This window comes from Pantoea sp. EA-12, assembly GCF_030053355.1.
In the GTDB taxonomy this organism is placed as follows: domain Bacteria; phylum Pseudomonadota; class Gammaproteobacteria; order Enterobacterales; family Enterobacteriaceae; genus Pantoea; species Pantoea vagans_C.
This window is the reverse complement of sequence record NZ_JASGBY010000004.1, coordinates 229,456-344,798: the sequence shown is the minus strand read 5'-3', so window position 1 is coordinate 344,798 and position 115,343 is coordinate 229,456. Positions and strand designations below refer to the sequence as shown.

The 115,343-nt window shown below is 54.6% G+C and carries 114 protein-coding genes, 3 tRNA genes and 1 riboswitch (2 of these 118 only partly in view); of the genes, 55 read left to right on the top strand and 62 right to left on the bottom strand.

Annotation, left to right across the window (positions count from 1 at the left end):
• The 3 genes in view from QMZ30_RS08785 to QMZ30_RS08775 are tightly spaced (each overlapping or abutting the next) and all read left to right on the top strand, a layout consistent with a single transcriptional unit that may run on beyond the window.
• Nucleotides 1–51, top strand: partial view of an endonuclease/exonuclease/phosphatase family protein gene (locus QMZ30_RS08785; protein WP_283227054.1) — the end only. 711 nt of this gene lie to the left of the window's left edge; 51 of the gene's 762 nt are visible here — the last part of the coding sequence; its start codon lies beyond the left edge, outside the window; its stop codon occupies nt 49–51.
• Complete coding sequence (gene clsB / locus QMZ30_RS08780) at nt 48–1,292, top strand: cardiolipin synthase ClsB (RefSeq protein WP_283227053.1); 1,245 nt, start codon at nt 48–50, stop codon at nt 1,290–1,292. The genes QMZ30_RS08785 and clsB overlap by 4 nt, the downstream gene beginning before the upstream one ends.
• Nucleotides 1,292–2,266 (top strand): lysylphosphatidylglycerol synthase domain-containing protein, encoded by a 975-nt coding sequence (locus QMZ30_RS08775; RefSeq protein WP_283227052.1) that lies wholly within the window; start codon nt 1,292–1,294, stop codon nt 2,264–2,266. Before clsB ends, QMZ30_RS08775 begins: the two co-directional genes overlap by 1 nt.
• A gap of 110 nt (nt 2,267–2,376) precedes the next feature.
• Here QMZ30_RS08775 and QMZ30_RS08770 read toward each other — a convergent pair whose 3' ends face one another.
• From QMZ30_RS08770 to moaA, 7 genes are all read right to left on the bottom strand, one after another.
• Entirely contained in the window at nt 2,377–3,084 is a 708-nt protein-coding gene (locus QMZ30_RS08770) for a Bax inhibitor-1/YccA family protein (RefSeq protein WP_283227051.1), read from the bottom strand.
• Nucleotides 3,085–3,141: 57 nt separating this feature from the next.
• Entirely contained in the window at nt 3,142–4,236 is a 1,095-nt protein-coding gene (locus tag QMZ30_RS08765) for a DUF1615 domain-containing protein (protein ID WP_283227050.1), read from the bottom strand.
• An 81-nt stretch (nt 4,237–4,317) separates the two neighbouring features.
• Complete coding sequence (moaE, locus tag QMZ30_RS08760; RefSeq protein WP_283227049.1) at nt 4,318–4,770, bottom strand: molybdopterin synthase catalytic subunit MoaE; 453 nt, start codon at nt 4,768–4,770, stop codon at nt 4,318–4,320.
• Between the two features lie 2 nt (nt 4,771–4,772).
• Nucleotides 4,773–5,018 (bottom strand): molybdopterin synthase sulfur carrier subunit, encoded by a 246-nt coding sequence (gene moaD / locus QMZ30_RS08755; RefSeq protein ID WP_039336599.1) that lies wholly within the window; start codon nt 5,016–5,018, stop codon nt 4,773–4,775.
• A complete protein-coding gene (gene moaC / locus QMZ30_RS08750; RefSeq protein ID WP_039336601.1) occupies nt 5,011–5,493 on the bottom strand; it encodes a cyclic pyranopterin monophosphate synthase MoaC in 483 nt (160 codons plus the stop codon). The genes moaD and moaC overlap by 8 nt, the downstream gene beginning before the upstream one ends.
• Nucleotides 5,494–5,495: 2 nt before the next feature.
• A complete protein-coding gene (gene moaB, locus QMZ30_RS08745; RefSeq protein WP_039336603.1) occupies nt 5,496–6,011 on the bottom strand; it encodes a molybdenum cofactor biosynthesis protein B in 516 nt (171 codons plus the stop codon).
• Between the two features lie 17 nt (nt 6,012–6,028).
• Complete coding sequence (gene moaA, locus QMZ30_RS08740) at nt 6,029–7,015, bottom strand: GTP 3',8-cyclase MoaA (protein WP_283227048.1); 987 nt, start codon at nt 7,013–7,015, stop codon at nt 6,029–6,031.
• Nucleotides 7,005–7,138: riboswitch (molybdenum cofactor riboswitch) on the bottom strand. It overlaps the preceding gene by 11 nt.
• Before the next feature lie 195 nt (nt 7,139–7,333).
• Between moaA and QMZ30_RS08735 the strand changes: the two genes are divergently transcribed.
• Together QMZ30_RS08735 and QMZ30_RS08730 are read left to right on the top strand one after the other, a co-directional pair.
• Nucleotides 7,334–8,236: a gluconeogenesis factor YvcK family protein gene (locus tag QMZ30_RS08735; protein WP_039336608.1), complete on the top strand. Its 903-nt coding sequence runs from the start codon at nt 7,334–7,336 to the stop codon at nt 8,234–8,236.
• Entirely contained in the window at nt 8,237–8,389 is a 153-nt protein-coding gene (locus tag QMZ30_RS08730; RefSeq protein WP_283227047.1) for a hypothetical protein, read from the top strand.
• Here the strand turns inward: QMZ30_RS08730 and uvrB are convergent.
• Nucleotides 8,373–10,394 (bottom strand): excinuclease ABC subunit UvrB, encoded by a 2,022-nt coding sequence (uvrB, locus tag QMZ30_RS08725; RefSeq protein ID WP_283227046.1) that lies wholly within the window; start codon nt 10,392–10,394, stop codon nt 8,373–8,375. The two genes, QMZ30_RS08730 and uvrB, sit on opposite strands and share 17 nt — an antisense overlap.
• Nucleotides 10,395–11,305: 911 nt before the next feature.
• Between uvrB and QMZ30_RS08720 the strand changes: the two genes are divergently transcribed.
• On the top strand, nt 11,306–12,022 hold the full coding sequence (locus tag QMZ30_RS08720; RefSeq protein WP_283227045.1) for an ABC transporter ATP-binding protein: 717 nt from the start codon (nt 11,306–11,308) through the stop codon (nt 12,020–12,022).
• 98 nt (nt 12,023–12,120) lie between these two features.
• Here the strand turns inward: QMZ30_RS08720 and bioD are convergent, their stop codons facing one another.
• From bioD to bioB, 4 genes are read right to left on the bottom strand one after another with little or no spacing between them, the layout of a single operon-like run.
• On the bottom strand, nt 12,121–12,792 hold the full coding sequence (bioD, locus tag QMZ30_RS08715; RefSeq protein WP_283227044.1) for a dethiobiotin synthase: 672 nt from the start codon (nt 12,790–12,792) through the stop codon (nt 12,121–12,123).
• Nucleotides 12,789–13,544 (bottom strand): malonyl-ACP O-methyltransferase BioC, encoded by a 756-nt coding sequence (gene bioC, locus QMZ30_RS08710; protein ID WP_283227043.1) that lies wholly within the window; start codon nt 13,542–13,544, stop codon nt 12,789–12,791. The genes bioD and bioC overlap by 4 nt, the downstream gene beginning before the upstream one ends.
• Nucleotides 13,528–14,679 carry an 8-amino-7-oxononanoate synthase gene (gene bioF / locus QMZ30_RS08705; RefSeq protein WP_283227042.1) on the bottom strand — a complete coding sequence of 384 codons (1,152 nt, stop codon included), beginning with the start codon at nt 14,677–14,679 and terminating at the stop codon, nt 13,528–13,530. Before bioF ends, bioC begins: the two co-directional genes overlap by 17 nt.
• Entirely contained in the window at nt 14,679–15,710 is a 1,032-nt protein-coding gene (gene bioB / locus QMZ30_RS08700; protein WP_034821141.1) for a biotin synthase BioB, read from the bottom strand. The genes bioF and bioB overlap by 1 nt, the downstream gene beginning before the upstream one ends.
• A gap of 88 nt (nt 15,711–15,798) precedes the next feature.
• Between bioB and bioA the strand changes: the two genes are divergently transcribed.
• Together bioA and QMZ30_RS08690 are read left to right on the top strand one after the other, a co-directional pair.
• Nucleotides 15,799–17,091, top strand: a complete 1,293-nt coding sequence (gene bioA / locus QMZ30_RS08695; RefSeq protein ID WP_283227041.1) for an adenosylmethionine--8-amino-7-oxononanoate transaminase — start codon at nt 15,799–15,801, stop codon at nt 17,089–17,091.
• Between the two features lie 71 nt (nt 17,092–17,162).
• A complete protein-coding gene (locus QMZ30_RS08690; protein ID WP_283227040.1) occupies nt 17,163–17,639 on the top strand; it encodes a kinase inhibitor in 477 nt (158 codons plus the stop codon).
• Nucleotides 17,640–17,712: 73 nt separating this feature from the next.
• On the opposite strand, the gene pgl is transcribed toward QMZ30_RS08690, so the two are convergent.
• Nucleotides 17,713–18,708, bottom strand: coding sequence for a 6-phosphogluconolactonase (pgl, locus tag QMZ30_RS08685; protein ID WP_283227039.1), 996 nt, complete (start codon nt 18,706–18,708; stop codon nt 17,713–17,715).
• Nucleotides 18,709–18,856: 148 nt separating this feature from the next.
• Between pgl and QMZ30_RS08680 the strand changes: the two genes are divergently transcribed.
• Nucleotides 18,857–19,675: a pyridoxal phosphatase gene (locus tag QMZ30_RS08680; RefSeq protein ID WP_283227038.1), complete on the top strand. Its 819-nt coding sequence runs from the start codon at nt 18,857–18,859 to the stop codon at nt 19,673–19,675.
• 49 nt (nt 19,676–19,724) lie between these two features.
• On the opposite strand, the gene modC is transcribed toward QMZ30_RS08680, so the two are convergent.
• From modC to QMZ30_RS08660, 4 genes are all read right to left on the bottom strand, one after another.
• On the bottom strand, nt 19,725–20,783 hold the full coding sequence (gene modC / locus QMZ30_RS08675) for a molybdenum ABC transporter ATP-binding protein ModC (RefSeq protein ID WP_283227037.1): 1,059 nt from the start codon (nt 20,781–20,783) through the stop codon (nt 19,725–19,727).
• A complete protein-coding gene (gene modB / locus QMZ30_RS08670; RefSeq protein ID WP_039336628.1) occupies nt 20,783–21,475 on the bottom strand; it encodes a molybdate ABC transporter permease subunit in 693 nt (230 codons plus the stop codon). The genes modC and modB overlap by 1 nt, the downstream gene beginning before the upstream one ends.
• On the bottom strand, nt 21,472–22,245 hold the full coding sequence (gene modA, locus QMZ30_RS08665) for a molybdate ABC transporter substrate-binding protein (protein WP_283227036.1): 774 nt from the start codon (nt 22,243–22,245) through the stop codon (nt 21,472–21,474). The genes modB and modA overlap by 4 nt, the downstream gene beginning before the upstream one ends.
• 127 nt (nt 22,246–22,372) lie before the next feature.
• The gene (locus QMZ30_RS08660) at nt 22,373–22,531 is read right to left on the bottom strand and encodes an AcrZ family multidrug efflux pump-associated protein (protein ID WP_039336632.1); all 159 of its coding nucleotides are present in this window, start codon (nt 22,529–22,531) and stop codon (nt 22,373–22,375) included.
• Nucleotides 22,532–22,648: 117 nt separating this feature from the next.
• On the opposite strand from QMZ30_RS08660, the gene modE reads away from it, so the two are divergent.
• The 6 genes from modE to gpmA all read left to right on the top strand — a co-directional run bounded on the left by modE (nt 22,649) and on the right by gpmA (nt 29,435).
• Complete coding sequence (gene modE, locus QMZ30_RS08655; protein ID WP_283227035.1) at nt 22,649–23,431, top strand: molybdenum-dependent transcriptional regulator; 783 nt, start codon at nt 22,649–22,651, stop codon at nt 23,429–23,431.
• Nucleotides 23,432–23,507: 76 nt separating this feature from the next.
• Nucleotides 23,508–24,980: a molybdate ABC transporter ATP-binding protein ModF gene (gene modF / locus QMZ30_RS08650; RefSeq protein WP_283227034.1), complete on the top strand. Its 1,473-nt coding sequence runs from the start codon at nt 23,508–23,510 to the stop codon at nt 24,978–24,980.
• 330 nt (nt 24,981–25,310) lie between these two features.
• Nucleotides 25,311–26,354, top strand: coding sequence for a galactose-1-phosphate uridylyltransferase (galT, locus tag QMZ30_RS08645; protein ID WP_283227033.1), 1,044 nt, complete (start codon nt 25,311–25,313; stop codon nt 26,352–26,354).
• On the top strand, nt 26,355–27,503 hold the full coding sequence (gene galK / locus QMZ30_RS08640) for a galactokinase (protein ID WP_283227032.1): 1,149 nt from the start codon (nt 26,355–26,357) through the stop codon (nt 27,501–27,503).
• Nucleotides 27,497–28,531: a galactose-1-epimerase gene (gene galM, locus QMZ30_RS08635; RefSeq protein ID WP_283227031.1), complete on the top strand. Its 1,035-nt coding sequence runs from the start codon at nt 27,497–27,499 to the stop codon at nt 28,529–28,531. Before galK ends, galM begins: the two co-directional genes overlap by 7 nt.
• Nucleotides 28,532–28,682: 151 nt before the next feature.
• Nucleotides 28,683–29,435, top strand: a complete 753-nt coding sequence (gpmA, locus tag QMZ30_RS08630) for a 2,3-diphosphoglycerate-dependent phosphoglycerate mutase (RefSeq protein WP_039336643.1) — start codon at nt 28,683–28,685, stop codon at nt 29,433–29,435.
• A gap of 64 nt (nt 29,436–29,499) precedes the next feature.
• On the opposite strand, the gene aroG is transcribed toward gpmA, so the two are convergent.
• A complete protein-coding gene (gene aroG / locus QMZ30_RS08625; RefSeq protein WP_283227030.1) occupies nt 29,500–30,552 on the bottom strand; it encodes a 3-deoxy-7-phosphoheptulonate synthase AroG in 1,053 nt (350 codons plus the stop codon).
• 295 nt (nt 30,553–30,847) lie between these two features.
• On the opposite strand from aroG, the gene QMZ30_RS08620 reads away from it, so the two are divergent.
• The 4 genes from QMZ30_RS08620 to zitB all read left to right on the top strand — a co-directional run bounded on the left by QMZ30_RS08620 (nt 30,848) and on the right by zitB (nt 35,899).
• Nucleotides 30,848–31,207 carry a YbgS-like family protein gene (locus tag QMZ30_RS08620; RefSeq protein WP_283227029.1) on the top strand — a complete coding sequence of 120 codons (360 nt, stop codon included), beginning with the start codon at nt 30,848–30,850 and terminating at the stop codon, nt 31,205–31,207.
• A 102-nt stretch (nt 31,208–31,309) separates the two neighbouring features.
• Nucleotides 31,310–31,894, top strand: coding sequence for a response regulator transcription factor (locus QMZ30_RS08615; RefSeq protein WP_283227028.1), 585 nt, complete (start codon nt 31,310–31,312; stop codon nt 31,892–31,894).
• An 8-nt stretch (nt 31,895–31,902) separates the two neighbouring features.
• Nucleotides 31,903–34,962: an ATP-binding protein gene (locus tag QMZ30_RS08610; RefSeq protein ID WP_283227027.1), complete on the top strand. Its 3,060-nt coding sequence runs from the start codon at nt 31,903–31,905 to the stop codon at nt 34,960–34,962.
• The gene (gene zitB / locus QMZ30_RS08605; RefSeq protein WP_283227026.1) at nt 34,931–35,899 is read left to right on the top strand and encodes a CDF family zinc transporter ZitB; all 969 of its coding nucleotides are present in this window, start codon (nt 34,931–34,933) and stop codon (nt 35,897–35,899) included. Before QMZ30_RS08610 ends, zitB begins: the two co-directional genes overlap by 32 nt.
• Here the strand turns inward: zitB and pnuC are convergent.
• From pnuC to QMZ30_RS08590, 3 genes are all read right to left on the bottom strand, one after another.
• Nucleotides 35,893–36,615, bottom strand: a complete 723-nt coding sequence (pnuC, locus tag QMZ30_RS08600; protein ID WP_283227025.1) for a nicotinamide riboside transporter PnuC — start codon at nt 36,613–36,615, stop codon at nt 35,893–35,895. The two genes, zitB and pnuC, sit on opposite strands and share 7 nt — an antisense overlap.
• A gap of 97 nt (nt 36,616–36,712) precedes the next feature.
• Entirely contained in the window at nt 36,713–37,774 is a 1,062-nt protein-coding gene (gene nadA, locus QMZ30_RS08595; protein ID WP_283227024.1) for a quinolinate synthase NadA, read from the bottom strand.
• A 135-nt stretch (nt 37,775–37,909) separates the two neighbouring features.
• Nucleotides 37,910–38,416 carry a methylated-DNA--[protein]-cysteine S-methyltransferase gene (locus QMZ30_RS08590; RefSeq protein WP_283227023.1) on the bottom strand — a complete coding sequence of 169 codons (507 nt, stop codon included), beginning with the start codon at nt 38,414–38,416 and terminating at the stop codon, nt 37,910–37,912.
• Nucleotides 38,417–38,653: 237 nt separating this feature from the next.
• Here QMZ30_RS08590 and QMZ30_RS08585 point away from each other — a divergent pair, with 237 nt between their 5' ends.
• A complete protein-coding gene (locus tag QMZ30_RS08585; RefSeq protein ID WP_283227109.1) occupies nt 38,654–40,114 on the top strand; it encodes an AlkA N-terminal domain-containing protein in 1,461 nt (486 codons plus the stop codon).
• A 44-nt stretch (nt 40,115–40,158) separates the two neighbouring features.
• Here the strand turns inward: QMZ30_RS08585 and QMZ30_RS08580 are convergent.
• From QMZ30_RS08580 to sdhC, 20 genes are all read right to left on the bottom strand, one after another.
• Nucleotides 40,159–40,234: transfer RNA gene (locus QMZ30_RS08580), tRNA-Lys, on the bottom strand.
• Nucleotides 40,235–40,399: 165 nt separating this feature from the next.
• Complete coding sequence (cpoB, locus tag QMZ30_RS08575; RefSeq protein ID WP_283227022.1) at nt 40,400–41,212, bottom strand: cell division protein CpoB; 813 nt, start codon at nt 41,210–41,212, stop codon at nt 40,400–40,402.
• A 9-nt stretch (nt 41,213–41,221) separates the two neighbouring features.
• The gene (pal, locus tag QMZ30_RS08570) at nt 41,222–41,737 is read right to left on the bottom strand and encodes a peptidoglycan-associated lipoprotein Pal (RefSeq protein ID WP_039330408.1); all 516 of its coding nucleotides are present in this window, start codon (nt 41,735–41,737) and stop codon (nt 41,222–41,224) included.
• A gap of 64 nt (nt 41,738–41,801) precedes the next feature.
• The gene (gene tolB, locus QMZ30_RS08565; protein WP_039330409.1) at nt 41,802–43,097 is read right to left on the bottom strand and encodes a Tol-Pal system beta propeller repeat protein TolB; all 1,296 of its coding nucleotides are present in this window, start codon (nt 43,095–43,097) and stop codon (nt 41,802–41,804) included.
• Nucleotides 43,098–43,213: 116 nt separating this feature from the next.
• Nucleotides 43,214–44,500, bottom strand: coding sequence for a cell envelope integrity protein TolA (gene tolA / locus QMZ30_RS08560; RefSeq protein ID WP_283227021.1), 1,287 nt, complete (start codon nt 44,498–44,500; stop codon nt 43,214–43,216).
• A gap of 25 nt (nt 44,501–44,525) precedes the next feature.
• Nucleotides 44,526–44,954 carry a colicin uptake protein TolR gene (gene tolR / locus QMZ30_RS08555; RefSeq protein WP_034829164.1) on the bottom strand — a complete coding sequence of 143 codons (429 nt, stop codon included), beginning with the start codon at nt 44,952–44,954 and terminating at the stop codon, nt 44,526–44,528.
• Nucleotides 44,955–44,967: 13 nt separating this feature from the next.
• Nucleotides 44,968–45,654, bottom strand: a complete 687-nt coding sequence (gene tolQ, locus QMZ30_RS08550; RefSeq protein WP_283227020.1) for a Tol-Pal system protein TolQ — start codon at nt 45,652–45,654, stop codon at nt 44,968–44,970.
• Nucleotides 45,651–46,073, bottom strand: coding sequence for a tol-pal system-associated acyl-CoA thioesterase (ybgC, locus tag QMZ30_RS08545; RefSeq protein ID WP_202404442.1), 423 nt, complete (start codon nt 46,071–46,073; stop codon nt 45,651–45,653). The genes tolQ and ybgC overlap by 4 nt, the downstream gene beginning before the upstream one ends.
• 187 nt (nt 46,074–46,260) lie before the next feature.
• A complete protein-coding gene (ybgE, locus tag QMZ30_RS08540; protein WP_283227019.1) occupies nt 46,261–46,554 on the bottom strand; it encodes a cyd operon protein YbgE in 294 nt (97 codons plus the stop codon).
• Complete coding sequence (gene cydX / locus QMZ30_RS08535; protein ID WP_058962355.1) at nt 46,554–46,667, bottom strand: cytochrome bd-I oxidase subunit CydX; 114 nt, start codon at nt 46,665–46,667, stop codon at nt 46,554–46,556. The genes ybgE and cydX overlap by 1 nt, the downstream gene beginning before the upstream one ends.
• 15 nt (nt 46,668–46,682) lie before the next feature.
• Nucleotides 46,683–47,822 carry a cytochrome d ubiquinol oxidase subunit II gene (cydB, locus tag QMZ30_RS08530; RefSeq protein ID WP_283227018.1) on the bottom strand — a complete coding sequence of 380 codons (1,140 nt, stop codon included), beginning with the start codon at nt 47,820–47,822 and terminating at the stop codon, nt 46,683–46,685.
• 11 nt (nt 47,823–47,833) lie between these two features.
• Entirely contained in the window at nt 47,834–49,405 is a 1,572-nt protein-coding gene (cydA, locus tag QMZ30_RS08525) for a cytochrome ubiquinol oxidase subunit I (protein WP_058972621.1), read from the bottom strand.
• Between the two features lie 681 nt (nt 49,406–50,086).
• Nucleotides 50,087–50,962 (bottom strand): succinate--CoA ligase subunit alpha, encoded by an 876-nt coding sequence (gene sucD, locus QMZ30_RS08520; protein ID WP_034829155.1) that lies wholly within the window; start codon nt 50,960–50,962, stop codon nt 50,087–50,089.
• Nucleotides 50,962–52,128, bottom strand: coding sequence for an ADP-forming succinate--CoA ligase subunit beta (gene sucC, locus QMZ30_RS08515; protein ID WP_034829153.1), 1,167 nt, complete (start codon nt 52,126–52,128; stop codon nt 50,962–50,964). The genes sucD and sucC overlap by 1 nt, the downstream gene beginning before the upstream one ends.
• Before the next feature lie 61 nt (nt 52,129–52,189).
• Nucleotides 52,190–53,407 carry a 2-oxoglutarate dehydrogenase complex dihydrolipoyllysine-residue succinyltransferase gene (gene odhB, locus QMZ30_RS08510; RefSeq protein ID WP_283227017.1) on the bottom strand — a complete coding sequence of 406 codons (1,218 nt, stop codon included), beginning with the start codon at nt 53,405–53,407 and terminating at the stop codon, nt 52,190–52,192.
• Between the two features lie 15 nt (nt 53,408–53,422).
• A complete protein-coding gene (gene sucA, locus QMZ30_RS08505) occupies nt 53,423–56,230 on the bottom strand; it encodes a 2-oxoglutarate dehydrogenase E1 component (protein WP_039330436.1) in 2,808 nt (935 codons plus the stop codon).
• Between the two features lie 208 nt (nt 56,231–56,438).
• Nucleotides 56,439–57,155: a succinate dehydrogenase iron-sulfur subunit gene (locus QMZ30_RS08500; RefSeq protein ID WP_039330437.1), complete on the bottom strand. Its 717-nt coding sequence runs from the start codon at nt 57,153–57,155 to the stop codon at nt 56,439–56,441.
• A 14-nt stretch (nt 57,156–57,169) separates the two neighbouring features.
• Nucleotides 57,170–58,936, bottom strand: coding sequence for a succinate dehydrogenase flavoprotein subunit (sdhA, locus tag QMZ30_RS08495; protein ID WP_039330439.1), 1,767 nt, complete (start codon nt 58,934–58,936; stop codon nt 57,170–57,172).
• Complete coding sequence (gene sdhD / locus QMZ30_RS08490; RefSeq protein ID WP_039330441.1) at nt 58,937–59,284, bottom strand: succinate dehydrogenase membrane anchor subunit; 348 nt, start codon at nt 59,282–59,284, stop codon at nt 58,937–58,939.
• On the bottom strand, nt 59,278–59,709 hold the full coding sequence (gene sdhC / locus QMZ30_RS08485; protein ID WP_176505733.1) for a succinate dehydrogenase cytochrome b556 subunit: 432 nt from the start codon (nt 59,707–59,709) through the stop codon (nt 59,278–59,280). The genes sdhD and sdhC overlap by 7 nt, the downstream gene beginning before the upstream one ends.
• 594 nt (nt 59,710–60,303) lie before the next feature.
• Between sdhC and QMZ30_RS08480 the strand changes: the two genes are divergently transcribed.
• The gene (locus tag QMZ30_RS08480; RefSeq protein WP_039330443.1) at nt 60,304–61,587 is read left to right on the top strand and encodes a citrate synthase; all 1,284 of its coding nucleotides are present in this window, start codon (nt 60,304–60,306) and stop codon (nt 61,585–61,587) included.
• A 28-nt stretch (nt 61,588–61,615) separates the two neighbouring features.
• On the opposite strand, the gene nei is transcribed toward QMZ30_RS08480, so the two are convergent.
• From nei to QMZ30_RS08425, 11 genes are all read right to left on the bottom strand, one after another.
• The gene (gene nei / locus QMZ30_RS08475) at nt 61,616–62,404 is read right to left on the bottom strand and encodes an endonuclease VIII (protein WP_283227016.1); all 789 of its coding nucleotides are present in this window, start codon (nt 62,402–62,404) and stop codon (nt 61,616–61,618) included.
• An 11-nt stretch (nt 62,405–62,415) separates the two neighbouring features.
• Nucleotides 62,416–63,063, bottom strand: a complete 648-nt coding sequence (pcp, locus tag QMZ30_RS08470) for a pyroglutamyl-peptidase I (protein WP_283227015.1) — start codon at nt 63,061–63,063, stop codon at nt 62,416–62,418.
• A 7-nt stretch (nt 63,064–63,070) separates the two neighbouring features.
• Nucleotides 63,071–64,087, bottom strand: coding sequence for a DUF979 domain-containing protein (locus QMZ30_RS08465; protein ID WP_058972618.1), 1,017 nt, complete (start codon nt 64,085–64,087; stop codon nt 63,071–63,073).
• A complete protein-coding gene (locus QMZ30_RS08460) occupies nt 64,087–64,815 on the bottom strand; it encodes a DUF969 domain-containing protein (protein WP_058972617.1) in 729 nt (242 codons plus the stop codon). Before QMZ30_RS08460 ends, QMZ30_RS08465 begins: the two co-directional genes overlap by 1 nt.
• 58 nt (nt 64,816–64,873) lie before the next feature.
• Complete coding sequence (gene pxpA / locus QMZ30_RS08455; protein ID WP_283227013.1) at nt 64,874–65,611, bottom strand: 5-oxoprolinase subunit PxpA; 738 nt, start codon at nt 65,609–65,611, stop codon at nt 64,874–64,876.
• Nucleotides 65,601–66,533, bottom strand: a complete 933-nt coding sequence (pxpC, locus tag QMZ30_RS08450; RefSeq protein WP_283227012.1) for a 5-oxoprolinase subunit PxpC — start codon at nt 66,531–66,533, stop codon at nt 65,601–65,603. Before pxpC ends, pxpA begins: the two co-directional genes overlap by 11 nt.
• On the bottom strand, nt 66,527–67,183 hold the full coding sequence (gene pxpB / locus QMZ30_RS08445) for a 5-oxoprolinase subunit PxpB (protein WP_283227011.1): 657 nt from the start codon (nt 67,181–67,183) through the stop codon (nt 66,527–66,529). The genes pxpC and pxpB overlap by 7 nt, the downstream gene beginning before the upstream one ends.
• 149 nt (nt 67,184–67,332) lie before the next feature.
• Nucleotides 67,333–68,076 (bottom strand): type 2 GTP cyclohydrolase I, encoded by a 744-nt coding sequence (locus QMZ30_RS08440; protein ID WP_039330456.1) that lies wholly within the window; start codon nt 68,074–68,076, stop codon nt 67,333–67,335.
• A gap of 17 nt (nt 68,077–68,093) precedes the next feature.
• Nucleotides 68,094–69,521: a deoxyribodipyrimidine photo-lyase gene (gene phrB, locus QMZ30_RS08435; protein ID WP_283227010.1), complete on the bottom strand. Its 1,428-nt coding sequence runs from the start codon at nt 69,519–69,521 to the stop codon at nt 68,094–68,096.
• Nucleotides 69,522–69,533: 12 nt separating this feature from the next.
• Nucleotides 69,534–70,490 carry a YbgA family protein gene (locus tag QMZ30_RS08430; RefSeq protein WP_039330460.1) on the bottom strand — a complete coding sequence of 319 codons (957 nt, stop codon included), beginning with the start codon at nt 70,488–70,490 and terminating at the stop codon, nt 69,534–69,536.
• 150 nt (nt 70,491–70,640) lie between these two features.
• Entirely contained in the window at nt 70,641–70,841 is a 201-nt protein-coding gene (locus QMZ30_RS08425; protein WP_283227108.1) for a DUF2517 family protein, read from the bottom strand.
• A 245-nt stretch (nt 70,842–71,086) separates the two neighbouring features.
• Here QMZ30_RS08425 and kdpE point away from each other — a divergent pair, with 245 nt between their 5' ends.
• Nucleotides 71,087–71,761: a two-component system response regulator KdpE gene (gene kdpE / locus QMZ30_RS08420; RefSeq protein ID WP_283227009.1), complete on the top strand. Its 675-nt coding sequence runs from the start codon at nt 71,087–71,089 to the stop codon at nt 71,759–71,761.
• Between the two features lie 39 nt (nt 71,762–71,800).
• On the opposite strand, the gene pgm is transcribed toward kdpE, so the two are convergent.
• Entirely contained in the window at nt 71,801–73,441 is a 1,641-nt protein-coding gene (pgm, locus tag QMZ30_RS08415; RefSeq protein WP_283227008.1) for a phosphoglucomutase (alpha-D-glucose-1,6-bisphosphate-dependent), read from the bottom strand.
• A gap of 25 nt (nt 73,442–73,466) precedes the next feature.
• Nucleotides 73,467–74,006 carry a replication initiation negative regulator SeqA gene (seqA, locus tag QMZ30_RS08410; protein ID WP_283227007.1) on the bottom strand — a complete coding sequence of 180 codons (540 nt, stop codon included), beginning with the start codon at nt 74,004–74,006 and terminating at the stop codon, nt 73,467–73,469.
• A gap of 248 nt (nt 74,007–74,254) precedes the next feature.
• On the opposite strand from seqA, the gene ybfF reads away from it, so the two are divergent.
• The 4 genes from ybfF (at nt 74,255) to fur (ending at nt 76,938) form a co-directional block, all read left to right on the top strand.
• Nucleotides 74,255–75,019 (top strand): esterase, encoded by a 765-nt coding sequence (gene ybfF / locus QMZ30_RS08405; RefSeq protein WP_283227006.1) that lies wholly within the window; start codon nt 74,255–74,257, stop codon nt 75,017–75,019.
• 168 nt (nt 75,020–75,187) lie between these two features.
• Complete coding sequence (ybfE, locus tag QMZ30_RS08400; RefSeq protein WP_039330471.1) at nt 75,188–75,463, top strand: LexA regulated protein; 276 nt, start codon at nt 75,188–75,190, stop codon at nt 75,461–75,463.
• Between the two features lie 137 nt (nt 75,464–75,600).
• The gene (fldA, locus tag QMZ30_RS08395; RefSeq protein ID WP_034829111.1) at nt 75,601–76,131 is read left to right on the top strand and encodes a flavodoxin FldA; all 531 of its coding nucleotides are present in this window, start codon (nt 75,601–75,603) and stop codon (nt 76,129–76,131) included.
• Nucleotides 76,132–76,488: 357 nt separating this feature from the next.
• The gene (gene fur / locus QMZ30_RS08390) at nt 76,489–76,938 is read left to right on the top strand and encodes a ferric iron uptake transcriptional regulator (protein WP_007890672.1); all 450 of its coding nucleotides are present in this window, start codon (nt 76,489–76,491) and stop codon (nt 76,936–76,938) included.
• Between the two features lie 61 nt (nt 76,939–76,999).
• Here the strand turns inward: fur and QMZ30_RS08385 are convergent, their stop codons facing one another.
• The 3 genes from QMZ30_RS08385 to nagE all read right to left on the bottom strand — a co-directional run bounded on the left by QMZ30_RS08385 (nt 77,000) and on the right by nagE (nt 81,478).
• Nucleotides 77,000–77,395, bottom strand: coding sequence for a hypothetical protein (locus QMZ30_RS08385; RefSeq protein ID WP_039330475.1), 396 nt, complete (start codon nt 77,393–77,395; stop codon nt 77,000–77,002).
• A gap of 236 nt (nt 77,396–77,631) precedes the next feature.
• Complete coding sequence (glnS, locus tag QMZ30_RS08380; protein ID WP_283227005.1) at nt 77,632–79,299, bottom strand: glutamine--tRNA ligase; 1,668 nt, start codon at nt 79,297–79,299, stop codon at nt 77,632–77,634.
• A 151-nt stretch (nt 79,300–79,450) separates the two neighbouring features.
• Nucleotides 79,451–81,478, bottom strand: a complete 2,028-nt coding sequence (gene nagE / locus QMZ30_RS08375) for an N-acetylglucosamine-specific PTS transporter subunit IIBC (RefSeq protein ID WP_283227107.1) — start codon at nt 81,476–81,478, stop codon at nt 79,451–79,453.
• A gap of 342 nt (nt 81,479–81,820) precedes the next feature.
• Between nagE and nagB the strand changes: the two genes are divergently transcribed.
• The 7 genes from nagB (at nt 81,821) to QMZ30_RS08340 (ending at nt 88,217) form a co-directional block, all read left to right on the top strand.
• Complete coding sequence (gene nagB / locus QMZ30_RS08370; protein WP_039330479.1) at nt 81,821–82,621, top strand: glucosamine-6-phosphate deaminase; 801 nt, start codon at nt 81,821–81,823, stop codon at nt 82,619–82,621.
• A 57-nt stretch (nt 82,622–82,678) separates the two neighbouring features.
• On the top strand, nt 82,679–83,827 hold the full coding sequence (gene nagA / locus QMZ30_RS08365; protein WP_282996856.1) for an N-acetylglucosamine-6-phosphate deacetylase: 1,149 nt from the start codon (nt 82,679–82,681) through the stop codon (nt 83,825–83,827).
• Nucleotides 83,828–83,834: 7 nt separating this feature from the next.
• The gene (nagC, locus tag QMZ30_RS08360; protein ID WP_039330482.1) at nt 83,835–85,055 is read left to right on the top strand and encodes a DNA-binding transcriptional regulator NagC; all 1,221 of its coding nucleotides are present in this window, start codon (nt 83,835–83,837) and stop codon (nt 85,053–85,055) included.
• Between the two features lie 39 nt (nt 85,056–85,094).
• Nucleotides 85,095–85,847 carry an HAD-IIA family hydrolase gene (locus QMZ30_RS08355; protein WP_039330484.1) on the top strand — a complete coding sequence of 251 codons (753 nt, stop codon included), beginning with the start codon at nt 85,095–85,097 and terminating at the stop codon, nt 85,845–85,847.
• A gap of 329 nt (nt 85,848–86,176) precedes the next feature.
• Complete coding sequence (asnB, locus tag QMZ30_RS08350; RefSeq protein WP_039330486.1) at nt 86,177–87,844, top strand: asparagine synthase B; 1,668 nt, start codon at nt 86,177–86,179, stop codon at nt 87,842–87,844.
• Between the two features lie 215 nt (nt 87,845–88,059).
• Nucleotides 88,060–88,136: transfer RNA gene (locus QMZ30_RS08345), tRNA-Met, on the top strand.
• A 6-nt stretch (nt 88,137–88,142) separates the two neighbouring features.
• Nucleotides 88,143–88,217: transfer RNA gene (locus QMZ30_RS08340), tRNA-Gln, on the top strand.
• A gap of 83 nt (nt 88,218–88,300) precedes the next feature.
• Here the strand turns inward: QMZ30_RS08340 and ubiF are convergent.
• On the bottom strand, nt 88,301–89,473 hold the full coding sequence (gene ubiF, locus QMZ30_RS08335) for a 3-demethoxyubiquinol 3-hydroxylase (protein ID WP_283227004.1): 1,173 nt from the start codon (nt 89,471–89,473) through the stop codon (nt 88,301–88,303).
• A gap of 165 nt (nt 89,474–89,638) precedes the next feature.
• On the opposite strand from ubiF, the gene miaB reads away from it, so the two are divergent.
• The 9 genes from miaB to QMZ30_RS08290 all read left to right on the top strand — a co-directional run bounded on the left by miaB (nt 89,639) and on the right by QMZ30_RS08290 (nt 98,947).
• Nucleotides 89,639–91,063, top strand: coding sequence for a tRNA (N6-isopentenyl adenosine(37)-C2)-methylthiotransferase MiaB (gene miaB / locus QMZ30_RS08330; protein ID WP_283227003.1), 1,425 nt, complete (start codon nt 89,639–89,641; stop codon nt 91,061–91,063).
• A gap of 206 nt (nt 91,064–91,269) precedes the next feature.
• A complete protein-coding gene (locus QMZ30_RS08325) occupies nt 91,270–92,343 on the top strand; it encodes a PhoH family protein (protein ID WP_039330492.1) in 1,074 nt (357 codons plus the stop codon).
• Nucleotides 92,340–92,813, top strand: coding sequence for an rRNA maturation RNase YbeY (gene ybeY, locus QMZ30_RS08320; protein WP_283227002.1), 474 nt, complete (start codon nt 92,340–92,342; stop codon nt 92,811–92,813). The genes QMZ30_RS08325 and ybeY overlap by 4 nt, the downstream gene beginning before the upstream one ends.
• An 82-nt stretch (nt 92,814–92,895) precedes the next feature.
• Nucleotides 92,896–93,777 (top strand): CNNM family magnesium/cobalt transport protein CorC, encoded by an 882-nt coding sequence (gene corC / locus QMZ30_RS08315; protein ID WP_039330496.1) that lies wholly within the window; start codon nt 92,896–92,898, stop codon nt 93,775–93,777.
• Nucleotides 93,778–93,781: 4 nt separating this feature from the next.
• Complete coding sequence (lnt, locus tag QMZ30_RS08310) at nt 93,782–95,308, top strand: apolipoprotein N-acyltransferase (RefSeq protein ID WP_283227001.1); 1,527 nt, start codon at nt 93,782–93,784, stop codon at nt 95,306–95,308.
• Between the two features lie 440 nt (nt 95,309–95,748).
• Nucleotides 95,749–96,642: a glutamate/aspartate ABC transporter substrate-binding protein gene (locus tag QMZ30_RS08305; protein WP_283227000.1), complete on the top strand. Its 894-nt coding sequence runs from the start codon at nt 95,749–95,751 to the stop codon at nt 96,640–96,642.
• A gap of 160 nt (nt 96,643–96,802) precedes the next feature.
• A complete protein-coding gene (locus tag QMZ30_RS08300) occupies nt 96,803–97,543 on the top strand; it encodes an amino acid ABC transporter permease (RefSeq protein ID WP_283226999.1) in 741 nt (246 codons plus the stop codon).
• Nucleotides 97,544–98,221: a glutamate/aspartate ABC transporter permease GltK gene (gene gltK / locus QMZ30_RS08295; protein ID WP_039330502.1), complete on the top strand. Its 678-nt coding sequence runs from the start codon at nt 97,544–97,546 to the stop codon at nt 98,219–98,221.
• Nucleotides 98,222–98,947: an amino acid ABC transporter ATP-binding protein gene (locus QMZ30_RS08290; protein ID WP_283226998.1), complete on the top strand. Its 726-nt coding sequence runs from the start codon at nt 98,222–98,224 to the stop codon at nt 98,945–98,947.
• A 187-nt stretch (nt 98,948–99,134) separates the two neighbouring features.
• Here QMZ30_RS08290 and QMZ30_RS08285 read toward each other — a convergent pair whose 3' ends face one another.
• Nucleotides 99,135–99,617 carry a zinc ribbon-containing protein gene (locus QMZ30_RS08285; protein ID WP_283226997.1) on the bottom strand — a complete coding sequence of 161 codons (483 nt, stop codon included), beginning with the start codon at nt 99,615–99,617 and terminating at the stop codon, nt 99,135–99,137.
• A 239-nt stretch (nt 99,618–99,856) separates the two neighbouring features.
• Here QMZ30_RS08285 and leuS point away from each other — a divergent pair, with 239 nt between their 5' ends.
• The 13 genes from leuS to lipA all read left to right on the top strand — a co-directional run bounded on the left by leuS (nt 99,857) and on the right by lipA (nt 113,387).
• Nucleotides 99,857–102,439 carry a leucine--tRNA ligase gene (gene leuS, locus QMZ30_RS08280; RefSeq protein WP_283226996.1) on the top strand — a complete coding sequence of 861 codons (2,583 nt, stop codon included), beginning with the start codon at nt 99,857–99,859 and terminating at the stop codon, nt 102,437–102,439.
• 14 nt (nt 102,440–102,453) lie between these two features.
• A complete protein-coding gene (lptE, locus tag QMZ30_RS08275) occupies nt 102,454–103,053 on the top strand; it encodes an LPS assembly lipoprotein LptE (protein WP_283226995.1) in 600 nt (199 codons plus the stop codon).
• Nucleotides 103,050–104,081: a DNA polymerase III subunit delta gene (holA, locus tag QMZ30_RS08270; protein WP_283226994.1), complete on the top strand. Its 1,032-nt coding sequence runs from the start codon at nt 103,050–103,052 to the stop codon at nt 104,079–104,081. Before lptE ends, holA begins: the two co-directional genes overlap by 4 nt.
• The gene (gene nadD, locus QMZ30_RS08265; protein WP_283226993.1) at nt 104,074–104,718 is read left to right on the top strand and encodes a nicotinate-nucleotide adenylyltransferase; all 645 of its coding nucleotides are present in this window, start codon (nt 104,074–104,076) and stop codon (nt 104,716–104,718) included. Before holA ends, nadD begins: the two co-directional genes overlap by 8 nt.
• A 90-nt stretch (nt 104,719–104,808) precedes the next feature.
• Nucleotides 104,809–105,126, top strand: a complete 318-nt coding sequence (gene rsfS / locus QMZ30_RS08260) for a ribosome silencing factor (RefSeq protein ID WP_039330517.1) — start codon at nt 104,809–104,811, stop codon at nt 105,124–105,126.
• 3 nt (nt 105,127–105,129) lie between these two features.
• Nucleotides 105,130–105,600: a 23S rRNA (pseudouridine(1915)-N(3))-methyltransferase RlmH gene (gene rlmH, locus QMZ30_RS08255; RefSeq protein ID WP_013357098.1), complete on the top strand. Its 471-nt coding sequence runs from the start codon at nt 105,130–105,132 to the stop codon at nt 105,598–105,600.
• A gap of 34 nt (nt 105,601–105,634) precedes the next feature.
• Nucleotides 105,635–107,539 carry a peptidoglycan DD-transpeptidase MrdA gene (gene mrdA / locus QMZ30_RS08250; RefSeq protein WP_039330521.1) on the top strand — a complete coding sequence of 635 codons (1,905 nt, stop codon included), beginning with the start codon at nt 105,635–105,637 and terminating at the stop codon, nt 107,537–107,539.
• An 8-nt stretch (nt 107,540–107,547) separates the two neighbouring features.
• Nucleotides 107,548–108,660 (top strand): peptidoglycan glycosyltransferase MrdB, encoded by a 1,113-nt coding sequence (gene mrdB, locus QMZ30_RS08245; RefSeq protein WP_283227106.1) that lies wholly within the window; start codon nt 107,548–107,550, stop codon nt 108,658–108,660.
• A gap of 10 nt (nt 108,661–108,670) precedes the next feature.
• Nucleotides 108,671–109,774, top strand: coding sequence for an endolytic peptidoglycan transglycosylase RlpA (rlpA, locus tag QMZ30_RS08240; protein ID WP_283226992.1), 1,104 nt, complete (start codon nt 108,671–108,673; stop codon nt 109,772–109,774).
• A gap of 117 nt (nt 109,775–109,891) precedes the next feature.
• Nucleotides 109,892–111,103 (top strand): D-alanyl-D-alanine carboxypeptidase DacA, encoded by a 1,212-nt coding sequence (dacA, locus tag QMZ30_RS08235; RefSeq protein ID WP_039330524.1) that lies wholly within the window; start codon nt 109,892–109,894, stop codon nt 111,101–111,103.
• 158 nt (nt 111,104–111,261) lie between these two features.
• On the top strand, nt 111,262–111,525 hold the full coding sequence (ybeD, locus tag QMZ30_RS08230; protein WP_039330526.1) for a DUF493 family protein YbeD: 264 nt from the start codon (nt 111,262–111,264) through the stop codon (nt 111,523–111,525).
• A 69-nt stretch (nt 111,526–111,594) separates the two neighbouring features.
• Entirely contained in the window at nt 111,595–112,245 is a 651-nt protein-coding gene (gene lipB / locus QMZ30_RS08225; protein WP_283226991.1) for a lipoyl(octanoyl) transferase LipB, read from the top strand.
• A 176-nt stretch (nt 112,246–112,421) separates the two neighbouring features.
• Entirely contained in the window at nt 112,422–113,387 is a 966-nt protein-coding gene (gene lipA, locus QMZ30_RS08220) for a lipoyl synthase (RefSeq protein WP_039330529.1), read from the top strand.
• A 137-nt stretch (nt 113,388–113,524) separates the two neighbouring features.
• On the opposite strand, the gene tatE is transcribed toward lipA, so the two are convergent.
• The 3 genes from tatE to QMZ30_RS08205 all read right to left on the bottom strand — a co-directional run.
• Entirely contained in the window at nt 113,525–113,728 is a 204-nt protein-coding gene (gene tatE / locus QMZ30_RS08215; RefSeq protein WP_283226990.1) for a twin-arginine translocase subunit TatE, read from the bottom strand.
• Between the two features lie 107 nt (nt 113,729–113,835).
• Nucleotides 113,836–114,606 (bottom strand): amino acid ABC transporter ATP-binding protein, encoded by a 771-nt coding sequence (locus QMZ30_RS08210; protein ID WP_039330531.1) that lies wholly within the window; start codon nt 114,604–114,606, stop codon nt 113,836–113,838.
• A protein-coding gene (locus QMZ30_RS08205) for an amino acid ABC transporter permease (RefSeq protein WP_283226989.1) crosses the window boundary here: on the bottom strand, nt 114,603–115,343 show its 3' portion. Its footprint extends 222 nt past the window's final position; only the last 741 of its 963 coding nucleotides appear in the window; its start codon lies off the right edge, out of view; its stop codon occupies nt 114,603–114,605. The genes QMZ30_RS08210 and QMZ30_RS08205 overlap by 4 nt, the downstream gene beginning before the upstream one ends.

The window sequence follows — 115,343 nt, the reverse complement described above, 5'->3', positions numbered from 1 at the left end:
TGGTCACATCTTTCCGATCACGCCCCGCTGGCAGTGGAGATCTTGCTATGAACTTTAGCTGGCGTGATGGCAACCAACTTCGGCTGCTGGAAAATGGCGATCAGTTTTTCCCGCGCGTTTCTGAAGCCATTAAAGGCGCGCAGCGTTCGCTGCTGCTGGAAACCTTTATTCTGTTCGAGGACTCAGTTGGCCAGTCTCTCCATAGCGATTTACTGGCGGCAGCCCGGCGTGGCGTCCATGTCGAAGTGATGGTGGATGGCTACGGTTCGCCTGATTTATCCGATCTATTCGTCAACAGCCTCACCGAAGCGGGTGTGCGCTTTCTCTATTACGATCCGCGCCCGCTGGTGCTGGGTATGCGCACCAATGTGTTCCGCCGCCTGCACCGGAAAATCGTAGTGGTGGATGACGCTTTGGCCTTCGTGGGGGGTATCAACTTCTCTGACGAACACAACACCGACTTCGGTCCGCAAGCCAAGCAGGACTATGCGGTGGAGGTCACCGGACCGGTGGTGTTGGATATTGCGCGTTACGTGCAGCAAGCCATGGGCAGTGAACAGGTGACGCGGCGCTGGTGGGGAGGCCGTTCGCAACGACTGGCGGTGAATGCCATGCCGGGTGAAGCTCAGGTGCTGTTTGTCTATCGCGATAATGATCAGCATCGCGATGACATCGAGCAGCACTATCTCGACATGCTGCGTAAGGCGAAGCACGACGTGATTATCGCCAACGCCTACTTTTTCCCTGGCTATCGGCTGCTGCGCGAGATGCGCAGTGCCGCACAGCGTGGCGTGCGCGTCAGGCTGATCGTCCAGGGTGAACCCGATATGCCGATTGTCAAAGTCGGTGCTGAGATGCTCTATAACTATCTGGTGGATGCCGGTGTAGAGGTTTATGAGTATTGCCGCCGCCCGCTGCACGGCAAAATCGCAGTGCAGGATCAATACTGGTCCACGGTGGGCTCCAGCAATCTTGATCCGCTCAGTCTGTCACTCAACCTCGAAGCCAATCTGATGGTGCACGATCGCGCTTTCAATCAGACGCTGCGCGAAAATCTGGAAGCACTATTACAGCAGGATTGCGAGCGCGTACAGGATGACAAGCTGCCGCCGCGTACTTGGTGGCATCTGACCAAAAGCGTGATTGTGTTTCACTTCCTACGCCATTTCCCGGCCATCGCGGGTTGGTTGCCGGCGCATACCCCACTGCTGAGCCAGGTGGAACCGCCGGTTCAGCCGGAAATGGAAACCCAGGATCGGGTCGAAACCGACAATCAAGGAGCGAAACCCTGATGAGCAAAAAACATTCGCGCTGGCAATGGGCCAAAAAAATCCTCACCTGGCTGTTTTTTATCGCCGTGATTGTGCTGCTGGTGATTTACGCGCGCAAAGTGAACTGGCAAGACGTCTATCAGGTGATTGTGGGTTATAACCGTTACGTGGTATTCGGTGCCGCCGCGCTGGTGGTGGTCAGCTATCTAACCTATGGCGTCTATGATTTGATTGGTCGCGCCTACTGCGGGCACAAACTGGCCAAACGTCAGGTGATGCTGGTGTCGTTTATCTGTTACGCCTTTAACCTGACGCTGAGCACCTGGGTGGGTGGCGTGGCGATGCGCTATCGGCTTTATTCGCGCCTGGGACTGCCCGGCGGCACTATCACCCGCATCTTTTCCATGAGCATTGCGACTAACTGGCTGGGCTATATCTTACTGGCTGGGGTGGTGTTTGTGGCGGGGATGGTGCCGATTCCGCCGCGCTGGTTTATCGGCGAAAACACACTGCGCATTATTGGTGCAGCGCTGTTAGTGCTGGTCGCTATCTATTTATGGGCCTGTACCTTTGCGAAAAAGCGTCAGTGGACGGTGAAAGGTCAGCATCTGCAACTGCCTTCACTGCGCATGGCGTTGTTGCAGTTTGCGGTCTCCAGCGCCAACTGGCTGGTGATGGGGGCGATCATCTGGCTACTGTTGGCACGCCAGGTGGATTATCCGCAGGTGCTGGGCGTGTTGCTGATCAGCAGTATCGCTGGGGTGATCATCCATATTCCCGCCGGGATCGGCGTGCTGGAAGCGGTGTTTCTTGCGCTGCTGGCAGGGGAACAGGTTTCGCACGGTACGATTATCGCCGCGCTACTGGCTTATCGCGTGCTGTACTTTATTTTGCCGTTGTTGCTGGCGTTGGTGCTGTATTTGCTGCTGGAGAGCCGTGCGAAGCAATTGCGGCAGAAGAATGAGCGCAAAATGGCGAAACCGGAGGCACGGTAATTTATATCGGTCGCCATAAATGGCGACCCTACAGGATTTTTGGGTGCACATTTAAAGAGCAATTACCTGTAGGGTGCGCATTTATGCGCACCGTTACAGATGCAGAGAGATTACCGACGGTTACCAAAAATGCGCAGCAGCATCAGGAACAGGTTGATGAAGTCGAGATACAGCGTCAGCGCACCCATAATCGAGTAGCGGCGCAGGTTCTCTTTATCGTTGACGTTAATGCTCTCGCCAATCGATTTCAGCTTCTGCGTGTCATAGGCGGTCAGACCGACAAACACCACCACCCCGATATAGGTAATGGCCCACATCAGCGCCGGGCTTTTCAGCCAGAAGTTCACCAGTGACGCCAACACAATCCCGATCAGCGCCATAAACAGCAAGCTGCCGAAACGGCTCAGGTCATGCTTGGTGGTGTAACCGTAGAAGCTCATCGCCCCAAACATCCCTGCCGTCACGAAGAAGGTGCTGGCAATGGATGAATAGGTATAGACGAGGAAGATACTCGCTAGCGTCAATCCGGTCAGCGCGGAATAGAGCATAAACAGCCCGGTCGCGAGCGTACTGCTCAGGCGATGCACCATGCCTGACAGCACAAACACCACTGCCAACTGCACAATAATCAGCCCAAAGAAGGTGATGCGGTTGGCAAACACCAGCTCCATCACAGCGGGCGTACGCGCGGCAAACCAGGAGACAAAGGCCGTCAGCAGTAAGCCGCAGGTCATCCAGCCATAGACCTGCGCCATATAGGTTTGCAGCCCGGTTGATGCCTGCTGCACGATTGAATCATTACGTGGATATCGGTCCATGATGCACCTCATTAAGTTAGACAAACGCTCTAAGTGTGGAGTCTACACCGCATTGCGTCAACGGCGCGTCAAGCACTGTTGATATCGGCCATCGACGCGCTGCGCAAACCACGCGGTGGTCAGGTTGCGGGTGATTTTCGGGCTCTCCAGTTTTATGCCCGGCAGCATCTCACGCGGCAGACGTTTGCCCGCCATTTTGTCGGCCAGAATAAACGTCTGCTTCCACAAAGTGCTGCCGCTGAAACTTTCAGTGTCGCCCTTCTCGAGATCGCGGCGGATTTCGCGGTTGCTCATATCCAGCTGTTTACTCAGCGTGCGCACCGCTAATTCGGTCGAACCGGCTTGCTCGCTGCCATACATAATCAAATCGCCATCCAGCGCCAGCTTTATCCCACTGGCGCGCGCCACGGCGGCCTGGAAGGCGGCATTGCGGCTGGCGTACCATCCGGCATTGAAATCGGCAAAGCGATACAGTGGCTGGCTGTAATCTGCCGGATAACCCAGCAAATGTAAGGTGCCGAAGTAGATACCGCCACGGCGGGTAAAGACTTCACGACGAATGGAGCCGTCAATCGGATACGGATAGCCCTTGGCGTGCGCTTCGGCAAATTCAATGCTGACCTGCATCGGCCCACCGGTATGAATCGGATTCAAGTTGCCAAACAACTTCTGTCCCATCGGCACCATATCGATGAAATCATCAAAAATGGCACTCAGCTCTTTCTCACTGCGCACTTTGTCCAGGCGTGCCGCGTAGCTTTCGCCGGTGGGGGATTTGATCAGTAAGGCAGTGCGCACTAAAAAGGCGGGAACATGCACTTTCGCGGCACGGCGATCGATTTCACCCCAGGCGATTTTCGGCAATCCCGGCACGGGCGCATCGGCATTAAAATTGGATTCCTGATCGGCGACGGCGATCACCGCACAGACATTGCTGACGCTGGGATCGATCTGCTGCACACGAAAAGCAGTGTAGATGTCATCCGCCCAGCCGCTTTTTTGCTTCACGTCACTGGGCAGTAACTGTTGGATTTGGCTTTTGACGTCGGCAGGCTGACGTGCCGGTGCCTGCGGCTCTTTTTTCGTACTACATCCCGCCAACACCAGCGCGGTGAGCAGCGCTGCGCCTTTCAGCATTTTAGTGGTGTTCATCCTGTTCCCTGATAGCCAACAAAAACCGTACCTTAACGTTTTCAGTGGGCTGCGGCTATCGGCGCAGGCGGAATTTACGCCCTACTTCCAGCGTTCGGCGGCTTGATGGTCACTGTCGCGCGCATCAACCCAGCGTTCGCCCTGTTGCGTGGCTTCACGCTTCCAGAACGGTGCGCGGGTTTTCAGGTAATCCATGATGAATTCTGTGGCCGCGAAGGCGCTACTGCGATGCGCGCTGCTGACGCCAACAAACACGATTTCATCACCGGGAAACAGTTCACCCACGCGGTGAATCACCGCCACCTGCTGCAATGCCCAGCGTTGGCGTGCCTCTTCGACAATCTCCGCCAGCGCTTTTTCTGTCATGCCGGGATAGTGTTCCAGCGTTAATGCCGCCACGCTGTCGCCAAGATTGTGATTTCGCACTTTGCCAGTGAAGGTCACCACGGCACCGTCACTGTCATGGGCGGCGAGTTGTGCATACTCCTGACCGACATCAAAAGGTTCGACGCCAACGCGAATGCGGGTTTCCATGCTCATCCTCCGGTCACCGGCGGGAAGAAGGCCACTTCATCTCCGGCGCGCAGCGGATGGCTCATCGGCACCAGGGTTTGATTCACCGCCGCCAGCAACTTGCCGGACTCCAGCGCCAGCGCCCAGCGGTCGCTTTTTCCAGCCAGCGCCGCACGCAGCGAAGCCACATCCTGATATTCCGGTGCCAGTTCTAACGTACTGGTTCCGGTCAGCTCGCGCACCTGCGCAAAAAACAGCACTTTAATCATGCGCCACCGCCTGAAAATCGCCGGATTTGCCGCCGCTTTTACTCAGCAAGCGCAGTTGGTCGATGACGATATCTTTCTGCACGGCCTTGCACATATCGTAAATGGTCAAGGCGGCAACCGAGGCGGCCGTCAGCGCCTCCATCTCGACGCCGGTTTTCCCGGTCAGACGGCAGCGCGAGGTCACTCGCACGCGACTGTGTTCGGGTTCCGCCACCAGGGTCACTTCCACCTTGCTCAACATCAGCGGATGGCAGAGTGGAATCAGCTCCCAGGTGCGTTTCGCCGCCTGAATCCCGGCGATGCGCGCCGTAGCGAACACGTCGCCCTTGTGGTGGCTGCCGTCGATGATCATTTGCAGCGTTTCGGCGCGCATCAGCACCAGCGCTTCGGCCTGGGCTTCACGAACCGTTTCGGTTTTGCCAGAGACATCCACCATATGGGCTTCGCCTGCGGCATTGATATGCGTTAATGACATGCTTACAACTTCTTCAAATGAGAGACAAAATTACAGGGACGCGTGCGCGCATCCAGCTGCTCTTCAATGATGCGTTCCCACGCGCTGCGACACGCGTTGGTGGAACCCGGTACGGCGAAAATCAATGTCTGGTTCGCGAGGCCAGCCACCGCGCGCGATTGCAGCGTCGAGCTGCCAATGTCTTCGTAGGAGAACATACGGAACAGCTCGCCAAATCCATCGATTTCACGATCAAACAGCGGCAGCAATGCTTCTGGTGTGCTGTTTTTGCTGTTGAATCCGGTGCCGCCGTTGACGATCACCACCTGCACATCTTCACTGGCAATCCAGCGCGATACCGTTGCGCGAATGCGATAACGATTATCCGGCACGATGGCGCGATCCACCACCTGGTGTCCGGCTTCCGTCAGCGCCTCGCGCAGGTAATCACCCGAAGTGTCGTTGCTGGCATCACGGCTATCTGAGACGGTCATCACCGCCACATTCAAGGCGACAAATTCGCCGGTCGGTTTACCCATGGCTGTAACTCCTGTGTTTAGCCACCAATGAAGGAGAGATTTTGCGTGATGCCCGTGTTGCCCTGATGCAGGAAGTGCGTCTGCTTTTTCTGCCCGAGGCTATGCGCGATACGCGCCTGCAGTTCATCTTGTTGGGCATCGGAGGCCAGCAGATCGCGTAGCGGCACGCCGCTATCGCCAAACAAGCATAAATGCAGGTTGCCGATGGCTGAGACGCGCAAGCGGTTACAACTGGCACAGAAATCTTTTTCGTAGGGCATGATCAGGCCGACTTCACCCTGATAATCAGGATGGCGAAACACCTGTGCCGGGCCATCACTGCGCCCGCGCGTCTGGCGTTGCCAACCTTGCATGATGAGTTGATCGCGGATCACTTCGCCGGAGATATGGTGACGGCGGAACAGATCGCCGCCCTCGCCGGTTTCCATCAGCTCGATAAAGCGCAGTTGGATTGGGCGCGTGCGGATCCAGTCCAGGAAAGTCTCCAGGCTGTGGCTGTTCAAATCGCGCATCAGCACGCTGTTGACTTTGACCTTCTCGAAACCCGCAACAAAGGCAGCATCAATGCCGGCCATCACTTCAGCGAACTTGTCCTGACCGGTAATCGCGTGGAACTGGCGCGCATCAAGGCTATCGACGCTGACATTGATGTGGGTGAGTCCCGCATCACGCCACGCCTGCACATCCCGCGCGAGGCGATAACCGTTAGTGGTCACAGCAATCTGACGGATCGCCTGATTTTCCCGCACCGCCGCGATGATGTCGGTGAAGTCGCGACGCATAGAGGGTTCGCCACCAGTCAGGCGCACTTTTTCGGTGCCCGCAGCCGCAAAGGCACGCGTCACGCGACGGATCTCGTCCAGCGAGAGAAAGCTTTTGTTGTGCGTACCGTTCGGCTTGTAACCATCGGGTAAGCAGTAGGTACAACGGAAGTTACACACGTCCGTGACCGATAGGCGCAGATAGTAAAAGCTGCGCGCATAGGCATCTGTAAATTGTGGCACCTGAACACCTTTCCAAATACGGGAGATGCAGTCATTTCTTTCTGCACCCTGGCAGCTTACGCTACGGCCAGGCAGCCCTATCTTTCGACTTAGGCATGCAAGGCTTGGGAGTCTGCTGTCGTTATCGACAACACGGTTAATAGGGATGGTAGCGCGATTTGCCTCTCGCATCCATGAGTGAATTTCGCTATATATATTGATACATAACGATTTTTCACCGCATTTTCGCAGCAGGATACGTTAAAATGCGCGGTAGATATTGATACACATCATTTCAACTGCGCCTTACCAGGCAGTTGTTAGCTTTTAAGGAATAGCATGAATCGTACCCTGGCAGATTTAGATCGCGTAGTGGCGCTTGGCGGCGGACATGGCCTTGGCCGTGTGATGTCCGCACTGGCACCGCTTGGTTCGCGCCTGACCGGTATCGTGACGACCACCGATAATGGCGGCTCCACCGGGCGCATTCGTCGTTCGGAAGGCGGCATTGCCTGGGGTGATATGCGTAATTGCATCAATCAACTGATCACCGAGCCGAGTGTGGCATCGGCGATGTTCGAGTATCGCTTCGCAGGTAACGGCGAGTTGGCGGGCCATAATCTTGGCAATCTGATACTCAAAGCACTCGATCACCTCAGCGTACGTCCGCTGGAAGCCATCAACATCATTCGTAATCTGCTCAAGGTCGATGCCTTTTTGATTCCGATGTCGGAGCAGCCGGTTGATCTGGTAGCCCAGGATTGCGAAGGCAACATGGTGTACGGTGAGACCGCCATCGATGAGATGAAGCAACCGCCGCAAGAGCTGATGCTGCACCCGAACGTGATCCCCACCAAAGAGGCGCTGGATGCGATTGCTGAAGCCGATTTGATTTTGATTGGCCCCGGCAGCTTTTACACCAGCCTGATGCCGATTCTGCTAATGGAAGAGATGACGCGCGCATTACGCCGTACCCCTGCCACCATGGTGTTTATTGGCAATCTTGGCCGTGAATTAAGCCCTGCAGCTGCCAGCCTGACCGTGGCCGATAAGCTGGCCATTATGGAAAAGGCGATTGGGAAGCGCGTGATTGATGCGGTAGTGGTGAGCCCGGCAGCCGACATACGTGGTGTAGAGGATCGTCTGATTGTGCGCGAACCGCTGGAGGCCGCTGACATCAAGTACCGTCATGACCGCCAGTTACTGCGCATTGCGCTGGAGCAGGCGATTCAGGCGTTTTAAGTGCGCATGAATCGCCAGTTGGTGCGCATTGCGCTGAAGCAGACGATTCAGGCGATTTCGGTGCGCATGAATGCGCACACTACGGCGTTTCGCGTAGAGTCGCCATTAATGGCGACCGCAACGATTCTTGCCAATATCAGGACGCCGCGATAAACAATTCGCGTAACTGGTGTAACTGGTCGCGCACGCTGGCAGCCTCTTCGAACTCCAGATTCTGCGCATGCTGCTGCATCTGCACTTCCAGCTCGTGAATTTTCTTCTGCATCGCCTGCGGTGTCAGTGCCAGATAGTTCGCCTCTTCTTCTGCCGCCACGCGTGAAGCCGTCTTACCTTTGCCACGCGTTTTCACCACGTTTTTGCCCAACTCAAGAATATCGGTGATTTTCTTGTTGAGACCTTGCGGCACAATGCCATGCTCTTCGTTGTAGCGCTGCTGCTTCTCGCGACGGCGTTCGGTTTCCCCCATCGCACGCTCCATCGATGGTGTAATCTTATCAGCGTAGAGAATCGCCTTACCGTTAATGTTACGCGCCGCACGACCGATGGTCTGAATCAGTGAGCGCTCAGAACGCAGGAAGCCCTCTTTATCCGCATCGAGAATCGCCACCAGCGACACCTCCGGCATATCCAGCCCCTCACGCAGTAAGTTGATACCGACCAGCACATCAAACTCACCCAGGCGCAAATCACGTATGATCTCCATACGCTCTACGGTGTCGATATCGGAGTGCAGATAGCGCACCTTCTCTCCGTGTTCCACCAGGTATTCCGTAAGGTCTTCCGCCATACGTTTGGTCAGGGTGGTCACCAGCACACGCTCGTTAATCGCCACGCGCTGACGGATCTCTGACAGCAAATCATCCACCTGGGTCGCGACAGGACGCACTTCCAGAATCGGATCCAGCAGCCCGGTAGGACGGACCACCTGATCGATCACATCGTTGCCTGATTTCTCCAGCTCATATTTGCCCGGTGTAGCCGAGACATAGATGGTTTGCGGCGCCAGGGCTTCAAACTCTTCAAAGCGCATCGGGCGGTTATCCAGCGCTGACGGCAGACGGAAACCGTACTCCACCAGCGTCTCTTTACGTGCACGGTCACCACGATACATACCGCCAATCTGCGGGATGGTGACGTGCGATTCGTCGACCACCAGCAAACCATCGGCCGGAAGATAATCAAACAGGGTCGGAGGCGGCTCGCCAGGGCCACGACCCGAGAGATAGCGCGAGTAGTTCTCAATACCCGAGCAGTACCCTAGCTCGTTCATCATCTCCAGATCGAACTGGGTGCGCTGGCTAATACGCTGCTCTTCCAGCAGCTTATTGTTTTCCAGCAGCACTTTACGCCGCACCACCAGCTCGTCTTTGATCTCTTCCATCGCTTGCAGGATACGCTCGCGCGGCGTGACGTAGTGCGTTTTAGGGTAGATGGTAAAGCGCGGGATCACCGAGTCCACTTGGCCCGTGAGCGGATCGAACAACGATAAGCGCTCAACTTCTTCATCAAACAGTTCCACACGCAAACCAATGTCGTCGGATTCCGCCGGGAAGATGTCGATGACTTCCCCACGCACCCGGAACGTACCACGCTGGAAGACCTGATCGTTACGGGTATATTGCAGCTCCGCCAGACGACGCAAAATGCTGCGCTGATCGATGATCATTCCGCGCGTTAAGTGCAGCATCATCTTCAGGTATAGATCGGGATCGCCCAAACCATAGATGGCCGATACCGAGGCCACCACGATCACGTCACGGCGCTCCAGCATGGCTTTGGTCGCGGAAAGACGCATCTGCTCAATGTGTTCATTGACCGCCGCATCCTTCTCAATGAAGGTGTCGGAACTCGGCACATAAGCTTCAGGTTGGTAGTAGTCGTAATAAGAGACAAAAAACTCCACCGCGTTATCCGGGAAGAACTCTTTCATCTCACCGTACAACTGGGCAGCCAGTGTCTTATTAGGCGCCATCACCATCGTGGGGCGATTGAGATCGGCGATGACATTGGCAATGGTAAAGGTTTTACCCGACCCCGTAACGCCCAGCAGCGTTTGATGCGCGAGCCCATCTTCCAGCCCCTCCTCCAGACGACGAATCGCCTCAGGCTGATCACCTGAAGGTTTGAAAGCAGAGTTCAGTTTAAAGGCTTTACTCATGGTTTTGCGGTTCCTGCGGAAGAAGTCGGCGGGCAGGCTGGTAATTCTACTCTGCTATGGCGAATTTGCCAGAAAAAAATACTGGATATATTTACAGATATCTTGCACGATAACGGGGAAACGGGTTGTTTCGCTTCAGTGCAATTAAAGCGGCAGAAAGCAAAATGTTGTTGCGCAAGGTTATCCCCAGAGCCGTAACGCTTTTAACATTTGTCAAGAGAGCGTCATTAAATTGCAGTCCGATGACAAGGCAGAAAAATCTCAGGCTTGCTTTTAAATAACCTGCTGATTTTATTCACAATGACCTTAAAGTCCAGTTTCGCAGCATAATGTATGCAGGCCGCGTATTTCCTCGCTTGCGCCCGGTTTTCAGTCGCTAATGCACAAGGTTATCCACAGGAATGGTGGATAACTGAATCCAGCCCTGAACCCATCGGCTGTGTATAATTTTCCCCAGGCTTGTCCAGGCGTGCGAAATATTTTTTTTTGCGATTATTTTCCCCCCACCTCAGACCGCTTTAACTATTCTTTTTGCAGCTTAAGCAAGCCTTCTTGTCGTAAAAACCGTGCGTTAAGACCATTCATTTCTTCAGTCATTGCCTTATGAACGAACAGATGCACCAGAAACGTTAAGCATTCAGCACTCTCAAAGTGCAGCCAGGTTATTACTGAGTGGAATTATTAAGCATCTCTCATCTTTTAAGGGCTGTTTTACCTCGATTCTGATGAAGATGCCCCCGTCGCACTAATCTGGCCTGGGAATTGCAGGTATATCACTATGGAGTGACGAGTCCATAGGGTCTGCTGCGCAGACCTGTAACAGCAGTGTCCACTATCAATCGTGCACGACTGTATGCCAGACGACACAGAGCGGGAGCATTCAGGCAAATAATCTGGAAGGAGTATGTCAGATGCTGAGTTTACGTTCGGTGAATCAGTTTTACGGTCACAACCATATTCTGTGGGATGTCGATCTCGATCTGCCCCCTGGCACCTGTACGGGTGTGCTGGGCAGTCCCGGAATGGGTAAAACCACGCTAGTGAACTGCATCATGGGTCGCTTACCAATCAATAGCGGCTCAATGACCTGGCAGGAAGATGGCTCGCCGCCTGAAGATCTTCTGCTGCAACCTGCCGAGCAGCGCGCACGCATGGGTATTGGCTATGTGCCGCAGGGGCGCCATATTTTCTCGCAGATGAGTGTGGAAGATAACCTGATGATTGCGTTGATGGCCGCGCAGGATGACCGCAGCCGAGCCATTCCGGAAATGGTGTTTGATCTGTTTCCTGCACTCTATTCATTACGCCATCAGCGCAGCGGTGAATTACCGATGGACCAGCAGCAGCACCTTGCGCTGGCACGTGCGCTGGTGTTGCAGCCGAAGCTGCTGATTCTGGATGAGCCGACTGAAGGTATGTCACCCTGGCTGGAAGAGGAAATGGGCAACCTGATCCGCCGCCTTAATCGCGAATATGGTTTAACGGTGTTATTGCTGGAACAGCACGTGTCGTTTATCCGCCGGGTAGCAGATTATTTCCTGCTGCTGCATCGGGGCCGTAATGTGGCACAAGGCCGCGTGGCACAGCTGGACGATATCACTGTCAGCAAGTGGTTAACGTCGACATAGCGGTCGCCGATTAGTGTGGTCGCCATTAATGGCGCCCCTACAGGCGAATGATAAATTGTTGTAGGGTGCGCATTTATGCGCACCTGGAAAGGATATCTTTACAGTGGCAGGGTCAAATACTGCCCGCACTCGGCCTGCTGCGTTTCGCTGTCCAGATATGGAATCTCACCCAGCAACGGCGCATCAATACGCTGACGCAGTGTGGCGATGTACTCCGCATGACGTTTACCGGGCGGCTGAATATCGTTGGCAATCCATCCCGCCAGACGCAGCCCACGCGCCTTAACCGCTTCTGCTGTTAACATCGCATGGTTAATACAGCCCAGTTTCACTCCCACCACCAGGATGACCGGCAGTTGCTCCGCCTCAACCCAATCAGCATAGGTTTGCGTCGCCGATAAGGGGGTAAACCAACCGCCAGCACCCTCCACCAGCACCCATTCAGCCTGCTGCTCCAGCGCACGCAGCCCTGCGGACAACGCAGCAAACTCAATCGGCCTGCCCTCTTCCGCACTGACAATGTGCGGTGAGGTCGGTTCCACAAATGCCATCGGGTTCACCTGCTCGTAGCTGAGTGCCAGGCTGCTGTAGCGCTGGAGCGCCAGGGCATCGCTGTTGCGGATCCCTGCTGGCGTGATGTCACATCCCGATGCCACCGGCTTGTAGCCTGCGGTACGTAAACCTGCAGCGCTCGCCGCCTGCAACAGTGCGCCACTGGCCACCGTTTTGCCGACTTCGGTGTCCGTTCCGGTAATAAACCAGCGTGTCATTTACTTAAAACTCCATACATCAAGTGATAACTGAGGCGATAGCCGCGCTCATCTTGCGGCCAGACCTGCTCAAGCTGTGCCAGTTGCTTACGCGTGAGCACACCTGTGCCGCGCCCCTCATGCAGATGGGTGGCACCAATGCCTTTCAACGAGCGCATCGCACTCAGCGCAGTGGGGAAGTGCAGCGTGATCATCTGCTGCTGACCGTGCAGCGGCAAACCTGCGCAGGCTGAGGTCAATTGCGCTTCGCTGAGAAAGCGATTGGCGTGGATACGGCCATCAAGTTGTGCCCACGCCTGATGCACTTCATGCAGCGAGCCATCAAGCAGGGTCGAAAATAGCACCGCGCCGCCGGGACGTGTGACGCGCAGGAACTGCTGTAGTGCAAGGCGCAGATCGCTGCTCCACTGCACCGCCAGATTGCTCCACACGCCATCAACGCTGTTATCCGGCAGCGGCAATTCATCAATATCCCCTTGCACGTAATGCTGTGCAGAGTGCTGGGTACGAGCAGCATCCAGCATGCTGGCAGAGAGATCGAGCGCGGTGAGTGTGCGCCCACGATCGCGCCAGTAGCGGCTGTACCAGCCGGTGCCACACCCCGCGTCCAGCAGGTGCGGGCCAAAACCCGCCGGTGCCAGCGCCAATAGGGCATCACCACTCTGCCGCTGCAACTCGGCATGTTGTTCATAATGCTGCGCCGCGCGACCAAAGGCCTGCGCCACCGCCTGCTTGTTAACCTGCAGCGTCATATAGCGCCTCCAGCAGACGGTCGATGTCTGCGGTGTGGTGTGCGGCCGTGAGGGTGATGCGTAACCGTGCCGTGCCCGGCGGCACCGTTGGCGGTCGAATCGCGCTCACCCAGCATCCGGCAGCCGCCAGACGCTGTGACAGTGCCAGCGCCGCACTGTTTTCGCCCACAATCAGTGGCTGAATCGCACTGTTTGACGGCATCAACTGCCATGGAAGACCGGCGGCACCCGCACGGAAACGAGCGATATGGCTGTTTAGCCGTTCACGCAACGCATCGCCCTGTTGGATTTGCTGCAACGCGGCCAGCAGCGCACAACATTGTGCCGGTGGCATCGCGGTGGAGTAGATCAAATGGCGCGAAAACTGCTCGACGTAATCCGCCGTGGCTTCATCGCACAACAGTGCCGCCCCGCTGACGCCAAAGCCTTTGCCAAAGGTGACAATCAACAGTTCGGGTTTCACGCCCTGCTGCCAGCAACTTCCTCGGCCCTGCTCGCCGCACACGCCAATGCCGTGTGCATCATCCACCAGCAACCAGCCGTTGCCACGCTGCGTCTCCTGCGCGATAGCGGCCAGCGGTGCGCTGTCGCCATCCATGCTAAAAATGCCTTCGGTCACCACCAGCGTGCCGCCGTCCGACGGCGTTGCCAGCAGTTTAGCCAGGCTCTCGGGCTGATTATGGGCAAAGCGTCTCAGGGTAGCTGGGCTGTGACTGGCCGCATCCAGCAGCGATGCGTGTGCCAGCTTATCGGCGAGAATACGATCCTGCTTTTCTGCCAGCAGATGGATCACCGCCTGATTGGCGGCAAAGCCGGAGATAAACAGCAAGGCGCGTTTGTAACCCAACCAGTCCGCCAACTGCTCTTCCAGCTGCGCATGGTATTGGCTATAGCCCGTGACGTGGCCGGAAGCGCCCGCGCCAGCACCCGCTTGCGCCGCACCCTGCTGCCAGGCCGCAATCACCGCTGGATGCTGGCTCAGGCCGAGATAATCGTTGCTGGAGAAGTGGCAGTAACGCTGCCCCTCCAGCGTGATTTCACGGACGCTGTTGTGTTCAACACGCCGCCGCACGCGCCAGCCATCGGCTTCACGTCGTGCGGTCAACGCCTGTTCGATGCGTTCTGACCAGCTCATTACACTGCCGCGTTGTAGAACTGTTCGGTATCTGCGTGCACCAACTGTTCACTCAGCTGATATTGCTGCTCATTGTCACCTGCAGTGGTGGCGGTGTGTTCTGGATTGAGGCCGAGTTTGCGGAACAGGATCAGATCTTTATCTTCTTCCGGGTTCGGCGTGGTTAGCAATTTGCAACCGTAGAAGATGGAGTTAGCACCGGCCATAAAGCACATCGCCTGAGTTTGCTCGCTCATCTGCTCACGACCAGCGGAAAGACGGACGTGAGACGATGGCATCATGATACGTGCCACCGCGATGGTGCGGATAAAATCAAAAGGTTCAACGTCATCGTTATCCGCCAGCGGCGTGCCTTTGACCTTGACCAGCATGTTGATTGGCACACTCTCTGGCGGCGTCGGTAGATTCGCCAATTGAACCAGCAAGCCCGCGCGGTCTTTCACCGTTTCGCCCAGGCCGACAATACCGCCCGAGCACACTTTAATGCCTGCGCCGCGTACTTTATCCAGCGTATCCAGACGCTCCTGATAGCTGCGCGTGGTGATGATGCTGCCGTAAAACTCTGGCGAGGTGTCGAGGTTGTGGTTGTAGAAATCGAGACCCGCACTGGCCAGGCGCTCAGCCTGGGTGTTGTCCAGCGTGCCCAGCGTCATGCAGGTTTCCATGCCCATGGCTTTCACGCCTTGCACCATCTGCTCCAGGTACGGCATGTCGCGCTCGTGAGGGTTTTTCCATGCAGCGCCCATACAGAAACGGCTTGATCCCGCCGCTTTGGCTTTACGCGCCGATTCCAGCACCGCTTCCACTTCCATCAGACGCTCGGACTCCAGCCCGGTTTTATAGCGCGCACTCTGCGGGCAGTATTTACAGTCTTCCGGACAGGCACCGGTTTTGATCGACAGCAGTGTACTGACCTGCACCTGGCGCGGATCAAAATGCTGACGGTGAACTTGCTGCGCTTCGAACATCAGCTCAAGGAAAGGTTTATCGAACAGTGCCTGAGCTTGTGTCAGTGTCCAGCGGTTTGCCATTGCTTACTCCAGAAAAAAGGGGTTCATCCCGACGATTAACGTGGTTATACTCGTAAACTAAATCTTTTCAAAATGGTTTACAAGACAGATGTTCACTCAGGACGACCTTAACTTTGACCGCCAGCATATCTGGCATCCGTACACCTCGATGCGCGATCCGCTGCCCTGTTATCCGGTAGTCGCCGCGCACGGTTGTCAGCTACAGCTGGCTGATGGACGCGAACTGGTCGACGGGATGTCGTCGTGGTGGGCAGCGATTCATGGCTATAACCATCCTCGCCTCAATCAGGCTTTACAGCAGCAAATGGCGCAGATGTCGCATGTGATGTTTGGCGGCATTACCCATCCAGCCGCCGTGGAACTGAGCCGCCAGCTGATCGCCATGACACCTGAAGCACTGGAGTGCGTGTTCCTCGCCGATTCCGGGTCGATCGCCGTCGAAGTCTCGATGAAAATGGCGTTGCAGTATTGGCTGGGACGCGGTGAAACACGGCAAAAATTCCTCACGCTGAAGCGTGGCTATCACGGTGACACCTTTGCCGCCATGTCGGTGTGCGATCCGGAAAACTCCATGCACAGCTTGTGGCGGGGTTATCTGCCGGAACACCTGTTCGCCGCTGCACCGCAGTGCGGCTTCGATGCGGAGTGGGACGCGTCTGACTTTGCCGATTTCGCTCAGTTAGCGGAGAGGCATCATCGCGAGATTGCGGCGGTGATCCTTGAACCCATCGTGCAGGGTGCAGGCGGGATGCGCTTCTACCATCCGCACTATTTGCAGCAGGTGCGCGAGCTGTGCGATCGCTACGGCATCCTGCTGATTGCCGACGAGATCGCCACCGGATTTGGTCGCAGCGGTAAACTGTTTGCCTGCGAGCATGCCGGGATCGCACCCGATATTCTCTGCCTGGGTAAAGCGTTGACCGGCGGCACCATGACGCTTTCCGCCACGCTCACTACCCGCGAAGTGGCCGACACCATCAGCCGCAGTGCCGCAGGCTGCTTTATGCATGGCCCCACCTTTATGGGCAATCCACTAGCCTGTGCGGTGGCGGTAGAGAGCCTGACGATGATCAATGAGGGGCACTGGCCTGCGCAAGTGGCGGCAATTGAACAACAGTTGCAGCGTGACCTGCTGCCACTCAGCCAGCATCACGCCGTGGCCGATGCCCGCGTGCTGGGGGCGATTGGCGTGATTGAAACCCATTCAGCGGTGAATATGGCGGCACTGCAGCAGTTCTTTGTTGAACGTGGCGTGTGGATCCGGCCGTTTGGCAAGTTGATCTACCTGATGCCACCTTATCTGATTTCTGCCGCGGAACTCTCACAACTAACCCAGGCAGTGCGTGCGGCGCTGGATGTTGAGGCGCATTTCCAAGGGTGAGGAGACTGGAAGTGCAGCAGATTTTCCACCATGATGGACGGCACTGCACAAATGGAAAAAAAGGAGAGGTCATGCGCGTATTTAGCCAGGATTTTAATGATGGCGATAAGATGCCAGAGCGACACGTTTTCAACGGGATGGGATACACAGGGGATAATCTGTCACCTCATCTGGCTTGGGAAGATGCCCCTGAGGGGACGAAAAGTTTTGTGGTGACCTGTTACGATCCTGATGCACCAACGGGTTCAGGTTGGTGGCACTGGGTGGTCGCGAACCTGCCTGCTGACGTGACGGAACTGCCGCAAGGTGCCGGTTCAGGCGTCGCCGGATTGCCAGCAAGCGCGATTCAGACGCGCACCGATTTTGGTCAAACCGGTTACGGCGGCGCAGCGCCTCCGCAGGGTGAATCGCATCGCTATGTCTTTACCGTACACGCGATGGATACCGATAAAATTGACGTAGATGCCGGCGCGAGTGGCGCCATGGTGGGCTTTAATGTGCACTTCCATGCACTGGCAAGCGCATCCATCACGGTGAAATACGCTTAATTTATCGTCGGGTGCGCATTGATGCGCACCTTGATAGCGGGTCGCCATAAATGGCGACCCTACGTTAAATACCTCAATCCAACGCGTGAATCACCACCCACATTGGGCCTTGTCCCACGGCGTAACGCGCCAGCGGTTGCAGCAGACCGCGCTCCGCAATCTTATAGACTTCGATATGATGTGATTTCTGCCCCGCCGCCACCAGATACTGACCACTGTTATCGATGTTGAAACCGCGCGGCTGTGTCTCTGTTGGCTGGTAGCCTTCGATCGCCAACACCGAACCATCTTCGCTGATGCTAAACGCCGTGATGGTGCTGCTGGTACGGTCGCAGGCGTACAGGAAACGGCCATCTGGCGTGATGTGGATATCTGCCGCCCAGCGCGTATCGCTGAAATCTTTCGGCATCATATCCAAGCTTTGCACGCGCTCTACCTGGCCGTGCACGTTGCTCAGTGCCCAGACATCCACGGTGCTGTCGAGTTCATTCACCACGTAGCCGTATGCGCCATTCGGATGGAACGCCATATGCCGTGGGCCTGCACCTTCAACCGTGGTGACTTGTGTTTGCTCGCGCGGTGCCAGCGTGCCGTCCGCATTCAACTGGAACAGGCAGATGCGATCCTGCTTCAGCGCCGGCACAAACAGCGTTTGGTTGCTGAGGTCGATATTCGCCGAGTGACAGCCGTCCATGTCGCCAATCACCTGGCTCGGTGCCTGCGGTATGCCATCGCTGCCAATCGGGCTGATGCTGACGCAGGCATCGTTGTAAGAACCGCAGAACAGGTAGTTGCCCTGACGATCGGTGGAGATATGCGTCGGGCTGCCCGGCAACGGCGCTTCACCGGCCAGGCTCAGCGAACCATCGGCCGCAATGCGGTACGCCAGCACGCGAAAATTCGGACGAACCCCAACATAGAGGAAATCTTTCTTCGGGCTCACCACCATCGGCTGCACCTGACCGGCCACATCCGTGACCTGCAATAACGTCAGTGCGCCATCTTCCTGTAACTGCCAGGCATGGATCTGCTGGCTCTCGGGACTGGCGGTATACACGACTTGTTTCATGCGTTTTCCTTATTCGCTGCCTGATGAAAGGGATAACTGTAGCGCGTTTCATTTTGCCGCGCTGGATTCATTTGTGCCCTGTTTTTTGTCTCAGGGCCGCTGCCGGGTGTAGACTAAACGCTTTGCTAACTCCCGGACGGAAAGAGTAATGAGCTACCGCGTAATCGCCCTTGACCTTGACGGCACCCTGCTGACCCCGAATAAAACCATTCTGCCAGAATCGATTGAAGCGCTGGCCCGCGCACAACAGGCGGGTGTCAAAGTGCTGATCGTCACCGGTCGCCACCACTGCGCTATCCACCCTTTTTATCAGGCACTGCAGCTGGATACACCCGCAATCTGCTGCAACGGCACCTACTTGTACGATTATGCAGCGAAGAAGGTGCTCGCTTCCGATCCCCTGGAGAAAAGCCAGGCGACACGCGTTATCGAGATGCTCGATGAGGAAAACATTCACGGCCTGCTGTATGTGGATGACGCCATGCTGTATCAGGAGCCAACCGGCCACGTCACGCGTACCTTAAACTGGGCACAATCGCTGCCGGAAGCGCAACGTCCGCTGTTCCTGCAGGTGCCAAGCCTGGCGCAAGCGGCTCAGGATGCGCATGCCATCTGGAAGTTTGCCCTTTCCCACCCTGATACCCGAGCATTACAGCAGTTTGCAGAGCGCACCGAAGCTGAGCTGGGGCTGGCCTGCGAATGGTCATGGCACGATCAGGTGGATATCGCGCAAGCGGGCAACAGCAAAGGCAAGCGTCTGGCGCAGTGGGTTGAGAGTCAGGGCTTGAGCATGAAAGACGTGCTGGCGTTTGGCGATAACTACAACGATCTCAGCATGCTTGAGCAGGTTGGTTTGGGCGTGGCGATGGGCAATGCTGACGACGCGATCAAAGCGCGCGCCAAAAAAGTGATTGGCACCAACCTGGAAGCGGGTATTGCCGAAGTGATTTACCAGGAAGTTCTGTAACCTTCTGAAATCAAAGGTGCGCATAAATGCGCACCCTACAAATGTGTCGCTAGGTCGTAATCGACACACTCTTAATCTGCGCATACAGCCACTGATCCGGACGAATGCCCAGCTCATCCCTTGCCCATGGCGAAATTCGCGCCCACAGCTCACTGATGCCAATACGCAATTTCACTTCGACCTGATCATCAATCTCCAACAACTCGACCACTTGGGCAGGCAAGATGTTGCGCACTGAGGTGTTTTGCGGCGGCTGCAGTGCCAGGGACACGTCTGCCGAGGCGATACGAATACGCAGTGCTGTTTTCAATGGCTGATTCACCCGGCTGACCCAAATGTGTTGGTCGCCCAGTGATAAAGCCGTCATCGGGTAATCGGGATGTTGCTCCAGCACCTGCACGCGCAGCACGCTGGTGCGATCGGCAATCGGGAGCCACGGGCGCATTGCCGCGCTACTCCACACCTTCTCCAGTGCGCCAAAGGCTTTTACCTTACCACCGTCCAGCACCAGTACGTTGTCGGCCAGTTGCAGGATCTCATCCAGGCTGTGCGAAACGTACAGGATCGGAATATCCACCTGCTTCGCCAGCTTTTGCAGGTACGGCATCAGTTCACGCTTACGGATCAAGTCCAGTGAGGCCAGCGGCTCGTCCATCAACAAGATGTCCGGCTCGGTGAGCAATGCGCGGCCAATCGCTACACGCTGCTTTTCACCGCCTGAAAGAGATGCAGGAAAGCGATTGAGCAGCGGTTCCAGCCCGAGTAACGTCACCAGGCTGTTAAACTGCGGCTTCATGCTGGCCGCCATGCCATATTGCAAGTTGCCCTTCACACGATAGTGCGGGAACAAACGTGCATCCTGGAAGACATAGCCGATGCGGCGTTTTTCAGGCGGCAGATTTACGCGCGTCGCCGCATCAAACAGCAGGCGGTCGTTGAGCTGAATTTGTCCGTTCTGCGGTTGCGTCAAGCCACCAATCGCATTGATCAGTGAGGTTTTTCCCGCTCCCGACACACCAAAAATAGCGGTAATGCCACTGCCGGAGATCTGCACATTGACGTCAAGCAGGTGATCGCCCAGCTGTTGGGAAATATTCAGATTCAGCATCAGGCCGCCCCTAACCGCTTGCGGCCCCAGCGCGCCAGCAGCTCAGAAGCCACCAGCGAGAGCAATGCCAGTGCAATCGCCACCGCACACAACCGTGCTGCAGTGCCTTCCGCGCCGGGCGTTTCAATCAGCGTAAACATCGCGGACGGAATAGTGCGCGTCTCACCAGGAATGTTGGAGACGAAAGTAATGGTTGCGCCGAACTCACCCAGTGAACGGGCAAAGGCCAACACCGTACCGACAATGATGCCCGGCAAGGTGAGCGGAAGGGTAATGGTGAAAAATACACGCCAGCGTCCCGCACCCAGCGTGCGTGCGGCTTGCTCCAGTTTGGTATCGACCGCTTCCAGCGCCAGACGTATCGCGCGCACCATCAACGGAAAAGCCATTACCGCAGAAGCCAGCACCGCACCACGCCAGCTAAAGGCAAAGGTAAAGCCAAACCAGTCATACAGCCATTCGCCAATAAATCCACGGCGGCCAAGGGCAATCAACAGTAGATACCCCACCACCACTGGCGGTAACACCAGCGGCAAATGGATCACGCTATCCAACAGGGTTTTGCCTGGAAACCGGCAACGCGCCAGAATCCAGGCCATCATGATGCCAAACGGCAGGCTGACCAGCACTGCAACACAAGAGACTTTTAGGCTGAGAAACACCGCCTGCCATTCGGGATCGCTAAGTATCATTTCTTCGGCGTAAATCCATACTGTTTAAACACGGCAGCGGCATCCGGCCCCTGCAAATACTTGTAGAAGGCTTCAACCGTTGCGTTCTGATGTTCTTTCACTATCGCCACTGGGTATTCCACTGGCTTGTGGCTGTCTTCAGGGAAGCGCCCGACCACCTGCACTTTGTCACTGGCCACGGCATCGGAACCGTACACAATGCCATAAGGCGATTCGTTACGTTCCACCAGCGCCAGCGCGGCACGGACGTTGTTGGCCGGGGCCAGCTGCGGCGATAACGTTTCCCACGCGCCCAGTTTTTGCAGCGCTTCTTTCGCGTAAATGCCTGCTGGCACATGATCTGGATCGCCTACCGCCAGACGTTCACCTTTTAACAGGCTTTTCCAGTCGGTTTGCGCATTGATAGTCACCGCTTTCGCACTGTCACTCTTCGGCGCCACCAACACTAAATCGTTGCCCAGCAAGGTGTAGCGCGTGCTATCAACTACACTCTTTTTCGCCACCACATCATCCATCCACTGCTGGTCAGCAGAGATAAACAGATCGGCCGGTGCGCCCTGATCAATCTGACGCGCTAAGGTAGATGAAGAGGCAAAGGAAGACACCACTTCGACACCGGTTTTCTTCTGATACTGCGTGGCGATTTCCTGCAACGCATTGGTCAGTGATGCCGCGGCAAACACGGTGATCTTCTCTGCCGCCACGGCGTGGCTCGCCATGGAAACACCCAAAACAGTTGCAGCCGTCCAGCGGTAATTAATTTTCAGCATTGTTTACTCCTTGTTACGTTATATATTTGATAATACAACGCGAGGACAAATGCTGTCATGGATATATATCGGCGGATTTTGACAGAAGTTAAGGACAAAACGCCCGCGAAAAGCGGGCGTTTAGAAATCAATGATGTGAGCTGTTGGCAGGACGATCGTCGCGGCGGCCAAATTTTGAGATGACGTTGAAAACTTCACCCAAGCCGTAAATCAGACCGAGCATAATGGCCATCACAATTGGCACCATGATGACAGCCACAGCCAGGCTTTTAAGCAGTTCCAGCATGGAAACCTCACGCAGAAAATAAAAAAGTGATTGTAACGGTTAGGGAAAAAAACGCACTGCCCTTTTCGTGCTTTTACTTTTGGCCTTACACTTGTCGGACTAACCCAAGGAGCTGACATGCAGGCAGAACTTTCTCTCAATATTCGTCTTCAGCAAAAGCTGTTTGCCGATCCGCGCCGCATCGAACTGCTGAAACGCGTGCAGGAAACGGGCTCCATCAGCCAGGGGGCAAAACTGGCTGGCATCAGCTACAAAAGCGCCTGGGACGCCATCAACGATATGAATCAGATGGCTGATCAAACTTTAGTCGACCGGGCCACAGGAGGCAAAGGCGGCGGTGGCGCGCAGTTAACCCGTTACGGCGAACGCCTGATTCAGCTGTTTCAGTTGATGGAGCAAATCCAGCAGAAAGCCTTTGATGCCTTGCAAAATGACAACTTGCCGCTCGATAGCCTGTTGGCGGCCATTGCCCGTTTCTCGCTGCAGACCAGTGCCCGTAACCAACTTTTTGGCACCGTGTTGGCGCGCGACCATCAGCAGGTCCAGCAGCATATCGACGTCCAGTTAGCCGACGGCGTGACCCGACTGCAGGTCGCCATTACCGAACGCAGCGCTGAACGTTTGCAACTTGATAGCGGTAAAGAGGTATTAGTGCTGATTAAAGCACCGTGGATTCAGGTGAGCCGCGATGCCGTGAAGAGTGATAATCAGCTGCAGGTGACCATCAGCGCTATCGAACCCGGCGATCAGGTGAGCGAAGTGTTAATGGCGCTGCCAAGCGGTGAGACCTTGTGCGCCACCCTTAATAATGCACAAGTGCAGCAGCAGAATCTCCAACCGGGCGAGCCGGTGACCGCCAGTTTTAACGCTGAACATGCCATCATCGCCACACTGCTCTGAAATCCAGGCCATGATTTGACTTCGTCCGCCTTGCTCGCTACAACTGAGTAACACGATGCATAAAACGGAATGAATCATGGCTTCATTGCAAATTTCGCAAGGCATATTTCACCTTAGCGACACGCGAGCACTGTCACTTAACGATCTCACCCTGAACAGCGGCGAAAGCTGGGCCTTTGTTGGCGCCAACGGCAGCGGAAAATCGTCGCTGGCACGGGCGCTCTCTGGCGAACTGACGCCGGGTAAAGGGCACATTACCCAGGATTTCCAGCGCCGTACCCGCCTGTCGCTGGAGCAACTGCAAAAGCTGGTCAGCGATGAATGGGAACGCAACAACACCGATCTACTGAGTGAAGGTGAAGACGATACCGGTCGCACTGCAGCACAAATTATTCAGGATGAAGTAAAAGACGAGGCGCGTTGTCAGGCGCTGGCGCAGCAGTTTGGCATCACTTATCTGCTCGAACGTCGCTTCAAATACCTCTCTACCGGGGAGACGCGCAAGACATTGCTGTGTCAGGCGCTAATGGCGCAGCCGGATTTATTAATTCTTGATGAACCCTTTGATGGGCTGGATGTAGCCTCACGCGCCAGCCTCGCAGCAACGCTGAGCGACTTACATCAGCATGGCTACTCCGTGGTGCTGGTGCTTAATCGCTTTGATGATATTCCCGACTTTGTCCAGCAGGTTGGCGTGCTGGCAGAGTGCACTCTGACCCACGTCGGCGCACGCCAGGCGATTCTGGCCGAAGCCCTGGTGGCACAGCTGGCGCACAGCGAGAAGCTGGAAGGGATGGCGCTGCCAGAGCCCGATGAGCCGGATCAGTTGCCGCATCTGGCCGATGATGCGCCGCGCGTGATCCTGCGCAATGGCGTGGTCTCCTACAACGACGTGGCAGTGATTGATGGGCTGAGCTGGCAGGTTAATCCTGGCGAGCACTGGCAGATTGTCGGCCCGAACGGTGCCGGTAAATCCACCCTGCTCAGCCTGGTGACCGGCGATCATCCACAAGGCTACAGCAATGATTTGACGCTGTTCGGCATTCGTCGCGGCAGTGGCGAAACCATCTGGGATATTAAGCAGCACATCGGTTACGTCAGCAGCAGTCTGCATCTCGACTATCGTGTGAGCTGCAATGTGCGCACAGTGGTGCTTTCCGGGTTCTTTGATTCGATCGGTTTGTACCAGGCGGTTTCTGACCGCCAGAAAGCGCTGGCGCGACAGTGGCTGGCGCTGCTGGGCATGGACAATCATCTGGCCGATGCGCCGTTCCACAGTCTCTCCTGGGGCCAGCAGCGTTTGGTGTTGATTGCGCGTGCGCTGGTGAAACATCCAACGTTGCTGATTCTGGATGAACCGCTGCAGGGGCTTGATCCGATTAACCGCCAGCTGGTGCGTCGTTTTGTCGACGTGTTGATTGGTGAAGGCCGCACCCAGTTGCTGTTTGTTTCGCATCACGCCGAAGATGCGCCGCAGTGCATTACCCATCGTCTGAGCTTTGTGAAGCAGGATAAGGGGTATGGTTATCAGCAGGATGATTTGCGTTAACCTGGTCGCCATAAATGGAAACCCTACGTCGATCGTGCGCGGTTTTCGTAGGTTGCGCATTCGTGGTCGCCATAAATGGCAACCCTATGTCGATCGTGCGCGGTTTTCGTAGGGTGCGCATTAATGCGCACCTTTGATGTCATCTTATGTAACCGCTACCATTTACCCGCCTGGTATTTCAGCAAACGCGCGCTATAACCCCACAAAATGAGAATCGTCACCTTGTGTAAACGATACCATTTATCCAGACTGGATCACGCTTTCATGCGGGCCTTTGTGCTACTTTGATCGCAGTGATTTTGATCCGTTTGCCGTTTACCAGGACTCGTTATGGAAAAATTTAACCCGGTTGATCATCCGCATCGCCGTTATAACCCATTGATCGATCAATGGGTGCTGGTCTCACCGCATCGTGCCAAGCGCCCATGGCAAGGGGCGCAGGAAACTCCTGCGCTGGAGCAACTACCTGCGCACGATCCCGACTGTTTCCTGTGCGCAGGCAACACGCGTATCACCGGTGATAAAAACCCCGATTACAAAACTACCTATGTCTTCACCAACGACTTTGCCGCGCTGATGACCGATACGCCCAACGCGCCGGAAAGCGAAGACATTCTGATGCGTTGTGAAAGCGCGCGTGGCACCAGCCGAGTGATCTGCTTTTCGCCCGATCACAGCAAAACGCTGCCCGAGTTACCGTTGAGTGGCCTGGAAGATATCGTGCGCACCTGGCAGGAACAAACCGCCGATCTCGGTCAACACTACCCTTGGGTACAAGTGTTTGAGAACAAGGGCGCGGCGATGGGCTGTTCAAATCCTCATCCGCACGGTCAGATTTGGGCCAATAGTTTCCTGCCCAACGAAGCGCAAAAAGAAGATGATAATCAGCGCCGCTACTTTGATGAAAAAGGTTCACCGCTGTTAGTGGATTACGTCGCGCGTGAGTTGAAAGACGGCAGCCGCACGGTGGTGGAGACCGAACACTGGCTGGCCGTGGTGCCTTGGTGGGCGGCTTGGCCGTTTGAAACCCTGCTGTTGCCAAAAGCCCACGTGAAACGCATCACCGATTTAACGTCGGCCCAGCGCAGCGATCTCGCGCTGGCGCTGAAGCAGCTCACCAGTCGTTACGACAACCTGTTCCAGTGCTCATTCCCCTACTCCATGGGCTGGCACGGCGCGCCGTTTAACGGTGAAGCCAACGACCACTGGCAGTTGCATGCTCACTTCTATCCGCCGCTGTTACGTTCAGCCACGGTACGCAAATTTATGGTTGGCTACGAAATGCTGGCCGAAACCCAACGTGATTTAACGGCGGAACAGGCAGCAGAACGTCTGCGTTCTGTCAGCGATATCCATTTCCGCGAGGCGCAATAAATGTCATTAAAATCCATCACTCAACAGGTTTTCGCTGACACTTTTGGCTATCAGCCGACGCACAGTATCCAGGCGCCAGGTCGTGTGAACCTGATCGGTGAACACACCGACTACAACGACGGCTTTGTGCTGCCGTGTGCCATCGACTATCAAACCGTGATTGCCTGCGCCAAACGCGACGATCGTCAGGTGCGCGTCGTCGCGGTTGATTACGACAACCAGCAAGACAGTTTCTCGCTGGACGCGCCGATTGAGCCGCTGAAAGAACCGATGTGGGCCAATTATGTGCGTGGTGTGGTGAAACATTTGCAGAAGCGCGATGCCAACTTCGGGGGTGCCGACCTGGTGATCAGCGGTAACGTCCCTCAGGGTGCAGGTCTCAGTTCATCGGCATCGCTGGAAGTGGCTGTGGGCACAGTATTCCAGCAGCTGTATCAGTTGAAACTCGACGGCGCGGCCATTGCGGTGAACGGCCAGGAAGCGGAGAACCAGTTCGTGGGCTGCAACTGCGGCATTATGGATCAGCTGATCTCCGCGCTCGGCCAGCCCGATCACGCCATGCTGCTGGATTGCCGTACCCTCGGTACGCGCGCGGTCTCCATGCCTGAAGATGTCGCTGTGGTGATTATCAATTCTAACTTCCGTCGTAGCCTGGTGGGCAGTGAATACAACACCCGCCGTGAGCAGTGTGAAACCGGTGCGCGCTTCTTCAACAAACCCGCGCTGCGTGACGTGACGCTGTCCGAGTTCCAGGCCTCTGAATCACAACTCGATGCTTTAGTGGCGAAACGTGTACGCCACGTCATTACCGAGAATGCCCGTACGCTGGAAGCGGCCGATGCCCTGAGCAGCGGCGATCTGAAACGTATGGGCGAACTGATGGCTGAATCCCATGCTTCGATGCGTGATGATTTCGAAATCACCGTACCGCCGATCGATCAGTTGGTTGAGATTGTAAAAGCCGAAGTTGGCCCGCGTGGTGGCGTGCGTATGACCGGTGGTGGTTTTGGCGGCTGCATCGTGGCGCTGATGCCAACCGATCTGGTTGATCAGGTGAAAGCCGCAGTGGCCGAGAAATACGAAGCGCAGACCGGCATTAAAGAGACCTTCTACGTGTGCAAAGCGTCAGCAGGAGCGGGCCAATGGTAACTGACGTCAATTCCCATGCGCCAGACGGTCAACCGTGGCGCATCACCGTGTTGCGTAATCGCAATGGCATGGTCGCCACCTTTATGGATTGGGGCGCGACCTGGTTGTCTGCACGCGTCCCCATGCAGGATCACAGCGTGCGTGAAGCACTGCTAGGCTGCGCGACACCGTCGGATTATCTGCATCAGGATGCCTATCTCGGCGCGACCATCGGCCGCTACGCGAACCGTATTGCGTCGGCTGAGCTCAAGCCGCTGAATCTGCTGCTGGCCGCCAATCAGGGCTCACATCAGCTGCACGGCGGGCCGGAAGGCTTCGATAAACGCCGCTGGCAGATCGTCAGCCAGAGCGAAACCGAAGTGCATTATCGCCTCGACTCACCCGATGGCGATCAGGGCTTCCCGGGTAATCTGATTGCCGACGTGGTTTATCGTCTTGATGAGGATAACGGCCTGTCGATTCGCTATCAGGCGGAAACGGACAAAGCCTGCCCGGTCAATCTCACCAACCATGCTTACTTTAACCTTGATGCGCATCATGGCGATGCGCGCCAGCATCGCTTACAACTGCACGCGGATCGTTACTTACCGGTCGACAGTGAAGGTATCCCTAACGCGCCACTGAAAGCGGTGGCGGGCACCAGCTTCGATTTTAACCAACCGAAGCGCGTGATGGATGACTTCCTCGCCGATGACGATCAAAAAGCGGTGAAAGGCTATGACCATGCCTTCCTGCTGAATACCGCAGGCGACAGCAGCCAACCTGCCGCCCAACTGTGGTCGGAAGATGGCATGCTGTCATTGACTGTGTTTACCGCCGCACCGGCGCTGCAGTTCTATTCCGGCAACTATCTGGAAGGAACGCGCGCCCGTGAACAGGGCAGCTATACTGCTTTCCAGGGCATCGCGTTGGAGAGTGAATTTTTACCGGATTCGCCCAACCATACCGAGTGGCCACAGCCGGATTGCTGGCTGCAACCCGGCGACCGCTGGCAGTCCGAGACGCGTTATCGCTTCACGGCACACTGAGCCAGCGGATGAAAAACGCGCACTGCGTTAGCGACAGACTTACGCAGTGCGATGTTTTCCGCTATGGTATGGCGCTATTAGTGAGCCACAGAGTCAGGTGGCCGCAGCCGGTTTCGATAACTATCTACATCAAGCATTAAGGAGTTAAGCTATGGCCGTAACTAAGCTGGTTCTGGTGCGACACGGCGAAAGCCAGTGGAACCAGGAAAACCGCTTCACCGGATGGTATGACGTCGATTTGTCTGACAAAGGTCGCACTGAAGCCAAAGCAGCCGGTCAGCTGCTGAAGAAAGAAGGTTTCGTGTTTGATTTCGCTTACACCTCCGTGCTGAAACGTGCCATCCACACCCTGTGGAACGTGCTGGATGAGCTGGATCAGGCTTGGCTGCCGGTTGAGAAAACCTGGCGTCTAAACGAGCGTCACTACGGTGCGCTGCAGGGTCTGGATAAAGCCGAAACCGCCGCTAAATACGGCGACGACCAGGTTAAGCAGTGGCGTCGTGGCTTTGCCATCACCCCACCAGAACTGGACCGTGCGGATGAGCGTTTCCCTGGCCACGATCCACGTTACGCATCACTGACTGATGCGCAGCTGCCAACCACCGAAAGCCTGGCACTGACCATTGAACGCGTGATCCCTTACTGGAATGAAAACATTCTGCCGCGCATCAAAAGCGGTGAGAAAGTGATCATTGCTGCACACGGTAACTCACTACGCGCACTGGTTAAATACCTCGATAACCTGAGCGAAGACGAAATTCTTGAACTGAACATCCCAACTGGCGTGCCATTGGTGTATGAGTTTGACGAGAACTTCAAACCGCTGAAGCGTTACTACCTGGGTGATGCAGACGAGATCGCAGCGAAAGCGGCGGCCGTTGCTAACCAGGGTAAAGCCAAGTAATTCTCGGCTTGTAAACAAAAAGGCCAGACGCGAGTCTGGCCTTTTTTTTATGCGTGCGAGGCGATTAGCCGCGGCGCTGTTTGATTGCCTGCGCCAGTTGACGCAACGCTTTCTCGGTGTCTTCCCAGCCAATACAGGCATCGGTGACACTCTGGCCGTAGACCAACGGTTTACCGCTATCGAGACTCTGGTTACCCTCCACCAGATGGCTCTCAATCATCACACCGGTAATCGCCTGCTCACCACCAGCAATCTGCTGCGCCACATCTTCAGCGACCACCATCTGACGCTGGAACTGTTTGCTGCTGTTCGCATGGCTGAAATCGATCATCACCTGCGGACGCAAGCCCGCTTTTTCCAGACCGGTTTTCACTTCTGCCACATGCTCTGCACTGTAGTTCGGCTCTTTGCCGCCACGCAGGATGATATGGCAATCTTCGTTACCACTGGTTTCGACAATCGCCGAGTGGCCAAATTTGGTGACGGAGAGGAAGCAGTGTGGCGCACTGGCTGCACCAATCGCATCGATCGCCACTTTGATGGTGCCATCGGTGCCATTTTTGAACCCAACCGGGCAAGAGAGACCGGAAGAGAGTTCACGGTGCACCTGAGATTCGGTGGTGCGTGCACCAATAGCGCCCCAGCTCATTAAATCAGCCATGTACTGTGGGGTGATCATATCAAGGAACTCGCCCGCGGCTGGCAGGCCGGTGTCATTGATGTCCACCAGCAGTTTACGCGCCAGGCGCAGACCGTCGTTGATTTGGAAGCTGCCATCCATGAAAGGATCGTTAATCAGCCCTTTCCAACCCACAGTCGTACGCGGTTTTTCAAAATAAACGCGCATCACCACTTCAAGCTCACCCTTGAGTTCTTCACGCAGTGTCAGCAGGCGTTGAGCATACTCTTTGGCCGCTTCGGTATCGTGGATCGAACAAGGACCGATCACCACCAGCAGACGATCATCTTGACCGTGCAGAATGCGGTGAATTGACTGACGTGCCTGAGCAACGGTTTCAGCGGCTTTATCGGTAGCGGGGAATTTTTCGAGCAAAGCAACAGGAGGCAGTAACTCTTTGATCTCTCTGATGCGTAAATCGTCGTTCTGGTAATCCATGCTTAATTCCATTCAAATTTCTGGCCCCGCGTTCGCCGGGCGCAACCTGTTAAATGTATCCCTTCGGGCATCAGGTGTAAATTCCACACGCACGGAAATGCATTTGTTAAATTTGCATTTATGTGGTCATCGACTAAGCTTTTTAAACGTAAGCACTAAGGAATGACGGTCTTGCAATATTAAATTTTTAAGCGAAGCGTTAATGGTGGAATTATATTCCGTCACGGTACGTTATTTTCGTCAACCAGCACCAGCGGGTGCCTGATGGCAACTCACCATCGATTAAAGGAGCATAATGATGAACAAGTTTGCATTGATCTTTTTGACGGCAGCGATGACTTTGGGCAGTGGCGCAGCAATGGCCGCTGACAACAACAACGGTAGCGCTAATGCCTCCGCTGAAGCCGGGGCCGCTGCGGGTGGCGCGAAACAGAATCTGCCACCGAATAACGTTGATAACAGCAAAATCAACAACGGCAGTATGAATACCAACAGTGCCGCAACCTCAGGCACCAGCAGCGGCAATATGACTGCTGAACAGATTCATAAAAACACCATGTGTAAAGACGGCAAATGCCCGGATATGAATAAGAAAGTCGACACTAAAAAAGGTGGCGGCCATGTGAAACACAAAACGGATGGGACTTCACAGTAAGTCTCTGCCGATCACACAAAGGGAGCGCGATGGCGCTCCCTTTATTTTTCCCTCTGATCTTTTCCGCTATGCTGAAGCCCTCAAATAAACAGGAACTGTTTTATGGCTTCGCTACTGCTCATTGATGACCATCCGCTGGTTGAAGTCGCACTGGAAGCGGCCTGCGTTAATTCCCCTATTCCTTTAAAGGTGCACGCGGCGGCAGATGAAACCCAGGCCCGCCAATTTTTGCAGCAACATACCTACGATCTGATCGTGCTCGACATCGGCTTACCGAACAGTGATGGGTTGGAGCTACTGCGCCGCCTACGCGCGCGTGATGAATGCTGCCCGGTATTAATCTACTCAGCGCAGCAGAACCGCCACACGCTACTCAGTGCCGTTTCACTGGGGGCGGCGGGATATGTGGTGAAGAGCCAGAGCATGGCACAATTGTTAAGTGCCATTCTCGCCGTGCTTGGCGGCCAGCAAGCCTTCCCGCCACTGCCCGACCGCATTGAATTACCGCTCACCGATAAAGAGCAGCAGATTGTGGCGTTGTTGGTGCGCGGCCTGTCGAATTTACAGATTGGTGAACAGCTGCATATCAGCAATAAAACTGTCAGTACTCACAAGAAAAACATTCTGGAGAAAACCGGCGTTCAGTCCGTGGTGGAATTAGCCGAACTGTGGAAAGCGCAGCAGTGAGAGGGGTTATGCTGCTGTGCGTGCTGCTATTCAGCCTGGCCGCTCGCGCAGATTTACAGCCCGCCAGCAGTGTGATGCTGCCCGCCATGATGCCTGCCCCGCATGCCGAACCCTGGACAGCACCTAACCTGCGCGTTGCCGTGCCTGCACAAAACAGCGCACCATGGGCGATGCGCATCGGCGATCGTATTTGGGGTATTGATGCGGATTATCTCAGCGCCCTGAGCCAGCTCACCGGCACGCACTTTACCCTGCAAACCTACTCAGACCGCACTCAGCAACTTGCCGCGCTGGCGCGTGGCGACGTCGATTTTGTCTTGAGCAGCGCACACTACCCGCTCACCGATGGCCTGCAAACCAGCGACAGCTGGTATAACAGCCCGGTGCGTATTTATCGTAATCGAGATAACCAGCGGGCCGTGATGTTCAACAGTGATAGCGCTCAGCTCACCATTGCTGAGGCCACGCTGGCGCAATTACCTGATGCCTTTGTGCGCAGCCACCGCTGGCACAGCCTGCCGGGCGATTTACAGGCGTTGTATGCCCTGCTCAACCAACAGAGTGATTATCTGGTGGCAGACGAAGCCAGCGCCGGATTTCTGCTCAGCCAACTGCAACAGGGACAGATTTACCAAATCACAGCCGATCCTGGAGCAGGTGAACTCTCTTTACGCGCATTCGCGCGCGATCCGGCGCTGATTCAGTGGCTGAATACGCAACTGCGTTTACTCCCCGCCGAGTTCAGTAACCGGGTTCAGCAGCGCTGGAGCCCTCCCTTGCTGCGTTATCAGGACACGCAGACGCTAATGCTGACTGCCGCCGAGAAACAGTGGCTGGCACAGCAGCAGGAAATTCCTTACGCCGCCGAAGCCGACAATGCGCCCTGGAGTTACCGTGATAACAACGGCAATGCGCACGGCTTTGGCATCGACCTGCTCAACGCATTGAGTCAAAGTACCGGGCTGCGCTTCACGCCACGCTGGGTAAGCAACCCGCAGCAGGCCAATACGCTGCTACAGCAACATCAGGTGATGCTGAATCTCATGCAACCGCTGTATGGCGACGATGCCAGCAGCAACACCTTGCCGGTGTGGCGCGCCATCTGGGGGATTTATACCCTCAATACTCAACAACCGATGGGTTGGCAGTCACTGCAGCATCGGCGTATTGGCGTGTTGCGGGCTGACTTAGCCCAGCGCCTACTGCCAGCGGATATCACCCCACTGCTGTATGACGATCGTGCACAGCTGTGGCAAGCCCTCAACAGCGGGCAGATCGATGCGCTGGTGGATAACGTGCTGTCGGCGCGCTGGCGCATGGCCAGCCACAGCGATAATCGCGTGCATCTGGCCTTTGCCGCCAGCGATATTGCCTGGCCACTGGCACCGCAGGTCAGTAGCGAACAGCCGCAATTGCGAGCGCTGTTGGATCATGCACTGCAGCAGATCCCGCCGGATACGCTGAATCAGATGCGCATCAGTTGGTCGCAGCCGCCGCAACCGGGCACCAGTATGGCGATGCGTAATGTGCCGCTAATGATTTTGATCGTGGCAGGGCTCACCATCCTGCTGCTGTTAATCCTGCTGCTGCGCCGTTACCTGCAACAGCGCCGTGAACGTATCCAGCGCGAACAGGCTGAACGTGCCAATGCCGCTAAAAGCCAGTTTCTGGCCACCGCCAGCCACGAATTGCGCACCCCGATGCAGGCGATTCTCGGTCTGCTGGAACTTGAACAGCAGCAGCATCCCAGCGAACGATTGACACTGATGCACAGCAGCGCCCGCTCACTGATGACGCTGCTGAATGATTTGCAGGATCATGCCCGCATTGAGAATCAGAGTTTCCGTCTGGCCCCGCGCCCGCTCAATCTGGCACTCTGGCTGCAACAACAGCAGCAGTTTTACCATCCATTAATGCGTGAATCGGGCCCAGAGATGATCATCGAAGCCCTGACGCCGCTGCCCACCTGGGTGATGTTGGACAGCGATCGCCTGCAACAGGTGGTGAATAATCTGGTGGCAAATGCGCTGAAGTTCACCCGCCATGGCGAAGTGCGCCTGTCGCTGGCAGTGGATGAACAGATTCATCTTACCGTGGCGGACAGTGGCAGCGGCATTCCGCTTAATGAACAGGCGCAGCTATTTGAACCCTGGTATCAGGCCCCCTCCGGCAAAAGCCATGCGGTACAGGGCAGCGGTTTAGGCTTGTTTATATGCCGGGAGATTGTGCAGCGCATGGGAGGAAGCCTGACGCTGACCTCCGAACTCGACAATGGCACCACGGTGAACGTCCTGCTGCCGCTGGAACGAAGTGATACTGGCCCCGTCGATGACCACGCCATCTGGCCGCGCTATCCGCATCTGCGTGTAGCCGTTGTTGATGACCATCCGACCAATTTGTTGGTTCTACAGCAGCAGCTGGCAAGTTTTGGCGTGACTGCTGAACTGTTTGAGGACGGCCGTAGCCTGCTGCGGGCCGATGCACAACAACCGTTCGATGTTCTGCTGATCGACCAGATGATGCCGCGCCCGGATGGCTTAACCCTGCTGCGCATTCTGCGCCGTCGTCATCAGCGCCGCGGCAGCGCTGCGCTGCGAGTACTCTGCTCCGCCGATGTGCAGTTGCTAAAAATCCAGTTACAGGATAACGAAGCCCTGCTGCTGAAGCCGATAGAACGTGAGCATCTGGCCCCGCTGCTGGCGCGCGCCGTGCAGGATCCCCTGAGCCCGCTAGCCGAGAGCCTGTTGATTCTGGCGCAACACAATGAGGCCTTTATCCCGCGTATCTGCCAGACGCTACAACGCACGCTACAGCAGGATCGTGATGCGCTGCTGGCCGCCAGCGCCAGCGACGACTGGCGAGCACTGGAGCGTGCCGCACACCGCATGAAGGGAAGTTGGCTGATGCTGGGCATGGATGAGATTGCCGGGTACTGCCAGCAGCTGACCGACCAGGCAAAACAGCAACAGCTGGACGCTGATGCACTCAATTTACTGATATCATTAACGAACAGGTTACTTAACCAACTGGAAAGTTATGGCACACACTCATTCTCACAGCGAGCATAACGGCAACCGCACCCGTCTGGCGGCCGCGTTTGGCGTCACCGCCCTGTTTATGGTAGCCGAAGTGATTGGCGGCGTAATCTCAGGCTCGCTGGCGCTGCTGGCCGACGCAGGGCATATGCTGACCGATACCGCCGCACTACTGATGGCGCTGCTCGCCGTGCAATTTTCCCAGCGCAAGCCCAATGCGCGCCACACCTTTGGTTTACTGCGTCTCACCACCTTAGCGGCATTCGTCAATGCCATCGCTTTGTTAGTGATTACCGTGTTGATCGTCTGGGAAGCGCTGCGCCGCTTTTATCAACCGCAGCCGATTGAAGGGGGGTTGATGCTCGGCATTGCGATTGCCGGTTTGCTGGCTAATCTGCTCTCGTTCTGGCTGCTGCATCGTGGCAGTGAAGAGAAGAACCTCAACGTGCGCGCGGCGGCTCTGCATGTGTTGGGCGATCTGCTGGGTTCAGTGGGTGCCATTGTCGCCGCGATCATCATTATGCTGACCGGCTGGACTCCGATTGACCCGATTCTGTCGCTGCTAGTGTCACTGTTGGTGGTACGCAGCGCGTGGTCACTGCTGCGGGAAAGTTTGCATGAACTGCTGGAAGGCGCACCAAGCAACATCAATGCCGATAAACTGGCACGTGAGCTGACGCGCAATATCGCAGAAGTGCGCAATGTGCATCATGTGCACGTTTGGCAGGTTGGAGAAAAGCCGGTGCTGACGCTGCATGTGCAGGTGATCCCACCTTACGATCATGACGGCTTGTTGCGCAGCATCCATAAATATCTGCATCAGCACTATCAGATTGCCCACGCCACCGTGCAGATGGAGTATCAGCCTTGTGTCGGGCCGGACTGCGAACTCTGCGCGGTCAACAGCTCAGCGCAGCACGATCACCATGAACATGCTGCGCTGGATGGCCACGCCCATCACCATCATTGATTAGAGAGTGCGCGCGACCCTTGTTCGCGCGCGCTTTGCATCCACAGCCGCGTGCCATTGAGCGCAATCAGCGTCAGAATCGCGTACTCCAGTGACATCGCATAGACCCCCTGACGGGCAAAGATCATCACGCTGATCACATTGATCACCACCCACAACAGCCAGTTCTCAACGTATTTCCGCGTCATCAAAATCATCGCCACAATCGACAGCACCATCATGCAGGAGTCCCAGAACGGGAACGCATCCGGCTGCAACTGCGGCATCTGTACCTGCATGCCCAGGCTTTGCATGATCCCGACCGCTGTTTTCGTCAGGAACGCAAACACCGGATCGATATACAGCGTCATCAGCGCGATGGCTACCACGCAGGCCACGCCCCACGTCAACGCTTTTGGCAATGACAGCCAGCGGATCTTCAGCGCGGTTTCATGGTTCGCGGTTTGTCGGCTCCACGCATACCAGCCGTAGACATTGGCGACAAAGAAGAACAGTTGCAGCAGCAGGCTGGCATACAGTTGGATCTGGAAAAAAATCACCGCAAACAGGGTGACGTTGATCAGTCCAAACAGGTAGTTAATGATTTTTTCCTGGCTGGCGAGCCAGATGCACAACAGGCCCGCGAGGGTGCCGACGGCTTCAATCCACGACAGATCGTAGCCCCCGACGCCGATGGGAATGTGAACCAAAATATTTTGTGTGCTGAAGAAGTCCATGAAGTGCACCTGTATGAAAGCCGTCTATGGCAGAGTGCCGCTTCCTTGCTGGACGGCCCGATGGCCGCCCCTGCAACAGTCAGTCAGCAACATTCACCTAGGCGTTCCCTTTCACCTTGAGTTTAAGTTGTGCTGCAAAGTCTAGCATGCGGTTAAGCGGGATCAACGCGGCTTCACGCAGCGCCGCATCCACATGGATCTCATGTTCCTGACCACCATGCTCCAGCCCTTCGGCAATGGCTTTCAGGCCGTTCATCGCCATCCACGGGCAGTGCGCGCAGGTCTTGCAGGTGGCGCCCTCACCCGCTGTCGGTGCTTCCAGCAACTCTTTGTCTGGCACCGCCTGCTGCATTTTGTAGAAGATGCCGCGATCGGTCGCGACAATCATTTTTTGGTGCGGCAAGGTTTTAGCCGCCTGGATCAGCTGGCTGGTCGATCCCACCGCATCGGCCAAATCCACAATCGCCTGCGGCGATTCCGGATGCACCAGCACCGCCGCCTCAGGATAGAGCGCCTTCATGCGCTGCAAGGCCTGGGTTTTGAATTCATCATGTACGATGCAGGCACCCTGCCAGCACAGCACGTCAGCGCGAGTCTGTTTGGTGACATAACGCCCAAGATGACGATCCGGTGCCCAGATGATCTTTTCACCGAGGCTATCAAGATGTTCGATCAGCTCAACCGCGATACTGGATGTCACCACCCAGTCTGCCCGCGCTTTGACCGCTGCCGAGGTATTGGCGTACACCACCACGGTGCGATCCGGGTGCGCGTCACAGAAGCGATTGAACTCTTCAATCGGACAGCCAAGATCCAGTGAACATTCCGCCTGCAAAGTCGGCATTAGCACGGTTTTTTCCGGACTCAGGATCTTGGCGGTTTCGCCCATAAAACGCACCCCGGCCACCAGCAAGGTTTTCGCCGGATGCGTACTGCCGAAGCGCGCCATTTCCAGTGAGTCCGAGACGCAGCCGCCAGTCTCTTCCGCCAGCGCCTGAATTTCAGGATCGGTGTAGTAGTGTGCCACCAGCACTGCATCACGCTCTTTTAGCAAGCGTTTGATTTCAGAGAGGTAATGGGACTTTTCATCCTGGCTGAGGCGCGCCGGTTTCGGCGGGAAGGGATAAATGGCGCTTTCAGGATCGAACATCAGGCTCATGACACGGCTCTCGTTTTCTCAATTTAACAAAATTGCCCTTTGAGGCAATGATGCGGCATCAAAACCGCCATCGTGTTTTATATGCTAAACACGATAGCGGAATTGCGCGAGAGTGTCGTCTCTTTTTTATGCGGGTTACAGCAGCAGTGATCCGCCTAACGCTTTTTGCGGGCTCTCCAGCTCCAGCAGAAATGCTTTCACATCTAACCCGCCAGCAAACCCGGTGAGTTTACCGTTGCTGCCAATCACACGGTGACAGGGCGCCATAATCGACAACGGGTTTTTCCCGTTCGCCGCCCCCACCGCTCGCACGGCTTTCGGATTGCCAATCTGCTCCGCAATTTGCAGGTAACTTCGGGTTTCACCAAACGGAATCGTAAGTAGCGCCTGCCACACCTTTTTCTGGAACTCCGTCCCGACCGTGTCGTAAGGCATATCAAACTGCTGGCGCTCACCGGCGAAGTATTCGCGCAGTTGGCGCTCGGCCTCGCACAGTATCGGATGCTGGTCGTTGCGGCTGACAGGCTTGAGCGGCACGCGCTGTGACCCTTCGTTCTCCCAAAGAATCGCTGACAATCCTTGGTCCGTCGCAATCAGCGTCAGTTCTCCCACCGGTGTGGGGATGATTTTGGCATGATACATGTTGCACCTCCGGCGTAAATCAGTGCGCCATTATCGCACTTTTATCGCAATAGACTGGCTGTTTTCGGTCATGGGCTTAAACTGATTAGCTGTCCGAAAGCAGCGAGTTTTGTTTAGCCACTTGCGCGACGATACCCAACATCATTCAAGACGCAGCAAGGCGGCAAACATGAGTAGCCAAGGTATCTGCGCTTTGAAGTATGAAGGGTATATGCGGTTTATTTGCTGGAGACGATGATGTTCGATCCCGAGATTGCTTACCAGGCGCTGACCTCGCGCGATAGCCGCTTTGACGGGCTTTTCTACGTCGGTGTGACGTCAACCGGCATCTATTGCCGCCCCATCTGTCCGGTGAAAGCGCCGATGCAGAAGAATTGCCTGTTTTTCACCAGCGCCGAAGCCGCCGAGAAAGCGCATTTCCGCCCCTGCCTGCGCTGCCGCCCGGAACTGGCCCCCGGTTTTGCGCCGGTCGATAGTCATCACCGCATCGCCGATCGCCTGATCCGCCGTATTGAAGAGGGCTTACTGGAAGAGCAGGAGACGCTCGCCGAGATCGCCAGTGAGTTTGCCCTGAGCGAACGCCAACTTCGACGCGTGGTGCAGCAGGAGCTCGGTGTATCGCCTATTGAGCTACGCCAAACGCGACGCATGCTGCTGGCGAAGCAGCTCCTTACCGAGACTTCACTGCCCGTGACAGAGATCGCCTATGCCAGTGGTTTTCGCAGCCTGCGCCGCTTTAATGATGTATTCCAGGCACGCTACCGCATGACGCCCTCTCGCCTGCGCAAACAAAGCCAGCCCGACAGCATGACGGCGGTGCAAGAGAGCGCTGAGCTGCGTCTCAGCTATCGTCCGCCCTATGACTGGGCCGCGATTATCGATTTCCTGCAGCAGCGCGTGATGAAGGAGGTGGAGTGGGTCAGTGAAGGCGTCTATCACCGCACCGTGTCGCTGGGGCATTGCCGAGGCTGGGTGCGGATCAGCCATCTTCCTGAAAAACAAGCGCTCAAAGTCCAGTTCACAACCACCCTCACCCCGGTTTTGCCCGCATTGCTGCGGCGACTTCGCGACCTGTTTGATCTGGATGCCCAACCACAGCGCATCAGCGAGCAGCTAAGCCAGGATCCGCTGTTAGCCGAAAGTGTGTCTCGCTATCCTGGGTTACGCGTTCCTGGTGCGTTTGACGGCTTTGAATTGGGTGTGCGCGCTATCCTCGGCCAGCAGGTCACGGTAAAAGCTGCCACCACCCTGAGCAGTCGCGTGGCCGAACGTTTCGGTGAACCGCTGACCACGCCATGGCCTGAACTTTCTCGTTTACCGCCTACTGCAGAATCACTCGCTGCTGCCACCATCGATGATATCGCCAGCCTTGGCATCGTCAGCGCGCGCTCACAGGCGATTCAGGCGCTGGCGCAGGCTTGTGCCTCCGGGGAGCTACGCTTTAACGGCGCAGTGAATCCTGACGTGGTACAGCAGCAACTGCTGGCGTTAAAAGGTGTTGGGCCGTGGACAGCGAGTTACATCGCGATGCGTGCCCTACGCTGGCCGGATGCGTTCCCGAAAGAGGACATTGCGATTCGTAATAATCTCGGCGGCGTCAGTGCCAAAGTGGCGGAACAGTTATCACAGGTTTGGCGGCCATGGCGCAGCTATGCGGTACTGCATATCTGGAAGAGTTTGACACCGGGTAAAAAGTAAAGCAGAAAAGCAAAAAGGCGCCTTTAGGGCGCCTTTCTACATAGTGGTGGGTCGTGCAGGATTCGAACCTGCGACCAATTGATTAAAAGTCAACTGCTCTACCAACTGAGCTAACGACCCATCTTCAGGCTGCCGGACGCTTTGTTAAACTGCCCGGGCAACGGCGGCATATATTACTGATTTAGCGGGAGGGCGCAACCCTTATTTCTCACCAAATCACTCAATTGCTTACCTTTCATGCTGCAAGACCAGAAATCATACGAAATCCGGTCATTGCTGCACAAATTACATCCCAGCGAGACGCTTTTGCGCCAGCTTGGCAGATTCGCTGCTTGGGAATTGTTTGATCACTTGTTGATAGACCGCTTTAGCTTTCGCCGTATCGTTCTTCTCTTGCATGATCACGCCAACCTTAAACAACGCTTCTGGGGCCTTCGGCGACTTCGCATAGTTCTTCACCACAGTGGCAAAATAATATGCGGCATCGTCCTTCTTACCCTTGTTGTAATACAACTGACCCAGCCAATAATTGGCGTTCGGTTGATACGTGGAGTCAGGATACTTCTTCACCCACGCCTGCAGGGCAGTAATGGCCTGATCGAACTGCTTCTTCTCCAGAATCAGCGCGACGGCAGCATTGTAATCGGTATTGGCATCGCCGGTTTGTGCAGGGGCAGCGGAACTTCCACTTGCATTGCTACCGCCTGCATCAGCGTTTCCCGCAGCACCTGCTGCTGCTCCCGCCGCTGCGGCATCACCGCCACCGCTCGCCTGTGCACCGTTACTCCCACTGCTCAGACTATCAATCTGCTGATAAAGCTGCTTCTGGCGCTCAATCACCTGATTAAGTTGATAGCTGTTCTGTTGGATTTGGCCGCGCAGCGAATCGATATCGCTTTGGTTGTCACTCATCTGCTGCTGCAATTGCTGCAGAAGCTGAGCCTGGGCATTAGAGATACGTTCAAGATTGGTGACACGGTCTTCGACCGAGCCTGAGCCAACGCTACTGATTGACGCTTGGGCAATAGCGGCCCAAGGAGCCGCTACGCCAACCAGTAACGACAGACTCAACAAATGAAGTCTGAAGTTACTCATCATATGATGCTCTTAGTAAACCAGTACGGCACGACGGTTTTTAGCGTAAGCCGCTTCGTCATGACCCAGTACAGCTGGTTTTTCTTTACCGTAAGAAACGATAGACATCTGGTCAGCAGACACGCCTTTACCCTGCAGATACATCTTAACGGCGTTAGCACGACGCTCGCCCAGGGCGATGTTGTACTCTGGGGTACCGCGCTCATCCGCGTGACCTTCGATGGTCACTTTGTAAGACGGGTTACCACGCAGGAATGCTGCGTGCTGATCCAGCATCTGAGCGTAGTCAGAAGCGACGTCATACTTATCCAGACCGAAGTAAACGATATTGTTCTGCTGCAGCTGCTGCATCTGCAGACGCGCTTGCTCGTCAGAAGACATGTTACCGTTCTGGCCAGCACCGTAAGCGCCGTTGTCTGCGCCCATACCAGTCTGGTCGTTGTTGTTGTTTTTGTGTGAGCTACATGCAGCTACCGCGATTACCGGCAGAGCCAGCATCAAACCCTTCAGCACTTTGTTCAGTTGCATTTCTTTATCCTATTATTTTGTTTGCTATACATGGTTATCCCCCGCTATGCAGGGGACCTATGCATTACAGATACGGCGACCAGGCAGGGAATTTGACCTGTCCATCGGTTGCCGGAAGACGCGCTTTGAAACGCCCATCTGTTGAAACCAACTGCAACACGGAACCCATCCCCTGAGTAGAGCTATAGATTACCATCGTGCCGTTAGGCGCCAGACTTGGCGTCTCATCCAGGAACGTGTCCGTTATTGTTTGAACGGCTCCCGTTACCAGATCCTGTTTGGCGACATGCTGAGCACCACCGGCGCTGCTGATCATCACCATCGTTTTGCCGTCGGAAGACACATCCGCATCCTGGTTCTGAGCACCTTCCCAGGTAATACGTTGTGGCGCACCGCCGTTAATACCAATCTTATAAATCTGAGGCGCACCCGCCTGATCCGAGGTATAAGCCAGTGTCTGGCTATCCGGGAACCAGGTCGGTTCGGTGCTGTTATAACGACCATCAGTCACCTGACGCGTCTGACCTGAAGCCAGATCCATCACATACAAATTCAGGCTACCGGTTTTAGACAGCGCAAAGGCCAGCTTAGAACCATCCGGCGAGAAGGCCGGAGCACCGTTGTGGCGTGGGTAAGAAGCAACCTGACGAATCGCACCGTTGGCCAGCGTCTGCACCACCAGAGCCGATTTACCGCTCTCGAAGGTCACGTATGCCACTTTGCTGCCGTCTGGTGACCAGGCCGGTGACATCAATGGCTCTGGTGAGCGATGCACCACGAACTGGTTATAACCGTCGTAGTCAGACACGCGCAGTTCATACGGGAACTGACCGCCGTTGGTCTGAACTACGTAAGCGATACGCGTACGGAAGGCACCTTTGATACCGGTCAGCTTCTCGAACACTTCATCACTGGCGGTGTGCGCTGCATAGCGCAACCACTGCTTAGTCACTTTATAAGAGTTCTGCGCCAGTACGGTACCTGGCGCACCGCCGGTATCCACCAGCTGGTAAGCAACCTGATAACTGCCATCTGGGTTAGGCGTCACCTGCCCCACAACCACGGCATCAATACCCAACGCGCTCCAGGCAGCAGGTTGCACTTCCTGCGCACTGGTCGGCTGTTGTGGCAGACGTGAACGATCAAGCGGGTTAAATTTACCGCTGTTACGTAAGTCAGCGGAAACAATCCCGCCCACATCTTCTGGTGCCGCGCCTGGGCCCGCCCATTTGAACGGAACCACACCGATTGGGCGTGCGGTATTCACACCCTGCGTAATTTCAATACGTACTTCTGCGTGCAGCATCGCTGCCCACAGCAGTACAAAAAAGCCTAACGTTACACGAAGTGCCTGCTTCATCTTATCTCCCTTACCTGAACCTGAGTTCACGATAATTCGCACAGTTCCTGAAAAAACACGAGTACTCGTAAAATACGGCAAGCTAACCTTAGTTCAACCTGCCGTAGGTTACTGCATTATTCCGGTTTGAAACGCATTGGCGCGTTTTTAAACACTTCATACACCGCTTGCGATGGCGGCTTAGGAATATGAGCCTGCTTCGCAGCAGTAATTGCAGCCTGGCACAACGCAGGGTCGCCGCCCTCTGCTTTAACATCGATCAGCAAACCATCCGGGGCCAGTTTGATACGCAGGTTACACTCTTTACCCTTATAAGTATCAGCATCATAGAAACGACTCTGAATCGCTCCCACAACCTGCCCCATATACGAGTTAATCTCTGCGCCTGACGCACCAGCCTTTTTCTGATTCCCCTGCCCTGCCGCACCGCCAGAAGCTGTGCCACTTTTCGGTGCATTCTTACCAGAAGAAAGGCCACCTAACAGGTCATCAACGTCACTTTCATTCTTGGCCGCTTCCGCAGCGGCTTTCTTCTTAGCATCGGCCGCCGCTTTGGCTTTCGCTGCAGCATCCGCTTTCGCCTTGGCAGCTGCATCGGCTTTGGCTTTTGCCTCTGCTGCAGCTTTCTCTTTCGCTGCTTCAGCGGCTTTTTCCTTCGCCTCTTCTGCTGCTTGCTCTTTGGCTTCTTTCGCTTCCTGAGCCGCTTTCGCCTTCGCGTCTGCCGCAGCCTGCGCTTTGGCCTCAGCAGCCGCTTGCGCTTTTGCTTCCGCCGCTGCCTTCGCCTGCTCTACGGCTTTCTCTTTCGCCGCTTCTGCCGCTGCCGCTTTCGCCTGCTCTTCCGCTTTCTTCTTCGCGTCGGCTGCTGCCTGCTTCGCCTCTTCTACGGCTTTGGCTTTCGCATCAGCTGCTGCTTTGGCCTGGGCATCTGCTTCCGCTTTCGCATCGGCTTTCGCTTTGGCTGCTGCCGCTTCGGCCGCTTTCTGCTGATCCTGAGCCTGCTTTGCCGCCGCCTCAGCGGCTTTCTGCTGTTCAGCTTGCTGCTTCGCCTGCTCTTTGGCTTCCTGCTGGGCCTGCAAACGCTCTTTTTCCATCTCTTTCAGACGCTGCTGCTCGGCAGCCTGCTTCTGCTGTAACTCTTCGGCCTGCTGCTGTGCCTGCTTCTGACGCTGTTGCTCAGCGCGTTGGCTGTCACGTTGCTGATTCTGCTGACGGTTATATTGTTCAACCACGGCCCCGGAATCGACCATCACTGCATCAATATCACTGCCGCCACCGCCGCCGCTGGATTCGATCTTTTCGTTAAACGAGCTCCAAATCAGCAGGGCGATCAGCACGATGTGCAGAATCACCGAAATGATTATCGCGCGTTTTAATTTGTCGTTCTGCTCGGTTACCTTCGACACTCTCGGATCCCAAAAACGGTTCGCTTTAAATCGGCTGTGTCATCAAACCGACAGATTTCACGCCAGCCTGATGTAACAGGTTCAGCGCCTTGATGATTTCGTCGTAAGGCACATCCTTCGCACCACCAATCAGGAACACGGTCTTCGGATTGGCTTCGATGCGACGCTGCGCTTCACTCACCACCTGTTCCGGCGGTAGCTGTGTCATACGATCGTGATCCACCACCAGGCTGTACTGCCCTACGCCAGCCACTTCGACAATGACCGGTGGATTATCATCCGTTGAGACCGTTTTTGAGTCGGTCGCGTCAGGCAAATCCACTTCCACGCTCTGAGTAATAATCGGCGCAGTTGCCATGAAGATGAGCAGCAGTACCAACAGCACGTCCAGCAGTGGAACAATGTTGATTTCCGACTTAAGGTCGCGGCGCCCGCGACCACGGGTTCTGGCCATCGTTAACCTCGACTTACTTCGCGCTATCGGTGGAGAAAGCCTGACGATGCAGGATAGCCGTGAACTCTTCCATAAAGTTGTCGTAGCCCTGCTCCAGCTTATTCACACGCTGGTTCAGACGGTTGTACGCCATAACGGCAGGAATCGCGGCGAACAGACCGATGGCCGTCGCGATCAACGCTTCGGCAATACCCGGCGCAACCATCTGCAAGGTGGCTTGCTTCACTGCACCCAGTGCGATAAAGGCGTGCATGATCCCCCACACCGTACCAAACAGACCAATATACGGGCTGATGGAACCGACAGTGCCAAGGAAAGGAATATGATTTTCCAGCGTTTCCAGTTCGCGATTCAGGGAAATACGCATCGCGCGGCTGGCGCCCTCCACCACCGCTTCCGGTGCATGGTTGTTCGCACGGTGTAAACGGGCAAACTCTTTAAAACCCGAATAGAAAATTTGCTCGGAACCGGCCAGTTCATCACGGCGCCCCTGGCTCTCCTGATACAGGCGAGATAACTCGATACCTGACCAGAACTTATCTTCAAAGGCTTCGGCTTCACGACCCGCCGCATTCAGGATGCGCGTGCGCTGAATAATGATCGCCCAGGAGGCAATAGAAAAGCCGATCAAAATCAACATGATAAGTTTGACCAGAAGGCTCGCCTTCAGGAACAAATCAAGAACATTCATGTCAGTCACTGCTTGAACTCCGCGACAATAGACTTGGGAAGCGCAATCGGCTTCATTAGATGTGGGTTGATGCAGGCAATCAGGACTTCTGCTTCATTCAGCACTTTGCCTTCTGCATTCACGATACGCTGCGAGAACGTCATGGTGGCGCGGGTCATGGCGGTCACTTCACTCTGGATATCCAGAAGATCGTCAAGACGTGCTGCGGCAACAAAGTCTATCGTCATGCGTCGTACCACAAACGCCACCTGTTCTTCCAACAGGGCTTGTTGATTGAAATGGTGCTGGCGCAACATCTCGGTACGTGCTCGTTCATAGAAAGCAAGATAACTGGCGTGGTAAACCACACCACCGGCATCGGTGTCTTCGTAATAGACACGAACCGGCCAGCGAAACAGCGTTGTACTCACTCTACATCCCGGTCTCATTTTAAACGTTGCTACTATACGCAAGTGAGATCGGCTTGGGAATGGTCCGCCAGAGCCAGGAGAAAATAATTATCACACGTTAACAACTGGAAGGATTTTTGGGAGATTTCTTGACCAGGTACTGACAAAAACTCACGTCAGCACCTGAATTTAGACAAAAAACGCAGGGATTGGGGATACGCAGTGCTTAATGATAAAACCAATAAATCCCCAGAACTAACACCAGCATCGCTGGCAGGGGTGAGAACACCGCTCGCCAGCGCGTTTGCAGTGGACGAAAACCGGTGCCATGAATTACGCCGGCGCACACCGCCCAAATCAACAGTAATCCATGCCAGATAGCTAACTCGCTGGTGCGGGCAGCAAAGCGCGAGGGTTGCCAAATGACACACCCCGCCAGCCATAACGCCAGTACCAACGAAAGGGCCCGTAATGGGCCCTTGTCCATCAGACGATAGAGTGTCTGAATCAGCGTGCGCATCAGTGCTGTTTATCCTTCGCACCACTCTCTTCTGCTTGCTCGATAGCCAGCGCCGTGATCACGCCAAACGCACAGGCCAGCAGGGTGCCAAGAATCCAGGCAAAATACCACATGCTCAATCTCCTTAATCAGTACAGGGAGTGCGTATTGCTCTCAATGTGTTCTTTGGTGATACGGCCAAACATCTTGTAATAACACCACGCGGTATAGGCGAGGATAATCGGGACAAAAATGATGGCGGCGAAGGTCATGACTTTAAGCGTCAGTAGGCTTGAGGTGGCATCCCACATGGTCAGGCTGGTACCCGGCACGGTGCTGGAAGGCATGATGAACGGGAACATCGCAATGCCCGCCGTCATGATCACGCAAGCCAGTGTCAGTGAAGAGAAGATAAACGCCCATGCGCCCTTCTCCATCCGCGAACAAAGAACGGTTAACAGTGGCAGCACCACACCTAACACTGGGAACAACCACAGAATCGGCGTCTGCTCAAAGTTCACCAGCCAGGCACCGGCTTCACGCACCACTTCTTTACCCAACGGGTTGGATGCCGCATGGTGATCAATGACGCTTTTCACCACATAGCCATCAATGCCGTATTTCACCCACACGCCCGCTAACACGAAGCACACCATCATCACCAACGCACTGATTTGCGCGGTGCCGCGTGAGCGCAAGTGAAGATCACCGGTGGTACGCATCTGTAGATAAGTTGCACCTTGCGTCAGAATCATCGCGACGCTGATCACGCCCGCCAGGAGACCGAACGGATTCAGTAACTGGAAGAAGTTACCGGTGTAGAACAGACGCAAGTACTCATCTGCATGGAAAGGAACCCCTTGCAGCAAGTTGCCAAATGCCACGCCAATCACCAGCGGCGGCACGAAGCTGCCGATGAAGATGCCCCAGTCCCAAGTGTTGCGCCAGCGCATATCTTCAATCTTCGAGCGGTAGTCAAAACCCACCGGACGGAAGAACAGGGAAGCCAGCACCAGAATCATCGCCACATAGAAGCCGGAAAACGCGGCGGCATACACCATCGGCCATGCAGCAAACAGCGCACCACCGGCGGTGATCAGCCATACCTGGTTGCCGTCCCAATGCGGGGCGATGCTGTTAATCATGATGCGACGTTCGGTATCGGTGCGGCCCAGAATGCGCGTCAGCATGCCAACGCCCATATCAAAGCCATCCGTCACGGCGAAGCCAATCAGCAGCACGCCAATCAGCAGCCACCAGACAAAGCGCAATACTTCGTAATCAAACATGGTCGCTCTCCTTATCCACGCGCTGGCTGAGTAGCCGCTTTCACGGTCTCATGATGGTAGCGGCCGGTCTTCAGGCTGCTTGGACCCAGGCGGGCAAATTTGAACATCAGGTACATTTCCGCCACCAGGAAAATCGTGTAGAGACCGCAGATCAGGATCATCGAGAACAGCAGATCGCCCACAGTCAGTGAAGAGTTCGCCACCGCAGTCGGCAGCACTTCACCAATCGCCCACGGCTGACGGCCGTATTCGGCAACGAACCAACCTGATTCGATGGCAATCCACGGCAGCGGAATACCGTACAGTGCCGCTTTAAGCAGCCAGCGGCTCTTACCAATACGGTTACGAATCACGCTCAGGAATGACAGCGCGATAATGCCCAGCAGCAGTACGCCACACAGCACCATAATGCGGAAGGCAAAGTAGAGCGGCGCAACGCGAGGGATTGAGTCCTGTGTTGCTTTCTGAATCTGCGCTTCGGTGGCGTTTGCCACATCCGGGGTATAACGCTTCAGCAGCAAGCCATAGCCCAGATCCTGTTTACTGGCTTCAAATTCAGTACGAACCGCAGGATCTTTGCTGCCCGCGCGCAGTTCATTCAGCAACGCATACGCTTTCATGCCGTTGCGAATACGCACTTCATGTTGTGACAGCAGATCTTTCAGCCCGGTGACCGGCGTATCCACGGAACGTGTGGCGATCAGGCCCAGTAAATAAGGGATCTGAATCGCGTACTTGTTCTCTTGTGAATCTTGGTCAGGGATACCAAACAGCGTGAACGCAGCCGGTGCCGGTTGCGTTTCCCACTCCGCTTCAATGGCGGCCAGTTTGGTTTTTTGCACGTCACCCATTTCGTAACCAGATTCATCACCCAGCACGATCACAGACAGAATCGCCGCCATACCGAAGCTGGCGGCAATACCGAATGAGCGCTTGGCAAAGGCCACATCACGACCTTTAAGCAGATACCAGGCACTGATGCCCAGCACAAACATCGCACCGGCGGTATAGCCCGCCGCCACGGTGTGAACGAACTTCACTTGCGCAACCGGGTTAAGCACCAGCTCGGAGAAGCTCACCATCTCCATACGCATGGTTTCGAAATTGAACTCAGAGGCAATCGGGTTTTGCATCCAGCCGTTCGCCACCAAAATCCACAGTGCAGACATATTGGAACCGAGCGCCACCAGCCAGGTCACGGCAAGGTGCTGGACTTTACCGAGACGATCCCATCCAAAGAAGAACAAACCAACAAAGGTGGATTCGAGGAAGAACGCCATCAGGCCTTCGATGGCCAGCGGCGCACCAAAGATATCGCCGACGTAGTGTGAATAGTATGACCAGTTGGTCCCGAACTGAAATTCCATGGTCAGACCGGTTGCCACACCCAGCGCAAAGTTGATACCAAACAACTTGCCCCAGAATTTGGTCATATCTTTATAAATTTGTTTCCCCGTCAGGACATATACGGTTTCCATGATCGCCAACAAAAACGCCATACCCAGCGTTAAAGGGACGAACAGGAAATGGTACATCGCCGTCAGGGCAAACTGTAAACGCGACAGCTCGACAATATCTAACATGATGACTCCTTGCTCCTCGCATGAATTTACTCTGCGGCTGACAACGGTAAACAGCGAACATTGACGTGCAGAATAAGATCCAGGAACGACTGATTATTGATTCCAGTTTTATTACTGACAGAACAGAGAAATCTGTAGCCCGAAATGAAAGAGTAACAGGGGTGAAAATTCCCCGAAAAACCGATCGCTTCAGTCTTTGTCGAGCAGGAGAGTGATGAGTGGAGGCGACAGAATTGCGCGAGCAACGCCTGACACAAACTCCTGAAAAATGACGATTAAGACTGAATTGATGCAGCGCAATTTATACCGTTTGCCGTGCGTGAAGCCAGCAGTAAAGTTTGTTATATCTCGCGTTTTATTGATCTGGATTAACACAATAATTTTCCAGATGTGTAGTGTTAGAATCGTTGTTAATTAGTTGTCATAAACGGGTGATGTAATTAAGAAAATAATTACTTTTCCCGCATTTTATTAACCTTCATACGAGATGTAGTGCGTTAATTTCTCTTCATAAATCACGCCTTTTTTCCTTTCTTTACTTAACCAACACCGTAAGCATAGCCGCGGATTTTCAACCCGTTGCCTTTTTTCCCCTGCTTTTTGCGTGTCTAAGCGATCGCTGTCTCTTCAGACAAAAAAAGGCCACCCGAAGGTGGCCTCTTGGCATCACAACGTGATGGCTTATTTGATTGGCAGAACCGCTTTAACCGCGTCACCAATGTCAGCCAGGCTGCGCACGGTTTTCACACCGGCAGCTTCCAGCGCAGCAAACTTCTCATCCGCTGTACCTTTACCACCGGCAATGATGGCGCCTGCGTGACCCATACGTTTGCCTTTCGGTGCAGTCACACCCGCGATGTAGCCAACAACTGGCTTGGTCACGTGCTCTTTGATGAAGGCAGCGGCTTCTTCTTCTGCGCTACCACCGATCTCACCGATCATCACGATCACTTCAGTCTGTGGATCGTCCTGGAACATTTTCAGGATATCGATGAAGTTAGAGCCCGGGATCGGGTCACCCCCGATACCGACGCAGGTTGACTGGCCGTAGCCGATGTCAGTGGTCTGCTTAACCGCTTCATAGGTCAGGGTGCCTGAACGCGACACGATACCTACACGGCCCGGCTGGTGAATGTGACCAGGCATGATACCGATCTTACATTCGCCTGGGGTGATCACGCCTGGGCAGTTCGGGCCGATCATGCGCACACCAGCTTCATCCAGCTTCACTTTCACGGTCAGCATATCCAGTGTCGGGATACCTTCGGTGATGGTGATGATCAGTTTGATGCCTGCGTCGATCGCTTCCAGGATACCGTCTTTGCAGAAAGGTGCTGGAACGTAGATCACGGTCGCGGTCGCGCCAGTGGCTTCTACCGCTTCACGCACGGTGTTAAAGACTGGCAGACCCAGATGCGTGGTGCCGCCTTTGCCTGGCGTCACACCGCCAACCAGCTGCGTACCATAGGCCAAAGCCTGCTCAGAGTGGAAAGTCCCCTGACCGCCGGTGAAACCCTGGCAAATGACTTTGGTGTTTTTGTCGATAAGAATGGACATTATTTACCCTCCGCGGCAGCAACAACACGCTGCGCTGCGTCTGTCAGGCTGGTTGCTGCAATGATGTTCAGACCGCTGTCGGCCAGTTTCTTCGCGCCCAGCTCGGCGTTGTTACCTTCCAGACGTACCACGACTGGCACGTTCACACCCACTTCTGCCACAGCACCGATGATGCCGTCTGCGATCAGGTCGCAACGCACGATGCCGCCGAAGATGTTAACGAATACCGCTTTAACGGCATCGTCAGACAGGATGATTTTGAAGGCTTCGGTCACGCGCTCTTTAGTTGCGCCGCCGCCAACATCCAGGAAGTTAGCTGGCTGACCACCGTGGTGTTTCACGATGTCCATGGTGCCCATCGCCAGACCGGCGCCGTTCACCATACAGCCGATGTTGCCATCCAGCGCAACGTAGTTCAGTTCCCACTGCGTTGCGTGTGCTTCACGTGGATCTTCCTGGCTTGGATCGCGCATTTCACGCAGCTCAGGCTGACGGAACAGGGCGTTACCGTCTGCGCCCAGTTTGCCATCGAGGCAGATCAGGTCGCCCTGCTTGGTGATCACCAGCGGGTTGATCTCAACCATCGCCAGGTCGCGCTCCAGGAACATGGTCGCCAGACCCATGAAGATTTTGGTGAACTGGCTGACTTGCTTACCAGACAGACCCAGTTTGAACGCCAACTCACGGCCTTGATAAGGCTGTGGACCTGCCAGCGGATCCAACGCCATTTTGTGGATCAGGTGCGGGGTTTCTTCCGCCACTTTCTCAATTTCCACGCCGCCTTCAGTTGAAGCCATGAAGATCACGCGACGGGTAGCACGGTCAACAACCGCACCCAGATACAGCTCCTGATCGATGTCAGTCGCGGCTTCAACCAGAATCTGGTTGACTGGCTGACCATCAGCATCAGTTTGGTAGGTCACCAGACGCTTGCCCAACCAATGCTCAGCAAATGCACGGATATCTTCCTTGCTGTTCACCACTTTCACGCCGCCCGCTTTACCGCGGCCACCGGCATGAACCTGACATTTTACTACCCACGGGCCCGCACCAATTTTAGAGGCGGCTTCTTCTGCTTCACGTGGCGTAGCGCAGGCGTAACCAGTAGGAGCTGGCATGCCATAGCGAGCAAACAGCTGCTTCGCCTGGTATTCATGTAAGTTCATGATGTTCTATCCATTCAGATATGAGTTTGGGCGCACTTAAATGCAGTGCGCCCGGCGAAAATTAGACATCCAGCAGCAGACGCGCCGGATCTTCCAGCATCTCTTTGACCGCGACCAGGTAGCCCACGGATTCACGACCATCAATCAGACGGTGGTCATAAGAGAGCGCCAGATACATCATTGGCAGGATCACCACCTGACCATTAACCGCCATTGGGCGCTCTTTGATCGCGTGCATACCCAGGATGGCGCTCTGCGGTGGGTTGATGATCGGCGTTGACATCAGGGAACCGAACACACCACCGTTGGTGATGGTGAAGTTACCGCCCGTCAGCTCTTCAACTGTCAGCTTGCCGTCACGGCCTTTCACTGCCAGTTCTTTAATTTTCTTCTCGATGTCCGCCATGCTCAGCGCGTCAACATCTTTCAGCACTGGGGTCACCAGACCGCGCGGGGTTGAAACCGCGATGCTGACGTCGAAGTAGTTGTGGTAAACCACGTCTTCGCCATCGATAGACGCATTCACTTCTGGGAAGCGTTTCAGTGCTTCAACCACCGCTTTGATGTAGAAGGACATGAAGCCCAGACGCACACCGTGACGTTTCTCAAACGCGTCGCCGTACTGCTTACGCAGATCCATGATCGGCTTCATGTTGATTTCGTTGAAGGTGGTCAGCATCGCGGTGCTGTTTTTCGCTTCCAGCAGACGCTCCGCCACACGCTTACGCAGACGCGTCATTGGTACACGCTTCTCGCTGCGGTTAGCCACAGCAGCCTGCGGTGCAGCAGCAGCGGCAGGAGCCGCTTTCGCGCCATCTGCTTTCTTCGCCACGTGTTTTTCTACGTCTTCGCGGGTCAAACGGCCGCCGACGCCGGTGCCTTTAATCTGGCTCGCGTCGAGGTTGTTTTCCGCAATCAGGCGACGAACCGCTGGGCTCAGCGCATCGTTGCTCTCTTCTTCCAGAGAAGCGGTCTTACGCTGTTCTGGGGTGGCTTCTTTGCTCTCTACCTTCGCAGAGGTCTCTTTACCACCGCTGTTGCCTTCAACCAGGCGACCCAGCAGCTGACGCGAGGTCACGGTCGCGCCTTCATCTTCCAACACAGCTTCCAGTACGCCGTCTGCTGAAGCAGGCACTTCCAGCACAACTTTGTCGGTTTCAATCTCAACCAGTACTTCATCGCGACTCACTGCGTCGCCGGGTTTTTTGTGCCAGGTTGCAACCGTTGCGTCCGCTACGGATTCAGGCAAATCGGGAACCAGAATTTCTACGCTACTCATTTTCTTTCCTTTTAATTAACCAAGGTTCAGCGCGTCGTTAACCAGGTCTTGCTGCTGTTGTTGATGTACGGACATGTAGCCCACGGCTGGTGAAGCAGAAGCCGGACGACCTGCATAACGCAGTGACGCACCGAATGGAACCACTTCGCGGAAATGATGCTGACTGCAATACCATGCGCCCTGATTCAGTGGCTCTTCCTGACACCAGACAAAATCCTGCACATGTGCATAATTTTTCAGAACGTCCTGCACCACTTTGTGCGGGAACGGATAGAGCTGCTCGATACGCACGATGGCCACATCGGTCTGCTCATTCTTGCGACGCTGTTCAAGCAGATCGTAATAAACCTTACCGGAACACATCACGACGCGTTTCACCTGTTTCGGATCCAGATCGTCGATCTCGCCAATCGCCGGTTGGAAAGCACCGTTAGCCAGTTCTTCCAGAGTGGAGACTGCCAGCGGGTGGCGCAGCAGCGATTTCGGTGACATCACAATCAGTGGACGACGCATACCGCGCAGCGCCTGACGACGCAACATGTGGTAAACCTGCGCAGGCGTTGAAGGCACGCACACCTGCATATTCTGTTCAGCACAGAGTTGCAGATAACGTTCCAGACGTGCAGAGGAGTGCTCTGGACCCTGGCCTTCATAGCCATGCGGCAACAGCATCACCAGGCCACACATACGGCCCCACTTCTGTTCGCCGGAGCTGATGAACTGGTCAATAACCACCTGTGCACCGTTGGCGAAGTCGCCGAACTGCGCTTCCCAAATGGTCAGCACGCGCGGTTCTGCCGTGGCATAACCGTATTCAAAGGCCAGTACGGCTTCTTCAGACAGTACGGAGTCCCAGACTTTGAACTGTCCCTGACCATTATGGATATGGTGCAGCGGCGTATAGGTTGAGCCGTTGGTCTGGTTGTGAATCACCGCATGACGGTGGAAGAAGGTGCCACGACCGGAGTCTTCGCCTGACAGACGAACCGGGATGCCTTCATCGACCAGCGTTGCATACGCCAGGTTCTCAGCGCCGCCCCAGTCAAACAGCTTGTTGCCTTCCGCCATCTCTTTACGATCGTTGTAGATCTTGGCGACACGCGACTGCACTTCGACCGCTTCCGGAATGCTACTGATGCGACGTGCCAGTTCTTGCACACGCTTCAGTTCGACAGTTTCTGGATAGCTTTCGTCCCACTCGTGGTTCAGATATGGCGACCAGGTGAAAGAGTGCAGGCTCATCGGACGCCATTCTGGCACCACGCACTCGCCTTCATCCAACGCATCGCGGTACAGATTGACCAGCTCGGTGGCATCTTCGAGCGTTGCGACGCCTTCGCTTTCCAGCTGATCGGCATAGATTTTACGCGGCGTTGGATGCTTTTTGATTTTCTGGTACATCAGCGGCTGTGTTGCACTTGGCTCGTCCGCTTCGTTATGGCCGTGACGGCGATAACACACCAGATCGATAAACACATCGCGTTTGAAGGTATTACGGTAGTCCAGCGCCAGGCGCGTCACGAAGGCAACGGCTTCCGGGTCATCCGCGTTCACGTGGAAGATCGGGGCCAGAACCATTTTACCGATGTCAGTACAGTAAGGCGTTGAACGTGCATCTTTCGGGTTGGAGGTGGTAAAGCCAACCTGGTTGTTGATGACGATGCGAACGGTACCGCCCACTTCATAACCACGCGCCTGCGACATGTTCAGGGTTTCTTGCACCACACCCTGACCAATGACCGCGGCGTCACCGTGGATGGTGATCGGCAGAACTTTGTTGCTGCTTGGCTCAGCCAGACGATCCAGACGCGCACGCACCGAGCCCATGACTACCGGGCTAACGATTTCAAGGTGCGACGGGTTGAACGCCAGCGCCAGGTGTACCAGGCCGCCTTCGGTTTCCACGTCAGATGAGAAGCCCATGTGGTACTTCACGTCGCCGGTGCCGAGGTGCTCTTTGTGCTTGCCAGAGAATTCGTCGAACAGATCCTGCGGCTTTTTACCCAGTACGTTGATCAGCACGTTGAGACGGCCACGGTGCGCCATCCCCAGTACCACCTCACGCGTACCGCTTTTGCCCGCATGACGAATCATTTCGCGCAGCATCGGCACCAGTGCATCACCGCCTTCCAGCGAGAAGCGTTTCGCGCCAGGGAATTTTGCACCAAGGTATTTTTCCAGACCTTCTGCCGCAGTCAGCTCTTTCAGGAAACCTTTTTTCTCGTCGCTGCTGAAAGACGCATGGCCCACCACGGATTCAAGACGCTGCTGGATCCAGCGCTTCTCATCGGTGTTGTTGATGTGCATGTACTCTGCACCAATCGAGCCACAATAAGTCTGCTGCAGTGCCGCGAACAGATCAGCCAGCTTCATGGTCTCTTTGCCGATGGCAAAAGAGCCTACGTTAAAGCTTTCCTGAAAATCGGCGTCGGTCAGGTCGTGATAAGCCGGGTCAAGATCCGCCACGCGATCCTGTTTCCACAGGCCAAGCGGATCGAGGTTAGCGTGCTGATGGCCGCGGAAGCGGAACGCATTGATCAGCTGCAGCACTTTAACCTGTTTGGAATTGGTGGCCGGATCGGTGACTGAGGATGTGTAACGGGTCGCATCTTTTGCCAGGCGGCGGAAGTAATCACGCGTGGTGGAGTGAAATTGCTCAGGTTTCACGCCAGTGCCGGGCAGCTGTTGGAACAGCTCGCGCCACATTTCATCAACTGAGTCAGGATCGGTCAGGAAATCCTCATAGAGTTGCTCTATGTAGGATTGGTTCGCGCCGGCCAGCCAGGAGGAGTCCAGCCAGGGTTTCATCGCGCTGTTCTGCATTGTGATCCCTTAAGCATTAATCTGCTTTTTATGAGGTTTCATTTGTTGCCGCTTTCGCGGCTTGCCGTAGTGAGTTCAGCGATACGAACCTGTGCGCAATAGCCGCCTGGCCCGTAAGGGAACCTTTATAAGCGTGGTCAGTACCGCGCTTATAGAGGCTTCCGTAAACTGCCGGGAACCTCAGTTCCCGGACAGTGACTTCTGTTTATTACGCCCCGCGTTGCAGCAGCATAGATTTAATATGACCGATGGCACGCGTTGGGTTTAGTCCTTTTGGGCACACGCTCACACAGTTCATGATGCTGTGACAGCGGAATACACTGAAAGCATCGTTCATGTTGTCGAGACGCGCATCCGTTTCGGTATCGCGGCTGTCGATCAGGAAACGATACGCTGCCAGCAGGCCAGCCGGACCGATGAACTTGTCTGGGTTCCACCAGAATGATGGGCACGAGGTTGAGCAACACGCACACAGAATACACTCGTACAAACCATCCAGATGCTCACGCTCTGCGGGGCTCTGCAGATGCTCACGCGCTGGAGGATTTTCTCCATTATTCAACAAGAAAGGCTTAATCTTCTCATACTGCGCGTAGAATTGCCCCATATCTACCACCAGGTCGCGGATAACCGGCAGACCAGGCAGTGGACGGATAACAATTTTCTTGGTGCCGTTGCCCAGCGCCGAGACCGGCGTGATACAAGCCAGACCATTTTTGCCGTTCATATTCAGGCCGTCTGAACCACACACGCCTTCACGGCATGAGCGACGGAAGGCCAGCGTTGGGTCCTTCTCTTTCAAACGGATCAACGCGTCCAGCAGCATCATGTCGCGACCATCTTCGGATTCCAGGGTGTACTCCTGCATCCGCGGTTTGTCATCGACTTCCGGGTTGTAACGATAGATAGAAAATTCGAGTCTCATGATGATCTCCGCAATTAGTAGGTACGCGCTTTCGGCGGGAAGGCCGCACGCAGTTTCGGTTGCATGTTCACCTCACGGCGCGTCATGCTTTCCGTTTGCGGAACATAGAGGCTGTGGCACAGCCAGTTGGCATCATCACGTTCCGGGTAGTCGAAGCGGCTGTGAGCGCCACGGCTTTCGGTACGGAAGTTAGCGGCAACCGCAGTGGCGTAAGCGGTTTCCATCAGGTTATCCAGCTCAAGGCATTCGATACGCTGCGTGTTGAAATCTGGCGAACGGTCATCAAGACGCGCTGACTTCAAGCGTTCACGAATCACTTTCAGCTCTTCCAGACCTTCACGCATCGCGTCACCTTCACGGAACACCGAGAAGTTGTTCTGCATGCAGCGCTGCAACGCTTTGCGGATTTCAACCGGGTCTTCACCCGTGGTGTTGTTTTCCCAGCGATTGAAACGCGCCATAGCGGCATCGATGTTTTCCTGCGTGGCTTCACGCAGTTCGCCCTGCTCTTCAATACATTCCAGCAGATGCACACCGGCCGCACGACCGAATACCACCAGGTCCAGCAGTGAGTTACCGCCCAGACGGTTAGCGCCGTGTACCGATACGCAGGCGATTTCGCCTACTGCGAACAGGCCCGGAATCACTTCATCTTCGCCCTGCTCGTTCACGCGCAGCGCCTGACCGGTGACTTTGGTCGGCACGCCGCCCATCATGTAGTGACAGGTAGGGATAACCGGAATCGGCTCTTTAATCGGATCGACGTGAGCAAAGGTACGCGACAGTTCCAGGATACCCGGCAGGCGAGATTCCAGCACTTCGGCACCCAGATGGTCGAGTTTCAGTTTGATATGCGGGCCCCATGGACCATCGCAACCACGACCTTCACGAATTTCAACCATCATCGAACGGGCAACTACGTCACGACCGGCCAGATCTTTGGCGTTCGGCGCGTAACGTTCCATGAAGCGTTCACCGTGTTTGTTCAGCAGGTAACCACCCTCACCGCGGCACCCTTCGGTAACCAACACGCCCGCACCGGCGATGCCGGTTGGGTGGAACTGCCACATTTCCATATCCTGCACGGGTACGCCCGCACGCAGCGCCATACCAACGCCGTCACCGGTGTTGATGTGAGCATTGGTGGTGGACTGATAAATACGACCCGCGCCGCCGGTTGCCAGGATAGTGGCTTTGGCTTTGAAGTAGACGGTTTCGCCGGTTTCCATGCAGATTGCGGTACAGCCAACAATCGCGCCGTCTTCGTTTTTCACCAGATCCAGCGCATACCACTCGGAGAAGATGGTGGTTTTGTTTTTCAGGTTCTGCTGATACAGAGTATGCAGCAGTGCGTGGCCCGTACGGTCGGCTGCCGCAGCGGTACGCGCCGCCTGCTCACCGCCGAAGTTTTTCGACTGACCACCAAACGGACGCTGATACACGCGGCCGTCATCAAGACGTGAGAAAGGCAGACCCATGTGTTCCAGTTCCAGAATTGCTTCTGGACCGACGTGACACATATATTCGATCGCGTCCTGGTCACCGATGTAGTCGGAACCTTTGACGGTGTCATACATATGCCATTCCCAGTTATCGTCATGGGTGTTACCCAGCGCAACGGTGATACCGCCCTGCGCAGATACGGTATGAGAACGGGTCGGGAAGACTTTAGATAACAGGGCACAGGTCTGGCCCGATTGGGAGATTTGCAGAGCCGCACGCATTCCCGCGCCACCCGCGCCGATCACCACGGCATCAAATTCTCTGACTGGCAAACTCATTTACACACCCCACACAACAACAATTCCATAAACGGCGTACGACAACAGCGCGACCACAATCACAAACTGCAGCAGCAAACGGGTTGCTACCGGTTTAACGTAGTCGGTCAGGACCTGCCACATGCCAATCCAGCCGTGGACCAGGATCGAGAACAGCGTCAGTATCGTAAACACTTTGGTGAAGGCAGAGGCGAAGAAGCCGTGCCAGTTGTCATAGGTCAGGGTGCCGGTCATCACCACAAAGCCAAGCAGGTAGATGATGTAGAGCGTCATTAAGATTGCAGCAGCACGCAGTAACAGCCAGTCATGAATACCGTTGCGTCCTAATGCAGAAGCATTGCTTACCATACGAGGACTCCAGCCAAAATTGAGAGCACGACAGTGATACCAAAAGCCGCTTGCGCGGAACGGGTTCCCACCTGCAGGGTTTCTTCCATGAAGCCAAAATCAGCCAGCATATGACGAATTCCGCCCACGACGTGATACGCCAGTGCAGTCAGGATGCCCCACATGATGAATTTGGCGAAGAAGCTGTCCATGATGGACGCCGCTTGCTGGAAGCCTTCAGGAGAAGAGAGAGAGAGACCCAGTAACCAGAGCAGAATTCCGAGAGCGACAAAGGTAATCACGCCGGAGACGCGGTGGAGAATGGACGATATTGCAGTAACGGGAAACCGGATCGTCGAGAGATCCAAGTTAACAGGTCTTTGTTTTTTCACGGTTTTGCCCACACAGCTCTTTTTTATTTTGCTTCCTCCGGACCTGAGTCGCATCAGAGCACAGCGCGTGTTCAGACTGCAACCGCCACCAAAATAGCAACATCCAGTGTTATGTGACGCGGGTAAAACGCTGGGTGGCTCCTGGTGTCAGGGTATTCCGGAGACCTGGCCGCAGTATAGGAGGATCACATTCTGATTACAATTCCCCTACAATCTCTTTGGTCACATTTAAGCTGAACAGTGATCACCCTCACGAATTTCACAATTCATACATTTTTAATTGTCTGATTTGACAAAAGATCAACATTTCAGTTACAAACAAACGCATTAAAGCCCTATGATGCACAAAAGTTATGGGGATACACTTTCCCCTAAGCTCAAGTTATGTAACATTGCCATTACGAGCAACACAAAGCATCAGGTTATTGGTTACCAAGAAGTTATGTCGTGACAGGATCTTTAACATCCGCGCTGTTCAGCATGTCATGCCCGAACGCCACCGACTGGCCCTAACGCATCTTTAGCTCTGTAACCCTGCACGACAAACGTTACCGCAGAGTGATACTGTGAAGATTGTGGTTTTACACAACATGAAGGCTATTCTGGTGTCTAAGATCCTTACCTACTAAGGCGCTATGGAGACGAAAAATGACAGATAAAAAAGTGACGCTAACCCTACAAGATAACGCTTCCGTTGAACTGGATGTGATGCAAGGTACGCTGGGACAAGATGTTGTTGATGTCCGCGCCTTGGGCTCACATGGCCTGTTCACTTTTGATCCCGGCTTTACCTCTACTGCGTCATGCGAATCTAAAATCACCTTTATCGATGGTGATGAAGGCATTCTGTTACACCGCGGATTCCCGATTTCTGAGCTGGCAACCCACTCCAACTATCTCGAAGTGTGTTACATCCTGCTGAATGGTGAAGCCCCGACCCAGGCCCAGTTCGAAGAGTTCCGCACTACCGTTACCCGCCACACCATGATTCACGAACAAATCACCCGACTGTTCCATGGTTTCCGCCGCGATTCGCATCCAATGGCGGTAATGTGTGGCGTAACAGGCGCGTTGGCCGCGTTTTATCACGACTCTTTAGACGTCAATATTGAACGTCACCGCGAAATCGCCGCTTTCCGTCTGTTGTCGAAAATGCCGACCATGGCAGCCATGTGCTACAAATATTCCATCGGCCAGCCGTTTGTGTATCCACGCAACGACTTGTCCTATGCTGGTAACTTCCTGCACATGATGTTCGCTACACCATGTGAAGAGTACAAAGTGAATCCGGTGCTGGAACGCGCCATGGACCGTATTCTGATCCTGCACGCCGACCATGAGCAGAACGCCTCCACCTCCACCGTGCGTACCGCCGGTTCTTCTGGTGCGAACCCGTTTGCCTGTATCGCGGCCGGTATTGCTTCTCTGTGGGGACCGGCTCACGGCGGCGCCAACGAAGCCACCCTGCGCATGCTGGAAGAGATCAGTACTGTGGATCACATTCCAGAGTTCGTGCGTCGTGCGAAAGACAAAAACGATTCATTCCGCCTGATGGGCTTTGGTCACCGTGTTTATAAAAACTATGACCCGCGCGCCACTGTGATGCGTGAAACCTGTCACGAAGTGCTGAACGAATTGGGCATGAAAGATGATCTGCTGGAAGTGGCGATGGAGCTGGAACACATTGCGCTGAACGACCCGTACTTCATCGAACGTAAACTTTATCCAAACGTCGATTTCTACTCTGGCATTATTCTGAAAGCGATGGGCATTCCGTCTTCCATGTTTACCGTGATCTTCGCGATGGCGCGTACCGTGGGTTGGATTGCACACTGGAAAGAGATGCACGACGAAGGCATGAAGATTGCGCGTCCGCGTCAGCTGTATACCGGTTACACCGAGCGTCCATTCACTTCGGCGCTGAAGAAATAAAAACAGAGGGCGGGTTATCCCGCCCTTCTCATTTCTGGCATCCCGGACACCAGTAAAACGGTCGCGATGACAGCACGCCCTTCTCGATGAGAGTGCCACAACGCCGACATTTCTTGCCCTGGCGATGAAACACTTCAAAACGAAATGCCGCCTCTTGGTGATATTTCTTCATACTGCCACGCATCTGATACGACAAACGCGGTACTGCCAGCATCGCTTCACTTAACGCATTGAGCTGCGCTTCAGTCAGATCTTGCGCACGATGGGACGCTAACAAGCCCGCGTGCCATAAAATCTCCACGCGCAGATAATTCCCCAAGCCAGCCAAAAATGCCTGATCGAGTAACAGGCCGCTAAACTGACGACGACGAAAACGCGGCGACAGCAATCGCTCGCGCACCTCCTCCACAGTCAGGCTGGCGTCCAGCACATCGGGTCCGACACGCTGCAGGAAAGGATGTGCACCTAAAGTATCCGCGTTGAGCAGTTCAATATCGGAGGCGCTGTACAGCAGGATGGTTTGGTCGGCGTTCGCCAGGCGCACGCGCAGTTGCCGCGAGGTATTCGGTTCGGTTCCCGTGGGCGCCACGCGCCAGACACCATACAGTTGGTTATGGCTGTAAAGAATTAAGCCGTTCGAAAAGTGCGTCAGCAGCGCTTTGCCGCGCGTCTCGAAGGCGTTGATGGTTTCCCCCATCAGCGCCGGTTCGTAGGTTTTCAGCTCAGGAAAGGCAAACCATACATCGGTCAGCGGTTTGCCCACCATTGCCGCGGCCAATTGATCCGCCGCACGGCGGATCTCCGGTCCCTCAGGCATCACATCTCCTGTTAGTGCGTTGCGCCACCAACGACACGAATGTCCTGGTCAGTGCTCAGAATCACCTGCAGTGCGGTTTCCAGTGCCAGAATCACGCTGGCGGTTGCCATACTCGCCACGCCGGGATGGTTTACCGCCTGCTCTGGCATATAAGGGATATGGATAAATCCACCCCGCGCCGGGCTATTGGTGGTCTGCAACCAGTGGAGCAAACTGTACATCACGTTATTACAGGTGAAGGTCCCCGCCGTTTGTGACACCGACGCGGGCACGCCGACTTCGCGCAGTGCCGCCACAATCGCCTTAATGGGCAACGTGGAGAAGTAAGCGGCTGGACCATCTGCCACAATAGGCTGATCGATCGGTTGCTGCTGATCGTTGTCAGGAATACGCGCGTCATTGACGTTAATCGCCACGCGTTCAACGGTAATATCGCTGCGTCCTCCCGCCTGCCCCACGCACAGCACGCGGTCTGGCTGAATCTCTTCCAGCGCCTTGGTCAACACGTTGCCACAGCTGGCAAACACCACTGGCAGCTGGCGCACCACAATGCGTGCACCCGCGATTTCTTTGCCATCAAAACTGCGTACGGCTTCCCACGAAGGGTTAATGCTTTCACCGCCAAAGGGTTCAAAGGCGGTCATCAACACGGTTTTCATCACGGCCTCACAGGAACATCAGGAAGTAGAGCAGGAACACGTTTACCACCAACAGTAGCACACCGGTGGGCACCTGAGCCTTGATCACCGCATTTCGGTCCGGCAGTTCTAACAAGCGAGCAGGCACGATATTGAAGTTAGCCGCCATTGGCGTCATCAACGTGCCGCAGTAGCCAGAGAACATGCCAATCGCCGCCATCACCGCGGGATTACCACCGTGCTGCAACACCAGAATTGGAATGCCAATCCCCGCAGTGACAATCGGGAAAGCTGCAAAGGCATTGCCCATCACCATGGTCAACAGCGCCATGCCAATCGCATACACGGCCACCGCAATCAGACGATTATCTACCGCCAGATACTGTTCGGTGAGATGGGAAATGGCCGTGCCCACGCCGGCACTGGTGAACAGCAGGCCCAACGTGGCGAGAATCTGCGGCAGAATAAACGCCCAGCCCACGGCATCCAGTAAGCGACGCGTTTCCTGAATCGACTGCAGCGGTTTTTCGTGGGTGAACTTCAAGGCAATTAACCAGCCCAGCACACAACCCACCATCATCGAGAACAGCGTCACCAATGTGGAGTGGTTGCCAGGACCAAACACCGCATCCTGCAAGCCGGGAATATTGTTAAACGCCAGTACGCCAATCACCGTGACCACGGGAATTGCCAGCGCAGGCAGGAACAGTTTATTACGCAGACGCCCGGCGCTTTCCTGTTTCTGCTTATCACTGCGCTGATGATAGCTGCCGAGACGCACGCCACCGAAGCCAGCAATCAACGCCATCAATACTACGGCCACGCCCACGCCGATGTGTAACCAACGCTTACCCAGCGCGGCATCACCCGCCCACTGTCCCATCAATTGGTAGGCGCCATCCCCCAACAGGAAAATCAGGCCATACAGCGCCCAGAATAACCCGGTGGTAAAACGGCGTGGGTTGGCACTGTCACGCCAGGAGAGCACTGCCACCACCAGCAGGATGACACCCGCCAGCCACATCAAATATTGTTGCTGAAACATTATTGCCCTCCTTTAGCGTTCAGTGCCTGCTGATTCAGTGCGCCTAATTCACGCGCAAGCTGACGGTCAAGCCGCACTAAACGTGCTGAGTGGATGAGGAAGGCGCAGAGCGCGGTAGGAATGCCCCACAAGGCGATATGCAACGGTTCGGTGCTGATGCCCGCCGACTCCTGCATAAAGTTGTGCATGAAGATAATGGCACCAAAGGCAACAAAGATATCCTCACCAAAAAACAGACCGACGTTATCGGTGGCAGCCGACATGGCTCGCAGACGATGGCGCACTTCATCGGGTACTTCGCCGTAGCGATTTTCAGTGGCCCCTTCTGCCATCGGCGCTAACAGAGGACGCACCATCTGTGGATGACCGCCAAGACTGGTTAATCCCAGTGCCGCCGTGATTTCACGCACGAACAGGTAGACGATCAACAAACGGCCAGCCGTTGCGGTTTTGATCTGCGCGATCCAGGTTTGCGCACGTTCTTTCAGACCATGGCGCTCCAGCAAGCCGATAACCGCCAGCGGCAGTAACAGAATCAGCGGCAGGTTACGGGTGTTCAGGAAGCCGGAACCCAACTTTTCCAGAATGTCAGCCAGCGGCAGATGCGCCGCCAGTCCCGTGACAAAACCGGCGACAATCACCACCAGCACCGGGTTAAAGCGTAATACGAACCCCAGCACGATAGTGGCAATGCCGAGTAACGGCCAGAGATTGACCACGTTATCCATTGTTTACCCTCATCAGAAAATAAAAAGCCCGACAAGCTGCCGGGCGGATGAATCATTGTTATGCGCTGGTAACAGCGATTTGATGTGCCGTAAATGCCGCACGCAGCGTACGCGCGAATTGCAGTGCGTGGGCACCATCGCCATGCAGACAGACGGTTTCCGCATTGACCTTCACCCACTCACCGCTGATGCTCTGCACCTGGCGCTGTTGCACCATGGCCAGCGTCTGCGCCAGAGCCAGATCGGCCTCTTCGATCATCGCCCCTGCCTGGCTACGCGGCACCAATGCCCCGCTCGCCAGATAGCCGCGATCGGCAAACACCTCTTCGCGCGTGCGCAAGCCATGATGCGCAGCGGCCGCGATTGAAGCACTTCCTGCCAGACCGACCAGAATCAGAGCGGGATCAACGGCTTTAACGGCGCGTGCGATGGCATCCGCCAGCTGAGCATCTCCCGCCGCCTGGTTGTAAAGCATGCCGTGTGGCTTCACATGCACCAGACGTTCACCTTCACTTTCTGTGATACTTTTCAGTGCACCAATCTGATAAATCATCTGGGCATACACCGTTTCCGGCGGAAGCTGCATAGCGGTGCGGCCAAAGTTTTCCCGATCTGGGAAGCTGGGGTGTGCCCCAATCGCCACACCGCTGGCTTTGGCCCAGCGCACCGACTGCAGCATGGTTTGCGCATCACCTGCGTGGAAACCACAGGCAATGTTGGCAGAACTGACCAGCGTCAGCAGTTCCTGATCGCTGGCGCTGCCTTCGCCGAGATCGGCATTGAGATCAATCTTCATGAGCAAGCCCCCAGGCTATTTGATCGAAGGAGCGCTGTTGATGCTGCTTCGCCAGCAGGGCTTCTTCCAGGGTGCAATGGATAAAGTGGATGGGTTCACCGAGGCGAATTTGCGCCAGTTGGTAGAGGTCAGCTTCGATTACGCAGGCGATACGTGGATAACCGCCCGTGGTTTGCGCATCGGCCATCAGCACAATCGGTTGGCCATTCGGTGGCACCTGCACCACGCCAGGCACTAATCCGTGAGAGAGCAAATCACGCGTGGCTTTGCGCTGTAGCGGCCGTCCCTGTAAGCGATAGCCCATCCGATTACTTTGCGGGCTGAGCTTCCACGGGCTGCGCCAAAATCCTTCCTGCGCTTCACGTGTGAATTCGCTGTATTCTGGACCCGGTAAAGCGCGGATGCGGTTGCCCCACAACAATTGGCGCACACCGGCTTTTGCCTTGAAGGCACGCGTGGCTTTCCCTAACGGCAGTTGATCACCATCTTGCAGTTTTCGCCCCTGCCAGCCCCCAAAGCCGGCTTTGAGATCGGTACTGTGCGAACCCAGCATCGCATCCGTGGCAAACCCGCCGTTCACCGCCAGATAGCTACGCATCCCGCGCACCGGCATCGCCAGAGACAGCACCTGCCCTTTTTTCACCGGCAAGCGCCAGCCGGTCCATACCGGTTTGCCGTCGAGGTCGGCGTTACAGCCCGCACCGGTCAGCGCGAACCAGCCGTCGCGTTTAAACTCGGCTTTAAACTGACCCAGCACGATTTCCAGCACCGCGCTCTCTTCCGGGTTACCCACTAGCATATTAGCGGTGCGCATCGACGGCTGATCGAGTGCGCCGCTCACGCTGATGCCATACTGCCGCCAGCCACTGCGCCCCTGATCCTGAATCGAGGTCATCAATCCGGCTCGTAAAATGTTTAACATACGCCCTCCTGTTGCGGCACAAAGCGCACGCTGTCGCCAGGACGCAGCAACGTTGGCGGATGTTGTAAAGGATCGAACAAGCTGAGCTGGGTCTGACCAATCAACTGCCAGCCACCCGGTGCGGCCAGAGGATAGATGCCGGTTTGACTGCCGCCAATGCCCACCGAACCGCGCGGAACTTGTACCCGAGGCTCAGCGCGACGCGGCGTGTGCAGCCGCTCGTCCAGGCCGCCCAGATAGGGGAAACCCGGCTGGAAGCCGATGAAATACACCACGTAGTCGATGCTACTGTGCAGTTCGACCACCTGCTTTGGCGTCATACTGGCACCCTCGGCCACCACCTGCAGGTCGGGGCCACCGACGCCACCGTACACCACTGGGATCTCAACCCGGCGCGATTCAGGAATCTGCTCTTCGCTCTCTTCCCACCAGCGCTGTAAACGCTCGATGGCATCCAGCGCATTCAGCTGAGGATCGCGCAGCAGCAGCGTCAGGTTGTTCATCCCCGGAATCACTTCCTGCACCTGATCATTGTGCTGCAGCCTTTGGCATAATCCCCAAATGCGCTGCTGACTGGTCAACGAAATCGGCGGTTCCAGTTCCAACACCACCGCCCGTTCACCGAGCAGATAACAACGTGCTCGTTGCAAAACCTACCTCCTGGTCATCACCAAAACGGACAAAAAATGCCCGCAAAGCGCTTTGCTTATGCTTAAAGTCAATAAGTTATGCGAAAGTGACGGAGATGTGTCAACCGATTTGCGCCCCTAACGCAGGTTAAGGGCGTGAAGAAGAGAGATCAGGCGGGATTATCGATATCAATAAAGGTGACATCCAGGCCATGATTTTCAGCCAGCCACTCACCTAAGGCTTTAATACCGGCGCGTTCGGTGGCGTGATGCCCGGCGGCAAAGAAATGCAAACCCTGCTCGCGCGCGCTGTGAATGGTTTGTTCGGAGACTTCACCGCTGATGAAGGCATCTACGCCAAAGGCCGCTGCGCTGTCGATAAAGCCCTGACCGCCGCCGCTACACCAGGCCACACGTTTGATCAGTGCTGGCGCGTTGTCACCACAGTGTAGCGGTGTGCGCCCTAGCCGTTCGGCAATTTTTGCGGCCAGCGCTTCGCCACTCAAAGGTTCAGCCAGTTCGCCCCAAGGCACTAACGGTTGAATTTCACCTTTAACGTCAATATCGAACAGCTTCGCCAGCTGCGCGTTGTTCCCCAATTCAGGGTGCGCATCCAGCGGCAGATGCCAGCCATACAGGTTGATGTCGTTGGTCAACAAGGTGCGCAGGCGCTGGCGCTTCATCCCTTTAATCAGCGGTGATTCGCTTTTCCAGAAGTAACCATGATGCACCAAAATCGCATCGGCATTGCGCTTCACCGCTTCATCCAACAGCGCCTGACAAGCCGTGACACCGGTGATAAGGGTTTTCACGTCGGCGCGGCCTTCGACCTGCAAACCGTTAGGGGCATAGTCACTGAAGGCGCTGGTGTTCAGCTGAAGATTTACGATCTTTTCTAACTCGACATTATTCATTCCGGCTCCCTGACCACTTAAGCCACGCTGCGCGCGTGCTCAAAGGCATCTAGTGTCTTTTTACGTGCGTCCTTATGTTCCACGATTGGCGCGGGATAATCGAGTTTCTTGTTATTTTTCTGCGCCCAGACCTGTGGCTGATGGATATCGCTATCCGGCACGTCTTGCAACTCTGGCAACCACTGGCGGATAAATTCGCCCTGCTTATCGAAGCGTTCGCCTTGAGTGGTGGGATTGAAGATACGAAAGTACGGTGCGGCATCGGTGCCGGTGGACGCCGCCCACTGCCAGCCGCCATTGTTGGCGGCCAGATCGCCATCAATCAATTGCTGCATAAAATAGCGCTCGCCCTCATGCCAGTCGATCAACAGATCCTTCACCAGGAAACTGGCGACAATCATGCGCAGCCGGTTATGCATCCAGCCCAGGGTGTTCAGTTGACGCATCGCCGCATCCACAATCGGATAGCCGGTTTTGCCCTGCTGCCACGCGGTGAGGTGTTCGGCATTTTTTTGCCACTTTACGTTCCGCGTCCAGTCCACAAACGGCTGGTGTTTGCACAGCGCCGGAAACGCCACCATCAGGTGACGATAAAACTCGCGCCAAATCAGTTCATTGACCCAGGTAAAGGCTTTGCCTTCATTGAGCGCATCAGGGTGCTCTTTTAAAATGCGATGCAAACACTGGCGCGGAGATAACACGCCAATCGCCAGATACGGCGACAGGCGGCTGGTGCCATCCAGTGCCGGTAAATCGCGCACTTCAGGATAATGCTGCACCGCCTGCTTGCCGAAATGCCGCAGCTGTTTCAGCGCGGCCTCTTCACCAGCGGGAAACAGCGACGCATCAATCTCTTCAAACGGATAATCGAAAGCGGGAATTTTTTTGCCAGCACTGACGGGGGCATCTCGGCGCGCTTGCGGTGCACGATGGCACTCCGGCAATCCCTGATGCAATCGACGCACAAAGGCACGGCTGAACGGCGTGAAGACTTTAAACATACTGTGATTGCCGGTCTGTACGCTGCCCGGTGGCAACAGCAGGCTGTCGTCAAACCCCTGGCAAATCACGCCCTGTGCATCAAGGCGCTTTTCAGCCGCAGCATCGCGTTCGCGTTCATTAATCTCATATTGATAGTTGTAATACAGCTCATCCACCTGATGCTGCTGGCAAAACTCACTCAGGTAATCCACTGACGCGCCAAAATCATCACACTGATGGTAGTGCAACTTGATGCCGCGCTCGGCCAGTGAGTCCTGCAACAAGCACAGGTTCTGATGGATAAACGCCGCCTGTTTCGGCGCCATATGGTGCTGCTGCCACTGTTTAGGTGTCGCCATAAACAGCGCCAGCACCTTGGCCTGGCTGTCACGGCAGGCGGCAGCCAGAGCGGTGTTGTCATTGATGCGCAGGTCGTTTCGCAACCAGACGAGATGGGTGGTCATAGCGCTCCGGGATTATTGACCGTAGCGCAGACGCAGCGCTTCCGGGTAAGGATCAAAGTAACGCTGCTGTGCCAGCCACGGGTGCGGGAACTCCGCCATGTAATGTTTCAACATGGTGATAGGCACCAACAACGGTTGTACGCCAGTGCGATAGCGGTCGATGAGTTGGGCCAACTCCTGACGCTGCGGCGAGGTGAGCTGAGGACGGAAATAGCCCTGCACATGCATCAGGACGTTGGTGTGATTACGCCGAGAAGCCTGATGCGACATGAGATGCATCAAGCGGATGCGGTATTCATAGGCGTAGTCTTCCAGAGAGTCCCACTGCTCCATCGCCGCGACAAAGCGCCCCATTTCCCGATACTCGTCCTGCGCATGGGAGAGCAACAGCAATTTGTATCGGCTGTGGAAGGCAATCAGCTTGTGGCGCGTCAACCCACTGCGCCACATCTCATTGAACTCATGCAGCGCATACACCCGGCCCATGAAGTTTTCGCGCAACGCGTCATCATGCAGACGGCCATCTTCCTCCAGCGGCAGCCAGGGCATCTCTTTTTGCAGGAAGGCAGTGAAAATGCCGGTGCCGGCTTTACGGTTGTCATTGGTATCAGGTTGATACACCCGCACCCGCTCCAGACCGCAACTCGGGGATTTGGCGCAAAGAATATAGCCACACAGGTGATGCAGCGATTTCACGCGATCGGCAGACCAGCGCTGCATCTCATCCGTGACTTCCTGGCCGCCATCTTTGCTGAAGCAGAGATGGATCTGCTCATCTGACTCTTTAACCAGTCGCAGGGCTGGACGTGGCGTCGGCAGACCAATCGCCATCTCTGGGCAGACCGGTTCGAAACGGATGAAAGGTGTCAGCTCGTCGGTTGCAAAAGCGAAACGCTTGTGGCCACCGTCAAACCGGACCTTATCCCCGAGCAGGCAAGCACTGATACCAACAGGAATTTTTTCGCTCATACTTGTACAACCTCCAAAATCTTGTAGAGGTTTTAAGTGTAGCCGAAATAGACGTTGATAACAGCGGGGAGATAACCCGGAAATGAAAATTTCAGATAAAAAAACCCGGCACTTCGCAACAAGTCCCGGGTTATTGTCGAGGTAGCGTTATTACCAGTAGATACCGGCAGCCGCTTCAGACTGCGCGAGCCAGACGGGCATGGTGCTAGTTTTGCACCACACACGGTGCAGATAGCTGTAAAAACGCGCACGGTCCTGACGGAACAGCATCACCGGCAGCGCGAGTAAACCAACCAATACCACCAGCACGCGGCGCAGTACGATTTTATAGAGTGGATATGCCTGATACATCATTGCCCCCTCGTGATTATTTTTGTGTTAAATGTGATCTGCCTCAGATATTACCCTTGGTTGTGTAATTTTACTACTCATCCGACCACTTACTTTGATCTTTTTTTGCACTAATCAGGCTTATCTGAAAGTTAGTTACAGAAATGTAAAACTATAGATCACATAAGGTTATAAATATCAGCGCGGACGCCGTGTCAGTTTCTTGCTAGAGTGACGTGTTAACTTTACCTGTGGCAGGAGTCAGCGTGACGACCATCTTGATTGTTGAAGATGAAAAGGAGATCCGCCGTTTCGTGCGCCTGGCGCTGGAGAGCGAGGGTCTGAAAATTGTGGAAGCGGAGCAATTACAGCGCGGACTGATTGAAGCCGCGACGCGCAAGCCGGACCTGGTGATCCTCGATCTTGGGCTGCCCGATGGTGATGGCAATGACTTTATCCGCGAAGTGCGCCAGTGGAGCAGCATGCCGGTGATTGTGCTGTCTGCACGCAGTGATGAGCAGGATAAGATTGATGCGCTGGATGCGGGTGCGGATGACTATCTGACCAAACCGTTTGGCATTGGTGAATTGCTGGCGCGCGTGCGGGTTGCATTGCGTCGTCATCAAAGCAGCCAACCTGAACCGGTAGTGAAATTTGGCGAAGTGAGTGTGGATCTGGCGGCGCGACGCGTGCTACGCAATGAAAAGGAGATTCATCTGACGCCCACAGAGTTTCGCTTGCTGAGTTTATTACTGAATAACGCGGGCAAAGTGCTGACGCAGCGTCAACTGCTGAATCAGGTGTGGGGGCCAAATGCGGTGGAGCACAGCCATTATTTGCGCATCTATATGGGTCACCTGCGCCAGAAGCTGGAATCGAACCCCACCCAACCCAGCCATTTGATCACTGAAACTGGAATCGGTTATCGCTTCATGCCATAAAAAAAGGCCGCTTAGCGGCCTTTTCATTTCTGTCAGCAATTACGCGTTTTTCAGCACTTCACTGACAATCTCCACCGCTTCTTTCTCGATCTGCTGGCGATGCTCAGCGCCGAGGAAGCTTTCACAGTAGATTTTGTAGGCATCTTCAGTGCCTGACGGACGCGCGGCAAACCAGCCGTTTTCCGTCATCACTTTCAGGCCGCCAATGGATGCACCGTTACCCGGCGCAGCTGTCAGACGTGCAGTGATCGGATCGCCTGCCAGCGTGTCCGCGCTGACCATTTCAGGTGACAGCTTAGACAGTGCCGCTTTCTGCGCCGAGGTCGCAGGTGCCTGCAGACGGTTATAGCTCGGCGCACCAAAGCGCTCTGCCAGCTCGTCATAGTGCTGCTGCGGATTCTTACCGGTTACGGCCGTAATTTCTGCCGCCAGCAGGCACAGAATGATGCCGTCTTTATCGGTTGACCAGGCGGAACCATCGAAGCGCAGGAAGGAAGCACCCGCACTCTCTTCGCCACCGAAACCGAAGCTGCCATCAAACAGGCCATCAACAAACCATTTGAAGCCGACCGGCACTTCAACCAGTTTGCGACCAATGTCGTTCACTACGCGGTCAATCATCGCGCTGGACACCAGGGTTTTACCCACGGCCACATCTTTGCCCCACTGCGGGCGATGCTGGAACAGGTAGTTGATCGCGACAGCCAGATAGTGGTTTGGATTCATCAAGCCAGCAGGCGTGACGATACCGTGGCGGTCATAATCCGGGTCGTTACCAAACGCCAGATCAAACTTATCTTTGTACGCCAGCAGACCGGCCATCGCACACTCTGACGAACAGTCCATGCGCACCACGCCATCTTTATCCAGATGCATAAAGCGGAAGGTCTGATCGACAGCATCGTTAACGAGGGTCAAATCCAGCTTGTAATGCTCAGCAATGCGCTGCCAGTAGGCGATACCCGAACCACCGAGTGGATCAACGCCAATTTTTAGGCCCGCTTTCTGGATCGCCGGGAAATCGATAACCTGCGCCAACCCTTCAACGTAGGGTTGAATCAGATCCTGCTCCACGATATGTCCACTCGCCCATGCCTGATCCAGCGGCAGACGCTTAACGTCTTTCAACTCGCCTTTGATCAGTTGGTTAGCCCGGTCTTCCACCACTTTGGTGACATTGGTATCAGCCGGTCCACCGTTTGGTGGGTTGTACTTGATACCACCGTCTTCGGGCGGGTTATGTGAAGGCGTGATCACGATACCATCGGCCTGCGCGCCACCACGCTTGTTGTGCTCAAGAATGGCATTGGAGATCGCAGGCGTCGGCGTGTAGCCATTCTCTTGCTGCACAATGACGTCCACACCGTTGGCCGCCAGCACTTCCAGCACCGACAAAATTGCCGGTTCAGACAGCGCGTGGGTATCTTTACCCACGTAGCAAGGACCGGTGATGCCGTTCTTTTTACGCTCTTCGGCGATCGCTTGCGCAATCGCCAGAATGTGCACTTCGTTGAAGCTGTGACGTCCCGCGCTGCCGCGGTGGCCGGAGGTGCCAAATTTCACCGCATGGTCCGGGTTCGCCGCATCTGGCTTCAGGACGTAATACTGCGAGGTTAATTGTGCAACGTTAATCAAATCGCTCTGCTGGGCGGGTTGCCCGGCACGGGGGTGATTGGCCATTGGCGCTTCTCCCTGACGCTTCGGTTTAAATGGTGCCGCGAACTTTCTCTGTCAGTTCCTGAGGGAACTGCATAGCCAGCATGATGTGTTCAACCATGCTGCATTTGCGACCTGTATTGGTATTGGTGATCACCCAGTACGGCGTGCCGGGAACATGCTTCGGCTTAGTATGGGTGCCATTTTGCAACAGCGTGTGCTCATCACCCGCAAAGTAAACGCGCGTGCGGCCCTGCAGCGAGGCAGTAGCATCAGCAAAAGCTGCCGGATCAAGACGATAGAGCGTTGACAGTACCAACATAAAGCGATTAACCGCCTTATTCTGCTCAGCATACTCATCGGAAAGCAGCAGTTCACGCACGGCACGTACGCGATCCTGAGGACGCGCGTCGTTACGCGCAGGCTGCGCTTCTTTGACTGACGCACTGGCGGCAGGTGCAGCGGGCGCACTCTGTCCTGCAGTGAACTTCAGCATGCGGCGCAAAATATCGGAGGCGCTTTCACCAATGTGCTGCGTGTGGCTGGCAATATAACGGTAGAGTTCTTCGTCAACTTCAATCGTTTTCATCTTATTCCGTACAATTCTGGCAAATGACAGAACCACGCATTGTTGCAACGGCCTTAGCAAAATCCAGTCGTGCAAAATGTGAGCGGGCTCTAACATAAGGATTATAAAGTTAAATCCGTGGCAGCCGATAGCGCTGGCATCGTTTCAGGGCAAAAGTCGGAATATGCCCTAATGCCTGGCCGGCTGGCTCCTGGACAGGTGAATCCATGATAACCTAAGCCAAGGTCACAACCGTAAGAACTTTAGCCATGATTTTGAACGCCCGTCTGCAAACTGAACAATCTTCGCCTGATGCCACACCGATTCTGTTAATTCATGGCCTTTTTGGCAGCCTCGATAACCTGGGGGTGCTGGCACGTGGTGTGCGCGATGCACGCCCAACGCTGCAAGTTGATGTGCGTAACCATGGGTTATCCGAACGCAGCGAGATCATGAATTATGCCGCAATGGCGCAAGACATCGTTGACACACTGGATGCTCACCAGATTGAACGTGCCAGCGTGATTGGCCATTCGATGGGCGGAAAGATCGCCATGGCATTAAGTGCCGTGGCACCGGAACGCATCGAGAAGATGGTGTTAATTGATATTGCCCCGGTGGATTACCAAACGCGCCGTCACGATGAAATCTTTGCCGCGATTCGTGCCGTGACCGCCGCAGGCGTGACGCGTCGCAGTGAAGCCACGGAAGTGATGCGTCAGCACATCAGTGAAGAGGGCGTCATTCAGTTCATCCTGAAATCGTTTGCCGAGGGAGAGTGGCGCTTTAATGTCCCTGTCCTGTGGGATAACTACACCACGATTTCTGGTTGGGAAGATATCCCTGCCTGGCCACATCCGGCACTGTTTATTCGCGGCGGTGATTCGCCTTATCTCGACAATCAGCATCGCGATGCGCTGCTGCGTCAGTTCCCGCAGGCTCATGCACATGTGATCAGCGGTGCCGGTCACTGGGTGCACGCGGAAAAACCTGATGCGGTTTTGCGCACGGTTCGTCGCTTTTTTAACCTGTAAAAGCAAAAGCTTGCCGTAAGCGGTTTAGGGTTGGCGTCACGGAAGGCGCTGGAGTATGATGTCGCGCTAAAAATTTGCCGCGGATGATTTTTTCGCCGCGGTCGGGCCGATAATGTATAAATCGCGCAGCGCCTTTCCGCCGTTCGCGCCCACTCAGTTTCACAAATCATGGCAAAAGAACAGACAGACCGTACCACGCTCGATCTTTTTGCGGACGAGCGGCGTCCTGGTCGACCAAAAACCAGTCTGCTGACGCGTGACGAACAGTTACGTATCAACAAACGTAACCAGCTCAAGCGCGATAAAGTGCGAGGGCTGCGTCGTGTTGAGCTAAAGATGTCCAGCGAAGCTGTTGACGCACTTAACACCTTGGCCGATCAGCAAAACATCAGTCGCAGCGAATTGATTGAACAAATGCTGCTGGCGCAACTCAAACTGTCTTAACGCGCACAGACCGCACACAGGAACACAAAGTTAAGACTTTACACGTTCCGCGCTTTTCACTGGTCTGCTATCATTCGCTTAAATGTGCAGTCAACTGACTTACTTTCACAATCAGGATTTAAGAGGTTATCTAACCCATGGCAATCGTAGGCATTTTCTTCGGCAGCGATACCGGCAACACTGAAAACATTGCAAAAATGATCCAGAAACAACTGGGTAAAGATGTCGCCGAAGTGCATGACATTGCTAAGAGCACCAAAGAAGATCTCGCAGCATTCGACATCCTGCTGCTGGGCATTCCGACCTGGTATTACGGCGAAGCCCAGTGTGACTGGGACGACTTCTTCCCGACACTGGAAGAAATTGATTTCAATGGCAAACTGGTTGCGCTCTTTGGTTGTGGTGACCAGGAAGATTATGCCGAGTACTTCTGCGACGCAATGGGCACCATTCGTGACATCATTGAGCCAAACGGTGCTGTTATTGTTGGGCACTGGCCAACTGAAGGCTATCACTTCGAAGCTTCTAAGGGCCTGGCAGACGACAAACACTTCCTGGGCCTGGCGATTGACGAAGACCGTCAGCCTGAACTGACCAACGAACGTGTTGATGCATGGGTGAAGCAGATTTTTGATGAGCTGCAGCTGAAAGAGATCATCGAAGCCTGATCCCCTTCCCTACCCGATGTGAGCGGTGTCTCACATCGGAACAAAGGAATCTCCTATGAAAATAATAGCGACGGTTTTTTAACTTTTCCCCGCAAATCTGTAGAATACCCGCAATGGTCATCCGCTTATTCCTCGCTCTTTAGAATGAGGCTGAGTGAAATGGAAACCCAAACCACTACGTTTCTCAATGGCGTAAGCGATGTTTATCCTTACAGCTTTTGTTGATTTTACGCGACGCCTTGGTTTTCATTTCACTGCTTGGGTTCTATAATGAGACGCAAATGAGAATATGCGTGACCTAAACATTCAAGGCCTTTGAGCCGTAAGTGACTCGCAAAGTAACAGGACAATATCCGCATGACTGACAACAACTCCGCATTGAAAAAGGCTGGCCTGAAAGTCACTCTTCCAAGACTGAAAATTCTGGAAGTGCTTCAGGGACCAGGACCAGAGTCCCACCATGTCAGTGCGGAAGATTTGTACAAGCGCCTGATTGATATGGGCGAAGAGATTGGTCTGGCAACGGTATATCGCGTTCTTAACCAGTTTGATGACGCAGGTATCGTCACCCGTCATAACTTCGAAGGCGGTAAATCCGTATTCGAACTGACCCAGCAACATCACCACGATCATTTGATCTGCCTGGATTGCGGCAAAGTGATTGAATTTAGCGACGAATCAATTGAAACGCGTCAGCGTGAAATTGCGACTCGCCATGGCATCAAACTCAGCAACCACAGCCTGTACCTTTATGGTCACTGTGCGCTGGGAGACTGCCGCGAAGACGACACGCTCCACGACAAGTAATGACGTGTGCTATGCAATATAAAAAAACCGGTGCCTGGCACCGGTTTTTTTATGCCTGCAATCAGGCAACAAAGGTTTCGTGCAGATAGCGCCAGCGCGGGATGGTGGTGCTACAGTCCAATACAGCCAGCGAAATACGGGTTTGATTGGTGCCATTCATCATCTGTAATTCACGATATTGAATGGTGATCTCATCACTCTGCTGAGAAATGATGGCATGTTCGCTGGTGGCGATTCGCATCCCCTCACGCTGCCCATGCAGCTGACGAAACAGCGTTTCAGTCGCGTTCAGATCCAGTTCTTTGCCGAGTGGTGTGACCATTTTGAATTCTGGATGGAAGTGCGACAGAAGCAGTTCCATGCTGTCATCGCTGCCCTCTGCTTGATTGAAGATACGTTCAATCAGCTGATGCAAAACCACCACACTGTGTTTAGCTTCCAACGCGAGACTTGTCATTTTTTTTCCTTTGATAACCCGCAGAGCCCTGTCTGAGAGCGGATAGCCTACCTGAAAAAAAGTTTTTGACACTCGCTAATGGTTTAATTTTACTAAAGTCAGAATTGTCGCAATAACAGCCAACAAGCAAATTTCACGGCCCGCAGCATAAATGGTTGTGGGTTGCGTATTACAGGCAATAAAAAAGGGCGATTGCTCGCCCTTAGATGATCATATTGTTCTATCGGTAAACAGGATTACTCGCCGATTTTGGCAAAAGTATCACGTAGCCCGACAGTGCGGTTGAACACCAGTTTACCCGGCTGCGAATAGACGCTATCCGCACAGAAATAGCCTTCACGCTCAAACTGATACGGTGCAGTTACCGAAGCCGTACGCAAACCAGACTCAACAAAGCCTTGTTTGATTTCCAGTGAGTTCGGGTTGATGGTGGTCAGGAAGTCCTCTGCCGCTGCCGGATTTGGCACGCTGAACAGACGATCATAAAGACGGAACTCAGCAGGCAGCGCGTGAATCGCTGACACCCAATGAATCACCCCTTTCACCTTGCGACCATCTGCAGGGTCTTTGCTCAGGGTGTCGACATCGCAGGTTGCATAGATGCAGGTGATATTACCCTCTTCATCTTTTGCCACACGCTCAGCGCGGATCACATAAGCATTACGCAGACGCACTTCTTTACCGAGCACCAGACGCTTGTACTGCTTGTTGGCTTCTTCGCGGAAGTCAGCACGATCGATCCATACTTCGCGGCTGAACGGCACTTCGCGGGTCCCCATCTCCGGCTTATTCGGATGATTAGGCATGGTCAGCGTTTCTTCATGACCTGCTGGCAGATTCTCGATCACCACTTTCAGTGGATCAAGAACCGCCATGGCACGCGGTGCGTTCTCATTGAGATCGTCACGGATGCAAGATTCCAGCGAGGCCATCTCAACGATGTTGTCCTGCTTGGTCACACCGATACGACGACAGAACTCGCGAATGGACGCGGCGCTGTAGCCACGGCGACGCAGACCTGAAACGGTCAGCATGCGTGGGTCATCCCAGCCTTCAACCACTTTCTCGGTCACCAGCTGCGTCAGCTTACGCTTCGACATCACCGCATATTCCAGATTCAAACGCGAGAATTCGTACTGGCGCGGATGCTGAGGAATAGTGATGTTGTCCAGTACCCAGTCGTACAAACGACGGTTATCCTGGAACTCCAGGGTGCAGAGCGAGTGCGTAATGCCTTCGATGGCATCAGAGATGCAGTGAGTAAAGTCGTACATCGGGTAGATGCACCACTTATCACCGGTCTGGTGGTGGTCGGCAAACTTAATGCGATACAACACCGGATCACGCATCACGATAAAGCTGGAAGCCATGTCGATTTTAGCGCGCAGGCAAGCTTTACCCTCTTCGAAGCCGCCATCACGCATTTTCTGGAACAGCGCTAAGTTCTCTTCTACGCTGCGATCGCGATACGGGCTGTTTTTACCCGGTGCGGTCAGCGTGCCGCGGTATTCACGGATCTCATCCGCTGACAGTTCGTCAACGTAAGCCAGACCTTTATTTATCAGCTCAACCGCGTAGTTAAACAATTGGTCAAAGTAGTCTGAGGAGTAACGAATGTCTCCGCTCCAGTCAAAGCCCAGCCATTGCACATCACGCTTGATGGATTCAACGAACTCCAGGTCCTCTTTAACCGGGTTAGTGTCGTCAAAACGCAGGTTGCACTGTCCTTGATAATCTTGTGCGATACCAAAGTTCAGGCAGATAGATTTCGCATGGCCAATATGCAGGTAACCATTGGGCTCAGGCGGGAAACGGGTATGCACACTGCTGTGCTTACCGCTCGCCAAATCTTCGTCGATAATCTGACGAATAAAGTTCGTTGGGCGGGCTTCAGCCTCACTCATCTCAAAATCCTCAAAACAATAGCGGGTGATTTGTACCACGAAGTAACGGAGTATGATCCACAAAGCGCAGGAGGGAAACAACCGTTTGTTGGTCGTTTTAAAACAAAAAAGGCAGGAATTGCTTCCTGCCTTCTGGCTAAATCACAAGGACTTAGTTTTTCACTTCATACAATGGCGTCACACCCGCGACAACAGAACCGCTTGCCAGCAGATTCAGACCGGCGAAATCATCGCTGTTGCTGACGACTACCGGGCTGATCATTGAACGCGCATTGGCGTTGAGGAAGTCCAGATCCATTTCCAGAATCGGCTGACCCGCCGTCACCGTTGCGCCCTCTTCCACCAAACGTGTGAAGCCTTTGCCTTCCAGCGCGACGGTATCCAGACCCATGTGCACCACGATCTCAACACCGTTCGCCGCTTCCAGGCAGAAGGCGTGGTTAGTATTGAAGATTTTCACTACGGTACCCGCAATCGGTGCCACGACAGTTTTATCGGTTGGCTTGATGGCCAGGCCGTCACCCACGGCTTTGCTGGCGAAGGCTTCATCTGGCACCGCGTCCAGCGCAACGATTTCACCACTGACCGGCGCAACCAGCGTGGCAATCACGGCTTTCTCGCTATTAAGCACCGCCTGAGGTTTAGCTGCAACCGGAGCTGCTGCTGCAGCAGGCGCCGCAGTGGCCGCTACCGGGCCTTTACTCAGCACGGTTTTCATTGCGGTGGCAATGCTTTCTGCCTGCGTACCGACAATCACCTGCACACTCTGTTTGTTCAGACGAATCACACCGGACGCGCCCAGGCGTTTCGCCACGCCTTCATTGACCTGTGCTGAGTCTTTCACGTTCAGACGCAGACGGGTGATGCAGGCGTCGATGTTGGTCAGGTTTTCAGAACCACCAACGGCAGCAATGTAACGACGCGCCAGTGATTCGGTTTGGCTCTCGCCGCTACCGCTGTGATCAACGTTCACATCGTAGCCATCGGTTTCATCGCCCGCAGAGAGTTCACGGCCTGGCGTCATCAGATTGAATTTCTGGATAGTGAAGCGGAACACCACATAGTAGATGGCGAAGAACACCAGACCTTGTGGGATCAGCATCCACCAGTTAACCGCCAGCGGATTTCGGGTAGAGAGCACCATATCCACCAGCCCGGCACTGAAGCCGAAGCCGGCGATCCAATGCATACTTGCCGCGATGAATACTGAAATACCAGTCAACACCGCATGGATGACGTACAGCACCGGTGCCACGAACATGAAGGAGAATTCCAGCGGTTCAGTGATACCCGTAAAGAAGGCTGCAAAAGCCGCCGCCAGCATGATACCACCCACTTTGGCGCGGTTTTCTGGACGCGCACAGTGGTAGATCGCCAGCGCAGCGCCCGGCAGACCAAACATCATAATCGGGAAGAAGCCCGCCTGGTAACGACCTGTAATCCCTGGGATACCGGTGCCATTGGCAATAGACTGCGCACCGCCGAGGAACTTAGGAATGTCGTTAATACCGGCCACGTCAAACCAGAACACCGAGTTCAGGGCATGATGCAGACCCACCGGAATCAGCAAGCGGTTGAAGAAGGCATATACGCCCGCACCGACAGAACCCAGTTTCTGGATGTGTTCACCGAAGTTCACCAGTCCACCAAAGATGATCGGCCAGACATACATCAGAATGAAGGCAACGACGATCATCAGGAAGGAGACCAGAATCGGCACTAAGCGGCGTCCGCTAAAGAACGACAGCGCTTTTGGCAGCTCAACGTGGCTAAAGCGGTTGTACACTTCAGCGGAGAGAATACCGACCAGGATACCCACGAACTGGTTATTGATTTTACCGAAGGCAGCGGGAACCTGCTCCACCGGCATTTTCTGAATCATTGCCACCGCGGCAGGTGAACAGAGCGTGGTCACCACCAAGAAGCCGACAAAGCCGGTTAACGCGGCTGCACCATCTTTATCTTTGGACATACCGTAAGCCACACCAATGGCAAACAGCACAGACATGTTTTCGATAATGGCGGAACCGGATTTGATCAACAGTGCCGCCAGCGCATTGCCTGCACCCCAGCTGTCTGGATCGATCCAATACCCCACACCCATCAAGATTGCCGCTGCCGGCAGCGTCGCTACCGGCACCATAAGCGCGCGGCCGACCTTTTGCAGATATCCTAAAATACTCACCTTATTCTCCCCCTATGAGACTGGCGTTTGCCGTGGCGTGGGTTGATTTTATTATCCCGCCGCCCGGTACCTTGATGACATCATTCACCACGAGGCGCAGTGTAAAGATAAATTAATTCGCCTCGCAAATTAAAACCACAGTAACTGTGACTTTAATCACCATAATGGACGTTTACTACTGCGAAATGCTAGCCACCACCACAAACTTATTTTATGATGCAAAATATCAGGTCGCACTTTTCCCTGCTGGTTACGCTTAAACGGATTACGCTTAAGGGCAGCAACCTAAACCAGAATCGGCGACAACATTTTCCTAATCTTAATTGAGGTGAAGACATGAGACTGATCCCTTTGGCCACACCTACCCAGGTGGGTAAATGGGCTGCACGCCACATTGTTAACCGCATTAACGCGTTTAAGCCTAGCGCAGAACGTCCCTTCGTGCTGGGTCTGCCAACCGGCGGTACACCGCTGGAAGCTTACAAGCACCTGATCGAGATGCACAAAGCGGGCCAGGTTAGCTTTAAACATGTTGTGACTTTCAATATGGATGAATACGTTGGCCTGCCAAAAGAGCATCCAGAAAGCTACCACAGCTTCATGTTCCGTAACTTTTTTGATCACGTTGATATTCAACCAGAAAATATCAATCTTCTGAATGGCAATGCACCGGATATTGACGCAGAATGTCGCCAGTACGAAGAGAAGATCCGCGCTTACGGTAAAATTAATCTGTTTATGGGCGGCGTAGGTAACGATGGACACATCGCGTTTAACGAACCGGCCTCTTCACTCTCCTCCCGCACCCGCATCAAAACCCTGACGCATGAGACCCGCCTGGCGAACTCGCGCTTCTTCAATGGGGATGTGGATCAGGTGCCTAAATATGCGCTGACCGTTGGCGTGGGCACGCTGTTAGATGCAGAAGAAGTGATGATTTTGGTCACCGGTCATGTGAAAGCGCAAGCGCTGCAGGCCGCAGTGGAAGGTAACGTGAATCATATGTGGACCATCAGCTGCCTGCAATTACATGCGAAATCTGTGGTGGTGTGTGATGAGCCAGCCACCATGGAACTGAAAGTGAAAACCGTGAAATATTTCCGCGAAATGGAAGCGGAAAATATGAAGGGTGTGTGAAAACACGTTGTCATAACCTGCAGCGCAGGCTGCAGGCTTAGCCGGGAGAGAAAAACGATGTACGCATTAGTAAACGGCCGGATTTTTACTGGCCACGAAATTCTGGACAATCATGCCGTGGTGATTGCCAATGGCCTGATTGAACGCGTGTGCCCACGTGATGCGCTTGATGCGAACATCGCGCTGCAGGATGTGGCTGGTGCATACATCGCTCCCGGATTTATTGATTTGCAACTCAACGGCTGTGGTGGTGTGCAGTTCAACGATGACATCGATGCCCTGAGCGTGGAAACGCTGGAAATCATGCAGCGCGCCAACGAAAAATCGGGCTGCACCAGTTATCTGCCAACACTGATCACCAGCACCAACGAATTAATGAAGCGCGCCGTTGAAACCATGCGCGCCTATTTAGCCAAGCATCAAAATCAAGCACTGGGTCTGCATCTGGAAGGGCCGTGGCTGAACAAAGCTAAGAAAGGGACGCATAACCCAGAGTTGATTCGTCTGCCTGATGCGGAAATGGTCGACTTCCTGTGTGCTAACGCGGATGTGGTCACCAAAGTGACGCTGGCGCCAGAGAATGCGGGCGACACTGTGATCCGTCAACTACGCGATGCGGGCATTATTGTGTCAGCGGGCCACTCCAACGCCACCTATGAAGAAGCCAAAGCCGGCTTTAGCGCGGGCGTGAGTTTTGCCACCCATCTTTATAATGCGATGCCGACCTTCGCAGGCCGTGAACCCGGTCTGATCGGTGCGCTGTTTGATTCACCTGATGTATACTGCGGCATCATTGCAGATGGTTTACATGTCCATTACGCTAACGTGCGCAATGCAAAACGCATCAAAGGCGACAAACTGGTGTTAGTGACGGATGCCACAGCACCGGCAGGCGCATCGATTGATAAATTCATTTTTGCAGGCAAAACAATATACTATCGCGACGGCCTTTGCGTTGACGAAAACGGTACCCTGAGCGGCTCGGCATTGACCATGATTGAGGCAGTGCAGAACAGTGTGGAGCATTGCGGTATCGCTCTGGATGAAGCGTTGCGGATGGCAACCCTGTATCCAGCACAGGCAATGGGCGTGGCAAAACAGTTAGGCTCAGTGACAGCAGGAAAAGTCGCTAACCTGACCGTCTTTACCCGCGATTATCAAATCACTAAGACGTTAGTCAATGGAGACGACGTCCTCAGCGAGTAAGTACTGAATGACCACTGGCGGCCAGACTCAAATAGGAAATGTCGATCTTGTCAAACAACTTAACAGTGCAGCCGTTTACCGGCTGATTGATCAACAGGGGCCGATTTCGCGCATACAGATTGCCGATCTCAGCCAGCTTGCGCCCGCCAGCGTCACCAAAATTACGCGTCAGCTTATCGAACGCGGCCTCATCAAAGAGGTGGAGCAACAAGCCTCCACCGGTGGGCGCCGCGCCATCTCTATCGTTACTGAAACCCGCCATTTTCATACTATCGGCGTCCGCTTGGGCCGCAATGATGCGACCCTGACGCTGTTTGATCTGAGCGGAAAATCGCTGGCGCAGGAAGATTACCCTTTACCGGAACGCACGCAGGAAACGCTGGAGAATGCGCTCTTCAATGCCATCACCGCGTTTATGGCTGCGCATCAACGTAAGATTCACGAACTGATTGCGATTGCAGTGATCTTGCCCGGTTTGGTCGATCCGATTAACGGCATCATTCGTTATATGCCGCACATCACCGTTAGCCACTGGCCGCTGGTGTCCAGCCTGAAAAAACGCTTTAACGTCACCAGTTTTGTCGGTCACGACATTCGCAGTCTGGCACTGGCAGAGCACTACTTCGGTGCAAGTCGTGACTGTGCAGACTCTATTTTGGTGCGTTTACATCGCGGTACCGGCGCGGGCATTATCGCCAATGGGCATATCTTTCTTGGCAGCAATGGTAATGTCGGCGAGATCGGTCATATTCAGGTCGATCCGCTGGGCGAGCGCTGCCACTGCGGTAATTTTGGCTGTCTGGAAACCATCGCGGCGAATGGCGCGATTGAGAACCGCGTGCGTCATCTGCTCAATCAGGGCTACCCCAGCACGCTGACGCTGGATAATTGCCTGATGCCACAAATTTGCCGCGCCGCGAATCAAGGCGATGCGCTGGCGTGTGAAGTGATCGAATATGTCGGACGCTACCTCGGCAAAGCGATCGCCATCGCCATTAACCTGTTCAACCCGCAGAAAGTGGTGCTGGCCGGTGAAATCACCGAAGCGGATAAGGTGCTGTTCCCCGCCATTGAAGGCTGCATTAACACCCAGGCGTTGAATGCCTTCCGCAAGAACCTGCCGGTGGTGCGTTCCGAGTTGGACCATCGTTCGGCAATTGGTGCGTTTGCCCTGGCGAAGCGCGCAATGCTGAACGGCATTCTGCTGCAGCATCTGCTGGAAGAATAATCGAAGCCTGCCGCCCGGCGGGCCTGACCGGAAGCCATTATGACCATCAAAAGCGTAATCTGTGACATCGACGGCGTGTTGATGCACGACAATACCGCCGTGAAAGGCGCGAACGAGTTTTTGCAGCGCATCCTGGAAAAAGAGATGCCGCTGGTGGTGCTGACTAACTATCCGTCGCAAACCGCGCAGGACCTGGCGAATCGTTTTGCCAATGCGGGCGTTGAAGTGCCGGATTCGGTGTTCTATACCTCTGCCATGGCCACCGCCGATTTCCTGCGTCGTCAGGAGGGTAAAAAAGCCTATGTAATTGGCGAGGGTGCCCTCATTCATGAGCTGTATAAAGCGGGCTTTACCATCACTGACGTCAATCCCGATTTCGTCATCGTCGGTGAAACGCGCTCCTTTAATTGGGAGATGATGCACAAGGCTGCCTTCTTCGTCGCCAACGGTGCGCGCTTTATTGCCACCAACCCGGATACCCATGCGCGCGGATACGTGCCCGCCTGCGGTGCCTTGTGCGCCGGTATCGAAACCATTTCTGGTCGCAAGCCGTTTTATGTGGGTAAACCGAGCCCGTACATCATGCGTGCGGCGCTGAATAAAATGCATGCGCATTCTGAAGAGACGGTGATTGTGGGGGATAACCTGCGCACCGATATCCTCGCTGGCTTCCAGGCGGGCCTGGAAACCATTCTGGTGCTTTCTGGCGTCTCAACCTTGAGCGACATTGATGCGATGCCGTTCCGTCCAGACTGGATTTACCCTTCAGTGGCAGACATCGACCTGTTCTGATTATCTATTATCACTTTTGCTTATCGCCCTGCTGGCACCTTGTGTCTGCAGGGCGTTTGTTTTTATGTCGCTTTGTCGTGAACGACACCCAGGATAGTTGCACACTAAATCATCCAAAAAGCCATTTCATTAGATGCCATCTAAAGAAGTGGCGATTAAATTAGATAAAATTCAATTTTTATCGCCTGACAACATTCTTTTTATCAAAAGAACGCAATTTTGCTTGCACTAACACCACCAGATAGCGCATTTTCTTATACATCACGCAGCCACTGCTGCCGGACAAACGAAGAAATAACATCCCCGTAAGGTGAGATCAGGAGTCAGTTATGTGTTCGATTTTTGGTGTGTTGGATCTGAAAACCGATCCTGTTGAATTGCGCAAGAAAGCGCTGGAGTGTTCCCGTCTGATGCGTCACCGTGGCCCAGATTGGTCCGGCGTCTACGCAGATGACAAAGCCATTCTGGTGCATGAGCGCCTGTCAATTGTTGACGTCAACAACGGCGCACAGCCGCTGTATAACGCTGACCACACCCACGTACTGGCCGTGAACGGTGAAATCTATAACCATCAGGCACTGCGTGCGGAGCTGAGCGACCGCTACGCCTTCCAGACCGGTTCTGACTGCGAAGTGATCCTGGCGCTGTATCAGGAAAAAGGTCTCGACTTCCTTGACGACCTGCAAGGCATGTTCGCCTTCATTCTGTGGGACAGCGTGAAGCAGCAGTACCTGATTGGCCGTGACCATATCGGGATTATCCCGCTGTATATGGGCAACGATGAGCACGGTAACCTGTTTGTTGCTTCCGAAATGAAAGCGCTGGTGCCAGTTTGCCGCACCATCAAAGAATTCCCACCGGGAAGCTTCATGTCCAGCAGCGATGGTGAGATCCGTCGTTACTGGCAGCGTGACTGGATGGATTTCTCTGCTGTGGCTGAGAACACCACCGATGCCGCTGGCCTGAAACATGCGCTGGAAGAGTCCGTGAAAAGCCACCTGATGTCAGATGTGCCTTACGGCGTGCTGCTGTCTGGCGGTCTCGACTCTTCTATTATCTCTGCCGTGACCAAGCGCTTTGCTGCAAAACGCGTAGAAGATGAAGATAAAAGCGATGCATGGTGGCCGCAGTTGCACTCCTTTGCTGTCGGCCTGGAAGGTTCTCCTGACCTGAAAGCGGCGAAGTCCGTGGCTGATCATCTGGGTACCGTGCACCACGAAATTCATTTCACCGTACAGGAAGGTCTGGATGCCATCCGTGATGTGATTTATCACATCGAAACTTACGATGTCACCACCATCCGCGCCTCGACGCCTATGTATCTGATGTCGCGCAAAATTAAAGCGATGGGCATCAAAATGGTGTTGTCAGGTGAAGGTGCAGATGAAGTGTTTGGTGGCTACCTGTACTTCCATAAGGCGCCGAACGCCAAAGAGTTCCACGAAGAAAACGTGCGTAAACTGCTGGCTCTGCACATGTTTGACTGCGCGCGTGCTAACAAAGCGATGTCGGCGTGGGGCGTTGAAGCGCGTGTGCCTTTCCTGGACAAAAAATTCCTTGATGTGGCGATGCGCATCAACCCAGAAGATAAACTGTGCGGCAAAAACGGTAAGATGGAAAAACACATCCTGCGTGAGTGCTTCTCCTCATATCTGCCAGAAAGCGTGGCATGGCGTCAGAAAGAGCAGTTCTCCGATGGCGTAGGCTACAGCTGGATCGATTCGCTGAAAGAAGTGGCGGCGAAACAGATCACTGACCAGCAGCTGTCGACCGCGCATTTCCGTTTCCCGTACAACACGCCGAACTCGAAAGAAGCGTATTTGTACCGTGAAATCTTTGAAGAGCTGTTCCCGGTCGCCAGCGCGGCAGAGTGTGTTCCCGGTGGTCCATCGGTTGCTTGTTCTTCCGCTAAAGCGATTGAGTGGGATGAAGCATTTAAGAACATGGATGACCCTTCAGGTCGTGCCGTGGGTGTGCATCAGTCCGCTTATAAATAAGCTTTTTAATTAAGATCATAAGGGGCCTTGACTGGCCCCTTTTTGCTTTGATCGTCGATGTTGCGACGGAAAGTTGCCGAATAATTCACCACCCTGGTTACAAGCCAGACAAACAGGCGTTTTAAGGCAAAAAACGGCAAAAAACTTGTTGACGCTACAAAGCTCAATACGCATAATGCGCCCCGCAACGCCGATGAAGGTTAGCGAAAAAAGATGGCTACGTAGCTCAGCTGGTTAGAGCACATCACTCATAATGATGGGGTCACAGGTTCAAATCCCGTCGTAGCCACCAAATTCTTGGGGTGTCGCCAAGCGGTAAGGCTCTGGTTTCTGATACCAGCATTCCGGGGTTCGAATCCCTGCACCCCAGCCAAATTGAATAATAAAGCCCGCTTTTGCGGGCTTTATTGTTTTCTGCGTTTAGAAAAAATAGAGCGCCCTGCGACGCTCTCCTGCTTACAAACCCAACGCGTATTTCAGCACTTTGCGTTTCAGCGCTCCGGCATTCTCTGCGGCGATCAATCCCAGATTGCGCGCAAAGCGTAACGGTGAAAGTGTATTGCTGAACGCAAAATAGAACAGATCCATCCCGCCTTGCATCAGCACGTTATCTTTATAGCGTTGACGATGATAACGCTGTAACACCGCATCCGATGACCACAACTGCGCCTGACTGCGTGCCTCGACGAGTGTATTGATCAGCGCATCCACATCCCGGTATCCCAGGTTCACACCCTGACCGGCAAGCGGGTTAATGGTGTGGGCGGCATCGCCCACCAGCGCCAGACCGGGCATGACATAGCGTGTCGCATGGCGTCGCACTAAGGGAAACGAGGCCGCTTTTTTCACATGAAGGCGGCCCACACGCGCCGGGAAATGAGCGTGAATCTCTTTCTCTAGCTGTGCCAGAGGCAGGTTTTGCAGTTGACGAATACGCGCTGGGGCGTCATACCACACCAGTGACGCATGGCGATCAAACAACGGCAGGAAGGCACGCGGACCTTCAGGTGTGAACTGTTGCCAGGTGGAATCACCCACCTCCTGCTCACATTCAACGCTGATCAGCATGCAAGACTGCGCATATTGCCAGCCGCGCACACCAATCCCGGCCAGTTGACGTACTCGTGAGTTGGCACCATCTGCACCCACCACCAGACGCGTCTCCAGCACCGTGCCGTTATCCAACTGCACCTGCCAGCCCGCACGATGCTGCTGTAGCCCCTGTAAGCTCGCCGGGCAAACCAGCGTCACACCCTCTTCCTGCATTTTTTCCCACAGCGCGCGCTGTATCACGCTGTTTTCAACCATGTAACCTAATTCAGGCAGACCTAACGAAGCCGCATCAAATGTCACGTGCGCACTTTGCCACTCCCAGGTTTCCAGCTTGCGGTAAGGTGCGCAGCGCATCGCTTCAACGCGCTGCCAGACATTCAGTTGGCGTAGCAGCGCCACTGATGAAGCGCCGATGGCAGAAATACGCACATCGGGTGGGCTGGTGGCATCAAACTCCGCCGGTTCCGCACGCTCAATCACCGCTACGCGGAATTGCTGCTGTGCCAATCCACAGGCCAGCGCGGCACCGACCATGCCGCCGCCCACCACCACCACATCAAATTGTGAATCCTGCATTGACTCTCATCCTTCTGCTTACCGTAAAGCCTCACAGCATCACGTTGATTGGTAAAGTGTACCGGAAATTGGCGCCACAATCTCAGCCCCTGCTGCGCTGGTCACAACAGCGGCAAAGCATTACAATACGCGCCCTGCACTTCGCTCTGATCAATGGCTAGTTCGATGACCAAAAAACTGCATATCAAAACCTGGGGCTGTCAGATGAATGAGTATGATTCATCCAAGATGGCTGACCTGCTGAACAGCACGCACGGTTATACCCTGACCGAGGACGCCGAAGAGGCGGACGTTCTGCTGCTCAATACCTGCTCCATCCGCGAGAAGGCACAGGAGAAGGTTTTCGCCCTGTTAGGACGCTGGAAAAAACTGAAGGCGAATAATCCTGACGTGATCATCGGCGTGGGCGGTTGTGTGGCGTCACAGGAAGGCGAACGCCTGCGTGAGCGTGCAAACTGCGTGGATATTGTTTTTGGTCCGCAGACATTACATCGCCTGCCAGAGATGCTGAATCAGGTGCGTGGCACCAAGAGCCCGGTGATTGATATCAGTTTCCCTGAGATTGAAAAATTTGACCGCTTGCCGGAACCGCGTGCTGAAGGGCCTACCGCCTTTGTCTCTATTATGGAAGGCTGCAATAAATACTGTACCTTCTGCGTGGTGCCTTACACCCGTGGAGAGGAAGTCAGCCGTCCGTGTGACGATATTTTGCTGGAAATTGCCCAGCTCGCCGCTCAAGGCGTGCGTGAGGTCAATTTGCTGGGGCAGAACGTCAATGCCTACCGTGGTGCCACCTTTGATGACCAAATCTGCACCTTTGCCGAACTGTTGCGTCTGGTCGCCGCGATCGATGGTATCGACCGTATTCGCTTCACCACCAGCCACCCGATTGAGTTCACTGACGACATTATTGATGTCTACCGCGACACGCCAGAGTTGGTGAGCTTCCTGCATCTGCCGGTACAGAGCGGTGCGGATCGCATTCTGACGCTGATGAAACGCGGACACACGGCGCTGGAATATAAATCCATCATCCGTAAGCTGCTCAAGGCACGTCCTGATATCCAGATGAGTTCGGACTTTATCATCGGTTTCCCGGGTGAAACGCAGCAAGATTTCGAGCAAACCATGAAGCTGGTTGGTGATGTGAATTTCGATGTCAGCTACAGCTTTATCTACTCTGCGCGTCCGGGTACACCGGCTGCCGATCTGCCGGACGATGTCACCGAAGAAGAGAAAAAACAGCGCCTGTTCATCCTGCAAGAGCGCCTTAATCAGCAGGCGATGGCGTGGAGCCGTCGTATGCTTGGTACCACGCAGCGTGTATTGGTTGAAGGCATCTCACGTAAAAATGTCATGGAGTTGAGCGGTCGTACCGATAATAACCGCGTGGTCAATTTTGAAGCGCCGGTCGAGATGATCGGTAAGTTTGTTGACGTTGAAATTGTGGATATCCACGCCACCTCACTGCGCGGTAAGCTGGTGCGTACCGAGGATGAGATGGGCCTGCGCGTCAACCAAAGCCCAGCGATGGTGATTGCCCGTACACGCCGTGAAAATGACATTGGTGTTGGTATCTACCAGCCTTGAAACCACGAACTTTGAGCGGCAGCGCACAACCCGCTGTCGCCTGCTTCAGTTTGCTCCCCTTGCATTCCGCAAGCGGCGCCCAAATATTCCTTCTGCAACTTGCAGCTGGGCGTAACCCCATAAATAATTCCGTAGAGATGCGCGGCATCAATCAGCGCATCCGATACACCTTTTTCAACTGGCCCTGAGTGACCCAAAGGATTCATTTGAATATCGAAACTCGTGAAATCGCCCTTGAACCGGCAGATAACCGCCGACTGATGAGCCTGTGCGGTCCGTTTGATGACAATGTGAAGCAGCTGGAGAAACGTCTCGGTGTCGAAATCAACCGCCGGGATAATCACTTCAAACTGGTGGGACGCGCGTTAAGCGTGGACGCGGCGGTCAATATTCTGCGTGATCTTTACGTGGATACCGCACCGGTGCGTGGCCAAATTCCCGATATTGAGCCGGACCAGATTCATCTGGCGATCAAAGAGAGCCGCGTGCTGGAGCAAACCGCCGAGAGCGTGCCGGAGTTTGGTAAAGCCATCCACATCAAAACCAAACGCGGCGTGATAAAACCGCGTACGCCGAACCAGGCTCAGTATGTGGCGAACATCCTCGACCATGACATTACTTTTGGTGTCGGCCCAGCGGGTACTGGTAAAACTTATCTCGCCGTTGCGGCGGCCGTCGATGCGCTGGAGCGCCAGGAAATTCGTCGCATTTTGCTGACGCGCCCTGCCGTTGAAGCAGGTGAGAAGCTTGGCTTCCTGCCGGGCGATCTCAGCCAGAAGGTCGATCCCTACTTACGTCCGCTGTACGATGCCCTGTTCGAAATGCTCGGCTTTGAACGCGTTGAAAAACTGATGGAGCGCAACGTGATTGAAGTGGCACCGTTGGCCTACATGCGCGGTCGTACGCTCAATGATGCGTTTGTGATTCTGGATGAAAGCCAGAACACCACTATCGAACAGATGAAGATGTTCCTGACACGTATCGGCTTTAACTCTAAAGCGGTGATTACCGGCGACGTCACGCAGATTGACTTACCGCGCAGCACGAAATCAGGCCTGCGCCACGCCATTGAAGTGTTGGCGGAAGTCGAAGAAATCAGCTTTAACTTTTTCCACAGTGAAGACGTCGTGCGTCATCCGGTTGTCGCACGCATCGTTAATGCTTATGAAGCATGGGAAGAAGCCGATCAGAAACGTCGAGATAAACTGGCTGAAGAGCGCAAGCGTGAAGCGCTGGCGGCTCAGCTAGCGACCCACCCCAGCCCGCAGGAGCCTTCATGAGCGCGGTGATTTTAGATTTACAGTTGGCCTGTGCCGATGAAAACGGCCTGCCAGCCGAAGCCGCCTTTCAACGTTGGCTGGAAGCGGCGGTCACGCCTTTCCAGCCGGAAAGCGAAGTAACGATTCGCCTGGTTGACGAAGCAGAGAGCAATGAGCTTAATCTGACTTATCGTTGCAAAGATAAGCCGACTAACGTGCTCTCATTCCCTTTTGAAGCCCCACCGGGAATTGAGTTGCCGCTGCTGGGCGACCTGATTATTTGTCGTCAGGTGGTTGAGCAAGAAGCGGAAGAACAGGGCAAAACCCTTGAAGCCCATTGGGCGCATATGGTGGTACACGGCACGCTGCATTTGCTGGGTTACGACCATATAGAAGACGATGAAGCCGAAGAAATGGAGGCACTGGAGACCGAGATAATGCTTGCTCTTGGTTATCCTGATCCGTACATTTCGGAGAAAGAAGACGCCTGAAACTCTGTTTCAGGTTATTGCGCTGCTGGCGAAGACGCCGGCAGTTCCTTTCCCTCATTAGAGAGAACGAAATAAAAACGCCATGAGCGACGACCATTCTCAAAACAGCGACGCACCCAGTAGTAAAAAGGGATTTTTCTCCCTGCTAATCAACCAACTGTTTCACGGTGAGCCTAAAAACCGTGATGAACTGCTGGGGCTGATCCGCGATTCTGAGCAAAAAGAGCTGATCGACCAGGACACCCGCGACATGCTTGAAGGGGTGTTGGATATCGCCGAACAGCGCGTGCGTGACATCATGATCCCGCGCTCACAGATGATTACCCTCAAACGCAACCAAAGCCTGGAAGAGTGCCTGGCGGTCATTATTGACTCTGCCCACTCGCGCTTCCCGGTGATCAGCGAAGATAAAGACCACGTCGAAGGCATTCTGATGGCTAAAGACCTGCTGCCGTTTATGAGTAGCGCGTCTGAACCCTTCAGCATTGAAAAAGTGCTGCGTCCTGCTGTTGTAGTGCCAGAAAGTAAGCGTGTTGACCGCATGCTGAAAGAGTTCCGCTCCCAGCGTTATCATATGGCGATCGTCATTGATGAGTTTGGCGGCGTTTCTGGACTGGTTACCATTGAAGACATCCTCGAACTGATCGTTGGCGAGATTGAAGATGAATATGACGATGAAGAAGATCGTGATATCCGTCAGCTTAACCGCCACACCTACACGGTGCGTGCGCTGGCGCCGATTGAAGAATTCAATGAAATATTTGGTACCAGCTTCAGCGATGACGAAGTAGATACCATTGGCGGTCTGGTGATGCAGGGATTCGGCCACCTTCCCGCGCGCGGTGAGAGCATCGACATTGATGGTTACCAATTCAAAGTCGTGATGGCTGACAGCCGCCGTATCATCCAGGTGCATGTGAAAATTCCGGAAGACTCTCCGCAACCGCAACTGGAAGACGAATAATTTTATGGCTTTAGCCTCTTTATACTCGCAGCAGCGGGTACGCCTGCTGCTGGCGTTAATTACGGGTGCCGTTGGCACCCTTTCCTTTTCCCCCTACGATTTCTGGCCCGCCGCGCTCATCTCCCTGGCGGGTTTACAACTGCTGTTGCTGGAGCGTCGCAGCCCGCAGGCCGCGGCGATAGGTTTCGTCTGGGGCTTTGGCCTGTTTGGCAGTGGCATTAACTGGGTTTACGTCAGCATCGCCACCTTTGGTGGTATGCCCGGTCCGGTGAACGTCTTCCTGGTGATTCTGCTGGCCGCCTACCTGGCGATCTACCCGATGCTGTTTGCTGCAGTGCTCAATCGCTTGTGGCCACGCGCCACATTGTGGCGTCTGGCACTGGCGGCTCCGGCCCTCTGGCAGATCAGCGAATTCCTGCGCGGCTGGATCCTGACCGGTTTCCCGTGGCTGCAATTCGGCTACAGCCAGATTGATGGCCCGCTAAAAGGCCTTGCACCGCTGGCTGGTGTCGAAACCATTACTTTCCTGCTGATGGTGATCGCCGGCCTGTTGGTGCATGCATTCCATCATCGCACCGTAAAAAGCCTGATCGCCGCAGCCGTGCTGTTGCTGCTGCCCTGGCCGCTACGGATGCTGCAATGGTATCAGCCACTGCCGGAACGCAGCGTGGATGTCGCCATGGTGCAAGGCAACATTCCGCAGTCCATGAAGTGGGACCCACAACAGCTGCTCAATACGCTGCGCGTTTACACCTCCTACAGCCAGCCCTACATGGGCAAAGCGCCGATCATTATCTGGCCAGAGTCTGCGATTACCGATCTGGAGAGCAATCAGCAGCCGTTCCTGAAGGCGCTGGATGCTGAGCTGCGCGCGCGCGGAAGTTCGCTGATTACCGGTATTGTTGACTCACGGGTTGAAGGCGATAACCGCTATCACGATTACAACTCGGTGATTGTGTTAGGGGGAGAACAGCCTTACAGCTATCAGAGCCACAACCGTTACCAGAAAAACCATCTGGTCCCGTTCGGTGAGTTTGTTCCGCTGGAAGAGTTGCTGCGTCCGCTGGCACCATTCTTTGATCTGCCCATGTCATCATTCAGTCGTGGAGCTTATATACAGCCGCAATTGAAAGTGTCGGGTTACAACCTGACCAGCGCCATCTGCTATGAGATTGTGCTGGGTGAGCAAGTGCGTGCTAATTTCCGCCCGGACACCAACTTCCTGCTTACGGTGTCCAATGATGCCTGGTTTGGTCACTCAATCGGCCCGTGGCAGCACTTCCAGATGGCGCGCATGCGTGCACTGGAGTTGGGCCGTCCGCTGCTGCGCTCCACCAACAATGGCGTGACCGCCGTGGTGAATGCCAACGGTGAAATCGAGAAAGAGATTCCGCAGTTCACCCGTGACGTGCTGGAAGCCAAAGTGACACCAACCACCGGTGAAACGCCTTATGCGAAAGCCGGTATCTGGCCGGTGTGGATTCTGACGCTGATCGGCATGGTGTTGGCGATCATACGCCGTCGTCATTGATACCTGGCTCACAATATCTCCAGGCGAAGTGATCACTTCGCCTTTTTTTTGCGCTGTTTTCCGCTCCCATCCGCTACGCTTTACCAGATTCTCTGCTGGCTTTTTTTCTTTTTTCATCGTGCTGGCACGATCATTGCTATTTATTTCAGTGATTTTCCAGACATCAGCGTTTTGTCAGCGTATTGCCATCTTTTCGCACTACTATCTGGCACTGACACGCACCGTAAAGGCGCACAGGTGTTTTATTGCCTCTTAATGGTGCGGAGCGGCTCGCAAAAAACAAACTTTTTTGTTTCATTGCGTTAACAATTCGCTATGTTAATCACTATCCTGCGTGCAGTTGCGCTAAGGGATAACTAAAAAAGCAGCACGAAATACACACAACATCACAATCTGCGCAGTTTATGTTCTGCGCGACATCCATTCAAAGGAGTAGGAACATGCAGACACGCAAAGTGGCATTATCTCTTCTGCTGTTGGGAGCAGCAGCGGGAGCGGCCCAGGCGGAAGATCTCACCGGCACCCTGAAAAAAATTAATGATAGCGGCGTGATCGTCGTTGGGCATCGTGAGTCATCAGTTCCCTTTTCTTACTACGACAACCAGCAAAAAGTGGTTGGCTATTCACAAGACTACTCAAACGCCATCGTTGCTGCGATCAAGGCCAAGCTGAACAAGCCTGATCTGCAAGTTAAAATGCTGCCGATCACTTCACAAAACCGTATCCCACTGCTGCAGAACGGGACTTACGATTTTGAGTGTGGTTCTACCACCAACAACCTTGAGCGTCAGCAGCAAGCCGCATTCTCTGACACCGTGTTCATCATCGGTACACGTCTGCTGGTGAAAAAAGGTGGCGACATCAAAGATTTCGCTGACCTGAAAGGGAAAACCGTTGTGGTGACCTCAGGTACCACCTCTGAAGTTCTGCTGCACAAGCTGAACGATGAGAAGAAAATGGACATGCGCATCATCAGCGCGAAAGACCATGGCGATTCTTTCCGTACGCTGGAAACCGGTCGCGCCGTGGCCTTTATGATGGATGATGCACTGCTGGCAGGTGAACGTGCAAAAGCCAAAAAACCTGACAACTGGGAAATCACCGGTACGCCTCAGTCGAAAGAAGCCTACGGCTGTATGCTGCGTAAAGAGGATCCACAGTTCAAACAGCTGATGGATGACACCATCGCAAAAGCGCAGACCTCGGGTGAAGCGGCGAAATGGTTCGATACCTGGTTCAAACAGCCAATTCCACCGAAAAACCTGAACATGAACTTTGAACTGTCATCTGATATGCAGGCACTGTTCAAAGCGCCAAACGACAAAGCACTCTAATTAACAATGAAAACAAGGGCAGTTCCGCTGCCCTCTCGATTGCTGAACACGCGGTGCGGACAGACAGACTGCAACAGGTCGTTCCCCTGAAGCAGGACGTAAGACACCGCTCAACAATCTTATGGGTAGCCTGGCTACCCTTTTTTTACCGGAGCTCGTTATGGGTATCGATTGGAACTGGGGCATATTTTTACAACAGGCCCCGTTCGGCAATACGACTTACCTCGGCTGGCTGTGGTCCGGATTTCAGGTAACCGTTGCGGTTTCCTGCTGTGCCTGGATTATCGCCTTCCTGGTAGGTTCCTTCTTTGGCATTCTGCGTACCGTGCCCAATCGTCTACTGTCGACGATCGGCACCTGCTACGTGGAACTGTTTCGTAATATCCCGCTGATCGTCCAGTTCTTCTTCTGGTATCTGGTCGCGCCTGAACTGGTCGGTGAGAAGCTGGGGATGTGGTTTAAAGCGGAGCTGGATCCGAACGTTCAGTTCTTTGTTTCTTCAACCATCTGTCTGGGGCTCTTCACTGCAGCCCGTGTTTGTGAGCAAGTCCGTGCCGCCATTCAGTCACTGCCGCGTGGCCAGAAAAACGCCGGTCTGGCGATGGGCCTGACGCTGCCACAAACCTATCGTTACGTGCTGTTACCCAATGCGTATCGCGTGATTGTGCCGCCGATGACGTCTGAAATGTTGAACCTGGTGAAGAACTCGGCGATTGCTTCAACTATTGGTCTGGTCGATATGGCAGCGCAAGCGGGTAAACTGCTCGACTACTCCGCCCATGCTTACGAATCCTTCACCGCTATCACCCTGGCTTACGTCGGCATCAACCTGGTGATCATGCTGATCATGAGTCTGGTAGAACGCAAAATTCGCCTGCCTGGCAATCTGGGAGGCAAATAAATGTACGATTTTGACTGGAGTTCCATTCCCCCAAGCCTGCCCTATTTATGGAATGGCTTGATCATTACCTTCAAAATTACCGCGGTGGCGGTGGTGTTCGGCATTATCTGGGGCACCATTCTGGCGGTGATGCGCTTGTCACCGTTTGCCCCGATCCGCTGGTTTGCCAAGCTGTACGTCAACCTGTTCCGCTCGGTGCCTTTGGTGATGGTGCTGCTGTGGTTCTATTTGGTGGTACCGGCTTTGCTGCAACAAGTGCTGGGGCTATCACCAAAAACCGATATCCGTCTGATTTCCGCCATGGTGGCATTTGCGCTGTTTGAAGCGGCCTATTATTCGGAAATTATTCGTGCGGGTATCCAGAGCATTTCACGTGGGCAGTCAAATGCGGCGCTGGCGCTGGGTATGACGCACTGGCAATCGATGCAGCTGATTATCCTGCCACAAGCCTTCCGTGCCATGGTGCCGCTGCTGCTGACGCAAGGCATTGTGCTGTTCCAGGATACCTCGCTGGTGTATGTCTTAAGCCTGGCTGACTTCTTCCGTACCGCCTCCACCATTGGTGAGCGTGACGGTACCCAGGTTGAAATGGTTCTGTTTGCCGGTCTGGTCTACTTTGTGATCAGCCTGAGCGCTTCGCTGTTGGTTAGCTATCTGAAAAGAAAAAGGACGGTTTAAATGATTAGCCTGAAAAACGTTTCTAAGTGGTATGGTCACTTTCAGGTGCTGACCGACTGCTCCACCGAAGTGAAAAAAGGTGAAGTGGTGGTGGTCTGCGGACCGTCCGGTTCGGGGAAATCAACGCTGATTAAAACCGTTAATGGTCTGGAACCTGTGCAGCAAGGCAGCATTCAGGTCAACGGTACCGAAGTGAACAACAAGAAGACCAACCTCGCACAGTTGCGCAGCAAAGTGGGTATGGTGTTCCAGCACTTCGAACTGTTCCCTCATCTCAGCATTGTCGATAACCTGGTGCTGGCGCAGGTGAAGGTCCTGAAGCGTGATAAAGCTGCAGCTCGTGAAAAAGGTCTGAAGCTGTTGACGCGCGTCGGTCTGGCGGCACATGCGGATAAATTCCCTGGACAGCTTTCGGGTGGACAGCAGCAGCGTGTGGCGATTGCCCGTGCACTGTGCATGGACCCGATTGCGATGCTTTTCGATGAACCGACTTCAGCGCTTGATCCCGAAATGATCAACGAAGTGCTGGACGTGATGGTGGAGTTGGCCAACGAAGGCATGACCATGATGGTAGTGACGCATGAGATGGGCTTCGCGCGTAAAGTGGCGAATCGCGTGATCTTTATGGATGAAGGGAAGATTGTCGAAGACACCAACAAAGATGACTTCTTCAACAACCCGCAATCTGAGCGTGCGAAAGACTTCCTGGCGAAGATTCTGCACTAATCCGTTAGCGTAATAAATCGCGCCGCTACAGGTTCTTTACACCGCTAGCGGCGCGACTTTATGCAGGTTCGCATGAATGCGCACTCTACGCAAAACGCGCCAATGCATTGTAGGGGCGCCATTTATGGCGACCGTCCGGCACAAAACCGACAAGCACTTCGCGATTCATCGCGCTTTTGACATCCCATCAAGGCTCAAACGGCTGACGTTGGAAATGGTCGTGCCCACACTCAGGACAGCGCGTTAAGCTTTCAGGCGTGTAAATGGCTCGGGTGAACCCGCACTTCTCACACACCAGATTCCCCAACCCCACCACTTCACCGCTCTGATAGACGCCGTGATGTCGCAGATCCTGAAACACCTCGCGCCACTCCAGTTGGCTTTTGTCTGTGATATCCGCCAACTCCTTCCACAAGCTCTCACGGATCACGCGCATAAATACGGAATCCCCCAACACATCCGAGGATTCCTGATAGCTCAGAGCAAACTCATGCAAATCGCGCCTGACGGCCCGTATCACTTCATTCACTTCCGAGGAAGTCAGCGTTTTTTTCGCCAGCAAATCCTGCCGCGCTTCCGCCACCAGCGCATCCACATCACGCTCGCCGCGCTCCAGTCGCTGGGTTAATGCCGCTATCGTTGCTCGATACTCCTGCGCCACGTTATTCATTTTGTTCTCCTTTCCGCGGGAATCGCTGCCTTTAAGTTTAGCTGTTCTGTCATATTTGCCGTGCTATCCGCCAGGGAAATCATAAAAGGGTGAAAGCGGCGGCGCATTAAGCAGAAATCCTGCCTGCGGGGGCGTGAAATGTTGTTGAGGGCCTGCCTTATGGGTATGCTATGCGGATCTAAAAGTATGCGAACCCGCCATACAGGGTTAACGATTTTCACAAAGGACCACAGGCAGCCATGCAAGAGCAATACCGCCCGGAAGAGATAGAATCCCGCGTACAACAGCACTGGGATGAAAACGAAACCTTTAAAGTGACCGAGCAGGAAGGCAAAGAGAAGTATTACTGCCTTTCAATGCTGCCCTATCCTTCTGGCCGCCTACACATGGGCCACGTGCGTAACTACACCATTGGCGATGTGATCGCACGTTACCAGCGTATGCTCGGTAAAAACGTCCTGCAGCCGATTGGCTGGGATGCGTTCGGTTTGCCAGCAGAAGGTGCCGCGGTAAAAAATAACACCGCCCCCGCCCCCTGGACATACGACAACATCGAATACATGAAGAACCAGCTGAAACTGCTGGGCTTTGGCTATGACTGGAGCCGCGAGTTAGCCACCTGTCAGCCAGAGTACTATCGCTGGGAACAGTGGTTCTTCACCAAGCTGTATGAAAAAGGCATGGTCTACAAGAAGACCTCTGCGGTGAACTGGTGCCCGAACGACCAAACCGTGCTGGCCAACGAACAGGTTATCGACGGCTGCTGCTGGCGCTGTGATACCAAAGTGGAACGCAAAGAGATCCCACAATGGTTCGTGAAAATTACCGCCTATGCTGAAGAACTGTTGAACGATCTGGATAAGCTGGAAGACTGGCCTGAGCAGGTCAAAACCATGCAGCGTAACTGGATTGGCCGTTCTGAAGGTGTTGAGATCACCTTTGATGTGGCTTATAGCGAAGAGAAACTGACGGTCTACACCACGCGTCCAGATACCTTCCTGGGTGCCACTTACGTTGCCGTCGCAGCGGGTCACCCACTGGCACGTCAGGCAGCAGCCAGCAATCCTGCGCTGAGTGACTTTATCGCCGAATGCAGCACCACCAAAGTCGCGGAAGCTGATATGGCGACGATGGAGAAGAAAGGCATGGCCACTGGCCTGTTTGCTATCCATCCGCTAACCGGTGAAGAGATCCCTGTTTGGGTGGCTAACTTTGTGCTGATGGAATACGGCACCGGTGCTGTGATGGCCGTGCCAGGCCACGACCAGCGTGACTGGGAGTTTGCCACCAAGTACAACCTGAACATCAAGCCCGTTATCCTCAACCTTGATGGTTCAGAGCCCGATATCAGCGAAGCCGCAATGACTGAAAAAGGCACGCTGTTTAACTCTGGCGAGTACAACGGTCTGGACCATCAGGCGGGCTTCAACGCCATCGCTGATGCGCTGGCCGCTAAAGGTGTGGGCGTACGCAAAGTTAACTATCGCCTGCGCGACTGGGGTGTTTCCCGTCAGCGTTACTGGGGCGCGCCAATTCCAATGGTGACGCTGGAAGATGGCACGGTCATCCCGACACCAGAAGACCAGTTGCCGGTTATTCTGCCAGAAGACGTGGTGATGGACGGTATCACCAGTCCTATTAAGGCCGATCCTGAGTGGGCGAAAACCACCGTTAACGGTCAGCCTGCGCTGCGTGAGACCGATACCTTTGACACCTTCATGGAGTCATCCTGGTATTACGCCCGTTACACCTGTGCCAACTATAACGAAGGCATGCTGGACCCGGCTGCGGCCAACTACTGGCTGCCGGTCGATCAGTATGTGGGTGGTATCGAACACGCCATCATGCACCTGATGTACTTCCGCTTCTATCACAAGCTGCTGCGTGACGCGGGCCTGGTCAATTCTGATGAGCCAGCTAAACGCCTGCTGTGTCAGGGCATGGTGTTGGCCGATGCGTTCTACTACACCGGCGCTAACGGTGAGCGTAACTGGGTGTCTCCGGTTGATGTGACGGTAGAGCGTGACGAGAAAGGTCGTATCGTTAAAGCTGTCGACAATGCAGGCCGCGAAGTGGTGTATGCGGGCATGAGCAAAATGTCGAAGTCGAAAAACAACGGCATCGATCCACAGCTGATGGTTGAGCGTTACGGCGCGGATACCGTGCGTCTGTTCATGATGTTTGCTTCGCCAGCAGAAATGACGCTGGAATGGCAGGAATCCGGTGTGGAAGGGGCTAACCGCTTCCTGAAACGCGTCTGGAAACTGGCCTACGAGCACATTGCGAAAGGGGCCACCGTGGCGCTGGACGTGAACACGCTGAACGACGATCAGAAAGCGCTGCGTCGCGATCTGCACAAAACCATCGCGAAAGTGGCGGATGATGTTGGCCGTCGTCAGACTTTCAACACCGCTATCGCGGCCATTATGGAGCTGATGAACAAGCTGATTCGTGCACCACAGGAGAGCGAGCAAGATCGCGCTCTGCTGCAGGAAGCTCTGGTGGCGGTTGTTCGTCTGCTGTATCCGTTTACCCCGCACGCCAGCTATGTTCTGTGGCAGGCTCTGGGGGGTGAAGGCAGCGTAGATGAAGCCAGCTGGCCGGTTGCGGATGAAGCCGCAATGGTCGAAGATTCACTGCTGGTGGTCGTACAGGTGAATGGCAAAGTGCGCGGCAAAATCACCGTTGCGCCCGATGCTACGCAGGAGCAAGTTCAGGCGCGTGCTGCGCAGGAGCATCTGGTGGCGAAATATCTGGATGGCGTCACCCTTCGTAAAGTGATTTATGTCCCTGGCAAACTGCTTAACCTGGTCGTAGGTTAAGTTCAGGAGGAACTGTGCGACAACTGATTATCAGGCTGTTTGTCCTGCTGGCGGTGATGATCACCGCCGGATGTGGTTTTCACCCGCGCGGCACCACCATGGTGCCAACCGAGATGAAAACGCTGATCGTCCAGAGTGGCGACCCTTATGGTCCGCTGGCACGTACCGTGCGCCAGCAGCTGCGTATCAATGATGTGACCATTGTTGAAGACAGCAAAATGGCGAGTGCGAAGTACCCTACTCTGCGCCTGGGCGCTGAAAGACAGGGGCGTGACACCGCATCAGTGTTTATCAGCGGCACCACCGCCGAATATTCACTGGTGATGACGGTCACCGCACAGGTTCTGCTACCGGGCAAGGGTATCTACCCGATCAGCACCACCGTGTATCGTTCTTTCTTCGACAACCCGAACGCCGCACTGGCCAAGGATGCCGAGCAGGATATGATTGTGCAGGAGATGCGTCAGCGTGCTGCCGAGCAGCTGGTGCGTAAACTGCTGACCGTTCATGCCGCGCAGGAAAGCAACAAAGATACACTGCCGCAGCCGGAGACGATTGCACCGGGTCAAGACTCACCGGAAGTGCCGTCTTCGTCAGCTACCAGTCTGCAATGATCAGGATTTATCCTGAACAACTGAGCGCGCAGCTTCGAGAGGGGCTGCGCGCCTGTTATTTTCTCACCGGCAACGAACCCCTGTTGATTCAAGAGAGTGCCGACGCCATCCGCGCCGCCTCGACTGCACAAGGTTTTGAAGAGCACTTTAGCGTCACGCTGGATGCGCAAACCGATTGGGATGCGATCTTTGCCAGCTGTCAGGCGCTCAGCCTGTTTACCCAGCGCCAAACTTTAACCTTACAGTTGCCAGAAAATGGTCCGAATGCCGCCATGGCGGAGCAACTGGTGAAACTGGCCGGTTTGCTGCACAGCGATATTCTGCTGATTTTACGCATGGCTAAACTGACCAAAGCGCAGGAAAACAGCGCCTGGTTTAAAGCGCTCAGCGGGCATGCCGTGGTGGTGCCGTGCCAGACGCCGGAACAGGCACAGCTGCCGCGCTGGGTTGCCAGCCGTGCAAAAGCCATGAAATTGAGTGTCGATGATGCCGCCATTCAGTTGCTGTGCTACTGCTATGAGGGTAACCTGCTGGCCTTAGCGCAAGCACTGGAACGCCTTTCACTGTTATGGCCAGATGGCAAACTGACGCTGCCACGCGTGGAAGAGGCGGTCAACGATGCCGCGCACTTTACGCCGTTTCACTGGGTGGATGCACTATTGGCCGGAAAAAGTAAACGCGCCCTGCACATCCTGCATCAGCTGGAGAAAGAGGACGCCGAAGTGGTGATTCTGCTGCGCTCGCTGCAACGCGATTTACTCACGTTGTTGCATTTGCAGCGTAACCAGGCAAAACAGGGTTTACGCACGCTGATGGATCAGCAACGCATCTGGCAAAATCGTCGCGCACTGTTTACCGAAGCCCTGCAGCGTCTTGATGCGCGGCGTTTACAGCGCGCGGTACATCTGCTGGCTGAGCTGGAACTGACCATGAAGCAGGATTACGGTCAAAACCTTTGGCCTCAGCTAGAAACGCTGTCGCTGTTGATCTGCCACCGTGATTTTCCCTTGAGTTTCACCGATGTCTAAACTCTATGCGCTGTTTGGCGGCACCTTTGATCCGATCCATTTTGGGCATCTGCGTCCAGTGGAAGCCCTGGCGCAGCAGGTGGGTTTGAAGAAGGTGACATTGCTGCCTAACAATGTGCCGCCACATCGCCCTCAGCCCGAAGCCAGTGCGCAGCAGCGCGTTGAGATGCTGCGTTGTGCCATCGCCGACCGCCCCTTATTTGATATCGACACACGGGAACTGGAGCGCGACACGCCCTCCTGGACTGTGGCCACGCTTGAAGCACTGCGTGCGGAACGCGGTGCAGAACAGCCCCTCGGGTTTATCATCGGACAGGATTCTCTGCTAACGTTAGCCAAATGGCATCGCTGGCAGGATTTGCTGTCGCTGTGCCATTTGCTGGTTTGCAAGCGTCCCGGCTATGCGGCACAGATGGAGAGTGTTGACATGCAGCAGTGGCTGGATGCCCATCTGGCTCAGAGCCCGCAGCAGTTGCATCAGGCACCTTCTGGCCACATCTGGTTGGCGGATACCCCGCTGTACGACATCTCCGCCACAGAAATCCGCCAGCGTCGCCATAGCGGTCAGTCCTGTACCGATCTGCTGCCCGATGCAGTCATTGACTATATCGATCGCGCTGGCTTATATCGCGCTTGATCGTTGCGTGCTATACTGCGCCGCTTCATTTTCGGCTACGTTTTCGGGCATTCAGCCTGCTCGCAATCACCTGTTTTTAAGGGGAACCTTTTGCAAGGTAAAGCACTCCAAGATTTCGTTATTGATAAGATTGATGATCTTAAAGGTCAGGACATCATTGCTGTCGATGTTCAGGGCAAATCCAGCATCACCGACTGCATGATTATCTGCACCGGCACCTCCACGCGCCACGTTATTTCGATTGCCGATCACGTGATGCAGGAATCACGTGCAGCGGGCCTTAAGCCACTGGGCGTAGACGGCAAAGCTGCCGCTGATTGGGTCGTAGTTGACCTCGGCGAAGTGATCGTCCACGTGATGCAGGAAGAGAGCCGCCAGCTGTATGAGCTGGAAAAGCTCTGGAGCTAAGCGTTGAAACTTCAGCTGGTGGCCGTTGGCACCAAAATGCCCGATTGGGTTCAGACCGGTTTTATGGAGTATCTACGCCGTTTTCCCAAGGATATGCCGTTTGAACTGACCGAAGTCACTGCCGGTAAACGCGGCAAGAACGCGGACATCAAACGCATCCTGGAAAAAGAGGGTGAAGCGATGCTGGCTGCCGTGGGTAAAGGCAATCGCATTGTCACGCTGGATATTCCAGGTCAGCCGTGGGAAACGCCCCAACTGGCGCAGCAGCTTGAGCGCTGGAAGCTGGACGGCCGCGATGTCAGCTTGCTGATCGGCGGCCCGGAAGGACTGGCGCCGGCGTGTAAAGCCGCCGCCGAACAGAGCTGGTCGCTTTCTGCGTTAACGCTACCGCACCCTTTAGTGCGCGTGTTGGTGGCGGAAAGTTTGTATCGTGCCTGGAGCATTACGACGAATCACCCTTATCACCGTGAATAAACGCCTGACAACCTCCAGACAATAAACGCAGCGGATGAAATTACAGAGCAACGCCTTTCGCGACTACACTGCTGAACAGAAACTCTTTGTCCGCCGGGCTCTGGTGGCTTTTGTTGGCATTTTTCTCCTCTCCAGCGTGCTGGTGGTAAACCTCTATCACCTGCAAATCCTGCGTTTCGACGATTACAGCACCCGTTCAAATGAAAACCGCATCAAGCTGGTGCCCGTGGCACCGAGCCGCGGCATCATCTTTGACCGTAACGGCGTACCGCTGGCGCTGAACCGCACGATCTATCAGGCGGAGCTGGTGCCCGAAAAAGTTGATGATCTTAAGCAGACCTTGCAAGACCTGCGTCCGGTGCTGGATCTGACTGACGACGATATCGACGCCTTTGAAAAAGAGCGCAAGCGCTCGCGCCGCTTTACCTCCATTCCGGTGAAAACTGCACTGAACGAAGTCCAAGTAGCGCGCTTTGCGGTGAACCAGTACCGCTTCCCCGGTGTGGAAGTTAAAGGCTATCAGCGCCGTTATTATCCTTACGGCCAGACCCTGACTCACGTGGTGGGTTATGTGTCAAAAATCAACGATCGTGACGTTAAACGGTTGGATGATGAAGGGAAATGGCCTAACTATGCTGCGACGCATGATATCGGTAAGCTGGGCATCGAAAACTACTACGAAGATGTGCTGCACGGCAAAACCGGCTATGAAGAAGTTGAAGTTAACAACCGTGGTCGCGTGATCCGCCAGTTGCATGAACAATCTCCTCAGGCTGGGCGTGATATCTATCTCACCGTTGATCTCAAGCTGCAGCAGTATATTGAAACCCTGTTGACCGGCAGCCGCGCAGCGGTGGTAGTGAGCGATCCACGCACCGGTGAAATTCTGGCGCTGGTGTCGACGCCAAGTTATGACCCCAATCTGTTTGTCGATGGTATCTCCAGCAAAGATTACAAAGCACTGCTGGGTGACGAGAACCGTCCACTGTATAACCGTGCGTTACAGGCATCCTATCCACCTGCATCCACCGTTAAACCTTACGTGGCGGTATCGGCGCTCAGTGCCGGGGTGATTAACCGTAATACCAGTTTGTTCGATCCCGGCTGGTGGCAGTTGCCAGGTTCGGAAAAGCGTTACCGCGACTGGAAAAAGTGGGGACACGGTCGGCTTAACGTCACCAAATCGCTGGAAGAATCCGCCGATACCTTCTTCTATCAGGTTGCCTATGATATGGGCATTGATCGCCTGTCCGAGTGGATGACCAAATTCGGTTATGGCCATCGTACCGGTATCGATCTGCCGCAAGAAAGCCCAGGCAACATGCCGACCCGCGAATGGAAACTGAAGCGCTTTAAAAAGCCCTGGTATCAGGGTGACACCATTCCAGTGGGCATCGGGCAAGGTTACTGGACGGCGACGCCCGTACAGATGAACAAAGCAATGATGATTTTGATTAACGATGGCGTAATCAAAGTACCCCACTTGCTGCGCGCCACCCGTGAAGGGCAAACCATGGTGCCTTATCGTCAGCCACCCGATGCCCCGATTGGTGATATTCACTCCGGCTACTGGGAAATCGCCAAAGACGGTATGTATGGCGTGGCGAACCGCCCCAACGGAACCGCACACAAAAGCTTTGCTGACGCGCCTTATAAAATCGCAGCAAAATCAGGTACTGCGCAGGTCTTCGGCCTGAAAGAGAACGAAACCTATAACGCGCATAAGATTGCCGAGCGGTTGCGCGACCATAAACTGATGACGGCTTTCGCGCCCTATGACAAACCGCGCGTGGCGGTCACCATGATTCTGGAGAACGGCGGTGCCGGCCCTGCGGTAGGTACTGTAATGCGCCAGATTCTCGACCACATAATGTTAGGCGACAACAATACCGTGCTGCCTGAAGCCGCACCGACGCCGCCTGGCTACGAAGGTGAATAAAGATGTCCATGAACGATAGCCCGCAGAAACGATCGATCTGGACACGTATCCACATCGACCCGATTTTCATGCTGATCATCCTCGCGCTGCTGGCCTATAGCGCCATCGTGATCTGGAGTGCCAGTGGTCAGGACCCAGGTATGATGGAGCGTAAGCTCGGCCAGATCGCGATGGGCGTGATTATCATGCTGGTGATGGCGCAGGTGCCACCGCGCGTCTATGAGAGTTGGGCGCCGTATCTCTATATTGTCTGCGTGATATTACTGGTGGCCGTTGACGCCTTTGGCCATATCAGTAAGGGTGCACAGCGTTGGCTGGATCTCGGATTTGTGCGTTTTCAGCCCTCGGAGATAGCCAAAATTGCAGTGCCGCTGATGGTCGCGCGCTTTATCAACCGCGATGTCTGCCCCCCTACCCTGAAAAATACCGGCATCGCGTTAGTGCTGATTTTCATGCCAACACTGCTGGTGGCGGCGCAGCCGGACTTGGGTACATCTATTCTGATCGCCGCATCGGGTCTGTTTGTGCTGTTCCTGTCCGGCATGAGCTGGAAGCTGATCGCGGTGGCGGTACTACTGGTTGCCGCGTTCATTCCCGTTCTGTGGTTCTTCCTGATGCACGACTATCAGCGTGACCGCGTCATGATGCTGCTGGATCCCGAAAGTGATCCACTCGGCGCGGGCTACCACATCATCCAGTCAAAAATCGCGATAGGTTCCGGTGGGCTGCGCGGTAAAGGCTGGCTGCACGGCACGCAGTCGCAACTTGAGTTTCTCCCTGAACGCCACACCGACTTTATTTTTGCCGTGTTAGCGGAAGAACTCGGTCTGGTCGGGGTATTGCTGTTGCTGGTCCTGTATCTGTTGCTGATTCTACGCGGGCTGATTGTCGCGGCCCGTGCACAAACCACTTTTGGTCGTGTAATGGCCGGCGGTTTGATGCTGATTTTATTCGTTTATGTTTTCGTTAACATTGGCATGGTAAGTGGTATCTTACCCGTGGTCGGCGTACCGCTGCCGCTGGTGAGCTACGGCGGATCGGCATTGATTGTGTTAATGGCCGGATTTGGCATCGTGATGTCGATCCATACTCATCGAAAAATGTTATCTAAAAGCGTTTAAGAGGCTGCACATGCGTAAGGATTGGCTTGGGGTTGTACTCGCGTCACTGGTACTGGCTGCCTGTTCCACACCGGAACAGCAGACGAACACGGCACCGCCACAACCGGCCTATAACGGCCCGGTGGTTGAGATCCCAGGCGTGGAGCCACGCTATGAACCGATCAATCCGTCCACCAGCCAGGATTACAGCGTTAACGGTAAAAATTACCGCGTGATTCAGGACCCGTCGAATTACAGCGAAATCGGTCTGGCGACCTGGTACGGTGACGAAGCCAAAGGCAATCGCACTGCCATTGGTGAGTCCTACGATCCCGACGCCATGACCGCTGCACACCCGACGTTGCCACTGCCAAGCTATGTGCGCGTGACTAACCTCGCCAACGGTCGTCAGATTGTGGTACGCGTGAACGATCGCGGCCCTTATACGCCGGGTCGGATTATCGATTTATCTCGTGCCGCAGGCGATCGTCTTAACATCTCGAATAACACGCGCGTGCGTGTGGATTACATTAAAGTCGCGCCGGATGGCTCGGTTTCCGGTCCTGGCACCATTGGTACGACTGTGGCTAAGCAGAGCTATGCCCTACCCGCACGCCCTGACTTGGGCGGCGGCATGGTGATGATGGGCGGCAGCAGTGCTAATGCCACTCCATCCCCTGCCCCGCAGGATGTCCGCGCGGTGGATAACAGCACGCTGCAAAGCAACGGCAATATGGGTGCGCCAGTACAAAGCAGCGGTTTCCTTGGTGCGCCACAGCCGTTAGCCAATGGTGTACTGGAAGGCAGTGAACCCGCGGCCACGCCAGCCCCTGCGGCAGCGGCAGTTGCTGCGCCGGTGGCGGCCAGTGCGGCCCCCGTGAGTCAGAATGCTCATGCTGGCAGCGGTTACGTGGTACAGGTTGGCGCCGTCAATGACGCGGCACGTGCCCGCCAACTTGCCACCAGCCTTGGCAAACGTTTTGGCGTGCCGGGCAGCGTTGAGGCCAACGGCAATGTCTATCGCATCCAGCTTGGGGGTTACAAAAGCCGAGCTGAAGCCGCGGCGTTACAGAAGCGCCTGACCACTGAAGCGCAGATGAGCTCATTTATTACCACTGCCCGCCCGTCAATGTAACGGGCAGTCAATTTTACCGCTGATACTGATTTGCAAAGCAAGATGTCGCCCGATCGGGCGTTTGCTATAGTAAGGCACTTTTTTCACTCTTAGCCCACGGATGTTGTAGTCCTTAACATGAATACGCTGAAACCTTCTCGTTTTCTGAAACGCCTGACAGTGGGATCACTGGTCGCCCTCTCTCTCAGCCATGCCGCATTTGCGGATGATGTTAATCTTAAGACGATGATCCCGGGCGTACCGGAAATCGATGCTGAAGCTTACGTGCTGATGGATGCCAACTCCGGCAAAGTACTGGCGGAAAAGAACGCTGATGCTCGCCGCGATCCTGCCAGCCTGACCAAAATGATGACCAGCTACGTCATTGGTCAAGCGGTCAAAGCCGGTAAAATCCACAACGATGATATCGTCACCGTAGGGAAAGATGCCTGGGCGACCGGCAACCCGGTGTTCAAGGGTTCATCACTGATGTTCCTGAAACCTGGCGATCGCGTACCGGTTTCCCAGCTGACGCGTGGCATAGTGCTGCAATCGGGCAATGATGCCTGCGTGGCAATGGCGGACTATGTCGCCGGTAGCCAGGACGCCTTTGTTAGCCTGATGAACAACTACGTCAACGCGCTGGGTCTGAAAAATACCCACTTCCAGACCGTACACGGCCTGGATGCCGAAGGTCAGTACAGCTCACCACGTGATATGGCGCTGATTGGTCAGGCACTGATTCGTGACGTACCGGACGAATACGCGGTTTACCGTGAAAAAGATTTCACCTTTAACAACATCAAACAGATGAACCGTAACGGTTTGCTGTGGGATACCAGCCTGAACGTGGACGGTATCAAAACCGGTCATACTGATGCCGCTGGTTACAACCTGGTGGCATCCGCTACTGAAGGCCAGATGCGTCTGATCTCTGCGGTAATGGGCGGTCGTACTTATAAAGGTCGTGAAACCGAGAGCAAAAAACTGCTGACCTGGGGCTTCCGCTTCTTTGAAACCGTTGCACCACTGAAAGCGGGTAAAGAGTTTGCCTCTGAGCCGGTGTGGTTCGGTAACAGCGATCGTGTGCAGTTGGGCGTGGAAAAAGATGCTTATCTGACTATTCCTCGCGGCCGCATGAAAGACCTGAAAGCCAGCTATGTGCTGAACAACACCGAACTGCATGCACCGCTGCAGAAAAATCAGGTCGTGGGCAGCATTAACTTCCAGCTGGATGGCAAAACCATCGAACAGCGTCCGCTGGTGGTACTGAACGAAGTGCAGGAAGGCGGCTTCTTCGGTCGTATCATTGATTACATCAAACTGATGTTCCATCACTGGTTCGGTTAAGATCAGCTTGAAAAAACGCCCGTCTGGTACAATATAAATACAATCCCCGTATCAAACGTGTAGGGGAGGCCTTCTGGCCTCCCTTTTTAACTTTTTTGCACCACCCGTAAGGGACGCATTTTTGCCTCCCGAATTATCTGTTAAGCACCGGAGTCAACATGAAAACCAAACTGAATGAACTGCTCGAATTCCCTACCCCCTTCACTTATAAAGTCATGGGACTGGCGCAACCGGAGCTGGTTGATCAAGTGGTTGAAGTGGTGCAACGTCACGCGCCAGGCGACTATACCCCGGCGGTGAAGCCCAGCAGCAAAGGCAACTATCACTCCGTCTCCATCACCATTACCGCCACGCATATCGAACAAGTTGAAACCCTTTACGAAGAGTTAGGCAATATCGAAATCGTGCGTATGGTTCTGTAATACCCACGCTGGCAAAGGCAGCTTTGCCAGCGTTATACTCAGCCCTTCACTCTTTACCGGATTTCCGCTTTGTCAGCTAACACGCTTCTTGTTCGTCAACTGGGCCTGCGCGACTGGCAGCCCGTCTCCGATGCGATGCATCAGTTTACCGATCAACGCGACCCGCACACTGCCGATGAAATCTGGCTGGTGGAACATCACCCGGTGTTTACCCAAGGCCAGGCCGGCAAAGCAGAACATCTGTTGATGCCCGGTGACATTCCGGTAGTACAAAGCGATCGCGGCGGTCAGGTGACCTATCACGGACCCGGTCAGCAAATCATGTATGTGCTGATTGACGTCAAACGCCGTAAAATGGGCGTGCGTGAGCTGGTAACGGCATTAGAAGAGACGGTCATCAGTACGCTGGCGGACTATGACATCACAGCGCGCGCGCGCGCCGATGCGCCCGGTGTGTATGTGGATGATGACAAGATCTGCTCGCTAGGGCTGCGCATCCGCAAAGGGTGTTCCTTCCACGGGTTAGCCTTAAACGTGGCCATGGATCTCGCCCCCTTCTTACGCATCAATCCGTGTGGCTATGCTGGCATGCAGATGACCCAGCTCAGTGCAACCCAGCCGGGCGTGACGGCGGCCGACGTGCAACCGCGTCTGGTACAGCATTTCGCGCGATTAACCGGTTTTAGCCAACTGGAGTGGAAAAATGAATCAGCGGGCTGACCTTGACTGTCTGTGCTGATTTACAAAATTGTAACTTTTGCACGGGCTTATCGGCTGCTTATACGCAGACGAGATGATATAATTTTTGCCATATTTTCAAATAAAGTTGAAAGCCTGGTTCTCAGTTTGAGTGAGGAAGCTTTCAAATCGCAATCCCGACCGGAACCTGCAGATTTATGAGTAAACCAATTCAGATGGAACGTGGCGTCAAGTATCGCGATGCCGACAAAATGGCGCTGATTCCGGTGAAAACCGTGATGGTCGAGCGTGAAGAAATTCTGCGTAAGCCGGAGTGGATGAAGATCAAACTGCCTGCGGATTCAAGCCGCATTCAGGGAATCAAAGCCGCCATGCGCAAAAATGGTCTGCACTCGGTGTGTGAAGAGGCGTCCTGCCCTAACCTCGCCGAATGCTTCAACCATGGCACCGCCACCTTTATGATCCTCGGCGCAATTTGTACCCGTCGCTGCCCGTTCTGCGACGTCGCCCATGGCCGCCCAAATGCGCCTGACGCCAACGAACCGCTGAAGCTGGCGCAAACTATTGCCGATATGGCACTGCGCTATGTGGTCATCACCTCGGTGGACCGCGACGATCTGCGTGACGGTGGTGCTCAGCACTTTGCCGATTGCATCACCGCGATCCGCGAGAAAAGCCCAAGCATTAAGATTGAAACGCTGGTGCCTGATTTCCGTGGTCGTATGGACCGCGCACTGGAAATTCTGACCGCAACCCCACCGGATGTGTTCAACCACAACCTGGAAAACGTGCCGCGCGTCTATCGCCAGGTGCGTCCAGGCGCCAACTACGACTGGTCACTGAAACTGCTCGAACGCTTCAAAGAAGCCCACCCGGATGTGCCGACCAAGTCTGGTTTGATGGTCGGTCTGGGTGAAACCAATGCAGAGATTGTTGAAGTGATGCGCGATTTGCGCCGTCATGGTGTCACCATGCTGACACTCGGCCAGTACCTGCAGCCAAGCCGCCACCACCTGCCGGTTCAGCGCTATGTCAGCCCAGCCGAGTTCGATGAGATGAAAGAAGAAGCTATGGCGATGGGCTTTACCCATGCCGCCTGCGGCCCGTTCGTTCGCTCTTCTTATCATGCAGACATGCAGGCGAAAGGTCTGGAAGTAAAATAATCCGCCATTCTGGCAGCAGGCTAATCACCTGTGGCCGTTTTTTCGGCAGCCAGAAAAACAAAAACCAGACTGGAAGCAGTCTGGTTTTTTTTATCAACGTCATAAACATTTACATTTATATACGTTCGACGTCGGAATTACTCTTTGTGACTGACGCGTTCAGCCGGCGCTTCTTCAGCGGTGCTTTTGGTTACGGTGGATTCATCGTCTTTCATGGCTTTTTTGAAGCCTTTGATTGCGGAACCCAGATCGCCACCCAGTGAACGTAACTTGTTGGTACCAAACAGCAGTACGATAAGTGCACCGATGATCAGCAGTTTGGCAATGCTGAAACCTTCCATACTTTACCTTTCAACCTTAGCGAAAAACATACATGACTATTAACGCGCAGTTTATCACCCGCCACAACTGGAATCTGTAACAGATTACGATCAACCTGCGCGTGGCACTAAATAAAGCGGCTCAGAAATGCCTGGGTACGCGGATGCTGTGGATTGCCAATCACCTGCTCCGGGCTGCCCTGCTCCACCACCACGCCACCATCCATAAACACCACCCTGTCTGCCGCTTCGCGCGCAAAACCAATTTCGTGCGTCACCACAATCATGGTTAAGCCCTGGTCTGCCAGCGTTCGCATAGTGGCCAGCACTTCGCCCACCAGCTCTGGATCCAGCGCCGATGTAGGCTCATCAAACAGCATCAGCGCCGGTTTGATCGCCAGTGCACGGGCAATCGCCACACGCTGTTGCTGACCGCCTGAAAGGTGACGTGGCCAGGCATCAGCTTTATCACTCAAGCCCACGGTTGAAAGTAGCTCCCGCGCATGCTGCAGCACTTCCTGACGCGGATACTTATGCACGCCAATTGGGGCTTCGATAATGTTTTGCATCACCGTCATATGCGGATAGAGATTAAACTGCTGAAACACCATGCCAATTTTCTGGCGTTGATGGGCAATCTTGCGTGCCGACAAGCGGTGTAGAATCCCGCGCTTCAGCTCGTAGCCGATCTGCTCGTCACCCACCATAATCGAGCCCGCATTCATATCTTCCAGATGGTTAATACAGCGCAGGAAAGTCGATTTACCCGACCCCGAGGGCCCGAGGATCACCACTACCTCGCCCGGAAACACATCCAGATCGATACCCTTGAGTACTTCATTATCGCCGTAACTCTTCTGCACATTGCGCGCACGGACCAGCGGCTGAACGTCACTCATACATCCTCCTTCAGTCGGTGTGCGGCGGCGACCGCTTTATCGGTGCTGGCAGCACGACGTTTATTCACCACTACGGTGCGTTTAGTTCCACGCGCGTAGTAACGCTCTATGGCGGACTGGCCGACGTTGAGAATCGAAGTGATGAACAGATACCAAATCACGGCCACCATCAGCATCGGGATAATTTCAAAGGTCCGGTTATAAACAGCCTGTACAGAATAGAGCAGGTCGCCCATCGCAATCACACTCACCAGCGAGGTGGCTTTGATCATGCTGATCAACTGGTTGCCTGTTGGCGGAATGATCGAGCGCATCGCTTGTGGGATGATGATGCGACGCAACGCACGGCTGCGGCTCATACCAAATGCCTGAGTGGTTTCCACCTGTCCATTGTCCACCGACAGCAACCCTGCGCGAATGATCTCGGCCATATAGGCCGCCTCATTCAGTGCCAGACCGGCGATCGCGGCCGTTAACGGCGTGATCAGATCGTTGGTGTTCCAGTGGGCAAAGGTGATGTCCGTCCAGGGCACGGTGATGGAAATGGACGGAAACAGCGTTGACAGGTTGTACCAAAAAATCAGCTGCACCAGCAGCGGCGTTCCACGGAAAAACCAGATGTAGAGGGAAGAGATACCACTCAACAGCTTGTTATCCGACAGTCGCCACACCCCTAACACCAAACCTAACAGCGTCCCGAGGATCATCGAGACCACGGTCAGGCCCAGCGTCACCTG

Coding starts and splice junctions, on each gene's coding strand:
- clsB (WP_283227053.1), top strand. CDS start 48: ATGAACTTTAGCTGGCGTGATGGCAACCAACTTCGGCTGCTGGAAAAT.
- QMZ30_RS08775 (WP_283227052.1), top strand. CDS start 1,292: ATGAGCAAAAAACATTCGCGCTGGCAATGGGCCAAAAAAATCCTCACC.
- QMZ30_RS08770 (WP_283227051.1), bottom strand. CDS start 3,084: ATGGACCGATATCCACGTAATGATTCAATCGTGCAGCAGGCATCAACC.
- QMZ30_RS08765 (WP_283227050.1), bottom strand. CDS start 4,236: ATGAACACCACTAAAATGCTGAAAGGCGCAGCGCTGCTCACCGCGCTG.
- moaE (WP_283227049.1), bottom strand. CDS start 4,770: ATGGAAACCCGCATTCGCGTTGGCGTCGAACCTTTTGATGTCGGTCAG.
- moaD (WP_039336599.1), bottom strand. CDS start 5,018: ATGATTAAAGTGCTGTTTTTTGCGCAGGTGCGCGAGCTGACCGGAACC.
- moaC (WP_039336601.1), bottom strand. CDS start 5,493: ATGTCATTAACGCATATCAATGCCGCAGGCGAAGCCCATATGGTGGAT.
- moaB (WP_039336603.1), bottom strand. CDS start 6,011: ATGGGTAAACCGACCGGCGAATTTGTCGCCTTGAATGTGGCGGTGATG.
- QMZ30_RS08735 (WP_039336608.1), top strand. CDS start 7,334: ATGAATCGTACCCTGGCAGATTTAGATCGCGTAGTGGCGCTTGGCGGC.
- uvrB (WP_283227046.1), bottom strand. CDS start 10,394: ATGAGTAAAGCCTTTAAACTGAACTCTGCTTTCAAACCTTCAGGTGAT.
- QMZ30_RS08720 (WP_283227045.1), top strand. CDS start 11,306: ATGCTGAGTTTACGTTCGGTGAATCAGTTTTACGGTCACAACCATATT.
- bioD (WP_283227044.1), bottom strand. CDS start 12,792: ATGACACGCTGGTTTATTACCGGAACGGACACCGAAGTCGGCAAAACG.
- bioC (WP_283227043.1), bottom strand. CDS start 13,544: ATGACGCTGCAGGTTAACAAGCAGGCGGTGGCGCAGGCCTTTGGTCGC.
- bioF (WP_283227042.1), bottom strand. CDS start 14,679: ATGAGCTGGTCAGAACGCATCGAACAGGCGTTGACCGCACGACGTGAA.
- bioB (WP_034821141.1), bottom strand. CDS start 15,710: ATGGCAAACCGCTGGACACTGACACAAGCTCAGGCACTGTTCGATAAA.
- bioA (WP_283227041.1), top strand. CDS start 15,799: ATGTTCACTCAGGACGACCTTAACTTTGACCGCCAGCATATCTGGCAT.
- QMZ30_RS08690 (WP_283227040.1), top strand. CDS start 17,163: ATGCGCGTATTTAGCCAGGATTTTAATGATGGCGATAAGATGCCAGAG.
- pgl (WP_283227039.1), bottom strand. CDS start 18,708: ATGAAACAAGTCGTGTATACCGCCAGTCCCGAGAGCCAGCAGATCCAT.
- QMZ30_RS08680 (WP_283227038.1), top strand. CDS start 18,857: ATGAGCTACCGCGTAATCGCCCTTGACCTTGACGGCACCCTGCTGACC.
- modC (WP_283227037.1), bottom strand. CDS start 20,783: ATGCTGAATCTGAATATTTCCCAACAGCTGGGCGATCACCTGCTTGAC.
- modB (WP_039336628.1), bottom strand. CDS start 21,475: ATGATACTTAGCGATCCCGAATGGCAGGCGGTGTTTCTCAGCCTAAAA.
- modA (WP_283227036.1), bottom strand. CDS start 22,245: ATGCTGAAAATTAATTACCGCTGGACGGCTGCAACTGTTTTGGGTGTT.
- QMZ30_RS08660 (WP_039336632.1), bottom strand. CDS start 22,531: ATGCTGGAACTGCTTAAAAGCCTGGCTGTGGCTGTCATCATGGTGCCA.
- modE (WP_283227035.1), top strand. CDS start 22,649: ATGCAGGCAGAACTTTCTCTCAATATTCGTCTTCAGCAAAAGCTGTTT.
- modF (WP_283227034.1), top strand. CDS start 23,508: ATGGCTTCATTGCAAATTTCGCAAGGCATATTTCACCTTAGCGACACG.
- galT (WP_283227033.1), top strand. CDS start 25,311: ATGGAAAAATTTAACCCGGTTGATCATCCGCATCGCCGTTATAACCCA.
- galK (WP_283227032.1), top strand. CDS start 26,355: ATGTCATTAAAATCCATCACTCAACAGGTTTTCGCTGACACTTTTGGC.
- galM (WP_283227031.1), top strand. CDS start 27,497: ATGGTAACTGACGTCAATTCCCATGCGCCAGACGGTCAACCGTGGCGC.
- gpmA (WP_039336643.1), top strand. CDS start 28,683: ATGGCCGTAACTAAGCTGGTTCTGGTGCGACACGGCGAAAGCCAGTGG.
- aroG (WP_283227030.1), bottom strand. CDS start 30,552: ATGGATTACCAGAACGACGATTTACGCATCAGAGAGATCAAAGAGTTA.
- QMZ30_RS08620 (WP_283227029.1), top strand. CDS start 30,848: ATGATGAACAAGTTTGCATTGATCTTTTTGACGGCAGCGATGACTTTG.
- QMZ30_RS08615 (WP_283227028.1), top strand. CDS start 31,310: ATGGCTTCGCTACTGCTCATTGATGACCATCCGCTGGTTGAAGTCGCA.
- QMZ30_RS08610 (WP_283227027.1), top strand. CDS start 31,903: ATGCTGCTGTGCGTGCTGCTATTCAGCCTGGCCGCTCGCGCAGATTTA.
- zitB (WP_283227026.1), top strand. CDS start 34,931: ATGGCACACACTCATTCTCACAGCGAGCATAACGGCAACCGCACCCGT.
- pnuC (WP_283227025.1), bottom strand. CDS start 36,615: ATGGACTTCTTCAGCACACAAAATATTTTGGTTCACATTCCCATCGGC.
- nadA (WP_283227024.1), bottom strand. CDS start 37,774: ATGAGCCTGATGTTCGATCCTGAAAGCGCCATTTATCCCTTCCCGCCG.
- QMZ30_RS08590 (WP_283227023.1), bottom strand. CDS start 38,416: ATGTATCATGCCAAAATCATCCCCACACCGGTGGGAGAACTGACGCTG.
- QMZ30_RS08585 (WP_283227109.1), top strand. CDS start 38,654: ATGTTCGATCCCGAGATTGCTTACCAGGCGCTGACCTCGCGCGATAGC.
- cpoB (WP_283227022.1), bottom strand. CDS start 41,212: ATGATGAGTAACTTCAGACTTCATTTGTTGAGTCTGTCGTTACTGGTT.
- pal (WP_039330408.1), bottom strand. CDS start 41,737: ATGCAACTGAACAAAGTGCTGAAGGGTTTGATGCTGGCTCTGCCGGTA.
- tolB (WP_039330409.1), bottom strand. CDS start 43,097: ATGAAGCAGGCACTTCGTGTAACGTTAGGCTTTTTTGTACTGCTGTGG.
- tolR (WP_034829164.1), bottom strand. CDS start 44,954: ATGGCCAGAACCCGTGGTCGCGGGCGCCGCGACCTTAAGTCGGAAATC.
- ybgC (WP_202404442.1), bottom strand. CDS start 46,073: ATGAGACCGGGATGTAGAGTGAGTACAACGCTGTTTCGCTGGCCGGTT.
- ybgE (WP_283227019.1), bottom strand. CDS start 46,554: ATGCGCACGCTGATTCAGACACTCTATCGTCTGATGGACAAGGGCCCA.
- cydX (WP_058962355.1), bottom strand. CDS start 46,667: ATGTGGTATTTTGCCTGGATTCTTGGCACCCTGCTGGCCTGTGCGTTT.
- cydB (WP_283227018.1), bottom strand. CDS start 47,822: ATGTTTGATTACGAAGTATTGCGCTTTGTCTGGTGGCTGCTGATTGGC.
- cydA (WP_058972621.1), bottom strand. CDS start 49,405: ATGTTAGATATTGTCGAGCTGTCGCGTTTACAGTTTGCCCTGACGGCG.
- sucD (WP_034829155.1), bottom strand. CDS start 50,962: ATGTCCATTCTTATCGACAAAAACACCAAAGTCATTTGCCAGGGTTTC.
- sucC (WP_034829153.1), bottom strand. CDS start 52,128: ATGAACTTACATGAATACCAGGCGAAGCAGCTGTTTGCTCGCTATGGC.
- odhB (WP_283227017.1), bottom strand. CDS start 53,407: ATGAGTAGCGTAGAAATTCTGGTTCCCGATTTGCCTGAATCCGTAGCG.
- sucA (WP_039330436.1), bottom strand. CDS start 56,230: ATGCAGAACAGCGCGATGAAACCCTGGCTGGACTCCTCCTGGCTGGCC.
- QMZ30_RS08500 (WP_039330437.1), bottom strand. CDS start 57,155: ATGAGACTCGAATTTTCTATCTATCGTTACAACCCGGAAGTCGATGAC.
- sdhA (WP_039330439.1), bottom strand. CDS start 58,936: ATGAGTTTGCCAGTCAGAGAATTTGATGCCGTGGTGATCGGCGCGGGT.
- sdhD (WP_039330441.1), bottom strand. CDS start 59,284: ATGGTAAGCAATGCTTCTGCATTAGGACGCAACGGTATTCATGACTGG.
- sdhC (WP_176505733.1), bottom strand. CDS start 59,709: ATGCGACTCAGGTCCGGAGGAAGCAAAATAAAAAAGAGCTGTGTGGGC.
- QMZ30_RS08480 (WP_039330443.1), top strand. CDS start 60,304: ATGACAGATAAAAAAGTGACGCTAACCCTACAAGATAACGCTTCCGTT.
- nei (WP_283227016.1), bottom strand. CDS start 62,404: ATGCCTGAGGGACCGGAGATCCGCCGTGCGGCGGATCAATTGGCCGCG.
- pcp (WP_283227015.1), bottom strand. CDS start 63,063: ATGAAAACCGTGTTGATGACCGCCTTTGAACCCTTTGGCGGTGAAAGC.
- QMZ30_RS08465 (WP_058972618.1), bottom strand. CDS start 64,087: ATGTTTCAGCAACAATATTTGATGTGGCTGGCGGGTGTCATCCTGCTG.
- QMZ30_RS08460 (WP_058972617.1), bottom strand. CDS start 64,815: ATGGATAACGTGGTCAATCTCTGGCCGTTACTCGGCATTGCCACTATC.
- pxpA (WP_283227013.1), bottom strand. CDS start 65,611: ATGAAGATTGATCTCAATGCCGATCTCGGCGAAGGCAGCGCCAGCGAT.
- pxpC (WP_283227012.1), bottom strand. CDS start 66,533: ATGTTAAACATTTTACGAGCCGGATTGATGACCTCGATTCAGGATCAG.
- QMZ30_RS08440 (WP_039330456.1), bottom strand. CDS start 68,076: ATGAATAATGTCGAGTTAGAAAAGATCGTAAATCTTCAGCTGAACACC.
- phrB (WP_283227010.1), bottom strand. CDS start 69,521: ATGACCACCCATCTCGTCTGGTTGCGAAACGACCTGCGCATCAATGAC.
- QMZ30_RS08430 (WP_039330460.1), bottom strand. CDS start 70,490: ATGAGCGAAAAAATTCCTGTTGGTATCAGTGCTTGCCTGCTCGGGGAT.
- QMZ30_RS08425 (WP_283227108.1), bottom strand. CDS start 70,841: ATGTATCAGGCATATCCACTCTATAAAATCGTACTGCGCCGCGTGCTG.
- pgm (WP_283227008.1), bottom strand. CDS start 73,441: ATGGCCAATCACCCCCGTGCCGGGCAACCCGCCCAGCAGAGCGATTTG.
- seqA (WP_283227007.1), bottom strand. CDS start 74,006: ATGAAAACGATTGAAGTTGACGAAGAACTCTACCGTTATATTGCCAGC.
- ybfF (WP_283227006.1), top strand. CDS start 74,255: ATGATTTTGAACGCCCGTCTGCAAACTGAACAATCTTCGCCTGATGCC.
- ybfE (WP_039330471.1), top strand. CDS start 75,188: ATGGCAAAAGAACAGACAGACCGTACCACGCTCGATCTTTTTGCGGAC.
- fldA (WP_034829111.1), top strand. CDS start 75,601: ATGGCAATCGTAGGCATTTTCTTCGGCAGCGATACCGGCAACACTGAA.
- fur (WP_007890672.1), top strand. CDS start 76,489: ATGACTGACAACAACTCCGCATTGAAAAAGGCTGGCCTGAAAGTCACT.
- QMZ30_RS08385 (WP_039330475.1), bottom strand. CDS start 77,395: ATGACAAGTCTCGCGTTGGAAGCTAAACACAGTGTGGTGGTTTTGCAT.
- glnS (WP_283227005.1), bottom strand. CDS start 79,299: ATGAGTGAGGCTGAAGCCCGCCCAACGAACTTTATTCGTCAGATTATC.
- nagB (WP_039330479.1), top strand. CDS start 81,821: ATGAGACTGATCCCTTTGGCCACACCTACCCAGGTGGGTAAATGGGCT.
- nagA (WP_282996856.1), top strand. CDS start 82,679: ATGTACGCATTAGTAAACGGCCGGATTTTTACTGGCCACGAAATTCTG.
- nagC (WP_039330482.1), top strand. CDS start 83,835: ATGACCACTGGCGGCCAGACTCAAATAGGAAATGTCGATCTTGTCAAA.
- QMZ30_RS08355 (WP_039330484.1), top strand. CDS start 85,095: ATGACCATCAAAAGCGTAATCTGTGACATCGACGGCGTGTTGATGCAC.
- asnB (WP_039330486.1), top strand. CDS start 86,177: ATGTGTTCGATTTTTGGTGTGTTGGATCTGAAAACCGATCCTGTTGAA.
- ubiF (WP_283227004.1), bottom strand. CDS start 89,473: ATGCAGGATTCACAATTTGATGTGGTGGTGGTGGGCGGCGGCATGGTC.
- miaB (WP_283227003.1), top strand. CDS start 89,639: ATGACCAAAAAACTGCATATCAAAACCTGGGGCTGTCAGATGAATGAG.
- ybeY (WP_283227002.1), top strand. CDS start 92,340: ATGAGCGCGGTGATTTTAGATTTACAGTTGGCCTGTGCCGATGAAAAC.
- corC (WP_039330496.1), top strand. CDS start 92,896: ATGAGCGACGACCATTCTCAAAACAGCGACGCACCCAGTAGTAAAAAG.
- lnt (WP_283227001.1), top strand. CDS start 93,782: ATGGCTTTAGCCTCTTTATACTCGCAGCAGCGGGTACGCCTGCTGCTG.
- QMZ30_RS08305 (WP_283227000.1), top strand. CDS start 95,749: ATGCAGACACGCAAAGTGGCATTATCTCTTCTGCTGTTGGGAGCAGCA.
- QMZ30_RS08300 (WP_283226999.1), top strand. CDS start 96,803: ATGGGTATCGATTGGAACTGGGGCATATTTTTACAACAGGCCCCGTTC.
- gltK (WP_039330502.1), top strand. CDS start 97,544: ATGTACGATTTTGACTGGAGTTCCATTCCCCCAAGCCTGCCCTATTTA.
- QMZ30_RS08290 (WP_283226998.1), top strand. CDS start 98,222: ATGATTAGCCTGAAAAACGTTTCTAAGTGGTATGGTCACTTTCAGGTG.
- QMZ30_RS08285 (WP_283226997.1), bottom strand. CDS start 99,617: ATGAATAACGTGGCGCAGGAGTATCGAGCAACGATAGCGGCATTAACC.
- leuS (WP_283226996.1), top strand. CDS start 99,857: ATGCAAGAGCAATACCGCCCGGAAGAGATAGAATCCCGCGTACAACAG.
- holA (WP_283226994.1), top strand. CDS start 103,050: ATGATCAGGATTTATCCTGAACAACTGAGCGCGCAGCTTCGAGAGGGG.
- nadD (WP_283226993.1), top strand. CDS start 104,074: ATGTCTAAACTCTATGCGCTGTTTGGCGGCACCTTTGATCCGATCCAT.
- mrdA (WP_039330521.1), top strand. CDS start 105,635: ATGAAATTACAGAGCAACGCCTTTCGCGACTACACTGCTGAACAGAAA.
- mrdB (WP_283227106.1), top strand. CDS start 107,548: ATGAACGATAGCCCGCAGAAACGATCGATCTGGACACGTATCCACATC.
- rlpA (WP_283226992.1), top strand. CDS start 108,671: ATGCGTAAGGATTGGCTTGGGGTTGTACTCGCGTCACTGGTACTGGCT.
- dacA (WP_039330524.1), top strand. CDS start 109,892: ATGAATACGCTGAAACCTTCTCGTTTTCTGAAACGCCTGACAGTGGGA.
- ybeD (WP_039330526.1), top strand. CDS start 111,262: ATGAAAACCAAACTGAATGAACTGCTCGAATTCCCTACCCCCTTCACT.
- lipA (WP_039330529.1), top strand. CDS start 112,422: ATGAGTAAACCAATTCAGATGGAACGTGGCGTCAAGTATCGCGATGCC.
- tatE (WP_283226990.1), bottom strand. CDS start 113,728: ATGGAAGGTTTCAGCATTGCCAAACTGCTGATCATCGGTGCACTTATC.
- QMZ30_RS08210 (WP_039330531.1), bottom strand. CDS start 114,606: ATGAGTGACGTTCAGCCGCTGGTCCGTGCGCGCAATGTGCAGAAGAGT.